This window comes from Streptomyces sp. DH10, from assembly GCF_029813805.1.
GTDB lineage: Bacteria > Actinomycetota > Actinomycetes > Streptomycetales > Streptomycetaceae > Streptomyces > Streptomyces coeruleofuscus.
On sequence record NZ_JARVKU010000030.1, the window covers coordinates 1 to 90,774 of the forward strand.

Annotated in this window: 80 protein-coding genes, 5 tRNA genes, 4 pseudogenes and 1 riboswitch; of the genes and pseudogenes, 68 read left to right on the forward strand and 21 right to left on the reverse strand. The window is 70.8% G+C overall.

Going from position 1 to position 90,774, the window contains the following annotated elements; translation table 11 throughout:
* The first annotated feature begins 131 nt into the window (after positions 1–131).
* The 7 genes from QC385_RS38955 (at position 132) to QC385_RS38985 (ending at position 3,690) form a co-directional block, all read left to right on the forward strand.
* Positions 132–2,348, forward strand: a complete 2,217-nt coding sequence (locus tag QC385_RS38955; RefSeq protein WP_279546154.1) for a hypothetical protein — start codon at positions 132–134, stop codon at positions 2,346–2,348.
* 29 nt (positions 2,349–2,377) lie between these two features.
* Positions 2,378–3,109, forward strand: a complete 732-nt coding sequence (locus QC385_RS38960; RefSeq protein WP_279546155.1) for an HAD family hydrolase — start codon at positions 2,378–2,380, stop codon at positions 3,107–3,109.
* 91 nt (positions 3,110–3,200) lie between these two features.
* A tRNA-Gln gene (locus QC385_RS38965) sits at positions 3,201–3,272 on the forward strand.
* Between the two features lie 40 nt (positions 3,273–3,312).
* Positions 3,313–3,385 (forward strand) — tRNA-Glu (locus QC385_RS38970).
* 39 nt (positions 3,386–3,424) lie between these two features.
* Positions 3,425–3,497 (forward strand) — tRNA-Glu (locus QC385_RS38975).
* 20 nt (positions 3,498–3,517) lie between these two features.
* Positions 3,518–3,589: transfer RNA gene (locus QC385_RS38980), tRNA-Gln, on the forward strand.
* A 28-nt stretch (positions 3,590–3,617) separates the two neighbouring features.
* Positions 3,618–3,690 (forward strand) — tRNA-Glu (locus QC385_RS38985).
* Positions 3,691–3,822: 132 nt separating this feature from the next.
* Here the strand turns inward: QC385_RS38985 and ndgR are convergent.
* Complete coding sequence (gene ndgR / locus QC385_RS38990; protein ID WP_184988622.1) at positions 3,823–4,539, reverse strand: IclR family transcriptional regulator NdgR; 717 nt, start codon at positions 4,537–4,539, stop codon at positions 3,823–3,825.
* Positions 4,540–4,736: 197 nt separating this feature from the next.
* Between ndgR and leuC the strand changes: the two genes are divergently transcribed.
* The 4 genes from leuC (at position 4,737) to QC385_RS39010 (ending at position 8,045) form a co-directional block, all read left to right on the forward strand.
* A complete protein-coding gene (leuC, locus tag QC385_RS38995) occupies positions 4,737–6,167 on the forward strand; it encodes a 3-isopropylmalate dehydratase large subunit (protein ID WP_279546157.1) in 1,431 nt (476 codons plus the stop codon).
* A 5-nt stretch (positions 6,168–6,172) separates the two neighbouring features.
* Positions 6,173–6,766, forward strand: coding sequence for a 3-isopropylmalate dehydratase small subunit (leuD, locus tag QC385_RS39000; RefSeq protein ID WP_279546158.1), 594 nt, complete (start codon positions 6,173–6,175; stop codon positions 6,764–6,766).
* Between the two features lie 276 nt (positions 6,767–7,042).
* Positions 7,043–7,273 carry a hypothetical protein gene (locus QC385_RS39005; protein ID WP_279546160.1) on the forward strand — a complete coding sequence of 77 codons (231 nt, stop codon included), beginning with the start codon at positions 7,043–7,045 and terminating at the stop codon, positions 7,271–7,273.
* Positions 7,274–7,409: 136 nt separating this feature from the next.
* The gene (locus QC385_RS39010; RefSeq protein ID WP_150483229.1) at positions 7,410–8,045 is read left to right on the forward strand and encodes an HU family DNA-binding protein; all 636 of its coding nucleotides are present in this window, start codon (positions 7,410–7,412) and stop codon (positions 8,043–8,045) included.
* Between the two features lie 71 nt (positions 8,046–8,116).
* On the opposite strand, the gene QC385_RS39015 is transcribed toward QC385_RS39010, so the two are convergent.
* Together QC385_RS39015 and cofC are read right to left on the reverse strand one after the other, a co-directional pair.
* Positions 8,117–8,320, reverse strand: coding sequence for a hypothetical protein (locus tag QC385_RS39015; RefSeq protein WP_010044574.1), 204 nt, complete (start codon positions 8,318–8,320; stop codon positions 8,117–8,119).
* Between the two features lie 9 nt (positions 8,321–8,329).
* Positions 8,330–8,968, reverse strand: a complete 639-nt coding sequence (gene cofC, locus QC385_RS39020; RefSeq protein WP_279546163.1) for a 2-phospho-L-lactate guanylyltransferase — start codon at positions 8,966–8,968, stop codon at positions 8,330–8,332.
* A 158-nt stretch (positions 8,969–9,126) separates the two neighbouring features.
* Here cofC and QC385_RS39025 point away from each other — a divergent pair, with 158 nt between their 5' ends.
* The 3 genes from QC385_RS39025 to QC385_RS39035 are packed head-to-tail and all read left to right on the forward strand — an operon-like array spanning position 9,127 to position 12,172.
* A complete protein-coding gene (locus QC385_RS39025; protein ID WP_279546164.1) occupies positions 9,127–9,948 on the forward strand; it encodes a lysophospholipid acyltransferase family protein in 822 nt (273 codons plus the stop codon).
* Positions 9,945–10,955, forward strand: a complete 1,011-nt coding sequence (locus QC385_RS39030; RefSeq protein WP_279546165.1) for an NAD(P)H-dependent glycerol-3-phosphate dehydrogenase — start codon at positions 9,945–9,947, stop codon at positions 10,953–10,955. Before QC385_RS39025 ends, QC385_RS39030 begins: the two co-directional genes overlap by 4 nt.
* Positions 10,956–11,014: 59 nt before the next feature.
* Entirely contained in the window at positions 11,015–12,172 is a 1,158-nt protein-coding gene (locus QC385_RS39035) for a D-alanine--D-alanine ligase family protein (protein WP_279546167.1), read from the forward strand.
* 62 nt (positions 12,173–12,234) lie between these two features.
* Here QC385_RS39035 and QC385_RS39040 read toward each other — a convergent pair whose 3' ends face one another.
* Positions 12,235–12,756 carry a DUF3515 domain-containing protein gene (locus tag QC385_RS39040; protein ID WP_279546169.1) on the reverse strand — a complete coding sequence of 174 codons (522 nt, stop codon included), beginning with the start codon at positions 12,754–12,756 and terminating at the stop codon, positions 12,235–12,237.
* 20 nt (positions 12,757–12,776) lie between these two features.
* Complete coding sequence (locus tag QC385_RS39045) at positions 12,777–13,010, reverse strand: Lrp/AsnC family transcriptional regulator (protein ID WP_003997603.1); 234 nt, start codon at positions 13,008–13,010, stop codon at positions 12,777–12,779.
* 206 nt (positions 13,011–13,216) lie between these two features.
* Here QC385_RS39045 and QC385_RS39050 point away from each other — a divergent pair, with 206 nt between their 5' ends.
* Entirely contained in the window at positions 13,217–14,182 is a 966-nt protein-coding gene (locus QC385_RS39050) for a thiamine-phosphate kinase (RefSeq protein ID WP_020270061.1), read from the forward strand.
* Positions 14,179–14,970, forward strand: a complete 792-nt coding sequence (gene thiD, locus QC385_RS39055) for a bifunctional hydroxymethylpyrimidine kinase/phosphomethylpyrimidine kinase (protein ID WP_279546170.1) — start codon at positions 14,179–14,181, stop codon at positions 14,968–14,970. The genes QC385_RS39050 and thiD overlap by 4 nt, the downstream gene beginning before the upstream one ends.
* A 116-nt stretch (positions 14,971–15,086) precedes the next feature.
* Here thiD and rpmB read toward each other — a convergent pair whose 3' ends face one another.
* Entirely contained in the window at positions 15,087–15,272 is a 186-nt protein-coding gene (gene rpmB / locus QC385_RS39060) for a 50S ribosomal protein L28 (protein ID WP_004924906.1), read from the reverse strand.
* A gap of 248 nt (positions 15,273–15,520) precedes the next feature.
* On the opposite strand from rpmB, the gene QC385_RS39065 reads away from it, so the two are divergent.
* Positions 15,521–17,458, forward strand: a complete 1,938-nt coding sequence (locus QC385_RS39065) for a DAK2 domain-containing protein (RefSeq protein WP_279546171.1) — start codon at positions 15,521–15,523, stop codon at positions 17,456–17,458.
* A 36-nt stretch (positions 17,459–17,494) separates the two neighbouring features.
* On the opposite strand, the gene QC385_RS39070 is transcribed toward QC385_RS39065, so the two are convergent.
* Both QC385_RS39070 and QC385_RS39075 read right to left on the reverse strand, forming a co-directional pair.
* Positions 17,495–20,458, reverse strand: coding sequence for a tetratricopeptide repeat protein (locus tag QC385_RS39070; RefSeq protein WP_279546172.1), 2,964 nt, complete (start codon positions 20,456–20,458; stop codon positions 17,495–17,497).
* Positions 20,455–22,293, reverse strand: a complete 1,839-nt coding sequence (locus QC385_RS39075) for an HSP90 family protein (protein ID WP_279546173.1) — start codon at positions 22,291–22,293, stop codon at positions 20,455–20,457. The genes QC385_RS39070 and QC385_RS39075 overlap by 4 nt, the downstream gene beginning before the upstream one ends.
* A 188-nt stretch (positions 22,294–22,481) precedes the next feature.
* Here QC385_RS39075 and QC385_RS39080 point away from each other — a divergent pair, with 188 nt between their 5' ends.
* The 10 genes from QC385_RS39080 to mutM all read left to right on the forward strand — a co-directional run bounded on the left by QC385_RS39080 (position 22,482) and on the right by mutM (position 33,911).
* Positions 22,482–25,733, forward strand: coding sequence for a helicase-related protein (locus QC385_RS39080; RefSeq protein WP_279546174.1), 3,252 nt, complete (start codon positions 22,482–22,484; stop codon positions 25,731–25,733).
* A gap of 105 nt (positions 25,734–25,838) precedes the next feature.
* Entirely contained in the window at positions 25,839–26,426 is a 588-nt protein-coding gene (rsmD, locus tag QC385_RS39085; RefSeq protein ID WP_279546175.1) for a 16S rRNA (guanine(966)-N(2))-methyltransferase RsmD, read from the forward strand.
* A gap of 26 nt (positions 26,427–26,452) precedes the next feature.
* Positions 26,453–26,932: a pantetheine-phosphate adenylyltransferase gene (gene coaD / locus QC385_RS39090; protein WP_279546176.1), complete on the forward strand. Its 480-nt coding sequence runs from the start codon at positions 26,453–26,455 to the stop codon at positions 26,930–26,932.
* A 121-nt stretch (positions 26,933–27,053) separates the two neighbouring features.
* A complete protein-coding gene (locus QC385_RS39095; RefSeq protein ID WP_279546177.1) occupies positions 27,054–28,127 on the forward strand; it encodes an ATP synthase F0 subunit B in 1,074 nt (357 codons plus the stop codon).
* A gap of 129 nt (positions 28,128–28,256) precedes the next feature.
* Positions 28,257–28,901 carry a YceD family protein gene (locus QC385_RS39100; protein WP_279546178.1) on the forward strand — a complete coding sequence of 215 codons (645 nt, stop codon included), beginning with the start codon at positions 28,257–28,259 and terminating at the stop codon, positions 28,899–28,901.
* Positions 28,902–28,903: 2 nt separating this feature from the next.
* Positions 28,904–29,077 (forward strand): 50S ribosomal protein L32, encoded by a 174-nt coding sequence (gene rpmF, locus QC385_RS39105; RefSeq protein ID WP_003951102.1) that lies wholly within the window; start codon positions 28,904–28,906, stop codon positions 29,075–29,077.
* A gap of 19 nt (positions 29,078–29,096) precedes the next feature.
* Positions 29,097–29,933, forward strand: a complete 837-nt coding sequence (gene rnc / locus QC385_RS39110) for a ribonuclease III (RefSeq protein ID WP_373304907.1) — start codon at positions 29,097–29,099, stop codon at positions 29,931–29,933.
* Positions 29,934–30,043: 110 nt separating this feature from the next.
* A complete protein-coding gene (locus QC385_RS39115; protein ID WP_279546179.1) occupies positions 30,044–30,481 on the forward strand; it encodes a hypothetical protein in 438 nt (145 codons plus the stop codon).
* A 322-nt stretch (positions 30,482–30,803) separates the two neighbouring features.
* Positions 30,804–32,984: a tetratricopeptide repeat protein gene (locus QC385_RS39120; protein WP_279546180.1), complete on the forward strand. Its 2,181-nt coding sequence runs from the start codon at positions 30,804–30,806 to the stop codon at positions 32,982–32,984.
* A 66-nt stretch (positions 32,985–33,050) separates the two neighbouring features.
* Entirely contained in the window at positions 33,051–33,911 is an 861-nt protein-coding gene (gene mutM / locus QC385_RS39125) for a bifunctional DNA-formamidopyrimidine glycosylase/DNA-(apurinic or apyrimidinic site) lyase (RefSeq protein ID WP_279546181.1), read from the forward strand.
* Here mutM and QC385_RS39130 read toward each other — a convergent pair.
* Complete coding sequence (locus QC385_RS39130) at positions 33,901–34,299, reverse strand: winged helix-turn-helix transcriptional regulator (RefSeq protein WP_279546182.1); 399 nt, start codon at positions 34,297–34,299, stop codon at positions 33,901–33,903. The two genes, mutM and QC385_RS39130, sit on opposite strands and share 11 nt — an antisense overlap.
* Before the next feature lie 70 nt (positions 34,300–34,369).
* Positions 34,370–35,521 (reverse strand): CAP domain-containing protein, encoded by a 1,152-nt coding sequence (locus tag QC385_RS39135; RefSeq protein ID WP_279546183.1) that lies wholly within the window; start codon positions 35,519–35,521, stop codon positions 34,370–34,372.
* Positions 35,522–35,683: 162 nt separating this feature from the next.
* On the opposite strand from QC385_RS39135, the gene QC385_RS39140 reads away from it, so the two are divergent.
* The 4 genes from QC385_RS39140 to QC385_RS39155 all read left to right on the forward strand — a co-directional run bounded on the left by QC385_RS39140 (position 35,684) and on the right by QC385_RS39155 (position 41,979).
* Entirely contained in the window at positions 35,684–35,965 is a 282-nt protein-coding gene (locus tag QC385_RS39140; protein WP_059421923.1) for an acylphosphatase, read from the forward strand.
* Between the two features lie 380 nt (positions 35,966–36,345).
* Positions 36,346–36,549, forward strand: coding sequence for a hypothetical protein (locus tag QC385_RS39145; protein ID WP_003993245.1), 204 nt, complete (start codon positions 36,346–36,348; stop codon positions 36,547–36,549).
* Between the two features lie 210 nt (positions 36,550–36,759).
* Positions 36,760–40,338 carry a chromosome segregation protein SMC gene (smc, locus tag QC385_RS39150; protein ID WP_279546184.1) on the forward strand — a complete coding sequence of 1,193 codons (3,579 nt, stop codon included), beginning with the start codon at positions 36,760–36,762 and terminating at the stop codon, positions 40,336–40,338.
* 222 nt (positions 40,339–40,560) lie between these two features.
* Complete coding sequence (locus QC385_RS39155) at positions 40,561–41,979, forward strand: sugar porter family MFS transporter (RefSeq protein WP_279546185.1); 1,419 nt, start codon at positions 40,561–40,563, stop codon at positions 41,977–41,979.
* Between the two features lie 149 nt (positions 41,980–42,128).
* Here the strand turns inward: QC385_RS39155 and QC385_RS39160 are convergent.
* Positions 42,129–43,091: pseudogene (locus tag QC385_RS39160) on the reverse strand (LLM class flavin-dependent oxidoreductase); the annotation flags it as partial.
* A gap of 150 nt (positions 43,092–43,241) precedes the next feature.
* Here QC385_RS39160 and ftsY point away from each other — a divergent pair.
* The gene (gene ftsY, locus QC385_RS39165; protein WP_279546186.1) at positions 43,242–44,441 is read left to right on the forward strand and encodes a signal recognition particle-docking protein FtsY; all 1,200 of its coding nucleotides are present in this window, start codon (positions 43,242–43,244) and stop codon (positions 44,439–44,441) included.
* A gap of 138 nt (positions 44,442–44,579) precedes the next feature.
* Here the strand turns inward: ftsY and QC385_RS39170 are convergent, their stop codons facing one another.
* Entirely contained in the window at positions 44,580–45,245 is a 666-nt protein-coding gene (locus QC385_RS39170) for a bifunctional DNA primase/polymerase (protein ID WP_279546187.1), read from the reverse strand.
* A gap of 445 nt (positions 45,246–45,690) precedes the next feature.
* On the opposite strand from QC385_RS39170, the gene nsdA reads away from it, so the two are divergent.
* The 5 genes from nsdA (at position 45,691) to ffh (ending at position 53,318) form a co-directional block, all read left to right on the forward strand.
* Positions 45,691–47,190, forward strand: a complete 1,500-nt coding sequence (gene nsdA, locus QC385_RS39175; RefSeq protein ID WP_279546188.1) for a transcriptional repressor NsdA — start codon at positions 45,691–45,693, stop codon at positions 47,188–47,190.
* A gap of 339 nt (positions 47,191–47,529) precedes the next feature.
* Positions 47,530–48,873 (forward strand): ammonium transporter, encoded by a 1,344-nt coding sequence (locus QC385_RS39180; RefSeq protein WP_279546189.1) that lies wholly within the window; start codon positions 47,530–47,532, stop codon positions 48,871–48,873.
* The gene (locus QC385_RS39185; RefSeq protein WP_003993253.1) at positions 48,870–49,208 is read left to right on the forward strand and encodes a P-II family nitrogen regulator; all 339 of its coding nucleotides are present in this window, start codon (positions 48,870–48,872) and stop codon (positions 49,206–49,208) included. Before QC385_RS39180 ends, QC385_RS39185 begins: the two co-directional genes overlap by 4 nt.
* A 28-nt stretch (positions 49,209–49,236) precedes the next feature.
* The gene (locus tag QC385_RS39190) at positions 49,237–51,684 is read left to right on the forward strand and encodes a [protein-PII] uridylyltransferase (RefSeq protein WP_279546191.1); all 2,448 of its coding nucleotides are present in this window, start codon (positions 49,237–49,239) and stop codon (positions 51,682–51,684) included.
* Between the two features lie 83 nt (positions 51,685–51,767).
* On the forward strand, positions 51,768–53,318 hold the full coding sequence (gene ffh / locus QC385_RS39195; protein WP_279546192.1) for a signal recognition particle protein: 1,551 nt from the start codon (positions 51,768–51,770) through the stop codon (positions 53,316–53,318).
* A 120-nt stretch (positions 53,319–53,438) separates the two neighbouring features.
* On the opposite strand, the gene QC385_RS39200 is transcribed toward ffh, so the two are convergent.
* Together QC385_RS39200 and QC385_RS39205 are read right to left on the reverse strand one after the other, a co-directional pair.
* The gene (locus QC385_RS39200) at positions 53,439–54,041 is read right to left on the reverse strand and encodes a hypothetical protein (RefSeq protein ID WP_279546193.1); all 603 of its coding nucleotides are present in this window, start codon (positions 54,039–54,041) and stop codon (positions 53,439–53,441) included.
* A 136-nt stretch (positions 54,042–54,177) separates the two neighbouring features.
* Positions 54,178–55,032, reverse strand: a complete 855-nt coding sequence (locus tag QC385_RS39205; RefSeq protein WP_279546194.1) for a methyltransferase domain-containing protein — start codon at positions 55,030–55,032, stop codon at positions 54,178–54,180.
* Between the two features lie 199 nt (positions 55,033–55,231).
* Between QC385_RS39205 and proS the strand changes: the two genes are divergently transcribed.
* The 16 genes and pseudogenes from proS to QC385_RS39285 form a co-directional block, all read left to right on the forward strand.
* Positions 55,232–56,647, forward strand: coding sequence for a proline--tRNA ligase (gene proS / locus QC385_RS39210; RefSeq protein ID WP_279546195.1), 1,416 nt, complete (start codon positions 55,232–55,234; stop codon positions 56,645–56,647).
* Positions 56,648–56,887: 240 nt separating this feature from the next.
* Entirely contained in the window at positions 56,888–57,496 is a 609-nt protein-coding gene (locus QC385_RS39215; protein WP_279546196.1) for a hypothetical protein, read from the forward strand.
* Between the two features lie 295 nt (positions 57,497–57,791).
* Complete coding sequence (gene rpsP, locus QC385_RS39220; RefSeq protein WP_010044494.1) at positions 57,792–58,211, forward strand: 30S ribosomal protein S16; 420 nt, start codon at positions 57,792–57,794, stop codon at positions 58,209–58,211.
* A 2-nt stretch (positions 58,212–58,213) separates the two neighbouring features.
* Positions 58,214–58,453 carry an RNA-binding protein gene (locus tag QC385_RS39225; protein WP_005479813.1) on the forward strand — a complete coding sequence of 80 codons (240 nt, stop codon included), beginning with the start codon at positions 58,214–58,216 and terminating at the stop codon, positions 58,451–58,453.
* Between the two features lie 80 nt (positions 58,454–58,533).
* Positions 58,534–59,112 carry a ribosome maturation factor RimM gene (rimM, locus tag QC385_RS39230; protein WP_279546197.1) on the forward strand — a complete coding sequence of 193 codons (579 nt, stop codon included), beginning with the start codon at positions 58,534–58,536 and terminating at the stop codon, positions 59,110–59,112.
* Entirely contained in the window at positions 59,113–59,946 is an 834-nt protein-coding gene (trmD, locus tag QC385_RS39235) for a tRNA (guanosine(37)-N1)-methyltransferase TrmD (protein ID WP_279546198.1), read from the forward strand.
* Between the two features lie 136 nt (positions 59,947–60,082).
* Positions 60,083–60,433 (forward strand): 50S ribosomal protein L19, encoded by a 351-nt coding sequence (gene rplS, locus QC385_RS39240; protein WP_030852073.1) that lies wholly within the window; start codon positions 60,083–60,085, stop codon positions 60,431–60,433.
* 45 nt (positions 60,434–60,478) lie between these two features.
* Positions 60,479–61,204, forward strand: coding sequence for a signal peptidase I (lepB, locus tag QC385_RS39245; protein ID WP_279546199.1), 726 nt, complete (start codon positions 60,479–60,481; stop codon positions 61,202–61,204).
* Positions 61,197–62,288 (forward strand): signal peptidase I, encoded by a 1,092-nt coding sequence (lepB, locus tag QC385_RS39250; RefSeq protein WP_279546200.1) that lies wholly within the window; start codon positions 61,197–61,199, stop codon positions 62,286–62,288. Before lepB (QC385_RS39245) ends, lepB (QC385_RS39250) begins: the two co-directional genes overlap by 8 nt.
* Positions 62,176–63,138: a signal peptidase I gene (gene lepB / locus QC385_RS39255; RefSeq protein WP_279546201.1), complete on the forward strand. Its 963-nt coding sequence runs from the start codon at positions 62,176–62,178 to the stop codon at positions 63,136–63,138. Before lepB (QC385_RS39250) ends, lepB (QC385_RS39255) begins: the two co-directional genes overlap by 113 nt.
* Before the next feature lie 51 nt (positions 63,139–63,189).
* Complete coding sequence (lepB, locus tag QC385_RS39260) at positions 63,190–63,969, forward strand: signal peptidase I (protein ID WP_279546202.1); 780 nt, start codon at positions 63,190–63,192, stop codon at positions 63,967–63,969.
* Positions 63,959–64,482, forward strand: a pseudogene (locus QC385_RS39265) (NUDIX hydrolase). Before lepB (QC385_RS39260) ends, QC385_RS39265 begins: the two are co-directional and overlap by 11 nt.
* Before the next feature lie 56 nt (positions 64,483–64,538).
* Entirely contained in the window at positions 64,539–64,847 is a 309-nt protein-coding gene (locus tag QC385_RS39270; RefSeq protein ID WP_003993268.1) for a DUF2469 domain-containing protein, read from the forward strand.
* Positions 64,848–64,954: 107 nt separating this feature from the next.
* Positions 64,955–65,317 carry a YraN family protein gene (locus tag QC385_RS39275; RefSeq protein ID WP_167537454.1) on the forward strand — a complete coding sequence of 121 codons (363 nt, stop codon included), beginning with the start codon at positions 64,955–64,957 and terminating at the stop codon, positions 65,315–65,317.
* Complete coding sequence (locus tag QC385_RS39280; protein WP_279546204.1) at positions 65,317–66,942, forward strand: YifB family Mg chelatase-like AAA ATPase; 1,626 nt, start codon at positions 65,317–65,319, stop codon at positions 66,940–66,942. Before QC385_RS39275 ends, QC385_RS39280 begins: the two co-directional genes overlap by 1 nt.
* Positions 66,939–67,626, forward strand: a pseudogene (locus tag QC385_RS39285) (DNA-processing protein DprA); the annotation flags it as partial. The gene QC385_RS39280 and the pseudogene QC385_RS39285, both read left to right, overlap by 4 nt.
* 486 nt (positions 67,627–68,112) lie before the next feature.
* On the opposite strand, the gene QC385_RS39290 reads toward QC385_RS39285, so the two are convergent.
* Positions 68,113–69,117: an NADP-dependent oxidoreductase gene (locus QC385_RS39290; RefSeq protein WP_279546205.1), complete on the reverse strand. Its 1,005-nt coding sequence runs from the start codon at positions 69,115–69,117 to the stop codon at positions 68,113–68,115.
* Between the two features lie 139 nt (positions 69,118–69,256).
* The gene (locus tag QC385_RS39295) at positions 69,257–69,949 is read right to left on the reverse strand and encodes an SDR family oxidoreductase (RefSeq protein ID WP_279546206.1); all 693 of its coding nucleotides are present in this window, start codon (positions 69,947–69,949) and stop codon (positions 69,257–69,259) included.
* Positions 69,950–70,063: 114 nt separating this feature from the next.
* Between QC385_RS39295 and QC385_RS39300 the strand changes: the two genes are divergently transcribed.
* Complete coding sequence (locus QC385_RS39300) at positions 70,064–70,645, forward strand: TetR/AcrR family transcriptional regulator (RefSeq protein WP_279546207.1); 582 nt, start codon at positions 70,064–70,066, stop codon at positions 70,643–70,645.
* Between the two features lie 178 nt (positions 70,646–70,823).
* Here QC385_RS39300 and QC385_RS39305 read toward each other — a convergent pair whose 3' ends face one another.
* From QC385_RS39305 to QC385_RS39315, 3 genes are read right to left on the reverse strand one after another with little or no spacing between them, the layout of a single operon-like run.
* Complete coding sequence (locus QC385_RS39305; RefSeq protein ID WP_279546208.1) at positions 70,824–71,348, reverse strand: DUF6262 family protein; 525 nt, start codon at positions 71,346–71,348, stop codon at positions 70,824–70,826.
* A 2-nt stretch (positions 71,349–71,350) separates the two neighbouring features.
* Complete coding sequence (locus QC385_RS39310) at positions 71,351–73,819, reverse strand: tyrosine-type recombinase/integrase (RefSeq protein WP_279546209.1); 2,469 nt, start codon at positions 73,817–73,819, stop codon at positions 71,351–71,353.
* Complete coding sequence (locus QC385_RS39315) at positions 73,816–74,973, reverse strand: tyrosine-type recombinase/integrase (RefSeq protein WP_279546210.1); 1,158 nt, start codon at positions 74,971–74,973, stop codon at positions 73,816–73,818. The genes QC385_RS39310 and QC385_RS39315 overlap by 4 nt, the downstream gene beginning before the upstream one ends.
* Before the next feature lie 105 nt (positions 74,974–75,078).
* On the opposite strand from QC385_RS39315, the pseudogene QC385_RS39320 reads away from it, so the two are divergent.
* From QC385_RS39320 to QC385_RS39330, 3 genes and pseudogenes are all read left to right on the forward strand, one after another.
* A pseudogene (locus QC385_RS39320) lies at positions 75,079–75,579 on the forward strand (DNA-processing protein DprA); the annotation flags it as partial.
* A 272-nt stretch (positions 75,580–75,851) separates the two neighbouring features.
* Positions 75,852–76,694, forward strand: a complete 843-nt coding sequence (gene whiG / locus QC385_RS39325; protein ID WP_086843182.1) for an RNA polymerase sigma factor WhiG — start codon at positions 75,852–75,854, stop codon at positions 76,692–76,694.
* 112 nt (positions 76,695–76,806) lie between these two features.
* Entirely contained in the window at positions 76,807–77,346 is a 540-nt protein-coding gene (locus QC385_RS39330; RefSeq protein ID WP_279546221.1) for a TetR/AcrR family transcriptional regulator, read from the forward strand.
* Positions 77,347–77,473: 127 nt separating this feature from the next.
* Here QC385_RS39330 and QC385_RS39335 read toward each other — a convergent pair whose 3' ends face one another.
* The gene (locus QC385_RS39335) at positions 77,474–78,052 is read right to left on the reverse strand and encodes a M23 family metallopeptidase (RefSeq protein ID WP_279546211.1); all 579 of its coding nucleotides are present in this window, start codon (positions 78,050–78,052) and stop codon (positions 77,474–77,476) included.
* A gap of 273 nt (positions 78,053–78,325) precedes the next feature.
* On the opposite strand from QC385_RS39335, the gene rpsB reads away from it, so the two are divergent.
* The 6 genes from rpsB to QC385_RS39365 all read left to right on the forward strand — a co-directional run bounded on the left by rpsB (position 78,326) and on the right by QC385_RS39365 (position 83,702).
* Positions 78,326–79,255 (forward strand): 30S ribosomal protein S2, encoded by a 930-nt coding sequence (gene rpsB / locus QC385_RS39340; protein ID WP_279546212.1) that lies wholly within the window; start codon positions 78,326–78,328, stop codon positions 79,253–79,255.
* Between the two features lie 175 nt (positions 79,256–79,430).
* A complete protein-coding gene (gene tsf / locus QC385_RS39345) occupies positions 79,431–80,267 on the forward strand; it encodes a translation elongation factor Ts (RefSeq protein WP_184988768.1) in 837 nt (278 codons plus the stop codon).
* Between the two features lie 184 nt (positions 80,268–80,451).
* Positions 80,452–81,210 (forward strand): UMP kinase, encoded by a 759-nt coding sequence (gene pyrH / locus QC385_RS39350; RefSeq protein ID WP_030852122.1) that lies wholly within the window; start codon positions 80,452–80,454, stop codon positions 81,208–81,210.
* A 167-nt stretch (positions 81,211–81,377) separates the two neighbouring features.
* Entirely contained in the window at positions 81,378–81,935 is a 558-nt protein-coding gene (gene frr / locus QC385_RS39355) for a ribosome recycling factor (RefSeq protein WP_059422066.1), read from the forward strand.
* Positions 81,935–83,110 carry a phosphatidate cytidylyltransferase gene (locus QC385_RS39360; protein ID WP_279546214.1) on the forward strand — a complete coding sequence of 392 codons (1,176 nt, stop codon included), beginning with the start codon at positions 81,935–81,937 and terminating at the stop codon, positions 83,108–83,110. The genes frr and QC385_RS39360 overlap by 1 nt, the downstream gene beginning before the upstream one ends.
* 133 nt (positions 83,111–83,243) lie before the next feature.
* The gene (locus tag QC385_RS39365; RefSeq protein ID WP_279546215.1) at positions 83,244–83,702 is read left to right on the forward strand and encodes an SRPBCC family protein; all 459 of its coding nucleotides are present in this window, start codon (positions 83,244–83,246) and stop codon (positions 83,700–83,702) included.
* A 34-nt stretch (positions 83,703–83,736) separates the two neighbouring features.
* Here the strand turns inward: QC385_RS39365 and QC385_RS39370 are convergent, their stop codons facing one another.
* A complete protein-coding gene (locus QC385_RS39370; protein ID WP_279546216.1) occupies positions 83,737–84,513 on the reverse strand; it encodes a class I SAM-dependent methyltransferase in 777 nt (258 codons plus the stop codon).
* Between the two features lie 167 nt (positions 84,514–84,680).
* Between QC385_RS39370 and rlmN the strand changes: the two genes are divergently transcribed.
* The 5 genes from rlmN (at position 84,681) to QC385_RS39395 (ending at position 90,602) form a co-directional block, all read left to right on the forward strand.
* Positions 84,681–85,787, forward strand: a complete 1,107-nt coding sequence (rlmN, locus tag QC385_RS39375) for a 23S rRNA (adenine(2503)-C(2))-methyltransferase RlmN (protein ID WP_279546217.1) — start codon at positions 84,681–84,683, stop codon at positions 85,785–85,787.
* A 40-nt stretch (positions 85,788–85,827) separates the two neighbouring features.
* Positions 85,828–85,934: riboswitch (TPP riboswitch) on the forward strand.
* 124 nt (positions 85,935–86,058) lie between these two features.
* Positions 86,059–87,096, forward strand: a complete 1,038-nt coding sequence (locus tag QC385_RS39380) for a thiamine ABC transporter substrate-binding protein (RefSeq protein ID WP_279546222.1) — start codon at positions 86,059–86,061, stop codon at positions 87,094–87,096.
* Complete coding sequence (locus tag QC385_RS39385) at positions 87,072–88,760, forward strand: ABC transporter permease (RefSeq protein ID WP_279546218.1); 1,689 nt, start codon at positions 87,072–87,074, stop codon at positions 88,758–88,760. Before QC385_RS39380 ends, QC385_RS39385 begins: the two co-directional genes overlap by 25 nt.
* Positions 88,760–89,779: an ABC transporter ATP-binding protein gene (locus tag QC385_RS39390; RefSeq protein WP_279546219.1), complete on the forward strand. Its 1,020-nt coding sequence runs from the start codon at positions 88,760–88,762 to the stop codon at positions 89,777–89,779. The genes QC385_RS39385 and QC385_RS39390 overlap by 1 nt, the downstream gene beginning before the upstream one ends.
* A 25-nt stretch (positions 89,780–89,804) precedes the next feature.
* Positions 89,805–90,602: a maleylpyruvate isomerase family mycothiol-dependent enzyme gene (locus tag QC385_RS39395; RefSeq protein WP_279546220.1), complete on the forward strand. Its 798-nt coding sequence runs from the start codon at positions 89,805–89,807 to the stop codon at positions 90,600–90,602.
* Positions 90,603–90,774: the final 172 nt, after the last annotated feature.

Sequence of the window (90,774 nt, forward strand, 5' to 3'; positions counted from 1 at the left end):
GGCGCCGCCCTCGCCGTGTCCGCCCAGCCGTCACCCGGAGTTCATCCTTCCGGCCGGCTCCTGTCCCCGGGAGAGACGTTGGATGCCCCCTGTGCACGGTGTCCGTGTGCGCCCAGGAACCGGGGGGATACATGAGCCGTTCACGAAGACTCGTCCAGGCGGCCGTCGGCGGGGTGGTGGCCCTGTCCTGCACCGTACCGACCGCACCCGCGCAGGCGGCACCCCAGGCCGACGAGCCGGTCGGCACGGTGCGGCTCGTCACCGAGAAGCGCGTGACCGTCGACTACCCGTGGGCCGGCGCGTCCGGCTTCCAGTACCGGCCGGGGACCACCTCGGTCACCACGGTGGACTACCCCGACGCGGTCCCGCCCGCCCACGCCGGCCCGGACGACCTGGCCAGCGGCACCGACGTCGTGAACACCCGCGACGGCCAGACCGTCACCCAGCGGCACCGCTCCACGGGCGTCACCGCCACCGTCACGATCCCCTCCGGGCACGCCTACCGGGCCGCCGCGGGCTGGAGCGTGCTGACCATGGACGGCACCGGCGCCCTGCACGTGCTGCGCACCGCCGAGGAAACCCTCACCGTGGACACCCCGGTCACCGGCTTCCCCGCGGGAGCCCGGCCCGTCCTGTACCGCACCGGCGGCTCGGTCGGCCGTCTCGCGGTCGTCTACGTGCTGGACGGCAAGACGTCGGTGGGTCTGGTCGACCTCGCCGACGGCGCCTTCCGCACGTACGTCACCAGCGACGAGGCGACCCCGCAGCTCGCCTTCAACGACCGCTGGCTCGTCGCCGACTGGAAGGCGATCCGGGTGGACGCCGGACCCGGCACCGAGCCCACCGCCCTCACCAGGACCGACGCCCAGCCCGAAGCAGTCGTGGGCGACCAGCTCCTGCTCGGCAACCCGGCCTTCGTCCAGGGCGGCACCGAGGCCGCGCTCACCGCCCGCTCCCTGGTCACCGGGGCTTCGAGCACCGTGCTCACCTCGTCGTTCGGCGGCATCGACCCGACCCTGGACGGCGGAGCGCTGGCCACCGCGGGCCGCTCCAGCCTCGACTGGAACATCCACCGGATCACCCTCACCGGCAGCGGCGGACTCACCACCACCAAGGTGGCCCGGGTCCCCGCTGCCGCGACCGGAGTGCAGGGACTGGCCGTCGCCGGCGGCGAGTTGTTCCTCCAGGGCGCGACGCCGGGCGCCTCGCTCCGTTACAGCGGCTTCCAGTTGGACGCCGACGGTCGGCCCACCGGTGCGCAGACTCCTCGCAGCCCGGCGCTGAGCGGGACCACCTGCCTCCCCGGCGACGCCGCCTGCCCCCAGCTGGAGGCCCTCGGAGACGGCCGGGTCGGCTATCTGTGGACCAACTCGGCGGGCCAGGAGTCCGTCCTCAACGTCGGCCTCGACACCAGCACCATCCTCAGCGAGCGCACGGACGGCGACTCCGGTGGCCGCCTCGCCGGCGGCACCGGCCGCTACGTGCTCTACAACGGCTCCTCGGGCAAGCAGCGGCTCGTGGACTTCCCGCGCGCCGCGACCGGCGGCGAGACCATCCTCACCCGCGACCGCACCGCGGCCGCCGTCTGGGGCCAGACCCTGTGGACGCCGGGCAGCACCCAGGGCTCGGTCTCCGGCCGCAACCTCAAGACCGGGACGACCACCACCCTCGCCACCGGCGCCTCGTGCACCCCCACCGACATCCAGGCCGTCAACACCTGGCTGTACTGGACCTGCGGCGGCACCGCGGGCGTCTACGACCGCGCCACCGACCGGAAGATCACGGTCCCGGCCGACCACGGCCCGGCCCGCCTCGCCGACGGCTTCCTGCTCCGTGAGAACCGCACCACCCACGAACTGCTGCTCACCGACTTCCACACCGGCACGGCGACCACCCGCACCCTGGTGAAACTGCCGGCCGCGGACCAGAACACCGGCGGCAGCAACGGCCGCTGGGCCGTCGACCGCTTCGGCGGCCACATCGCCTACCTCAACGGCACGTACGGAGAGGTCTCGATCGTCGCCGCCGGCGTCCCCACCTCACCGCTCGCGCAGATGGAGGCCCAGGTCTACTCGCCGTCCGTGATCGGCAGGTCGATGCCCTGGTCACCGGTGTGGCAGCTGAACAAGCCGTCCACCTGGACCCTGACCCTGACCAAGGCCTCGGGCACGGTCGTCAGCACCCTGACCGGCGCCTCCACCGGAGCCGCCGTACGCCCCGCCTGGGACGGCACCACCGACACCGGCGCCGGAGCCGGGTCCGGCCCCTTCACCTGGCGGCTCACCGCCCACCCCCGCGACGGCCGGGGCCCGGACCTCACGCTCTCCGGCACGATGACCCTGGGCTGAGAGCGCCCGGCGGTGGGTACGGTCCGACCATGAGGATCCACGCCGTGGTCTGGGACGTCGACGACACCCTCTTCGACTACACCACCGCCGACCGCCTCGGCATGCGCGCCCACCTGACGGCCGAGGGCCTGCTCGACGGCTACGGCACCGTCGAGCAGGCCCTCACCCGCTGGCGGGAGATCACCGACGCGCAATGGGCGCGCTTCGCGGCCGGTGAGGCCACCTTCGAGGACCAGCGGCGCGACCGCGTGCGGGTGTTCGTCGGCCAGGACCTCTCCGACGCCGAGGCCGACGGGTGGTTCCACCGGTACCGCGCCCACTACGAGGCGGTCTGGGCCCTCTTCCCGGACGTCCTGCCCGTCCTCGACGCGCTCGCCGCCAGCCACCGGCACGCCGTGCTGTCCAACTCCAGCCTCCACGTACAGGACCGCAAACTGCGCGTCCTCGGTGTCCACGACCGCTTCGAGAGCATCCTGTGCGCGGCCGAGCTCGGCGTCTCGAAACCCGAGGCCGGGGCGTTCCTGGCGGCCTGCGACGCCCTCGACCTGCCGCCGCACCAGGTCGCCTACGTCGGCGACCACCCGGAGATCGACGGACGGGGTGCCGCCGACGCCGGGCTGCTGTCGGTGTGGATCGACCGCGGGGGTGCGTACGCCACGATCGACCCGCCCGTCGGGCCGCACCGCATCGCCTCCCTCGCCGAACTGCCGTCGCTGCTCGGCGCGGATACTCGTTTTGGAGCCCCGTCCACCTTCGGGTAATGTTCTTCCTGCGCCGCGGGGAGCGGGCCGGAAGGCAGGAGCCCCAGGCGCACTACTTGAACAAGATCCCCCTCCGGGGCTTGCGTTCCAGTGGCCTATGGTGTAATTGGCAGCACGACTGATTCTGGTTCAGTTAGTCTTGGTTCGAGTCCAGGTAGGCCAGCTCGCAGAGCTCATCTGCACCAGCGGATTCCGATCCGCAAGCCCCCGTTGTGTAGCGGCCTAGCACGCTGCCCTCTCAAGGCAGTAGCGCCGGTTCGAATCCGGTCGGGGGTACTGGTTCCGAAGATCGACGATCATCTCGGGACTGCTAGGGCCCCCGTTGTGTAGCGGCCTAGCACGCCGCCCTCTCAAGGCGGTAGCGCCGGTTCGAATCCGGTCGGGGGTACTGACTGGTCTAAACCACATTGGTCTATGGTGTAATTGGCAGCACGACTGATTCTGGTTCAGTTAGTCTTGGTTCGAGTCCAGGTAGACCAGCTCGGGCCTGCGGAAACGCAGAGTCCAGGCCCCCGTTGTGTAGCGGCCTAGCACGCCGCCCTCTCAAGGCGGTAGCGCCGGTTCGAATCCGGTCGGGGGTACGTACGAGAAGGCCCTCCACTTCGGTGGAGGGCCTTCTTGGCTTTCAGGGGCGCGGGGAACTCTGTCAGGGCGCCTGGTCGGGGAAAGCCTGCCGCGGCGTTGAGGCCGACCCTCCCCGAATGCCCTGTCGATCAGCCGGTGCGCCGCAACGCTTCGGAGAGACGCCCCGCCGCATCGATCACAGCCTGCGCATGCATCCGGCCCGGGTGCCGAGTCAACCGCTCGATCGGCCCGGACACCGACACGGCGGCCACCACACGGTTGGAAGGCCCCCGCACCGGCGCGGAGACCGACGCGACTCCCGGCTCGCGCTCGCCGATCGACTGGGCCCAGCCCCGGCGCCGTACGCCCGACAGGGCCGTCGCCGTGAAGCGCGCGCCCTGGAGGCCGCGGTGCAGCCGCTCCGGCTCCTCCCAGGCCAGAAGGATCTGCGCCGAGGAGCCGGCCTTCATCGTGAGCGTCGAGCCGACCGGGACGGTGTCCCGCAGTCCGGACAGACGCTCCGCCGCGGCGACGCAGATGCGCATGTCGCCCTGGCGACGGTAGAGCTGCGCGCTCTCGCCCGTGATGTCACGGAGGTGGGTGAGCACCGGACCCGCGGTGGCGAGGAGACGGTCCTCACCCGCGGCCGCGGCCAGTTCTGCCAGGCGAGGGCCGAGAATGAAACGGCCCTGCATGTCGCGCGCCACCATGCGGTGGTGTTCCAGCGCCACGGCCAGGCGGTGGGCCGTGGGTCGTGCCAGTCCGGTGGCGCCGACCAGACCCGCGAGGGTGGCCGGCCCGGACTCCAGAGCGCTCAGGACGAGGGCCGCCTTGTCCAGAACGCCGACGCCGCTACTGTTGTCCATGAAACGATACTCGCGTCTCACTCTGTGAAACGCAAGTTCAAATTCTCGTGGAACCCGCCACTCTGGAAGACACGAAGTCACAGCGGCCCGTGACGTACGGGCCTGGCGGCGGTTGCCCGGAAACGCAGGGGCGCGGGCCCGCCTCTTCAAGATCTCTAGTTGGGTCGGCGGACCGTCGTCGACCGGAGGGAACAGCGATGGGTAGGACACTCGCGGAGAAAGTCTGGGACGACCATGTCGTCCGGCGCGCGGAGGGCGAGCCCGACCTTCTCTTCATCGATCTGCACCTGCTGCACGAGGTGACCAGCCCGCAGGCCTTCGACGGCCTCCGCAAGAGCGGCCGCCAGGTGCGGCGCCTCGACCTCACCATCGCGACCGAGGACCACAACACCCCCACCCTCGACATCGACAAGCCGATCGCGGACCCGGTCTCCCGGATCCAGCTGGAGACGCTGCGCAAGAACGCCGCCGACTTCGGCGTGCGGCTGCACCCGCTGGGCGACGTCGAGCAGGGCGTCGTCCACGTCGTCGGCCCGCAGCTGGGCCTGACCCAGCCCGGCATGACCGTGGTCTGCGGTGACTCCCACACCTCCACGCACGGTGCCTTCGGCGCGCTGGCGTTCGGCATCGGCACCTCCCAGGTGGAGCACGTGCTGGCCACCCAGACGCTGCCGATGTCCCGCCCGAAGACCATGGCGATCACCGTCGACGGCGAACTGCCCGAGGGTGTCACGGCCAAGGACCTGATCCTGGCGATCATCGCCCGGATCGGCACCGGTGGCGGCCAGGGTTACGTCCTGGAGTACCGCGGCGAGGCCATCGAGAAGCTGTCGATGGAAGCGCGCATGACCATCTGCAACATGTCGATCGAGGCCGGCGCCCGCGCGGGCATGATCGCCCCGGACGAGACCACCTTCGCGTACCTCAAGGGCCGCCCGCACGCCCCCGAGGGTGCGGACTGGGACGCCGCCGTCGAGTACTGGAAGACGCTCAGGACCGACGAGGACGCCGAGTTCGACGCCGAGGTCGTCATCGACGCCGCCGAACTGTCGCCGTTCGTCACCTGGGGCACCAACCCAGGCCAGGGCGCGCCGCTTTCGGCGTCCGTCCCCGACCCTGCTTCGTACGAAGACGCATCGGAGCGCTACGCCGCCGAAAAGGCCCTGGAATACATGGGGTTGGAGGCCGGGCAGCCGCTGCGCTCCATCAAGGTGGACACCGTCTTCGTAGGCTCCTGCACCAACGGCCGCATCGAGGACCTGCGCGCCGCCGCCGAGTTGATCAAGGGCCGCAAAGTCGCCGACGGCGTACGGATGCTGGTCGTGCCGGGCTCCGCGCGGGTGGGTCTCCAGGCCGTCTCCGAGGGGCTGGACGTCGTCTTCAAGGACGCCGGCGCCGAGTGGCGGCACGCGGGCTGCTCGATGTGTCTGGGCATGAACCCCGACCAGCTGGCCCCGGGTGAGCGTTCCGCGTCCACCTCCAACCGCAACTTCGAGGGCCGACAGGGCAAGGGCGGTCGTACGCACCTGGTGTCGCCGCAGGTCGCGGCCGCCACCGCCGTCCTTGGCCACCTGGCCTCCCCGGCCGACCTGGCCGACGCCGACACCCGTACGCCCGCTGGAGTCTGAGAATCATGGAAGCCTTCACCACCCACACCGGCCGGGCCGTCCCGCTGCGCCGCAGCAACGTCGACACCGACCAGATCATCCCCGCCCACTGGCTCAAGAAGGTCACGCGGGACGGGTTCGAGGACGGGCTGTTCGAGGCCTGGCGCAAGGACGCGTCGTTCGTGCTCAACCAGCCGGAGCGGCAGGGCGCGACCGTCCTGGTCGCCGGCCCCGACTTCGGCACCGGCTCCTCCCGCGAGCACGCCGTCTGGGCGCTTCAGAACTTCGGCTTCAAGGCCGTGATCTCCTCCCGCTTCGCCGACATCTTCCGCGGCAACTCGCTCAAGAACGGCCTGCTCACGGTCGTTCTGGAGCAGAAGATCGTGGACGCGCTGTGGGAGCTCACCGAGAAGGACCCGCAGGCCGAGATCACCGTCGACCTGGTCGCCCGCGAGGTCCGCGCCGAGGGCATCACCGCCTCCTTCGAGCTGGACGAGAACGCCCGCTGGCGGCTGCTGAACGGCCTCGACGACATCTCGATCACCCTCCAGAACGAGGAGGACATCGCCGCGTACGAGGCGAAGCGCCCGTCGTTCAAGCCGCGGACGCTGCCGGTCTGATCCGGCGCACGATCCGCCGCCCCTGAACAAGGCGACTTTCGGCCACCGCAACACCCCTCTGTACCCCCGATCAGCCCGATCGGGGGTACAGCCTTTTCTGCACCCGAACGGCCCTGCCCGCCTTGAGCCTGGCAGCCAACTTCCCACGTTAAGCCGGTGGTTGTTGGGGTACGCGAGATGTACAGCCGTGACTTCCGTGTGCGCCCGGAAGACCGTTTGAGGCGGCAGTTGTCCCCTGCGCAGGCGACAACTCGCCCCAGATGGCACAATCTGTGCATGGAACACGACGGCCAACTCGAGCTCTATACGGCAGTCGCGGGCCAACTCAAGGAAGCGCACGCAAGGGTGCGCGCACTGCAAGTCCCGGAGGGCGTACGGATGGCGCTGACCCGGAAGCTGCTGGTCATTACGGCCGCGGCCAAGCACGATCTCGCCGACGCGGCAAGGCGGCTGGATCGGTTCACCGCGGACCTCGAAGAGGGACGTCTCCCCGACGAGGAACGCTGACCCGGACGGCACCGCCGAGTTCGTTGCGGCACAAGGGTGATAAGCCCGTTTCGTGTTTGATTTGCGGTATATATCTGCCTAACGTGCGAAAAAGCTTGAACACTTTCGTTCTGGCGATGTCTCCGAAGGGGAAGACGTGAACAAGGCGCAGCTCGTAGAAGCGATTGCCGACAAGATGGGCGGCCGACAGCAGGCCGCCGATGCTGTCGACCATGTACTGGACGCCATCGTCCGCGCGGTCGTCGCTGGTGAGAGGGTCTCCGTCACCGGCTTCGGTTCCTTCGAGAAGGTCGACCGTCCGGCCCGCTACGCCCGTAACCCCCAGACGGGCGAGCGGGTTCGGGTCAAGAAGACCTCCGTTCCGCGCTTCCGCGCGGGCCAGGGCTTCAAGGACCTGGTCAGCGGCTCGAAGAAGCTGCCGCGGGGCGGCGAGGTCTCCGTCAAGAAGGCTCCGAAGGGCAGCCTGACCGGCGGCGCCGGCGCGACGGTCAAGAAGGCGGCGGCGAAGAAGGCGACCGCCAAGACGGCCGCCGCGAAGAAGACCACCGCGAAGAAGGCTCCGGCGAAGAAGGCCACCACCAAGACGGCGGCCGCGAAGAAGACCACGGCCAAGAAGGCCCCGGCCAAGACCACGACGGCCAAGACCACCGCCGCGAAGAAGACCACCGCCAAGAAGGCACCGGCGAAGAAGGCGACCGCCAAGAAGGCGCCCGCCAAGAAGTCGACGGCGCGCAAGACCACCGCGAAGAAGACCACCGCCCGCAAGAAGTAGGGGCGCTGGGGCACTCACGCGCCGGGCCGGACTCCGTACGGAGTCCGGCCCGCGGTGTGTTCAGTCAGTGGTCAGAGGGTCTGGAGGGTCACCAGAGTGATCCGGAGGTCCTCCTTCGCGCCCTCCACCTCGATCCGCACCCGCTGTCCCGGGCGCAGCAGCCTCAAGCCGCCCGCGTCGAAGGCCGCCGCGTCGAAGGGCACCGGGGTGCCGTCGTCCAGGAGCACCTGCCCGCTGCGGCTTTCGGGGTCGTACGTGTACGCGGTCGCCTGCATGGCCGCAGCCTACTGCCCGGGTATCAGCAACCGCGCGGCGGCCGCGGCCGTATGAGGGCCGACCCCCAGGGCCAGCGCGGTGCGCAGGTCGTCGCCGGTGTCCACGTCCTGGCGTACGGAATCCACGGCGGCGAGCGACAGTTCCACGGCCCCGGACGCGCGGTGCCGGGCCCGGGAATCGATACCGAAAGCCGGGGACAATTGCCGGCCCGGGGCGGCGGCCAGCAGAGTCGTGCCGATTGCGGCCGCGTCCGGGAGAAATGCGCGCGGGAATTCAGCGGCGGCGTCGAGCACCCGGGCCAATTCCGGCGGGCGCAGCGCCGGCAGGTCGGCGTTGAGCGCGGCCACCGGGCTTTCGGGACGTGCGGCCCGTACGGCCCCCGCCGCATGTGCGAGGGCGGCGTTGAGGCCGCTTCCCGGCTCGTCGGGGATGATCGCGGCGCCCAGCGCGGCCAGCTCGCGGCCGGCCCGGGCGTCGTCCGTGACGACTGCCACATCCCGTACCGCCGGGCACGCCAGCGCTGCCGCCACCGTGTCCTGGGCGAAGGCGAGCGCCAGGTCCGGCCGCAGCCCGTCGTCCGCGGTGTCCGCAAGCCTGCTCTTGGCCTGGGCCAGGGGCTTCAGGGGTACGACCAAGGTCCACTGCACAGATGTTCCGTCCCTCTCTTGTCGCGGTCATTGTCACCCGGGGCCGACGGCGCCCCGCGTGTCGGGGCGTACGGTGTTCTCGACAGACCGGCGGCCTGGGGCGACACTTGTGCGGCCCCCCGTGGCCCCCGCATCAGGCCCAAGAGGAAGGTGTCCGCGTGCCCCGCCGCAGAATCGGCTTCTGGTACCGCTTCGCCGCGGTGATCTGCAAACCGCCGCTGGTGGTTCTGCTCAGGCGGGACTGGCGAGGAATGGAGCACATTCCGGCCGAGGGCGGATTTATCACCGCGGTGAACCACAATTCGCACATCGACCCCTTCGCTTACGCGCACTTTCAGTACAACACCGGGCGCGTCCCGCGATTCCTCGCGAAGAGCGGGCTTTTCAAGAAGGGATTCGTCGGCGCCGCGATGCGCGGCACCGGGCAGATTCCCGTCTACCGGGAGAGCACGGACGCGCTGAGCGCCTTCCGTGCCGCGATCGACGCCGTGGACCGCGGGGAATGCGTCGCCTTCTATCCCGAGGGCACCCTCACCCGCGACCCGGCGGGCTGGCCCATGACCGGCAAGACCGGGGCCGCCCGCGTCGCCCTCCAGACCAAGTGCCCGGTGATCCCCGTCGCCCAGTGGGGCTGCAACGAACTGCTGCCGCCGTACGCGAGGAAGCCGCACCTTCTGCCGCGCAAGACGCACCGCGTGCTCGCCGGACCGCCGGTGGACCTCACGCGGTTCTACGACCGGGAGATGACCACGGAGCTCCTGAAGGAGGCCACCGAGGTCATCATGGCCGCCATCACCCGCCAGCTGGAGGAGATCCGCGGCGAAAAGGCGCCCGAGACGCCCTACGACCCGCGCCGGGAGCGGAGCGAACAGCGGCGCCGCACAAAGGCGCAGACGCAGCGGGGCGCGCGGCAGGCGGCATCGCAGGTGCAGTCGGCACAGCCGGCGCAGTCGGCACAGGAAGAGGGGCTGGGCAAGTGAGCAAGCCGGTCAAGGCGGCGGTCCTGAGCGCCGGTTCGTGGGGCACGGCCTTCGGCATGGTGCTCGCCGACGCCGGGTGCGAGGTCACCCTGTGGGGGCGCCGCCCGGAGGTCGTGGAGGCGATCAACTCCACCCGCGCCAATCCCGACTACTTCCCGGGCGTCGAACTCCCGGAGAACGTGCGGGCCACCACGGATCCCGCGGAAGCGGCCGCGGACGCCGACTTCACGGTCCTCTCGGTCCCCTCGCAGACCCTGCGCGGCAACCTCGCCGACTGGGCCCCGCTGCTAGCCCCCGGCACGGTCCTCGTGTCGCTGATGAAGGGCGTCGAACTCGGCTCCGCGATGCGCATGAGCGAGGTCATCGACGACGTCGCCAAGGTCGGCCCGGACCGCATCGCCGTGGTCACCGGACCCAACCTGGCCCGCGAGATCGCCGCGCGGATGCCGGCCGCCGCCGTGGTCGCCTGCACCGACGAGGCCGTCGCCCAGCGGCTCCAGGCCGCCTGCCACACGCCGTACTTCCGCCCGTACACCAACACCGACGTCGTCGGCTGTGAACTCGGCGGCGCCGTCAAGAACGTCATCGGCCTGGCCGTCGGCATCGCGGACGGCATGGGCCTCGGCGACAACGCCAAGGGCTCGCTCATCACCCGCGGGCTCGCCGAGACCACCCGGCTCGGCATGGCGCTCGGCGCGGACCCGCTGACCTTCTCCGGACTCGCGGGCCTGGGCGACCTGGTGGCCACCTGTTCCTCGCCGCTGTCCCGCAACCACACCTTCGGCACCAACCTCGGCAAGGGCATGACGCTCCAGGAGACCATCGCGGTCACCAAGCAGACCGCCGAGGGCGTCAAGTCCTGCGAGTCGGTACTGGATCTGGCCCGCCGGCACGGCGTCGACATGCCCATCACGGAGACGGTCGTCGGTATCGTGCACGAGGGCAAGCCTCCGGTGGTGGCTCTCAAGGAGCTGATGTCGCGCAGCGCGAAGCCGGAACGACGCTGAGCGACGCGGGTCCGGGGGCGCTGTATCCCGGCCTTACCAACGGGTACTCTCAACGCGATATGAGCACCGAGAACCTCCCCCAGAGCCCCGAGCAGCCGCCTCGTAAGCCGCGTGTGGCCGTCGTGTTCGGCGGGCGCAGCTCCGAACACGGGATCTCCGTGGTCACCGCCGGCGCCGTCCTCAAGGCCATCGACCGGACGAAGTACGACGTCCTTCCGATCGGCATCACCCAGGACGGCCGCTGGGCGCTCACGGCGGACGAACCGGAGCGGATGGCGATCATCGACCGGCGCCAGCCGAGCGTCGACCTGCTCGCCGAGTCCGCCGAGGGTGGAGTGATCCTCCCGGTCGACCCCGCCAACCGCGAAGTCGTCTACAGCGAGCCGGGATCGGTCCCCAAGGCGCTCGGCGAGGTCGACGTGGTCTTCCCGGTGCTGCACGGCCCCTACGGCGAGGACGGCACCCTCCAGGGCCTCCTGGAGCTCTCCGGCGTCCCGTACGTGGGCTCCGGTGTGCTCGCCTCGGCCGTGGGCCAGGACAAGGAGTACATGAAGCGGGTGTTCACCTCGTTCGGGCTGAAGGTGGGCCCGTACCTGGTGATCCGGCCCCGTGAGTGGCAGCAGGACGAGCCGGCCGCCCGCAAGAAGATCGTCGACTTCGCCGGGGAGCACGGCTGGCCGCTGTTCGTGAAGCCCGCGCGCGCCGGTTCCTCGATCGGCATCACCAAGGTCGACGACCTCTCCGGCCTCGACGAGGCGATCGCCGAGGCCCAGCGGCACGACCCGAAGATCCTCGTGGAGGCGGCGCTGCGCGGCCGCGAGATCGAGTGCGGTGTCCTGGAGTTCGAGGACGGCCCCCGGGCCTCCGCGCCCGCCGAGATCCCCTCGCCCGAGGCGCACGCGTACTACGACTTCGAGGCCAAGTACATCGACTCGACGCCGGGGATCGTGCCGGCGCCGCTGACTCCGGAGGAGACGGCGGAGGTCCAGCGCCTGGCGGTCGACGCGTTCGATGCGGCGTCCTGCGAGGGCCTGGTCCGCGCGGACTTCTTCCTCACCGAGGACGGCGAGTTCGTGATCAACGAGATCAACACGATGCCCGGCTTCACGCCCATCTCGATGTATCCGCAGATGTGGCAGGCGAGCGGGGTGAGCTACCCGGAGCTGGTGGACCGGCTGGTGCAGGCGGCGCTTCGCCGTTCAACGGGCCTTCGCTAGGAACAATCCCGGGACGGCGTTCACAGCACGGCGTTCACAGCACGGCGTTCACGGCACGGCGCTCAGGAGGCGATCCCCTCGGGGATCGCCTTCTTCACGGCCGAGGCCAGATCGATCAGGACACCGGAGCTGTCCACCCCTTCCGGCACTCCGACCTCGACATACGCCTCCCGGTTGGCGGTGGTGAACCGGTACGCCCCGTCGTCCTGCTTCTCCATCAGCCAGTCGACCCCGTTCACACCCCCGGCGACCGCATCCGGATCGTGCCCGTCGGCCACCTTCGGATCGACCATCTTCGGCGGCTGGGGCACACCGCAGCGAAGTATGATCGCCGGGCTGCCCCAGCCCGCCGTCAGCGCCGACGCGGGCTCGGGATCCTCGCGACGCTCTCCGTCCACCTTCGCGGGCAGTACCTTGTCCAGGTTCCGGCACAGTTCCGTGACCTTCGCGTCCGGACTGGGAACCGCCGCCGGTCCGCTGTCGTCTGCTGAGGAGCAGCCCGCGGCAGTGATCAACAGCGCGAGAGCGGGCAGGCGGAGGAAAACGCGGAACACAGAGCGGTGCCGGTGACGGAAAGAGTTCACCGGCACAGGGTAGACGGGGGCTACAGATGGACGACCGGGCAGGTCAGGGTGCGGGTGATGCCGTCCACTTGCTGGACTTTGGCGACCACCATGCGTCCGAGGTCGTCGACGGTGTCGGCCTGGGCCCGCACGATCACGTCGTAGGGTCCTGTGACGTCCTCGGCCTGGATGACTCCAGGGATCTTGCTGATCGTCTCGGCGACGGTCGACGCCTTGCCGACCTCCGTCTGGATCAGGATGTACGCCTGTACCACGGAACCTCCAGGGCGGCCACGAGGATCATGTGGGGAAAAGGAACGCCACGGTATCGCGTCGCCGCTCGCCGCGGGGAGACCTGCGGGGACCGGGTCTTGCGCGCCGGGGTGCAGGTCCGGCAGAACTTGACGGTCACTTCGACCGTAGCGAGGACCGAGAGGCCTCGCGACCGGGCACGTACAGGTACAGAAGGGGAGAAAGGGCAATGAAGGGCACTGTTGGTGAGCTCGGTGAGTTCGGGCTCATCAGGGAGCTCACCTCCCGTCTGACCACCACCCCGGCGGTCCGGGTCGGCCCCGGCGACGACGCCGCCGTGGTGGCCGCGCCCGACCGCAGGGTGGTGGCGAGCACGGACATCCTCGTGGAGGGCCGGCACTTCCGCCGGGACTGGTCGACGGCCTACGACGTGGGCCGCAAGGCGGCGGCGCAGAACCTCGCCGACATCGCCGCCATGGGTGCCGTACCGACCGCGCTGCTGCTCGGTCTGGTCGTCCCGGCCGAGCTGCCGGTGACGTGGGCGAGCGAGCTGATGGACGGCCTGCGCGACGAATGCCAGGTGGCCGGTGCCGCCGTGGTCGGCGGTGACGTCGTACGCGGCGACTCGATCATGGTGTCGATCACCGCGCTCGGCGATCTGCGCAACCAGGAGCCGGTGACGCGGGCGGGCGCGCAGCCCGGCGACCTCGTCGCGGTGACCGGCTGGCTGGGCTGGTCGGCGGCCGGGTACGCGGTGCTGTCGCGCGGGTTCCGTTCGCCGCGCGCCTTCGTGGAGGCCCACCGGCGGCCCGAGCCGCCGTACCACGCGGGTCCGGCCGCCGCGGGGCTCGGGGCGACCGCCATGTGCGACGTGAGCGACGGGCTGATCGCCGACCTCGGGCACATCGCCGAGGCAAGCAAGGTCCGTATCGACATCCGCTCCGGGGCGATCGACATCCCCTCCCAGATGAACGACATCGGGCAGGCCGTCGGCGTCGACCCCATGCAGTGGGTGCTGACCGGCGGAGAGGACCACGCGATCGTGGCGACCTTCCCGCCGGACGTGAAGCTGCCCGCCCGCTGGAAGGTCATCGGCGAGGTCCTCAACCCGTCGGCGCTGCCCCAGGTGACGGTCGACGGGGCGCCGTGGACCAGTAAGGGCGGCTGGGACCACTTCGGGGACATGGACTCATGATTCCCAACGTCCTCACGGTGGCGGGCTCCGACTCGGGCGGCGGCGCCGGCATCCAGGCCGACCTGAAGACGATGCTCGCGCTCGGCGTGCACGGCATGAGCGTCCTCACGGCGGTGACCGCACAGAACTCACTCGGTGTGCAGGGCGCTTGGGAGCTGCCCGTGGAGGCGGTGCGGGCCCAGTACCGCAGTGTCGTCGACGACATCGGCGTCCAGGCGGTCAAGACCGGGATGCTGGCCTCCGCCGAACTCGTGGAGGCGGTGGCCGGGTTGATCGCGGGCACGGACGCCCCGGCGGTCGTCGACCCGGTGGGCGTCTCCAAGCACGGCGACTCCCTGCTCGCTGCCTCGGCCCTGGACTCCGTCCGTACGAAGCTGCTGCCGGTGGCGACGGTCGCCACCCCGAACCTCGACGAGGTGGCCCAGCTGACGGGCGTGCGCGTCGAGTCGGAGGAGCAACTGCGGCGGGCGGCGGCGGCCGTGCTGGAGTACGGGCCGCGGTGGGTGCTGATCAAGGGCGGTCACCTGTCCGGGGACGCCGTGGACCTGCTCACCGACGGCTCCGAGGAGCACTGGCTGCGGGCGCCTCGCCACGACAACCGGCACACCCACGGCACGGGCTGCACCCTCGCCTCCGCGATCGCGTCACAGCTCGCCAAGGGGCACTCGGTGCCCGAGGCGGTGACGGCGGCCAAGGAGTACGTCACCGGGGCGATCGCGGCCGGGTTCGCGCTCGGCGGGGGAATCGGGCCGGTGGATCATGGCTGGCGGTTCCGGGACGGTTCCTGAGCACCGGGGCCGGTTCATGAGCATCATGACGGCGGCAAGACATGGCAAAGAGCCGGTCCACCTGAGGTGGACCGGCTCTCTGAGCGAACCAGCAGTGGCCGCGCGCTAGCTGAGCGTCAGCGCGAGACCTTGCCGGCCTTGATGCACGAGGTGCAAGCGTTCACGCGCTTCGGCGTCCCGCCCACCACGGTACGCACACGCTGGATGTTCGGGTTCCAGCGACGGGGCGTACGGCGGTGCGAGTGCGAGATGTTGTTGCCGAAGCCCGGCCCCTTGCCGCAGACGTCGCAGTTGGCAGCCACGGGTCACTCCAAAGACTTCAGATGCACTTACGGTTGATCCCGGCATGCCGGGATCCGGATCGGAGGATCGGAGTGGCGCTGCCAGGGGAATGGCCCGATTCGGATCGGGCAACCGGAGCAGCATACAACGACTGCGCCCGTGCAATGAAACTACCATGGTCGGCCCGGGTCCTCTCCCGGCCCACTTCCGGTGGACACCGCCCCGCGGTCTACGCTGCGTGCCACGTCCAGCAGCTCAGGGAGGCGCAGTGGCGCAGGTGCCGCAGCCATTCTTCGATGCTCTCGCGGTGCGCACCTGGTGCGGTCTCGCACTCGAGACGCTGGGGCGGGCGCGTGAGGAGATTGACGCGATCAACGTCTATCCCGTCGCGGACGGGGACACCGGCACGAATCTGTATCTGACCGTGGAGTCCGCCGTCGCGGCGGTCGAGGCCGTGTTCGCGGGGCATGCGGCGGGGTCGGGTCCCGAGGGGCCGACGCTGGCCGACGCCACCCGGGCGATGGCGCACGGGGCGCTCATCGGGGCACGTGGGAACTCCGGGACGATCCTCGCCCAGCTGCTGCGCGGCATGTCCCAGGTCCTGGCCGGGGGCGGGACCCCACAGGCCGTCGGCGAGAGCGCGCACGCCGACGGCCGGGGCCTGCGGCTGGCCCTGCGGCACGCGGCCGACTCCGCCAGGCGGGCCGTGGCCCACCCCGTCGAGGGCACGGTCCTCACGGTCGCCTCGGCCGCTGCCGACGCCGCCGACGCGGCCTGTGGTGCCGAGGGTGACTGCGGGACGGTGGCCCGGGCGGCCTATGAGGGAGCGCGCGCGGCGCTGGCCGCGACGCCGGGCCAGCTGCCCGTTCTGGAGCGCGCCGGGGTGGTCGACGCCGGTGGACGGGGACTGGTGGCGGTGCTCGGGGCGCTGGTGGAGACGTTCACGGGGGAGCGGCCGCGGGAGTCGGCCGCGACGGTGACGGCGGGTGCGCTGCGGGTCGGCGCGGGGCCGGCCGGCGCGGTGGTGCCCGAGGCCGGGGTGCCCGGAGCCCTGGTGGCTGGGGACCCTGGGGGCCCTGGGGTGCCGCACGCGCGCGTGGTGCCCGGTCAAGCTGACGGTTCGGCATCGGGTGGGCTCGCGGGGCCGGCCGAGGACTCGCAGGGCTTGTACGTGGACCCGCGGGGCCCGCACGCGCGCGTGGAAGCCGCCGAAGGGCCCGCCCCGGCCGTCGGCGCCCCGAGCGGGGAGTGTGCCGACGGTGCCGCCGCGGCCGACGTGGACGGCCCCGCCTTCGAGGTGATCTACCTGCTGGAGGCCGAGGACACGGCCGTGGAGCGGTTGCGGGAGCGGCTCGACGGGCTCGGGGACTCGCTCGTCGTGGTCGGCGGCGACGGGCTGTGGAACGTCCATGTCCATGTCGACGACGCGGGTGCCGCCGTCGAGGCCGGTATCGAGGCCGGGCGGCCCTACCGGATCCGGATCACGCACTTCGGCGCCGGGGACGTGCACACCACCGGCGCCGAGCGGCCTCCCCGCGAGCGCGCCCAGCGTGCCGTCGTGGCCGTGGTGCCCGGCGAGGGCCTGGCCGGGCTGTACACGGAGGCCGGCGCGACCACCGTGCTCGCACGCCCCGGGGAGCCGCCGGCGAGCGGTGAACTCGTGCAGGCCGTGCGGCGGGCCCACGCGCGCGAGGTCGTGCTGCTGCCCAACGACGGCGAGCTGCGCCACACCGCCGCCGCGGCGGCCGAGCAGGCCCGTACCGAGGGCATCCGCGTGGCCCTCATCCCGACCCGCTCGGCGGTCCAGGGCATCGCGGCGCTGGCCGTGCACGAGCCGGAGCGCCGCTTCGACGAGGACGTGGTGTCGATGACCTCGGCGGCCGGTGCGACCCGCTACGCCGAGGTCACCGTCGCCGAACGGCAGGCCTGGACGATGGCCGGCATCTGCCAGGCCGGCGACGTACTCGGGCTGATCGACGGCGACGTGGCCGTGATCGGCTCGGACGTCACGGCCACCGCCGAGACCGTCCTGGACCGCATGCTCGCGGCCGGGGGCGAGATGGTCACCCTGGTGCTAGGCGACGAGGCTCCCGGCACCATCGCCGAGCGCCTGGAGGGCCGGGTCCGCGAGGGGTACCTCGCCGTCGACACGGTCGTGTACCGGGGCGGGCGGCAGGGGGCCGTGCTGCTCATCGGCGTGGAGTAAGCGGAGGCACTCCTACTCGTACTCCTACGCGTACGCCTACTCGACGAGCCGGAGCAGCTGCTCCGCCTCCGCCCGCCGAGCCCGCACCGCTTCGCCGTCGCCGTCGCCGTCCCCGTCGCTGGTCTCCGACGTGTCGCGTCCGCCGTACGCCGCCAGCACCGCACGCGCGCGTGCCGCCGCGTCGTCCGGGCGGCCCAGTTCGGCCTCGAGCCGGCCCGCGGCGAGCTCGGCGCCGGTGCGGCTGTGCAGGGCGGCGTCCCCGAGGGTGGCGAACACCTCGGCCGACCGCAGCACTTGGGACAGGGCATCCTCGAACCCGGCCCGGGCCGAGGCGTCGTCGGCGTCCTCCGAGACGGAACGGGCCAGCAGGTCACCGAACTGCCTGTGCGTATGGCCGAGTTCGGCGACGAGCTGCTGCCGGGAATCGGCGTCGGACGCCATGTCCCGTGCCGCCTCGCCCTCCCGGACCGCCTCCGCCATCAGGGCGCGTGCCTCCTCAAGGCCGTCCCGCGCGCGCAACGCCAGCCAGGCGCGGGCGCGCAGGGAGCGGACCAGCCCGTGGACGTTGCCGAGTTGGCGCCACAGGTCGCCCGCGCGCGCGTAGGCCCCGTCCGCCTCCTCGGCCAGCCCGGCCTGCCCCAGGGACTCCCCGGCCAGGTGGGCCAGGGTCGCGTGGTCGTGCTGTTCGGGCCAGTGCCGGGCGATCTCGGCGGCCTGGAGACGCCGTTCGGCGGCGGCACGGTGCTCGCCGAGTTCGCTCAGGCAGTCGCCGAGCCACCACTGCGTCTGCACGATCGCCCCGTCGCCGTGCGTCTGGGCCGTCAGGTCGGGCAGCGCCGACTCCAGCACCTCCGCGGCCTCGGCCCACCGCCCCTGCCGCAGCAGGAATCCGCCGAGCTGCTGCCGGGCCCAGGCGCCCAGGGTCGCGCTCTCGCCCGCCTCGTCGGCCCAGTGCGCGGCCTCCAGGGCGTGCTGGGCGGCCTCCACGGCATCGCCCCGGCCGCCGGTCAACTCGGCGAGCTGGAGGTGCAGCTGAGCCCTTCCGGGCGCCTCCAGCTGGGCCCCGCCGTGCTCCAGGGCCGCCCGCAGCGCCCGTTCCGCACCGGCCATGTCGCCGAGGTGGTGGGCCAGGGAGGCCAGCCGGGCCTCGTACTCCACCGCGAACCACGGCAGCCCCGCCGCGACGAACGCCGCCGCGCCCCGCGCGAACAATCCCGCGGCCGCCTTCAGATCCCCGCGCAGTCCGGCCAGCTCGGCGAGCATCGCCTGGGCCTCGGCGGCCCGCGCGGCCAGCCGCACGTCCTCCCCGGTCCGCCCGTCGACGAGAGCCAGGACCTCCCGGACAGCGGCTTCGGCCTCGCCGAGCACCGCCTCCGGGCCGTCGCCCTCGGCGTCCTGCGCGAGACCTTCCCCGGCCTCGTGCGCCCGGCGCATCAGGATCCGGGCCCGGCCCATCAGGACGGAGGCAGTCTGGCGCATCCCGGTGTCACCGGCGGCGTACAGCGCGAGGACCTCGTCGCAGGGGCCGGACACCGCCGCGAGTGCCGCGTCCACGTCACCCCCGAGAGCACGCACGTACGCCGCACGCGCGTGTGCCGCCAGGGCCTCACCGGGGTCACCCGCGGCCGCGTACAGCTCCGCGGCCCGTTCGAAGAGGGCGGCGCCCTCCGGACCGAGACCCATCGCCTCGTGGTCGGCCAGCTCGGCCCGGTCGCGCGGGTCCAGCTCCACACCCTCCGCGGCTTCGGCGACCGCCGCCCACGCCTCCACGGCGTTCGGCCGCAGGTTGTCCGACAGCCGCCGTGCCTCGGCCAGCAGGGCGGGCAGATCCGGCTCCCCGGTGGCCGCGGCCGGGACCACCGGGGGAGCGGGCGGCGGTACCGGCCGTACGGACCGCACCCCCAGCGGCAGCCGGTCCGCCGACGGGCACTGCTCCATACGCGTGCGTGCCCGCTCGCTGACGTGCGTCGTGCCGTTGCGCTCGTCGAAGCGGGCCGCCAGGGCGAGGGCCTCCGCACGCGCGTGCGTGGCCAGCTCACGGGCGGTCCACTCGCGGCCGGCCGGACCGGGAACCTGCCGGTCGCCCAGACCCAGCCCGGTCAGGCGGTCCATGAGCAGGGCCACCACGCTCATGAAGTCCAGCCTGCTCTGCGGCTGCCCGTCGTCGGTGAAGTACGCCGGCCGCTCCGCGAGCAGTTCGAGACCGCGCGCCTCGTTGCCGGTCAGCGCGCAGAACTCCACGTGCTCCGCGTAGGCGCCGCGCATGCTCTCCATGGCCCGCACGAGCCGCAAGCCCCGCAGATGGTTCCCACGGGCCTCGTCCAGCCGGCCCAGCCGCAGCAGCGGCACCAGGGAGGAGGCCAGGGCCGCGTGCGGTTCATGGGCGCAGGCGTACTCGCCCTCCAGCACCGGCCGCCACAGCTCCAGCGCCTGCGCGTCCCGGCCCCGCTGCGCATGCCACCAGCCCTGCGCGTGCAGTTCGCAGGCGTGGCAGTCGGACATGCGGTCCCGGTCGGCGTCCAGCCACGCGGTGTACGCCCGCTCGGCCCGCGCCAGGTCCCCCACATGCGCGGCCACGCTGTGCTCGGCGCTGCGCACGGCCCGCTCGGAGTACCCGGCGAGCCGGTAGCGGTGCTCCATCTCGCCGAGCCACTTCTCGATCGACGCGAGCGGGATGTGCGGCTGGTCGAGCATGCCGGACGACACCCACTTGAAGACCCAGTGCAGCGTGTGGGTCTCGTACTCGTCGAAGTCCTCGGGGTGTTCGTCCCACATGCGCAGCAGGCGCGCGAAGGGGACGAACATCTTTCCTTTCTCGGAGCTGTAGTTGTAGACCTTCAACTGGTGTCCGAGCGCCTCGATCACGGCGAGCGGGACGTTCAGCTTCTCGGCGGCGGCCAGCAGTTCCTCGGCACGCGCGTTGCGGGCCGGGCCCTCCGGCTGCCCGGAGTTCTCCGCCATCGCCCGGCGCAGCGCGTCGAAGTCGGTGATCTCGCTCACGCCTGACCGTCCTCGCTGTGCGTGGCCCACTCCAGGAGGCCGATGAACGCGCGGTTGAGCAGCGCCGAGTCGGCGGGCCTGAGCGGCCGCTGCGCCATCAGCAGCGCCTGCCCGTACAGCGACTCCGTGGCCGTGCCGATCAGCTCCGGGTCGTGCAGCGAGCTGATCCGCCTGACGAGCGGGTTGAGGTGGTTGAGCACCAGACGCGCGCGCGGGGCGCTGCCGCGCAGGGAGCCGAGGATTCCCGCCCACAGGTCGTCGGCCTGTGCCTCGGCGTCCGCCCGGGCCTGTTCGTGCCGGGCGTCCCGGTCGTCGAGGTGCAGCGCGGGCACGGAGAGCGGGTGGAAGGCCCGCAGCACGACGTCACAGCCCAGCGGGTCGAGCCGGGCCCGCGCCGCCGCCAGGAAGCCGGACAGGGCCAGCTCCTCGGCCGGATCGACCGCGTCCAGATGCGCGGTCACCGTCTCGGCGTCCAGCTCGGCGACCACGGTCCCCGGCCGCACCGAGGGCAGCGCCTCCACCAGCTCGCTGTCGTACGTGTAGCCGCCGTTGATCACGCCGATGCCCTGCGCGGACGCGATCGGCGCGACCTGCCGGTACTCCTCGACGGTCCGCGTGAAGTGCACCACCGGGTGCCGCTGCGCGAACTCCTCCAGGGACAGCCGTCCGTCGGTCGTCTCGAACGGCAGCCACGGCAGCATCGTGCGCAGCATCTCCCGGTCGTGCCGGGCCAGGGACTTCACGCCCAGGTGGTGCACCGCGAGGAACGCGGCCAGCCGCTCCGGATCACCGGCGGCCAGACCGGTCAGCCAGGCCCGGATCCGCTCGCCCAGCGTCTCCCGTACGGCGGCCAGGGTCTCGTCCTCGTACAGCGCCTCGCGCGAGGCCGTCGGCCGCAGGCTGTCCGTGTCCAGGACACAGCGCACGAAGAACGCCCAGTCGGGCAGCAGCTGTTCGGCCCGCTCGGTCAGCAGCATGCCCTTGAGATGCACGCGGTGCCCTGCGCGCTGGGCCGGGCTGACGGCCGACGGCAGCACGTAGGCCACTCCGCGGACGCCGGCCAGCGGCACGGACAGGTCGATCGCGTCGAGCGGGGTGAAGCCGAACAGCTCGTGGCAGTGCCGGGCGAGGGCGACACGGCGGGCGGCCGGGCTCTGGTACGACCGGTCCCAGGGCGCCGGCAGGTCGGTGACCGGCTCGTCGCCCACCCGGACGTCGTACGGCAGCAGCGACCCGAAGTCCCGGGCCAGCGCCTCGACCCGCTCGGGCGTGAGCCACTCCGCGGCTCCGGCCCGCGCCACCAGATGCACGGTGGTGCCCGGTTCGGGACGCTCGGCGTCCGGCAGCGTCCGCACGATGTACGAGCCGTCGTCGGACGCCGTCCACTCCACCGGCGGCGCCCCGGGCGTACGGGCGCTCCGGCTGACCACCCGGATCCGCTCGGCGACGACGAAGCAGGCCAGCAGGCCGATGCCGAACTGCCCGAGAAACTCGGAACGCGCCTCCTGGAGGCCCTCGGCACGCTTGGAACTGCGCCCGATCGTGGCGAGCAGGTCGTGCACGTCCGCCTCGGTGAGGCCGACACCGGTGTCCTCGACGCACAGGGCGCCGCCCTCCGCGGTCAGCCGCACCCGGGCCGGAGCCTCCGGTTCCGTCGTGCGTCTGGCGGTGATGGCGTCCACGGCGTTCTGCAGCAGCTCCCGCAGGTACACCTTGGGGCTGGAGTAGAGGTGGTGGGAGAGCAGGTCCACCAGACCACGCAGGTCGACCTGGAACGTATGAGGTGACTGGGGCGAATGGGGTGCCTGGGATGCCTGTGAGGTCTGGGAGTCCATCTTCACGGCGCCGGTGGGGGACTCGCGACGGCGCGGGGTCGGGCGGTCCCGGTGGGGCGGTGACCGCGAAAGGGGGCCGGGAGCGCGTCATCCTAAGGCCCGAACCAGCCGTCTGACCAGGGATTTCCGCGACGTATACGGCGACCTGCGCCACGGCCTCTACGGCATTGTCAGTGGGGTGGTGTGCAATGGATCTCGTGCCCGCACTTCACGAACCGCTGCGACAACCACTGAAGTCGGTGCTCGGCCCCGCCACCGCGAAGGTGATGGCCGAGCACCTCGGCCTGCTCACCGTCGGTGACCTCCTCCACCACTACCCGCGCAGATACGAGGAGCGCGGCCAGCTCACGCACCTCGCCGACCTCCCCATGGACGAGCACGTCACGGTGGTCGCCCAGGTCGCCGACGCCCGTCTGCACACCTTCGCCTCCGCCAGGGCCCCGCGCGGCAAGGGCCAGCGCCTGGAGGTCACGATCACGGACGGCAGCGGCCGCCTCCAACTGGTCTTCTTCGGCAACGGCGTTCACAAGCCCCACAAGGAGCTCCTGCCGGGCACCCGCGCGATGTTCGCGGGCAAGGTCTCCGTCTTCAACCGCCGCCTCCAACTTGCCCACCCGGCCTACGAGTTGCTGCGAGGCGACCCGGAGGAGTCCGTCGAGACATGGGCCGGCGCCCTGATCCCGATCTACCCGGCCACCGCCAAGCTGGAGTCCTGGAAGATCGGCAAGGCGCTCCAGACGGTCCTGCCCACCGCCCAGGAGGCCGTCGACCCGCTGCCGGAATCCCTGCGCCGGGGCCGCGGCCTGGTCCCCCTCCCCGAGGCTCTCCTGAAGATCCACCGCCCGCACACCAAGGCGGACATCGAGGACGCCCGCGCCCGCCTCAAATGGGACGAGGCCTTCGTCCTCCAGGTCGCCCTGGCCCGCCGCCGTCACGCGGACGCCCAGCTTCCGGCGGTCCCCCGCAAACCCAGCCCCGACGGCCTCCTCACGGCCTTCGACGCCCGCCTCCCGTTCACCCTCACCGAGGGCCAGCAGCGGGTCTCCCGGGAGATCTTCGAGGACCTGGCGACGGAGCACCCGATGCACCGGCTGTTGCAGGGGGAGGTCGGATCGGGCAAGGCCCAGCCCCTCGACTCACTGGTGCTCACACCCACGGGCTTCCGCCCCATGGGGGATCTGCGGGTGGGCGACGAGGTGGTGGTGCCGGACGGGGACATCGCGCTGGTCGACGGTGTCTTTCCTCAGGGAGAGCGCGATGTGTGGCGCTTGGTCCTGTCCGACGGGAGTTCCGTCGAGTGCGACGACGAGCATCTCTGGATCGTCGGCACGAGCCGCGGTTGGCACCGTGGCCAGGCTCCCAAGGTCATGACGACCCGGGAGATCCGTCTCGACACGTTCAAGGCCAACGGGTCGTCGAAGTGGTACATCCCGCCGGCGAAGCCGGTCGATCTCGGCGGCGACGCCGGGCTGCCCCTCGACCCGTACCTGATCGGACTGCTGCTGGGGGACGGTTCGTTCCGGCACAATCTCCGCCTTTCCACCATCGACGACGAGATCCGTGACGCGGTAGCGGCGGCGGTAGCGCCCGAATGCCGGCTGGTACCGGTGAAGGGATCGCACTGTGACTACACGATCCAGCTCAAGCAGCGTGCCGGAGAAGTGCGCAACCCAGTGATCCAGGTCCTGCGCGAGTTGGGCCTCTGGGGAACGACGTCCCACGACAAGTTCGTCCCCCAGGATTTCAAGAACGCTCCGATCAAGGACCGTCTCGCCGTGTTGCAGGGACTTCTGGACACGGACGGCACTGTCCAAGCCGACGGCGTGAACATCTCCCTCTGCTCGGCTTCGCGCCGACTCGCGGAGGACGTCGCATGGCTCGTACGTTCTCTGGGCGGCCGGGCGCGAGTGCTGCCGAAGAAGGCCGCGTACAACGTGCAGGTGTCCCTGCCGGACGCTTACGCCCCGTTCCGGCTCACCCGCAAAGCAGAACGCGTGCGTCCGAGGCCGGAATGCAACACGTTCCGACGCGGCATCCGGGCGGTCGAGTACGTCGGTCGGAAGCCCGTCCAGTGCATCAGCGTCGCCCACCCGAGCCATGCGTACGTCACCGACAACTTCACCGTCACCCACAACACCATGGTCGCCCTGCGCGCCATGCTCGCCGTGGTCGACGCCGGCGGCCAGGCCGCCATGCTCGCGCCCACCGAAGTGCTCGCCCAGCAGCACCACCGGTCGATCGTCGAGATGATGGGCGAGCTGGCCGAGGGCGGCATGCTGGGCGGGTCCGAGCAGGGCACCAAGGTGGTGGTGCTCACCGGATCCATGGGCGCGGCCGCCCGCCGCCGGGCCCTGCTCGACCTCACCACCGGCGAGGCCGGCATCGTCATCGGCACGCACGCGCTGATCGAGGACAAGGTGCAGTTCCACGACCTGGGCCTGGTCGTGGTCGACGAACAGCACCGCTTCGGCGTCGAGCAGCGCGACGCCCTGCGCGGCAAGGGCAAACAGCCCCCGCACCTCCTGGTCATGACGGCCACGCCGATTCCGCGCACGGTCGCCATGACGGTCTTCGGCGACCTGGAGACCTCCGTCCTCGACCAGCTCCCGGCCGGCCGCTCGCCGATCGCCAGCCATGTCGTCCCGGCCGCCGACAAGCCCCACTTCCTGTCCCGCGCCTGGGAGCGGGTCCGCGAGGAAGTGGGCAACGGCCATCAGGCGTACGTGGTCTGCCCCCGCATCGGCGACGAGGAGGACGACCCGAAGAAGACCGGCAAGAAGAAGTCCCCGGACGCCGGTGCATCCCCCGAGGACGCCGCCGACAAGCGCCCGCCCCTCGCCGTCCTCGACGTCGCCGAACAGCTCTCCAAGGGCCCTCTGAAGGGCCTCCGCGTCGAGGTGCTGCACGGCCGCATGCACCCCGACGACAAGGACGCGGTCATGCGCCGCTTCGCCGCCGGCGACGCCGACGTCCTGGTCGCCACGACGGTCATCGAGGTCGGCGTCAACGTCCCCAACGCCACGGTGATGGTGATCATGGACGCCGACCGCTTCGGCGTCTCGCAACTCCACCAGCTGCGCGGCCGCGTCGGCCGTGGCTCGGCCCCCGGCCTGTGCCTCCTGGTCAGCGAGATGCCCGAGGCGAGCCCCGCCCGCCAGCGCCTGAACGCGGTCGCCTCGACCCTCGACGGCTTCGAACTCTCCCGCATCGACCTGGAACAACGCCGGGAGGGCGACGTCCTCGGGCAAGCCCAGTCGGGCGCCCGCACCAGCCTGCGGATGCTCGCGGTCATCGAGGACGAGGAGATCATCGCCGAGGCCCGCGAGGAGGCGGCGGCTGTCGTGGCGAAGGACCCGGAGCTGACCGACCTCCCGGCCCTGCGGACAGCACTGGACGCCCTCCTGGACGAGGAGAGGGAGCAGTACTTGGAAAAGGGTTGAGTGATGCCACCAAGGGGCGCGAGGCTGTAGTCCATATGCGGCTACCGCCGCGCGGGCGCGACCAGCCACAATGAACCCGAAGCCGCCCACACCCAAGGACCACAGATGACCCGCGTGATCGCCGGCACGGCCGGCGGACGCCGCCTGGCCGTCCCGCCAGGTACAGGAACCCGCCCCACGTCGGACCGCGCCCGAGAGGGCCTCTTCTCCACCTGGCAGTCCCTCCTCGGCGGACCCCTGGAAGGCGAACGCGTCCTCGACCTCTACGCGGGATCAGGAGCCGTGGGCCTGGAGGCCCTCTCCCGAGGCGCGGGCCACGCCCTCCTCGTCGAGGCCGACGCGCGAGCGGCCCGCACGGTCCGCGACAACGTGAAGTCCCTCGGACTCCCCGGCGCCGAGGTCAGATCAGGCAAAGCGGAACAGATCATCCGCACGACACCCCCCGGCGACCCGTACGACCTCGTCTTCCTCGACCCGCCGTACGCCGTCACGGACGACGATCTTCGCGAGATCCTGCTCACACTCCGCTCGGAAGGCTGGCTCGGCGAAGAAGCCCTCGTCACCGTGGAGCGCAGCACCAGAGGCGGTGAATTCCGGTGGCCCGAGGGTTTCGAAGCCCTCCGGGCCCGTCGGTACGGCGAGGGAACGTTTTGGTACGGTCGCGCCGCCTCTACGTGCGAAGACGCACGATGACCGGACCGGAGAGCGAGGGATCACAAGTGCGCCGCGCCGTATGTCCCGGGTCGTTCGACCCGATCACCAACGGACACCTCGACATCATCTCCCGCGCCTCCAGGCTGTACGACGAGGTCTACGTCGCGGTGATGATCAACCAGTCGAAGAAGGGCCTGTTCGAGATCGATGAACGGATCGACCTGATCCGCCGGGTGACCGCCGAGTACGGCAACGTCCGCGTCGAGGCCTTCCACGGCCTGCTCGTCGACTTCTGCAAGCAGCGCGAGATCCCCGCCATCGTCAAGGGCCTGCGCGCGGTCAGCGACTTCGACTACGAGCTTCAGATGGCCCAGATGAACAACGGCCTCTCGGGCGTGGAGACCCTCTTCATCCCCACCAACCCCACCTACAGCTTCCTGTCGTCCTCCCTGGTCAAGGAGGTCGCGGCCTGGGGCGGCGACGTCTCCCACCTGGTCCCCGCGGAGGTCCTCCAGGTCCTCGGCGAGCGCCTGCGGAAGGCCTGAACGCGCCCCGGGCGCCCCACGGGAGCCTGACAGCCCGTCACCCGGTGTCCCCCAGGGATCCCGTGGCCGTACAGTCGTCCCGTCCGTCTCCAACGCATCTGTAGAGAGTGGCGAGCACACGGTGGACGTGCAGAAGAAGCTCGACGAGATCGTCGCCGCGGTCTCCGGCGCCCGGTCCATGCCCATGTCGGCCTCGTGCGTGGTCAACCGCGCCGAACTGCTCTCCATGCTGGAAGAGGTGCGCGCGGCGCTGCCCGGCTCCCTGGCCCAGGCGCAGGAGCTGATCGGCGACCGCGAGCAGATGGTCGAACAGGCCCGCCAGGAGGCCGAGCGGATCATCCAGAGCGCGCACGCCGAGCGCGGCTCCCTGATCTCCGACACCGAGATCGCCCGCCGCTCCCAGGCCGAGGCCGACCGGATCCTCGCCGAGGCCCGCCGGGAGGCCGAGGAGATCCGCGCCGAGGCCGACGATTACGTCGACTCCAAGCTCGCCAACTTCGAGGTCGTGCTCACCAAGACCCTGGGCTCGGTCGGCCGCGGCCGCGAGAAGCTCCTCGGGACCGGCCCCGGCACCGACGAGCAGGGCTACCAGGACGAGGACGCCCCCGAGCGCAGTCACGACCCGGAGACCCAGCGCCGCAGCGCCGACGAGTACGTCGACGTCAAGCTCGGCGCCTTCGAGGCGGTCCTCGCCAAGACCCTGGAGGCCGTCGGTCGCGGCCGGCAGAAGCTGCACGGCCGGATCGCCACCGATGACCTCGGCGCCCTCGCCGACGACACCGGCACCGTCCAGCACACCAGCGACGCCGACTACCTCGCCGGCCTGGCCGCCCTCCCGGAGGAGAAGCCCCCGGCCGAGCAGCAGGACTACGGCCAGCCGCAGCCTGCCTACGCCTATCAGCAGCAGCCCGACCCCTACGGCGGTTACCCGCAGCAGCAGCCGTACGCCGCCCAGCAGGACCAGTACGGCTACCAGGCCGATCCCTACGCCTACCAGGGCTACGACCCGCAGCAGGCCGCGTACGACCCGGCCCAGGCCCAGCAGCAGGGCCAACAGGAGCAGCAGCCGCAGCAGGGGCATCAGAGCTCCCAGAACAACCAGGGATACGCCCTGGACGAGACCAGCCTCTTCGACACCGGCATGATCAGCGCCGAGCAGCTCCGGGCCTATGAACAGGGCCGCGGCAACGGCTGAGCACCGGATTGGGCCGACAGGCAAAGGTCCAGTATCCTGGCTCTTCGGTCGCGCGTACGTCCGCGATCACCGCTGCCCGGGAACACCGAAGGGCGGCGTCCCCCTCAGCTCGGAAGACCGAAAGCAGGAATGGCCCTGAACGCCCGCCTCGACCACCGCAACCCCCTCGTGTTCGACACACACGAGCTGGGTCGGCGGCCCGGTGCGCTACAGCGCCTGACCCGCACGGTCGACGCTCCCAAGGACTTCGGCATCAAGGAAGTCGTCGGAGTGCCGGAAGGCGCCCCGGTGGAGCTCGAACTCCGTCTGGAGTCGGTCATGGAAGGGGTGCTCGTCACAGGCACCGCCCGTGCCGCCGCCGAGGGGGAGTGCGTAAGGTGTCTGGAGCCGCTTCAGCTCGACGTCGAAGCGGAGTTCCAGGAGATGTTCTCGTACCCTGACGCCGACGACCGGGGCCGCGTGATCGCGGAACCGGGCGACGACGCCGAGGACGACGAGGACAGGCTCTTCCTCGAGGACGGCCTGTTCGACCTCGAGCCCGTGCTGCGTGATGCGGTGGTGCTCGCACTGCCGATGCAGCCGGTGTGCCAGGAAGACTGCCCTGGTCTGTGTGCCGAGTGCGGCGCACGGCTGGCGGACGACCCGGACCACCACCATGACGCCGTCGACATCCGTTGGGCGGCATTGCAGGGACTCGCCGACACCATGTCGGACGGCGAGAAGGACGAGATGAGCGGCGCCGAACCGGGCGTCGACGAGAAGCAGGAGAAGTAGCCGTGGCTGTTCCGAAGCGGAAGATGTCGCGCAGCAACACGCGCCACCGCCGGTCGCAGTGGAAGGCTGCGGTCCCCACCCTGGTTGCGTGCGAGCGCTGCCACGAGCCCAAGCAGCAGCACATCGCGTGCCCCTCTTGCGGCACTTACAACAAGCGCCAGGTCCTCGAGGTCTGAGCGGCTGGTGAGAGGCACTGTGTCCACGCCTAAGAACAAGTCCTCCCGCGTGAGCGGGAGCGCAACGGCGGACAACCAGGCCTCGTCCCACACGCTTCTGGAAGGGCGGCTCGGCTACAAGGTCGAGTCCGCCCTTCTGGTGCGAGCACTGACCCACCGGTCGTACGCATACGAGAACGGCGGTCTGCCGACCAACGAGCGTTTGGAGTTCCTCGGGGACTCCGTGCTCGGCCTGGTCGTCACGGACACGCTGTACCGCACCCACCCCGACCTGCCTGAAGGCCAGCTGGCCAAGCTGCGGGCCGCGGTGGTGAACTCGCGTGCGCTTGCGGAGGTGGGGCGCGGGCTCGACCTGGGCTCCTTCATCCGGCTCGGCCGGGGTGAAGAGGGCACGGGTGGCCGGGACAAGGCGTCCATCCTCGCCGACACCCTCGAAGCGGTGATCGGCGCGGTCTACCTCGACCAGGGGCTGGACTCGGCGGCGGAGCTGGTGCACCGCCTGTTCGATCCCCTGATCGAGAAATCCTCCAACCTCGGAGCCGGCCTGGACTGGAAGACCAGTCTCCAGGAGCTCACCGCGACCGAAGGGCTCGGCGTGCCCGAGTACCTGGTCACGGAGACCGGCCCCGACCACGAGAAGACCTTCACTGCTGCCGCCCGCGTCGGAGGCGTCTCGTACGGCACCGGCACCGGCCGCAGCAAGAAGGAGGCGGAGCAGCAGGCCGCCGAGTCCGCGTGGCGGTCCATCCGGGCCGCGGCGGACGAGCGCGCCAAGGCGGCCAAGGCCGCAGAGGCGACGCAGACGGCGGCGGCTCAGGCCGCCCACACGGCCGTCGACGGCAGCGTCGACGGCTGACAGCCACCGCCCGGCGCCCCAGCCGGGCGGCCGGCACAGCCCAGCGCGTCCGAGCGCCCGCCCCTGCCGGGGCGGGCGCTCGGCCCATCCACCGGGTGCGAGGGGGAAGGATGTCGGGGGACGTCGTACAGGTGGTCGGGGAGATCACCCCCTACATCACAGCGGCGGCGGGCGCCTACGGCGTCGCCGTACTGGCCCGCACGCAGGACGAGGCCGCAAGCGCGACCGTCGCTCTGGGCCGACGGCTGGCGCAGCGGATCTTCGGCAGCCGCGCGGACGGCGAGGAACTGCCCGAAGCCCTCGCCGACGTGGTCGAGGAACCGGACGACCCGGATACCACCGCCGCGCTGCGCAAGGCCATCCGTAAGGCGCTCCTGGCCGACGAGGAACTGGCGGCCGACGTATGTGCGCTGCTGGGTCGAGCACCTGCCGCCACCCGTACCGGCGACGGCTCCCAGGTCGTCACCGGCAGTGTGATCGGCGGGGACAGCATCCAGATCGGCTCGGTCGGCGGCGACGTCCACTTCGGTCCCGCCGCCCGCGACTGACCTGGGAGAACGGATGGCGGCACGACCCGAGCGGAGCCGGGTGGAGCACTCGGCCGTCGGCAGGGACTTGTTCCAGTTAGGAGACGTCTCCGGTGACGTCACCCTGATCACCGGCCCCGAGGGAACCGTCCGCCTGCCTTCGGAGGAGCAGACCGGCACCGCTCCGCCTGCTCCGTCAGCCCTGGGGTGTGTCCGTGTCAGGGACGCCGACCCGATGAGGCTGGGGGTCCACCGCTCTATTCGCCTCACCGGCGCCGAGTCCACGGCATTACCCGCCTACGTACCCCGTGACCTGGACGATCGGGACGGTGGGGTGCGTCCGATGATCAGAGCGGCCGCACGGGACGGCGGATTCGTTCTCCTGGTGGGTGGCTCATCGGTCGGCAAGACCCGGTCGCTCCACGAGGCGATCCGCGCCCTGCTGCCCGACTGGTGGCTACTGCATCCTGCCGATGCCGGCAGGATCGCTCCCGTCGCGGACCAGTTGCCCGGCCGGCTGGTGATCTGGCTCGATGAACTACAGAATCACGTGTCCGGCACGCACCAGCTCACGGCGGCGACCGTCCGAGCCCTGCTGGCCCGGCCGGATCCCGTGGTGCTGGTGGGCACGCTCTGGCCGCACTACTACGACACCTGGACTGCGACACCCCTCTCCCCGACGGACGAGGACCGGCACCGCGCCGAGCGGGAACTGCTCAAGCTCGCGGAGACAGTGCACGTCAGCGCCGTTCTCAGCCCCGCCGAACGGGAACGCGCGGTCGCTCTCGCCGAGTCGGACGGCCGGCTGCGCGTGGCTCTGGAGTCCCAGGACTTCGGGTTGACCCAGGTCATCGCCGGGGCTCCGCAGCTCGTCCATCGGTGGGAGAACGCCGACCCATATGCCCGCGCCCTGATGACCGCGGCCGTGGACGCGACCCTCATGGGGGTCCAATCACCCATCCCGGAGGGCCTCCTGCGATCCGCCGCGCCGGGCTACTGCGGCCCCGCCCAACGGGCCGGCGCCCCGGACTGCTGGTTCGAGGAAGCGCTCGGCTACGCGACCGGACCGCTGCTGGGCGCCACCTCGGCTCTCGTCCCCGTCAGCCACGGCACAGCGATGGGGCGTCCCGACGGCTATCGGGTAGCCGACTACGTTCTGCACCACACCGGCCGGGCCCAACGTGCCGTACCCCCGCCGGAGACCTTCTGGCAGGCATGCGCCGAGCATCTCACCGACCGTGCGGATGTCGTCAGGACCGGAGCGGCCGCCGCCGCCCGGCAGCGCCTCGCTGCCGCCGTTCCCTTGTTGCGCAAGGCGGTCGAGGAGGGCTCCGTGTCCGCCATGTACGAGCTCGGTGAGGTGTACCACCGGTCGGGGGACGCGGCCGGTGCCCAGGAGATGGCCGACCGGCTGACGGCGTCCAGCGCCCCGGACGCCGCTCTGTACCGGACGATTCTGGCGGGCTGGGACTTCGAGGAACTGCTCGACCTGGCGGAGGCCGGCAACAAGTACGCGGTCGGCCATCTCATCGAGTACGGGGACCCCCAGCTGGCGATCGCACTGCTGCTGGACGATCTCGACCCGGACGACCTGTGGTCCTGGTACCGGCTGGCGCAGCTCTTCCATGACGAGGACGAGAACGAACGGGCCATCCCCATCCTGGAGATGCTCCACCGACGCGAGTACCCCGACGCCCTCCTGTTCCTCGCCGAGCTGCACAAGGAAGAGGGCAACGTCGAGCGGCTGTACGAGCTCGCGGAGGACGGTTACTACGACGCGGCCTGCTGTCTCGCCGACCTCCTCCACGAGAAGGGCCGAACGGACGAGGGCATCGAGATGCTCTGGGACTTCGTGGATCAGGGCAACGGCGAGGTCGACTTCATGCTGGCCCATCTGCTGGCGCAGAGCGGCGACGTCGGCACGTTGCTGGAGCGGGCGGCGGACGGGCATGCCGATGCGGCGCGGGAGGCGGCTCGGCTCCTGCGGGAGCGAGGTGACGTCGAGCAGGCGGTGGCGGTACTCACCCCGCACGCCGAGGAGGGTTCTTACGTGGGCGGGGACCTGGCCGAACTGCTGCGCGTCACCGGGCGGGTGGAGGACCTGCGGGCGCGCGCGGCGTCCGGTGACACCTACGCGGTGGGCGAGCTGACCAGACTGGCCATCGAGGAAGACGACCTCGACGAGGCCGTCTGGCTGCATGCCCTCGGAGGCCGCACAGCAGGCTTGTTCGACACCACGCGTGAGCTCGTGAACGCCCTCGTGGCGCGCGGCTTGACGGACAGGGCCGTCGCCCTCCTCTCCGGACCCGGCGGGGACACACCGGCCTACCAGCGACGCGACCTGCTCAAGAAACTCGGCCGGACCGAGGAGCTGCGCACGCTCATCGACCAGGGTGATCACCATGCCGTGTGGGATCTCGCCGAGGTGCTCCGGGCCCAGGGCCGAGCGGACGAGGCCGATGCCCTGCTGACCCGGGGTCTCACCGCCGACGGCCGGGTACTGCCGACCGGCCCGCCGGGCTGACGGTATGACCGCGCTACGCTGCGGACGCATGTCCGCGCGTTCAGGGATCGGAGCAGAAGGAGAGCCGTGCCCGAGTTGCCCGAGGTCGAGGTCGTACGGCGCGGTCTGGAACGGTGGGTCGCCCACCGGACCGTCGCCGAGGCCGAGGTGCTGCACCCGCGCGCCGTGCGCCGCCATGTCGAGGGCGCCGACGACTTCGCGCACCGTCTGAAGGGCCACCGCATCGGCGTCCCGAGCCGTCGCGGCAAGTACCTGTGGCTGCCGCTGGAGGACACGGACCAGTCGATCCTGGCCCACCTCGGCATGAGTGGCCAGCTGCTGGTCCAGCCGCAGACGGCCCCGGACGAGAAGCACCTGCGCATCCGCGTCCGCTTCACCGACGCCCTGGACACCGAGCTCCGCTTCGTCGACCAGCGCACCTTCGGCGGCCTGTCCCTGCACGACAACACCCCCGACGGCCTGCCCGACGTCATCGCCCACATCGCCCGCGACCCGCTCGACCCGCTCTTCGACGACGAGGCCTTCCACCGGGCGCTGCGCCGCAAGCGGTCCACGATCAAGCGGGCCCTGCTCGACCAATCGCTGATCAGCGGCGTCGGCAACATCTACGCGGACGAGGCCCTGTGGCGCGCCCGCATCCACTACGAACGCCCGACCGCGACCTTCACGCGCCCGCGCAGCCTGCTGCTCCTGGGTCATGTGCGGGACGTCATGAACGCGGCCCTGGCGGTGGGCGGCACCAGCTTCGACAGCCTGTACGTCAACGTCAACGGCGAGTCGGGGTACTTCGACCGGTCCCTCGACGCGTACGGCCGCGAGGGCCTGCCCTGCCGGCGCTGCGGCACCCCGATGCGCCGACGGCCCTGGATGAACCGGTCGAGCTACTACTGCCCGAAGTGCCAGCGGCCTCCGCGGATCACGCCCTAGCGGAGTCGTACCGCTCCCGCGCGGCCAGTACGTCGTCCATGCTGCCCTCCACGAAGTGGATCAGGGCGAGCAGCCGCTCGGCCACGCCGTGTCCCAGCGGCGTCAGTTCGTAGTCCACGCGGGGCGGGTTGGTCGGCTGCGCCTCGCGGTGCACCAGGCCGTCGCGCTCCAGCGCGTGCAGCGTCTGGGACAGCATCTTCTCGCTGACGCCGTCGACGCGGCGACGCAGCTCGTTGAAGCGGAGCGAGCCCTCGTACAGGGCGCCCAGCGTCAGCGCGCCCCAGCGGCCCGTGACGTGCTCCAGCGTGCCGCGCGAGGGGCAGACTCTGGCGAACACGTTGTACGGGAGGTCGTCCAGCCCCGCCGTGAGCTCCTGGGTGGTGGTCATATGCCCCAGCCTACGCCAGCGCAGCGCTGACCGACAGGTTGCGCTAACTTTTGGTTAGCGCTGACAGGGTCTAGTAGCCGAAGTTCTGGGTCCACCACGGGCCGCCCGACCCGAGCTCGACACCGACGCCCAGCGTCTTGAAGTCGCAGTTCAGGATGTTGGCGCGGTGGCCGGGGCTGTTCATCCAGGCGTCCATCACGGCCGCGGCGTCGGCCTGGCCGCGGGCTATGTTCTCCCCGCCGAGGTTGGATATCCCGGCCTTCTCGGCCCGGTCCCACGGCGTCCTGCCGTCCGGGTCGGTGTGGTCGAAGAAGCCCCTCGCGGCCATGTCCTCGCTGTAGTTCTGCGCCAGCTCGGTCAGCGCGCTGTTCGCGGCGACCGGGCTGCACCCCACCTGCGCCCGCTCCTCGTTCACGAGCTTGAGCACCTGGGCCGCGGCGGCGGACTCGCCGGAGAGGGCGGCGGACGCGCTGGGCTTCTGCGGCGCCTTCGTGGCCGTACGGGAGGGGGTGTTGTCCGGCTTCTCGCGGGGGGTGACCGCCGGCTTCTTCTTCTCCGGGGTCTTGTCCTGCGTTTCCTGCGTCTTCTCCGGCTTCTCGGGCGTCTTCGTCGGCGCGGCCGACGACTTCGAGGCGGACGGCGACGGCGAGAGGGAGCGCTCGGCGTCCCGGCTCGTGGGCGCGCCGTCCCGGCCGTCGGCGCTGCCGGTGGTGCCGCCCTGCTCGATCGGGCTGTTCGTCGGCGTGTCCCCGGCCTGCACCTTGTCGGCGCCGCCGTTGCCACCGCCGAGCTTGTAGTTCTCGAGGCCGGGCACCGCGCCCGTGGCGACCGCGACCGTGCCGAGGGCGACCGCCGCGGAGACGCCGAGCAGCCCGGTGCGCATCGGCCGCGCGGCCTTCTTCCGGCGGCGGTGCGAGCCCGAGCGCCGGGCGCCGCCGTCGGGCGTGAAGCCGTCGTCGGCGAAGACGGCCGTCTCGGCGGTCCGGGCGTCATGGCCGCCACCCGGCTCGGAGGCGCCCGTGGCGAACAGGTAGGCCTCGCTCTTCGCGTAGGTGCCGGCGTACGCCTCGGGGTTCAGGTAGGGCGCGATGCCCATCGTCGGGCCGTCACCCGCGGTGGAGTGCAGCGGGTCCTGGCCTGCCACGGAGCCGTCGGCGTGCGTGATTCCCGTGGCGCGGCCCGTGGCGGCGCGGCCGGCGGCGGAGCGTCGGTGGCGTCCCATGTCCTGGCCTTCCTCGTCCTGGCGGTCGACTCGTCCTCGAGATCAACACCAAACTCACGCGATCGTGTGAGTTTCATATGAGATTCGTTGGGTGGGGACGGTACCGCATGGCGCAAGTGGAGGAAGTGTCCGGAGGGAAGATCGGGCGGTTAGGTTGCCGTCATGAGCGAGGATGTGCGACTGGTCGCCTGGGTGCGTGGACGCGTCCAAGGTGTGGGTTTCCGCTGGTTCACACGGGCCAAGGCCCTGGAGATCGGCGGCCTGAGTGGTTTTGCTCTCAATTTGGGCGACGGACGCGTCCAAGTGGTCGCGGAGGGCGCGCGAGAGGGCTGTGAAGGCTTGCTGGAGTGGCTCCGGAGTGACGACACGCCCGGCCGCGTGGACGGCGTCACCGAGATCTGGGACACACCGCGTGGCGGCTACGAGGGCTTCGCCATCCGCTGATGCCAGACCGCCGGGCGGCCCCGGGGCCGCCCGCGGACCGGTCGCCGAAGGCCGTCCAGGACGGAAACTTGCTGGTGATTGCAAGAATCACTTGCCTTGGCAGGCCGCACACGCAAGGATGATCGTCACGCCCCGAGGGCCCCGCAGAAGCCGCAGCACCGCCGTTTCAGGCCGTGCGCGCCCGGGTCGTCCGCCAATACGGGGCGTGATCGTGTTGACCGTCAAACTTTTTGGTGAGACGCTGAAAGCACCCCGCGCACCTAGCTGTTTGGCATGGCTGAACGGCAGCACAACTCCAGGCCCTGCCAAGACTGCGGGTGCGGAATCCCTCACGACCCACACCGCATCGGTCGGTCACTCATTGTGGAGGACCATCCATCATGGCAAAGGCGCTTCTCGGTTACGTCGGCGGCTCCGACCCTCGACTCCTCGCCGAGATGCGACGGCTCCAGCAGCGCGTCCAGGACCTGGAATCCGAACTCGTACGGATCCAGGCCGAGAACGAGGCGCTGACGGCTGCCGCTTCTCACGACAGGATCATGGAGAGCGTTGACGCACACCAGGCGGAGCCTGCGCTCACCTGATCACTGCACCGCTCCACAACAGCACGGCAGTGGTCGGGCCGCCCGTCATAACCGCTGAGTTGTCAGAAGTGCAAGGGACGCCGTAGGCGTCCCTTCTTTCTTGCCCCCGCATCCTTTCACCGTCTTTAACGTCTGGTCTGCCCTGTGCGTTCAGTGGCGAAACCGTGGGTTCATGGAGTGAGATGAACCCGAGCGGTAGAGTCCGGCGGCGTGCACCTCAAGGCCCTGACCCTCCGCGGGTTCAAGTCGTTCGCCTCGGCGACCACACTCCGGTTCGAGCCGGGGATCACGTGCGTCGTCGGACCGAACGGCTCGGGCAAGTCCAACGTCGTCGACGCGCTCAGCTGGGTCATGGGCGAGCAGGGCGCCAAGTCGCTGCGCGGCGGCAAGATGGAGGACGTCATCTTCGCCGGCACCACCGGCCGCCCTCCGCTGGGCCGCGCCGAGGTGTCCCTGACCATCGACAACTCCGACGGGGCCCTGCCCATCGAGTACGCCGAGGTCACCATCACGCGGATCATGTTCCGCAACGGCGGCAGCGAGTACCAGATCAACGGCGACACCTGCCGCCTCCTCGACATCCAGGAACTGCTCTCCGACTCCGGCATCGGCCGCGAGATGCACGTCATCGTCGGACAGGGCCAGCTCGACTCCGTGCTGCACGCCGACCCCATGGGCCGCCGTGCCTTCATCGAGGAGGCCGCCGGCGTCCTCAAGCACCGCAAGCGCAAAGAAAAGGCGCTGCGCAAGCTGGACGCGATGCAGGCCAACCTCGCGCGCGTGCAGGACCTCACCGATGAACTCAGACGCCAGCTCAAGCCCCTCGGCCGCCAGGCCGCCGTCGCGCGCCGGGCCGCCGTCATCCAGGCCGACCTGCGCGACGCCCGGCTGCGCCTGCTGGCCGACGACCTCGTCCGGCTCCGGGAAGCCCTGAAGGCGGAGGTCGCCGACGAGGCCGCACTGAAGGAACGCAAGGAGGCCGCCGAGCAGGAGCTGCGCAAGGCTCTCCAGCGGGAAGCGCTCCTGGAGGACGAGGTACGGCAGCTCACGCCGCGCCTCCAGCGCGCCCAGCAGACCTGGTACGAGCTCTCGCAGCTCGCCGAACGGGTGCGCGGCACGATCTCGCTGGCCGACGCCCGCGTGAAGAGCGCCACCTCCGCGCCCCCCGAGGAACGGCGCGGCCGCGACCCGGAGGACATGGAGCGCGAGGCCGCCCGCATCCGCGAGCAGGAGGCCGAGCTGGAAGCGGCCCTGGAGGCGGCCGAACGCGCCCTGGAGGACACGGTCGCCCACCGCGCCGAGCTGGAACGCGCCCTGACCCAGGAGGAACGGCGCCTCAGGGACGCCGCCCGCGCCATCGCCGACCGGCGCGAGGGACTGGCCCGGCTCAGCGGCCAGGTCAACGCGGCCCGCTCCCGCGCCGCCTCCGCCCAGGCCGAGATCGAACGCCTGGCCGCCGCCCGCGACGAGGCGCGGGAACGTGCCGTCGCCGCGCAGGAGGAGTACGAGGCACTCAAGGCCGAGGTCGACGGCCTCGACGCCTCGGACGCCGAACTCGCCGAGCAGCACGAGGCCGCGAAGCAGCAGCTCGCCGAGGCCGAGGCCGCCCTCACGGCAGCCCGCGAGGCGACCACGGCGGCGGAACGCAGTCGCGCCGCGACCCAGGCCCGCCACGAGGCCCTGGCGCTCGGCCTGCGCCGCAAGGACGGCACCGGAATACTGCTCGCGGCGAAGGACCGTCTCTCCGGCATCCTCGGCCCGGCGGCGGAACTCCTGACGGTGACCCCGGGCTATGAAGTCGCCCTCGCGGCTGCCTTCGGAGCCGCGGCGGACGCGATCGCGGTGACGAGCCCGTCTTCGGCAGCGGACGCGATCAGACTCCTGCGCAAACAGGACGGAGGCCGGGCGACTCTGCTCCTGGCCGGAGACGCTCACCCCAGGGGCGCGGGGAACGGCGCGAGCGGCCACAACGGTCCCGCAGACGCACGACACCCCTTCGCCGCCGACCTGGTCCGCGGCCCCGCCGACCTCATGCCCGCCGTCCGACGGCTGCTCCACGGCATCGTCGTCGTCAGCACCCTCGAAGACGCCGAAGACCTCGTCTACGCCCACCCCGACCTCACCGCTGTGACGGCCGAGGGCGACCTCCTCGGCGCCCACTTCGCCCACGGCGGCTCCGCCGGTGCCCCCAGCCTCCTCGAAGTACAGGCGTCCGTCGACGAGGCCGCCGCCGAGCTGGAAGAGCTGGCCGTGCGCTGCGAGGAGCTGGCCGAGGTCCAGCAGGAGGCCGTCGAGCGGCGCAAGGAGTGCGCCGCGCTGGCCGAGGAACTGGGGGAGCGGCGCCGGGCCGCCGACCGGGAGAAGTCCGCCGTCGCCCAGCAGCTCGGCCGGCTCGCCGGGCAGGCGCGGGGCGCGGCGGGGGAGGCCGAGCGGTCCACCGCCGCCGCGGCCCGGGCACAGGAGGCCCTCGACCGGGCACTCGCGGAGGTCGAGGAACTCGCCGAGCGGCTCGCCGTCGCCGAGGAGATGCCGATCGAGGAGGAGCCCGACACCTCCGTACGGGACCGGCTCGCCGCCGACGGGGCCAACGCCCGCCAGACGGAGATGGAGGCCCGCCTCCAGGTCCGTACGCACGAGGAACGGGTGAAAGGGCTGGCCGGACGGGCCGACTCCCTGGACCGGGCCGCCCGCGCGGAGCGCGAGGCACGCGCGCGTGCCGAGCAGCGGCGGGCCCGGCTGCGGCACGAGGCGGCCGTCGCCGAGGCCGTCGGCTCGGGTGCCCGGCAGCTGCTCGCGCACGTCGAGGTCTCCCTCGCCCGCGCCGATGAGGAACGCACCGCCGCCGAGGCCGCCAAGGCCCGCCGCGAACAGGAGCTCGCCCGCGCCCGCACCGAGGGGCGCGATCTCAAGTCCGAACTCGACAAGTTGACGGATTCGGTCCACCGCGGCGAGGTACTCGGCGCCGAGAAGCGGCTGCGGATCGAGCAGCTGGAGACCAAGGCGCTGGAGGAGCTGGGTGTCGAACCGGCGGGGCTGGTGGCGGAGTACGGACCGCAGCAGCTCGTGCCGCCCTCGCCCCCCGCCGAGGGCGAGGAGCTGCCGGAGGACCCGGAGCACCCGCGCAACCGGCCCAGGCCGTTCGTCCGGGCCGAGCAGGAGAAGCGCCTGAAGGCCGCCGAACGCGCCTACCAGCAGCTCGGCAAGGTGAACCCGCTCGCCCTGGAGGAGTTCGCGGCGCTGGAGGAACGTCACCAGTTCCTCAGCGAGCAGCTGGAGGACCTCAAGAAGACGCGGGCGGATCTCCTCCAGGTGGTGAAGGAGGTCGACGAGCGCGTCGAGCAGGTCTTCACCGAGGCCTACCGGGACACGGCCCGGGAGTTCGAGGGCGTCTTCAGCCGGCTGTTCCCGGGTGGTGAGGGGCGGCTGATCCTGACCGACCCCGACAACATGCTCACCACGGGCGTGGACGTCGAGGCCCGGCCGCCGGGCAAGAAGGTCAAGCGGCTGTCGCTGCTCTCCGGCGGGGAGCGGTCGCTGACCGCCGTGGCGCTGCTGGTGTCGATCTTCAAGGCCCGGCCCAGCCCGTTCTACGTCATGGACGAGGTCGAGGCCGCACTGGACGACACCAACCTCCAGCGGCTCATCCGGATCATGCAGGAGCTCCAGGAAGCCTCCCAGCTGATCGTGATCACCCACCAGAAGCGCACGATGGAGGTCGCCGACGCGCTCTACGGCGTCTCCATGCAGGGCGACGGTGTGTCGAAGGTCATCAGCCAGCGCCTCCGCTAGATGAGTGTGCTCTACACCTGCCTCACCTGCGACTCTCCATGACTTCAACACTTGAACACATCACTGACACATTCCCGCCTCAGATTCACAGCTACTGATCTATTGACTTCGAAACTTGAAGGCATAGTCTCGGCAACGTTCCTTTTACCTTCAGGTACCTTCAGGTGGCACCTCGAAGGCTGATTCGCTCCGGCAGCGTTGCCGGTGGCCCGAGGAGTACACGTGACCAGCACAGCGCAGGCATCCAGGTCAGGAGCCAGGACGGCTCATCCCGATCATCTCGGGCACGTCATCTTCATCGCGGCGGCGGCCGCGATGGGCGGTTTCCTCTTCGGCTACGACAGTTCCGTGATCAACGGCGCCGTCGAGGCCATCCGCGACCGCTACGACGTCGGCTCCGCAGCCCTGGCCCAGGTCATCGCCATCGCCCTCATCGGCTGCGCCGTCGGCGCCGCGACCGCCGGCCGTATCGCCGACCGCATCGGCCGCATCCGGTGCATGCAGATCGCCGCCGTCCTCTTCACCGTCAGCGCCGTCGGCTCCGCGCTGCCCTTCGCGCTGTGGGACCTCGCCTTCTGGCGCGTCGTCGGCGGCTTCGCCATCGGCATGGCCTCCGTGATCGGCCCGGCCTACATCGCCGAGGTCGCCCCGCCCGCCTACCGCGGCCGGCTCGGCTCCTTCCAGCAGGCCGCGATCGTCATCGGCATCGCCGTGTCGCAGCTGGTCAACTGGGGTGTGCTGAACGCCGCCGACGGCGACCAGCGCGGCAAGCTGATGGGCCTGGAGGCCTGGCAGGTCATGCTCGGCGTCATGGTCGTCCCGGCGGTCCTCTACGGGCTGCTCTCCTTCGTCATCCCGGAGTCCCCGCGCTTCCTCATCTCCGTCGGCAAGCATGAGCGCGCCCGGGAGATCCTCACCGAGGTCGAGGGCAAGGACGTCGACCTGGACGCCCGTGTCACCGAGATAGAGCACGCCATGAAGAGCGAGCACAAGTCCAGCTTCAAGGACCTGCTCGGCGGCAGCTTCTTCTTCAAGCCGATCGTCTGGATCGGCATCGGCCTGTCGGTCTTCCAGCAGTTCGTCGGCATCAACGTCGCGTTCTACTACTCCTCGACGCTGTGGCAGTCGGTCGGCGTCGACCCGACGGACTCGTTCTTCTACTCGTTCACCACGTCGATCATCAACATCGTCGGCACCGTGATCGCGATGATCTTCGTCGACCGCGTCGGCCGCAAGCCGCTGGCCCTCATCGGCTCGGTCGGCATGGTGATCGGTCTAGCGCTGGAGGCCTGGGCGTTCTCCTACGACCTGGTCGACGGCCAGCTGCCCGCCACCCAGGGCTGGGTCGCCCTGATCGCCGCGCACATGTTCGTGCTCTTCTTCGCCCTGAGCTGGGGTGTGGTCGTCTGGGTCTTCCTCGGCGAGATGTTCCCGAACCGGCTCCGCGCCGCCGCCCTGGGCGTGGCCGCCGCCGCGCAGTGGATCGCCAACTGGGCCATCACCGCGAGCTTCCCGTCGCTGGCCGACTGGAACCTGTCCGCGACCTACGTGATCTACACCGCGTTCGCCGCGCTCTCCATCCCGTTCGTCCTGAAGTTCGTCAAGGAGACGAAGGGCAAGGCGCTGGAGGAGATGGGCTGAGCCCGTCCCGCACACTCGGGGAGAAGGGCCAAAGTCCCCGCTGCCCCTCTCCCCGTAACCCGCCGTCGCCCCGGTTCGGCCACTGCCCGAGCCGGGGCGGCGGTCTCTTGTGTCACCGGCGCCGCCCCGATCACCGGGGCCGCTCTCCCCAGGCCCGGCAGCACCTGCTCGCAGAACAGGTGCAGGCTCCGCCACCCCTCCTCCACCGGCATGCCGCCCGCCAGCGGATGCAGGACGAAGGAGTCCAGCCCCAGCCCCGCACACTGCTCCGGCGTGAGGATCCGGTACACGCCCTCCGCACGCAGGTCCTCGACCGTCGTCGCCGCCGACTTCACCGCCGAGCGCACGCCGCCCGACTGCCAGGAGGCGTACGTCCGCGCCTCGTGCAGGAAGTGCTCCCCGTGCTCCGCCCAGGCCCGGTCCGGATCCTCGGCCACATGCAGCAGCGGTGTCTCGGCGGCGGGCATCATCACCCAGCCCTCGGTGCCGTACTCGACGAGCCGTTCCTTGTAGTACGCCTCCAGCTCCGGCAGGTGCGCGCTGGGGAAGAAGGGCAGGCCGAGCCGTGCGGCCCGGCGGGCGGCGGCCTTGGAGGAGCCGCCGACCAGGAGCAGCGGGTGAGGCTCGGTGTACGGGCGCGGAGTGATGCGGACCGTGCGGCCACGGTAGGAGAAGGGCTCGCCCGTCCAGGCCTTCAGCAGCGTCTCCAGCAGCTCGTCCTGGAGCCGCCCGCGCCGGGCGAAGTCCACGCCGAACAGGTCGTACTCCTCGGGCCGGTACCCGATCCCGGCGACCGTCACCAGCCGGCCGCCGCTCAGCAGGTCCAGCACGGCGATCTCCTCGGCGAGCCGCAGCGGGTCGTGCAGCGGGCCGATGACCGCCGAGACGGTGACCGCGACACGCCGGGTCGCGCCGAAGACCGCCCCCGCGAAGGCGAACGGCGACGGCAGCCAGTTGTTGTCGGCCCCGTGGTGCTCCTCCGTCTGCACGGTGGTCACGCCCCGGTCGTCGGCGTACGAGGCCATCTCCAGGGCCGCCCGGTACCGGGCGGCGAGCTCGGCGGGGGTGGCCCCGGGAGCGACGAGGTTGAAGCGTACGACCGAGACGGGCATGGGACGTCTCCCTTCACCGGGCGGGTGTCCGGAGGACGTTAGCTGACGGGGCGTCAGACATCCAGGGGTGTGGAGATCCGGCGGCCCTTGTCCCGGGAGGGCGGTGCGAGCAGCGTGCCCCGGGGCCCCATGACTGATACTGGACGCGTTATGGACATCGTCATCCTTGCTGTAGTCATCGCCGTGGTCGTGCTCGGCGCGCTCGGCGGGCTCATCGTCGGCAGCCGGCGCAAGAAGCAGCTGCCCCCGCCCCCGCCCGCAGCGCCCGACATCACCGCCCCACCGGCCGAGCCGCACGTCGGCGACGAGGCCGAGACGCCGCGGGAGGAACCGCGGCGCACGATAGAGGAGGTGGATCTCCCGGACGGCTCGGCTCCGGTCGTCGTCGAGGAGCCGCCCACCGAGGCCCCCGAGATCGAGGTCCCGGAGCCCACGGCCGGCCGCCTGGTCCGGCTGCGGGCCCGGCTCTCCCGCTCGCAGAACGCTCTCGGCCAGGGCCTGCTGACCCTGCTGTCGCGCGAGCACCTCGACGACGACACCTGGGAGGAGATCGAGGACACCCTGCTCACCGCCGATGTCGGCGTGCAGCCCACCCAGGAACTCGTCGAGCGTCTGCGCGAGCGGGTGAGGGTCCTCGGCACCCGCACCCCCGAGGAACTGCGCACCCTGCTGCGTGAGGAACTGATCACGCTGGTCGGCCGGGACATGGACCGCACGGTCAAGACCGAGCCGGAGGACCGCAAGCCGGGCATCGTCCTGGTCGTCGGCGTGAACGGCACCGGCAAGACCACCACCACCGGCAAGCTCGCCCGTGTCCTGGTGGCCGACGGTCAGAGCGTCGTCCTCGGCGCCGCCGACACCTTCCGGGCCGCCGCCGCCGACCAGCTCCAGACCTGGGGCGAGCGCGTCGGGGCCTACACCGTGCGCGGACCGGAGGGCGGCGACCCGGCCTCCGTCGCCTTCGACGCGGTCAAGGAGGGCAAGGAGATGGGCGCGAACGTCGTGCTCATCGACACCGCCGGCCGCCTGCACACCAAGACCGGCCTGATGGACGAGCTCGGCAAGGTCAAGCGGGTCGTGGAGAAGCAGGCCCCGGTGGACGAGGTGCTGCTCGTGCTCGACGCCACCACCGGCCAGAACGGCCTGGTCCAGGCCCGGGTCTTCGCCGAGGTCGTCGACATCACCGGCATCGTCCTCACCAAGCTGGACGGCACGGCCAAGGGCGGCATCGTGGTCGCGGTCCAGCGCGAGCTGGGCGTCCCGGTCAAGCTGGTCGGGCTGGGCGAGGGTGCGGACGACCTGGCGCCGTTCGAGCCGGAGGCGTTCGTTGACGCCCTTATCGGAGAGTGAGCTGCGGACAACATCGGAGCGTGGGCTCCTGACGTCCGTATACAGCAGGGAAGCGCCCGCCCCCGAGGTGCAGTCGGGGTCGGGCGCTTCGCTGTGCGGGGCGCTGTCCCAGGGCTCTTATGCCCGTGACCCAGTGCCCTAGGCCCGTGACCGGTGCGCTACATACGCCAGCGTGCCCAGGACCAGGCGGGCCTCCGGTGGCCTGGATGCCGAGTCCAGGGCGGGGGAGCGCAGCCAGCACACCGGGCCGAGACCGGCGTGGTCCGAGGGCGGTGCCGTGATGTGCGCGCCGGGGCCGAAGCCGCGCAGGTCGAGGGCGGCCGGGTCGTCCCAGCCCATGCGGTAGAGGAGGCCGGGCAGGTCGGCGGCGGCGCCGGGGGCCACGAAGAAGTGGGCGCGGCCGTCCGGGGTGACCGCGACGGGCCCGACGGGCAGGCCCATGCGCTCCAGCCGGGCCAGCGCGCGGCAGCCGGCGGGTTCCGCCACCTCGATGACGTCGAACGCCCGGCCGACCGGCAGCATCACCGAGGCGCCGGGGAACTCGCCCCAGGTCTCGGTCACCTCGTCCAGCGTCGCCCCGGCGGGGATCACAGGAGCGAAGTCCAGCGGATGCGCGCCCGGCGCCGGGCAGTCACGGCGGCCGCAGGAGCAGGCGCCCGCCGCGGCCCGGGCGCCCGGCACCACGTCCCAGCCCCACAGACCGGTGTACTCGGCCACGGCGGTGCCGTCCGACGTGCGGCCGCGGCGGCGTGAGCCGGTCCGGATGTCGCGCATGCCCCGGCTGATGCCGATCGTGAAGCCCATGCCCCCTCCAACGGGTCCGGCCCACCGCTGGTTACGCAGCGGACGCGAGACGTGACTCTCTGTTCCCGCCTTCCCGACGGCGAACGGTTCACTCGGCGCCCTGAAGTGCCCACGGTGGTGTGTCTGGCGACACGCGCCCCCGAGTGCATCGCTGCACCCGCTCCCGGGCGGCCTGTGTCAAGTGAATCGCGGTGACGCGCGGGTGGGTTCATTCGTTGGGGTGGCGAATGGTGGCGTTTCCGTGTGAGCCGTGGCTGGACGGGTGATCGTAGGATTACTTTGTGTGCACGAGTCCTGGGGGCACATGCGCTCGTGGGTATGCCGGAGGCAAGTCGGTATTCCGTTCGAAGGGTGACAAGGGCCGGACGGACGGCCGTACGAACCGGCATGCTGATAGGCCTTGGCGCACTCGGCGACAAGTGGTCTCAGGGATGGGGGCGTTCCAGTGAGCGGCAACGGCGGAAGCGGGACGAACGCTGCGAACGCGACGCACACTGACAAGCGCCCGAACGAGCTGCTCACCTCCTGGTTCGTGCGCAGCGGCTGGTCCAAGGGCGAGCTGGCCCGCCAGGTCAACCGCAGGGCACGCCAGCTGGGCGCCAACCACATCTCCACGGACACCTCGCGCGTGCGCCGCTGGCTCGACGGCGAGAACCCCCGCGAGCCGATCCCCAGGATCCTGTCCGAGCTGTTCTCGGAGCGCTTCGGCGTCGTCGTCTCCGTCGAGGACCTGGGGCTGCGCACCGCGCGCCAGTCCCCCTCCGCGACCGGCGTCGACCTGCCCTGGACGGGCCCGCAGACCGTGGCCCTGCTCAGCGAGTTCTCGCGCAGCGACCTGATGCTGGCGCGGCGCGGCTTCCTCGGGAGCTCGCTGGTCCTGTCTGCGGGCCCGGCCCTCATCGAGCCCATGCAGCGCTGGCTCGTCCCCTCGCCCCCGGCCCCGCGGTCGGAGCCCGACCTCGCGGCCGGCCCCTCCGGGCGGGCCCGCGGCCGGCTCTCCAAGCCGGAGCTGGACCTGCTGGAGTCCACGGCCGTGATGTTCCGGCAGTGGGACGCCCAGTGCGGCGGCGGCCTGCGCCGCAAGGCGGTCGTCGGCCAGCTGCACGAGGTGACGGACCTGCTCCAGGAGCCCCAGCCCGAGGCCACCACCCGGCGCCTGTTCAAGGTCGCCGCCGAACTCGCCGAGCTGGCCGGCTGGATGTCGTACGACATCGGGCTCCAGCCGACCGCGCAGAAGTACTTCGTCCTCGCGCTGCACGCCGCGAAGGAGGCCGGTGACCGGCCCCTCGGTTCGTACGTGCTGTCCAGCATGAGCCGGCAGATGATCCACCTCGGCCGGCCCGACGACGCGCTGGAGCTGATCCACCTCGCGCAGTACGGCAGCCGGGACTGCGCGAGCCCGCGCACCCAGTCGATGCTGTATGCGATGGAGGCCCGCGCCTACGCCAACATGGGCCAGCCCGGCAAGTGCAAGCGGGCGGTCCGGATGGCCGAGGACACCTTCGCCGAGGCCGACGAGTGGGACGAGCCCGACCCCGACTGGATCCGCTTCTTCTCCGAGGCCGAGCTGTACGGGGAGAACTCGCACTCGTACCGCGACCTTGCCTATGTCGCCGGCCGCAGCCCGACGTACGCCTCGCTGGCCGAGCCCCTGATGAAGCGGGCCGTGGAGCTCTTCGCCGAGGACGGCGAGCACCAGCGGTCGTACGCGCTGAACCTGATCGGCATGGCCACGGTGAACCTCCTCCAGCGCGAGCCCGAGCAGTGCACGGTCTTCGCCTCCCAGGCCATGCAGGTCGCCAAGAAGGTCCGCTCCGAGCGGGTCAACACTCGTATCCGAAAGACGGTCGACTCGGCCGCGCGCGACTTCGGTGACCTCGGTGAGGTCGTCGACCTCACCGAGCGGCTGGCCGCAGAGCTGCCCGAGACGGCCGAGGCGGTCTGAGCCCGGCTCTCCGGGCATCTGCCCGCCCCCTGAACCCCGGCCGCGGCCGGCCCTCCCGAACTGCCCGACTCGGCTCCCCCCGTGCCAGGTCATCGGAGGGCCGACCGCGGCCGGACCCGCTTCCGCGCGGAAGATTGCGTCACGATAACGATCGACGCGCCCACTATCCGGCAGTTCATCGAGGCGTAACACAGAGAGCGCCTTCGTCACGGCGGCGAAACAACGAGGGGCTTCCACCGAAACCGCGCTGCGCCAATCTCGTGGCGCATAACCGGCCCACCCCTCATTCCGCTCAAGGCTTCGCCCGCACGGGGCCGTACCAACGACGAGGAGACGCCGATGGCACCAGCCATCACCCTTGCCGCAGAAGCACCCAAGCTGTCTGCCGCCAACACAGGGTTCATGCTCATCTGTTCCGCCCTGGTGATGCTCATGACCCCGGGCCTGGCCTTCTTCTACGGAGGCATGGTCCGCGTCAAGAGCACCCTGAACATGCTGATGATGAGCTTCATCAGCCTTGGGATCGTCACCATCCTGTGGGTGCTGTACGGCTTCTCCATGGCGTTCGGCACCGACTCCGGCAGCCTCATCGGCTGGAACTCCGACTGGGTCGGCCTCGGCAACATCGGCCTGACCGAGCTGTGGCCCGGCTACACCATTCCGGTGTTCGTGTTCCTGGTCTTCCAGCTGATGTTCGCGATCATCACACCCGCCCTGATCAGTGGTGCCCTCGCCGACCGCGTGAAGTTCAGCGCCTGGGCGCTGTTCATCACCCTGTGGGCCACGGTCGTCTACTTCCCGGTCGCGCACTGGGTCTGGGGCGCCGGCGGCTGGGCCTTCGAGCTGGGTGTGATCGACTTCGCCGGTGGTACGGCGGTCCACATCAACGCCGGTGCCGCCGCGCTCGGCGTGATCCTGGTCATCGGCAAGCGCGTCGGCTTCAAGAGGGACCCGATGCGCCCGCACAGCCTGCCGCTGGTCATGCTCGGCGCCGGTCTGCTGTGGTTCGGCTGGTTCGGCTTCAACGCCGGCTCGTGGCTCGGCAACGACGACGGTGTCGGCGCGCTGATGTTCGTCAACACGCAGGTCGCCACCGCCGCCGCCATGCTGGCCTGGCTCGCCTACGAGAAGATCCGCCACGGCGCGTTCACCACGCTGGGCGCCGCCTCCGGCGCGGTCGCCGGTCTGGTCGCCATCACCCCGGCCGGCGGCGCGGTCACCCCGCTCGGCGCGATCGCCGTCGGCGTCATCGCCGGTGTGCTGTGCGCCATGGCCGTCGGCCTGAAGTACAAGTTCGGCTACGACGACTCTCTCGACGTCGTCGGTGTCCACCTGGTCGGCGGTGTCGTCGGCTCGCTGCTGATCGGCTTCTTCGCCAGCGGCAAGGGCCAGTCCGAGGTCGAGGGCCTCTTCTACGGCGGCGGCCTGACCCAGTTCTGGAAGCAGTGCGCCGGTGTCTTCGCGGTGCTCGCCTACTCGCTGATCGTCTCCGCGCTCCTCGCCTTCATCCTCGACAAGACCATGGGTATGCGGGTCACCGAGGACGATGAGGTCGCCGGCATCGACCAGGCCGAGCACGCCGAGACCGCATACGACTTCAGCGGCGCCGGTGGCGGTGCCGCCAAGACCGCCGCCGTCGCGGCCGCCGTGGCCGGAGCCGAGAGCAAGAAGGTGGACGCATGAAGCTCATCACCGCCGTCGTGAAGCCGCACCGGCTCGACGAGATCAAGGAGGCCCTCCAGGCCTTCGGCGTGCACGGCCTGACGGTCACCGAGGCCAGCGGCTACGGTCGGCAGCGGGGCCACACCGAGGTCTACCGCGGTGCCGAGTACACCGTCGACCTGGTCCCGAAGATCCGCATCGAGGTCCTGGTCGAGGACGACGACGCCGAGCAGCTGATCGACGTCGTGGTCAAGGCGGCCCGCACCGGCAAGATCGGTGACGGCAAGGTCTGGTCCATCCCGGTCGACACGGCCGTACGGGTCCGGACCGGCGAGCGCGGCCCCGACGCGCTCTGAGGCAGGCAAACAGAACAGGAGTCGCTGGGTGACGGGTACGGACGTGCAGAAGGAAGCAGAGGACTCGGGACCCAGCGGCTACGCGGCGGCCCGGCTGCGCCTCCTCAACGAGGAGGCGCGGTCCGGGCCGCCGCGCCGTGCGGCCCTGGCCGAACTCACCGACGACTGGCTCACCGGCCTGTTCACCGCGGGCTCGGAGGGGCTGCGCGGGGTCTCCCTGGTCGCCGTAGGCGGTTACGGACGCGGAGAACTCTCCCCGCGCAGCGACCTCGACCTGCTCCTGCTGCACGACGGCAGCGACCCCAAGGCGGTCGCCGCCCTCGCCGACCGGCTCTGGTACCCCGTGTGGGACCTGGGCCTGGCCCTCGACCACTCCGTCCGCACGCCCGCCGAGGCCCGCAAGACCTCCGGCGAGGACCTCAAGGTGCAGCTCGGCCTGCTGGACGCCCGGCACCTCGCCGGTGACCTCGGCCTCACGGCCGGGCTGCGTACGGCCGTGCTGGCCGACTGGCGCAACCAGGCGCCCAAACGCCTCCCCGAACTCCAGGAGCTGTGCGCGGAACGCGCCGAGCGCCAGGGCGAGTTGCAGTACCTCCTGGAACCCGACCTGAAGGAGGCCCGCGGCGGGCTGCGCGATGCCACCGCCCTGCGCGCCGTCGCCGCCTCCTGGCTCGCCGACGCCCCGCGCGAGGGCCTCGCCGACGCCCGGCGCCGGCTCCTCGACGTCCGGGACGCACTGCACCTGGCCACCGGGAGGGCGACCGACCGGCTCGCGCTCCAGGAGCAGGACCAGGTGGCCGCCGAGCTCGGCCTGCTCGACGCGGACACGCTGCTGCGGCAGGTCTACGAAGCGGCGCGGCTCATCTCGTACGCCAGTGACGTCACCTGGCGTGAGGTGGGGCGCGTGCTGCGATCGCGCGCCGTGCGGCCCAGGCTGCGCGCCATGCTGGGCGGCGGGAAACCGACCGCCGAGCGTTCTCCGCTGGCCGAAGGCGTCGTGGAGCAGGACGGCGAGGTGGTGCTCGCCCGTGCCGCACGCCCCGAGCGCGACCCCGTACTGCCGCTGCGCGCCGCGGCCGCCGCCGCACAGGCCGGACTCCCGCTCTCCCTGCACGCCGTACGGCGCATGGCGGCCACCGTGCGCCCGCTGCCCACACCCTGGCCCGCCGAGGCACGCGAACAGCTCGTCACCCTGCTCGGCTCCGGCCGCCCGACCATCGAGGTCTGGGAGGCGCTGGAGGCCGAGGGGCTGATCACGCGGCTGCTGCCGGACTGGGAGCGGGTGCGCTGCCGCCCGCAGCGCAACGCCGTGCACATCTGGACCGTGGACCGGCATCTCATCGAGACCGCCGTGCGCGCCTCCGAGTTCACCCGCCGCGTCAGCCGCCCCGACCTGCTGCTGGTCGCCGCGCTGCTGCACGACATCGGCAAGGGCTGGCCCGGCGACCACTCGGTGGCCGGCGAGATCATCGCCAAGGACGTGGCCGCCCGCGTCGGCTTCGACCGCCACGACGTGACGGTCGTCGCCACCCTCGTCCGGCACCACCTGCTGCTCGTCGAGACCGCCACCCGGCGTGACCTGGAGGACCCGGCCACCGTGCGCTCGGTCGCCGAGGCCGTCGGCTCCCAGGGCACCCTGGAACTGCTGCACGCGCTCACCGAGGCCGACGCCCTGGCCACCGGCCCGGCCGCCTGGTCGTCCTGGCGCGGTTCGCTCGTCGCCGACCTGGTCGAGCGGGTCTCGGCGGTGCTCGCCGGGGACGTCCCGGCCGACCCCGAGGACGCGGCGCCGACCGCCGAGCAGGAGCGGCTCGCCATCGAGGCGGTCGCGACGGGCAGCCCGGTCCTCTCCCTGCGGGCGCAGACCGAGCCGCCCGCCGGGCAGGAGCCCTCCGGCGACCCCGAGCCGCTCGGCGTGGAACTGCTCATCGCCGTGCCCGATCAGCCGGGTGTGCTGCCCGCGGTGGCCGGTGTCCTCGCCATGCACCGGCTGACCGTGCGAACGGCGGAGCTGCGGTCCCTGACCCTCCCGGACGGTGTCGACGGCACCGTCCTGCTGCTGGACTGGCGGGTCGCCGCCGAGTACGGCTCCCTGCCGCAGGCCGCCCGCCTCCGCGCCGACCTCGTGCGGGCGCTGGACGGCTCCCTGGACATCGCCGGCCGCCTCGCCGAACGGGACGCGGCCTATCCGCGCCGCCGGGGCGTGGTGGCCCCGCCGCCCCGGGTGTCGGTCCACCCGGCCGCCTCCCGGCTGGCCACCGTCATCGAGGTCCGCTCCCAGGACGCCCCGGGCCTGCTGTTCCGCATTGGCCGCGCCCTGGAGGACGCGAGCGTGCAGATGCGCAGCGCGCACGTCTCGACGCTCGGCGCGAACGCCGTGGACGCCTTCTACGTCACCGGTCCCGAGGGCGCGCCGCTGCCCGGCGACGAGGCCGAGTCGGTGGCGCGGAAGCTGGAGGAGACCCTGCGTGGGTGAGGGCGACCCGGCGACTTGTCACGCCGGGATACCCTGGAGGGCGATTCCCCAGTCTGTCTCCGACCCCGAGGACCGCGAGCGCCGTGTTCGATACTCTTTCCGATCGCCTCTCAGCGACCTTCAAGAACCTGCGCGGCAAGGGACGGCTCTCCGAGGCGGACATCGACGCCACGGCGCGCGAGATCCGGATCGCGCTCCTCGAGGCGGACGTGGCGCTGCCGGTCGTCCGTACGTTCATCAAGAACGTCAAGGAGCGCGCGCTCGGCGCCGAGGTCAGCAGGGCGCTGAACCCCGCCCAGCAGGTCCTCAAGATCGTCAACGACGAACTGGTCACCATCCTCGGCGGCGAGACCAGGCGCCTGCGCTTCGCCAAGCAGCCGCCCACGGTGATCATGCTGGCCGGTCTGCAGGGTGCCGGTAAGACCACCCTCGCGGGCAAGCTCGGCCACTGGCTGAAGGAGCAGGGCCACTCGCCGCTGCTCGTCGCCTGTGACCTCCAGCGCCCGAACGCCGTGAACCAGCTCAGCGTCGTCGCCGAGCGCGCCGGTGTCGCCGTCTACGCGCCCGAGCCGGGCAACGGCGTCGGCGACCCGGTCAAGGTCGCCAAGGACTCCATCGAGCACGCCAAGTCCAAGGTCCACGACATCGTCATCGTGGACACCGCCGGCCGCCTGGGCATCGACCAGGAGATGATGCAGCAGGCCGCGGACATCCGGGACGCGGTCAGCCCCGACGAGATCCTGTTCGTCGTCGACGCGATGATCGGTCAGGACGCCGTCAACACCGCCGAGGCCTTCCGCGACGGCGTCGGCTTCGACGGCGTGGTGCTCTCCAAGCTCGACGGTGACGCCCGCGGTGGTGCGGCCCTGTCGATCCGGCAGATCACCGGCAAGCCGATCATGTTCGCGTCGAACGGCGAGAAGCTCGACGACTTCGACGCCTTCCACCCGGACCGGATGGCCTCCCGCATCCTCGACATGGGTGACCTGCTCACCCTGATCGAGCAGGCGGAGAAGACCTTCGACCAGGCCGAAGCCCAGAAGATGGCCGAGAAGCTGGCCTCCAAGAAGGGCCAGGACTTCACCCTCGACGACTTCCTGGCCCAGATGGAGCAGGTCAGGAAGATGGGCTCCATCTCCAAGCTGCTCGGCATGCTCCCGGGCATGGGCCAGATGAAGGACCAGATCAACAACCTCGACGAGCGGGACGTCGACCGCACGGCCGCGATCATCAAGTCGATGACCCCGGCCGAGCGCCAGGAGCCGACGATCATCAACGGCTCGCGCCGCGCCCGTATCGCCAAGGGCTCCGGCGTCGAGGTCAGCGCGGTGAAGAACCTGGTCGAGCGGTTCTTCGAGGCCCGCAAGATGATGTCCCGCATGGCCCAGGGCGGCGGCATGCCCGGGATGCCCGGCATGCCGGGCATGGGCGGCGGCCCCGGCAGGGCGAAGAAGAAGCAGAAGCAGGCCAAGGGCAAGCAGCGCTCCGGCAACCCGATGAAGCGCAAGCAGCAGGAGCAGGAGGAGGCCGCCCGCCGCGCGGCCGCCGCAGAGGGCGGCAACGCCTTCGGGCTGCCGCAGCAGGGCGGCAAGGACTTCGAACTCCCCGACGAGTTCAAGAAGTTCATGGGCTGATCCGAGAAGCCCATCGGCTGACCGCCCGTTCCCGGACGACACGGACTGCTGAACGGCACTGAGGGCGCCCCCCTTCGAAGGAAGGGGGGCGCCCTCAGTGGTTCGTCGACGGCGCGCCGGTCAGGCGTTCGGGAACTTCCAGATGTAGGGCTCGCCGTCCTCCTCGGACCAGTGGACCTCGACGCTCTTGGCGTTCGCCGGGATCACGTACGTCTCGCAGAAGACGTGGCTCTCGCCCTGCTTCCAGCTCTCGACGTCGTACGGGTCCTCGCAGCCCGCCGTGTCCTCGGACGCGCCGATGAGGACACTGCCGCGCCGCCCGTCGGCGAAGACCGTGGTGCCGTCGTGCACGTCCGAGCCCTCGGTGAGGGCGGGCCCGCTCTTGTGCGTGTACTTCACGTGGGCGACGGCAAGCACCATGCCCTTGACCTTGCCCGGCTCCGACACGGCCTTGGCGGCCTCCGCCTCGGTGCCCACGTCGACCTTCTGCGCCACGACGTCGTAGGTGACCTCGCCCGGGTCCTCCGCGACCTTGCCCGTGGCGCTCTCGCCGGTTCCCAGCTCGCCACCGGAAGCCGGCTCCGGCGACGGGAAGACCTTGGCCTTCTCGGTGTCCGGGCTCTTCGCGTCGGCCTTGTCACCGCCGCCACCGCAGGCGGTGAGGGCCAGAGCGAGAACGGCGACGGGCGCGACGAGACGCAGCGCGGTCTTGTGGTGCGGCAAAACAGCTCCTGTATGCAGATGTGTAGGTCCCCCGAGCGGTGGATCACATTAAGCGTTCATGATCCACCTGGTGAAACCCGAAGGACCCCATGGTGCTTTCTTCACACCATTCACACCTGCACTGAAGACTTGTTCGTCACCGCGTCCGGGCGATCAGATACCGGAAAACGTTCGGCATCCACACCGTCCCGTCCTGCCGCTGGTGCGGATGCAGAGCCTCGGTCAGCTCCTTGTCCACCTGCACCTGGTCCGTCGCCGTGATCGCCGCGTCGAACAACCCCGTCGACTTGAGCCCGCGCACCGCGCTGTCCACATCGGCGTACCCGAAGGGGCACGCCACCCGCCCGGACCCGTCCGGCTTGAGACCGGCCCGCTGGGCGACGTCCTCCAGGTCGTCGCGGAGGGCGGGACGCCAGCTGCCCGTGCTGCGCAGTGGCTCCGCCAGCTTGGTGGCGACCCGCAGCACGGACGTCGTGGCGCACCGCTCCGGCGGGCCCCAGCCGGCCAGCACCACGGCCGCTCCGCGCCCCGCCAGCGGCGTCGCCTCCGCGAGCAGTCCGCCCAGCCCCTCCGAGTCGCCCGCGAGGCACCCGATCGGCTCGAAGGCGGTCACCAGGGTGTACGCGGGAGCGCCCGGCTCCTTGGTGTCCCGGGGCGAACCGTCGACCAGCCGGGCGCCCGCATGCGGGCGCGTGGCCCCCGCCTCGGGCAGCAACCGCTGCCGTGCGAGGGCCATTCTTTCGGGGGAAGCGTCGACACCGGTGACCGCCGCTCCCCGGGCGGCGGCCATCAGCAGGGCGAGTCCGGAACCGCAGCCGAGGCCGAGCAGCCGCGTCGTGGGACCCACGTCCAGTCGCTCATAGACGGCCTCATAGAGCGGTACGAGCATCCGCTCCTGGATCTCGGACCAGTCACGCGCGCGTGCACGCAGGTCCACGCGGGGTGCGGCCCCCGCGTGAGGCAGGTGCTGCCGCACGAGCGTAGGTGTCATAAGTAAGCGCCCCAATCCGCCGAGAGTTGCCTCTTGCCCGATTCCATGGCCCCCGTGACAGTGCGCTCGCACTACCCCCGTATGCCAGGAAACTCCCCCCTCGACCTGTCGTCCAGTGGAATGCGGCCCGGTATATGAGTTGTCATGTGCCTATGGCGAGATTTCACATTCCGGCAACGTGGGCCCGTACCATCTCGCCATGGCCAAGGCACCCGTACTCACCCCCCAGGCGGACGATTTCCCGCGCTGGTACCAGGACTTGATCACCAAGGCGGAGCTCGCCGACAACGGACCGGTGCGCGGCACCATGGTCATCCGACCGTACGGGTACGGGTTGTGGGAGCGGATGCAGGCCGAGATGGACGCCCGCATCAAGGAGACCGGCACCCAGAACGCGTACTTCCCGCTCCTGATCCCGCAGTCGTACCTCACCCGCGAGGCGGACCACGTCGAGGGCTTCGCGCCGGAGCTCGCGGTCGTCACGCACGGCGGCGGCAAGGAGCTGGAGGAGCCGGCGGTCGTGCGCCCCACCTCCGAGATGATCATCAACGACTACTTCTCGAAGTGGGTGCAGAGCTACCGCGACCTGCCGCTGCTCATCAACCAGTGGGCGAACGTCGTGCGCTGGGAGCTGCGGCCCCGCCTCTTCCTGCGGACCACCGAGTTTCTCTGGCAGGAGGGCCACACCGCGCACGCCACGTACGAGGAGGCGCGCGATTTCGCCGCGCACATCCACCGGCAGGTCTACGAGGACTTCATGGTGAACGTCCTGGCGATGGACGTCGTCCCCGGCCGCAAGACCGTCAAGGAGCGGTTCGCCGGCGCGATCAACACCCTCACGCTCGAAGGCATGATGGGTGACGGCAAGGCCCTCCAGATGGCCACCAGCCACGAGCTCGGCCAGAACTTCGCCAAGGCCTTCAACACCCAGTACCTGTCGAAGGACGGCCGGCAGGAGCTGGTCTGGCAGACCTCCTGGGGTTCCACCACCCGCATGATCGGCGCCCTGGTGATGATGCACGGTGACGACAACGGCCTGCGCGTCCCGCCGAGGCTGGCTCAGACCCAGGCCGTGGTGCTCGCGATCAAGGGCGACGAGGCGGTTCTGGCCAAGGTCCGCGAGCTCGGCGACCGGCTGAAGGCGGCCGGCATCCGTGTCCAGGTCGACGACCGCACCGACACCCCGTTCGGCCGCCGTGCCGTCGACTGGGAGCTCAAGGGTGTGCCGGTCCGCATCGAGATCGGCCCGCGCGACCTGGAGAACGGCACCGCGATGCTGGCCCGCCGCATTCCGGGCGGCAAGGAGCCGGTCTCCCTGGACGCCCTGGTGTCGCTGCTGCCGAAGGTCCTCGAAGAAGACCAGGCGCTGCTGCTGAAGCAGTCCCGGGAGCGCCGCGAGTCCCGTACCACCGAGGTCGCGACGATCGACGAGGCCGTCGAGGTGGCCGCCGCGGGCGGCTGGGCGCGTATCCCGTGGGCGGTGCTCGGCGAGGAGGGCGAGGCCAAGCTGGCCGACCACGCGGTGACCGTACGGTGTCTGGTCGCCGAGGACGGGTCGGTGCCGGACGCCGACGACGCACCCGGTAACGTCGCGGTCGTCGCACGCGCTTACTGAGTGGGGCGCAAGGCGACCGAAATGCCTCTTGCGTAACCGCGCACCCCGGCGCGCGCACATGCTCTACGCGCCGGGGCGTACGCGGACTACGCACCACCTTGTGGTGAGCTGTGAGGCTTCTCCACAGATCAGCGCACCCGCCCTCCTCGGGACGCATCAGAGGCAACTGACGGGTACGTGCAAATTATTTGGGATGCCCCGGAATCGGAACACTGGGGCACCCCGACTCGTTGTCATTACGTGAGCACGACACAGACACCACCTGTTCTCGCCGCAGAGCTGGCACAGGCGTGGGCCGATATTCAGCGGTACCACCCCGAGCTGCCCGACCTTGCCGCGCCAGAGTCCCTGATCGGGGAGTCGTCGTCCGCGTGCGGTCACGAGCTCTCCTTCGAGCGACTGCTCCATGAGGCAGTCCATGGCATCGCCGCCGCCCGCGGCGTCCGCGACACCTCCCGTGCCGGCCGCTACCACAACCGCAGATTCCTCGCGATCGCCGAGGAGCTGGGCCTGGACCACCCCGAGGAACCGCACCCCAGCAGCGGTTTCTCCCTGGTCACGCTCACCCCCGAGGCGAAGCGCCGCTACCGCCCGACGATGGAGCGCCTCCAGCGCGCCCTGAAGGCCCACACGGCCGCGACCACGTCCGACACCTCCCGCACCTTCCGGGGCCCGGCCGCCCGGCACGGCTCCTCCGGCGGCGGCGTCCGCGTCAAGGCGGTCTGCGACTGCGGCCGCAACGTACGCGTCGTCCCTTCGGTCCTCGCCCAGGCGCCGATCGTCTGCGGCGGCTGCGGCAAGCCGTTCCGGATCCCGGACGTCGTGGGAGCGGGGGCGGCGGCCGGCTGACGTCCACAACCGGCATCTCGTGGCTGCCGGTCGGGACAGCACCCGCCACTGCCGGGCAGGGCACCCGACGTACCTCACCTCCACGCCGGGTGCCCCTTCAGCGTGCCCGCACGGCAGTGAACCCCTCGGTCAAGGCCGCCCGGCAGGGTATGGCACAATGGCTAGCTGTACTCGACAGCCGCACAGGAACCCTCTCGCCTCCGGCTGACGCGTCCATCGGGCACTCGGGTACCGCAACCCCACGCGGCTTTTCTCGCCGTGCCCAACCACGTCAAAACCAGGAGAACCCACTCCCGTGGCAGTCAAGATCAAGCTGAAGCGTCTGGGCAAGATCCGTTCGCCTCACTACCGCATCGTCGTCGCCGACTCCCGTACCCGTCGTGACGGTCGTGCGATCGAGGAGATCGGCAAGTACCACCCGACGTACAACCCGTCGGTGATCGAGGTCGACGCCGAGCGTGTGGCGTACTGGCTCGGTGTCGGCGCGCAGCCGACCGAGCCCGTGATGGCCATCCTCAAGAAGACCGGCGACTGGCAGAAGTTCAAGGGCGAGCCCGCCCCGGCTCCGCTGCTGACGCAGCCCGAGAAGGCCGCGCGCCCGTCGTTCGAGGCCATCGGCGGCGACGACGAGGGCAAGGGTGAGGCGATCACCCAGAAGAAGAAGGCTGAGAAGAAGGACGAGGCCGCCGCTGAGTCCGCTTCGACCGAGGCCTGAGCATGCTCGAGGAGGCTCTCGAGCACCTCGTGAAGGGCATCGTCGACAACCCTGACGATGTGCAGGTCGCCTCGCGCGACCTGCGCCGCGGGCGAGTGCTCGAGGTCCGGGTCCACCCGGACGACCTCGGCAAGGTGATCGGCCGCAACGGCCGCACCGCACGCGCCCTGCGTACCGTCGTGGGCGCCATCGGCGGTCGCGGTGTCCGCGTCGACCTCGTCGACGTGGACCACGTCCGCTGACGCTTATCGCAACCGGCTCGGGCCGGGGAAGGCCTGAGGGCCGTCCCCGGCCCGCAGTCGTATGACAGGAGACTGGACACGTGCAGCTGGTAGTCGCACGGATCGGCCGTGCCCATGGCATCAAGGGCGAGGTCACCGTCGAGGTACGGACCGACGAGCCGGAACTGAGGCTCGCCCCCGGCGCCGTACTCACCACCGATCCCGCTTCCACGGGACCGCTCACCATCGAGACGGGCCGCGTCCACAGCGGCCGTCTCCTGCTGCGCTTCGAGGGCGTCAGCGACCGCACCGGCGCCGAGGCCCTGCGCAACACCCTCCTGATCGCCGACGTCGACCCGGAGGAACTGCCCGAGGGCGAGGACGAGTACTACGACCACCAGCTCATCGACCTCGACGTGGTCACCGCGGAGGGCACGGAGGTCGGCCGGATCACGGAGATCTCGCACCTGCCCACCCAGGACCTGTTCATCGTGGAACGTCCGGACGGCAGCGAGGTGATGATCCCCTTCGTCGAGGAGATCGTCGCCGAGATCGACCTCGAGGAGCAGAAGGCCGTCATCACCCCGCCGCCGGGCCTGATCGACGACCGCGCCGAGATCGCCTCCAGCCGGGAAGATGCCTCCGGCCGGGAAGACGTCTCCAGCCGGGAAGAGTCGTAAATGCGCCTCGACGTCGTCACGATCTTCCCCGAGTACCTGGAACCGCTGAACGTCTCGCTCGTGGGCAAGGCACGCGCGCGTGGACAGCTGAACGTACACGTCCACGACCTGCGTTCCTGGACCTACGACCGCCACAACACCGTCGACGACACGCCCTACGGCGGCGGCCCCGGCATGGTCATGAAGACCGAGCCCTGGGGAGAGGCGCTGGACTCCGTCCTGGCCGACGGCTACGAGACCGGCTCCCACGCGCCGGCCCTCATCGTGCCCACGCCCAGCGGCCGCCCCTTCACCCAGGAGCTCGCCGTCCACCTCTCCGAGCGTCCCTGGCTGATCTTCACGCCGGCCCGCTACGAGGGCATCGACCGCCGGGTCGTCGACGAGTACGCGACGCGGATGCCGGTGTACGAGGTGTCCATCGGCGACTACGTCCTGGCCGGCGGCGAGGCGGCCGTCCTCGTCGTCACGGAGGCCGTGGCGCGGCTGCTGCCCGGCGTCCTGGGCAACGCCGAGTCCCACCGGGACGACTCCTTCGCGCCCGGTGCCATGGAGAGCCTGCTGGAGGGTCCCGTCTACACCAAGCCGCCCGAGTGGCGCGGCCGGGACATCCCCGACGTGCTACTCAGCGGCCACCACGGGAAGATCGCCCGCTGGCGGCGGGACGAGGCACTGAAGCGCACCACGGCCCACCGGCCCGACCTCATCGAGCGGTGCGATCCCAAGGCCTTCGACAAGAAGGACCGCGAGATGCTGTCCATCCTGGGCTGGGCACCGGACCCGGCGGGGGAGCCGTACGGCCGATTTTGGCGCAGGACCGACGGCGTGGAAGAATAGCCAGCTGTTGTGCGTCCGTCCGGCGCGCGCCCCTGCCACAGGGGGAGACGACGCCCGCTCCGACCCGCACGGCCCTGAATCCGAAACACCTAGTTTCCGTTGATGACCTGTGGCATCAGCGAGGAAAGCAGACGAAATGTCTCACCTGCTCGACACCGTCGACTCCGCGTCGCTGCGCAGCGACGTCCCCGCCTTCCGCCCGGGCGACACGGTCAACGTGCACGTCCGCGTCATCGAGGGCAACCGCTCCCGTGTGCAGCAGTTCAAGGGCGTCGTGATCCGCCGCCAGGGCTCCGGCGTCCGCGAGACCTTCACGGTCCGCAAGGTCTCCTTCTCCGTCGGCGTCGAGCGCACCTTCCCGGTGCACACCCCGATCGTGGAGAAGATCGAGCTCGTCACCAAGGGTGACGTCCGCCGCGCCAAGCTGTACTACCTGCGCGAGCTGCGCGGCAAGGCCGCGAAGATCAAGGAGAAGCGCGAGAACTGAGCGCTCTCCGGGGTTCGCGCCGGGGCCGGATAGCATCTGGCTCCGATGGACACCGAAGCTCAGCCGACGGAGCGCGACCGCTCCTCCCGCCCTTCCGACTCCGAGGACACCTCGGATCCCGGAGGGCTGGAGGAACGGTCGCGTTTCGCGTTGTCGCGTGCCACCGAGTGGGTCCCGGGCGGCCGGATCACCCTGACGCTGCTGGCCTGCCTGCTCTTCCTGCTGCTGCTCAGCACGTTCGTGCTGCGGCCGTTCCAGATCCCCAGCGGATCCATGGAACAGGGATTGAGGATCGGGGACCGGGTTCTCGTAAATAAGTTGGCGTACCGTTTCGGTGCCGAGCCGCGGCGGGGAGACATCGTCGTGTTCGACGGGACCGGGTACTTCGGGCACGCGGACTACATCAAACGCGTTGTCGGCGTGGGGGGAGACCACGTCGTCTGCTGCGACAAGGAGGGGAGGATCCAGGTGAACGGCCGGCCGGTCGACGAGTCGGGCTTCCTTTATCCCGGCGACAGCCCCTCCACGGTGCCTTTCGACGTCGCCGTCCCCGCCGGCACGCTGTTCGTTCTCGGTGACCACCGGGGCGACTCCAGCGACTCCCGGGACCACCTCGGCTCACCGGGCGGCGGCATGGTCCCGGTCGACGAAGTGATCGGCCGCGCCGACTGGATCGTCTGGCCCTTCGGCCACGCCACCCGGCTGGACCGCCCCGACGCCTACGCGCGCGTGCCCGCTGCCGCCGCCGGAAGGGCGGGCGCCCATGGGTAACCGCGGAAAACCGCGCGGCGTCCCCGCCGGCCCCGCCGAGAACCTGCTGCCCACCGGCGCCCGTCGCGCCGCCGGTCCATCCAGCGGCCGTACGCGCGCCGAGCGGCGCAAGCTCCAGAAGAAGGTCAAGCGGCGCCGCAGGCGCGGTGCCGTCAAGGAGATACCGCTCCTCGTGGGCGTCGCCGTCCTGATAGCGCTCGTACTGAAGACGTTCCTCGTCCAGGCCTTCGTCATCCCGTCCGGCTCCATGGAGCAGACGATCCAGATCGGCGACCGCGTCCTGGTCGACAAGCTCACCCCGTGGTTCGGCTCCAAGCCGCAGCGCGGGGACGTCGTCGTGTTCAAGGATCCCGGCGGCTGGCTCCAGGACGAGCAGACCACCCTTCCGAAGGACGACCCCATCGTCATCAAGCAGGTCAAGGAAGGGCTCACCTTCATCGGCCTGCTGCCGTCCGACGACGAGAAGGACCTCATCAAGCGGGTCGTCGGCGTCGGCGGAGACCGCGTCAAGTGCTGCGACGCGCAAGGACGCGTGACCGTCAACGGCATCCCGCTGGTCGAGGACTACCTGTACCCCGGCAACGCCCCGTCCGACACGCCGTTCGACATCACCGTCCCCCCGGGACGGCTGTGGGTGATGGGCGACCACCGGAACAACTCCGCGGACTCCCGCGCCCACCAGGACACCGACTACGGCGGCACGGTCTCCGAGGAAGAGGTCGTCGGCCGTGCCATGGTCATCGCCTGGCCCTTCGGGCACTGGAGCACCCTGGAGGAACCGAACACGTACGCCTCCGTGTCCGACTCGGCCACCGGGTCGACCGCCGCTGCCGAACTGTCGCATAGGGTTGCCTCCGACGATTCGAATGGAACGATCCAGCTCCCGACCCCTGCGGAACTCCCGCTCGTTATGGGAGTGGTGGGCCTGCGTCGTGTGTGGGGCAGGCGGCGGCACAGAGTGAGGAGTTGGCGTGGGGGATGTGGCGGTTGGCGCACGGTCCGGACACGACGGCGAGGAGCACCGCGGACGCCCCGCGGAATCCGCCGTCCCGGCCGCGGACAGCGCTGTGACCTCCGGGAATGACTCCGGGGCAGCCGAGGGCGACAGGGTGACAGACGAGTACGGCACAGCCGAGGGCGAAGGGCCGGGAGGCACGGCCAGGACACCGAAGAAGCAGCGCTCCTTCTGGAAGGAGCTGCCCATCCTGATCGGCATCGCGCTGGTGCTCGCGCTGCTGATCAAGACCTTCCTGGTGCAGGCGTTCTCCATCCCCTCCGACTCGATGCAGAACACCCTCCAGCAGGGCGACCGCGTCCTGGTCGACAAGCTCACCCCGTGGTTCGGCTCCGAGCCCGAGCGTGGCGAGGTCGTCGTCTTCCACGACCCCGACAACTGGCTGGCGGGCGAGCCGGTGGCGGATCCGAACGCCTTCCAGACGTTCCTCAGCTGGATCGGCCTCATGCCGTCCGCGGAGGAGAAGGACCTCATCAAGCGGGTCGTCGGCGTCGGCGGCGACACGGTCGAGTGCAAGAACACGGGCCCGCTGACCGTCAACGGCAAGGCGCTGGACGAGCGGTCGTACGTCTACGCCGGCAACACGCCGTGCAGCGTCGACGACCAGGGCGGTCAGTTCAAGGTGAAGGTCCCCGAGGGCTACATCTGGGTCATGGGCGACCACCGGCAGAACTCCCGGGACTCCCGCTACAACCAGGCGGACAAGCACAACGGCATGGTCCCGGTGAAGGACGTCGTGGGCCGGGCCATCGTCATCGCCTGGCCGGTCAACCGCTGGGACAACCTGCCGGTGCCGGACACCTTCGACCAGGCCGGTCTCAATGCCCAGCCGGCCGCGGCCGGTCTGACGGCGGCGCCGCAGGGGCTGGCGCTGCTGGGGGTGGTGCCGGTGGTGCTGTGGCGCCGCCGGAAGCAGTGATCGCGACGGTGGGCTGACCCCGGTCGGTACCCCCGGGTAGGGTGCGGACCCATGGGTGGCGAGAGCATGACGCACACGGCCCCGCGCAGCGGTGGCACAGGCTCGGGCCCGGTGGGCAGCCGGACCGGACAGCGGTTGTCCGGGCTGGCCGTCGCACTGGGCCTTGTGCTGTTCCTGGGGGGTTTCGCCTGGGGAGCGGTGGTCTACCTGCCGTACACCGTGCCCACCGCCTCGATGACGCCGACGATCGACGCCGGCGACCGGGTGCTGGCGCAGCGCGTCGGCGGCGCTGATGTGCGCCGCGGTGACGTCGTCGTGTTCAAGGACGCCACCTGGGGCGACGTGCCGATGGTCAAGCGCGTGGTGGCCGTCGGCGGCGACACGGTCTCCTGCTGCCAGGACGGCAAGCTGAAGGTCAACGGCAAGGAGATCGACGAGCCGTACCTGGCCGACGGCACACCGGCGGAGATCACCGGCTTCCCGACCGTGAAGGTCCCCAAGGGGCGCCTGTTCCTGCTCGGTGACGAGCGCGGCAGCTCCATGGACTCCACCGCCCACCTGACCGACGCCGCCAGCGGCACGGTGGCGCGCGGCGCCGTGGACGCGCGCGTGGACGCCGTCGTCTGGCCCATGAACGGCATGCTGGCGCGCCCCACCGGCTTCGAGGCCCTCGGCGCCCTGTCCTCGCCCGGGCCGCTGCGCACGATCACCGCCCTGGTGATCGCCGGCGCCGTGCTCGTCCTGGGCGGGGGTGCCTACGGCCCCGTCGCCAAGCGCGCGGGCGCGGCCCGGGCCCGGCGGGCGAGCGCGGAGCCCGCGGGTGTCCGCTGAGGCCGTGGGGGCGGGCCAGGACAGCTACGAGGGCGGACTGCGCAAGGTTGCCCGGGTCGTGCTGCTCGACCCGCAGGACCGCATCCTGCTGCTGCACGGGCACGAGCGGACGATCCGGCCGACGACTGGTGGTTCACCCCCGGCGGCGGTGTGGAGGGCGACGAGACCCGTGAAGAGGCCGCCTTGCGGGAACTCGCGGAGGAGACGGGCATCACCGAGGTCGAGCTCGGCCCGGTGCTGTGGCGGCGGATGTGCTCCTTCCCGTTCGCGGGCCGCCGCTGGGACCAGGATGAGTGGTACTTCCTGGCTCGTACGGACCGTACGGTGGTCGAGGCCGCCGGGCTGACCGAGCTGGAGCGGCGCAGCGTCGCCGGAGCGCGCTGGTGGACGTGTCCGGAACTTTGCCGGGCACATGAGACGGTGTATCCGACGAGACTCGCCGGGCTGCTGCGCACGCTGCTCGACGAAGGTCCCCCGGCCAGGCCCGTGATCCTTGACCAGGAAATCGTCTAGGGGCGCACGGGACTGGCGCACAATGGTGGGATCGCACGGCTGAAGGGGAACATGCCATGAGCGCCGAGGACCTCGAGAAGTACGAGACCGAGATGGAGCTGAAGCTCTACCGGGAGTACCGCGATGTCGTCGGTCTGTTCAAATACGTGATCGAGACCGAGCGGCGCTTCTACCTGACCAACGACTACGAGATGCAGGTGCACTCGGTCCAGGGTGAGGTGTTCTTCGAGGTGTCCATGGCGGATGCCTGGGTGTGGGACATGTACCGGCCGGCGCGGTTCGTGAAGCAGGTCCGGGTCCTCACGTTCAAGGACGTGAACATCGAGGAGCTGAACAAGAGCGATCTCGAGCTGCCGAGCGGGTGACGTTCACCCGGGAGGGTGACGGGGTTTTCCACAGCCGCTGAGCTGTCCACCAAGATCCACTTGGTGGGGGCGGCTGCGTGATCGTTGGCGCCGGAGGTGGTGCCGACATGAACGCACGCAGTGCGATGGGCAGGTACGGAGAGACCCTGGCGGCCCGGCGGCTGACGGAGACCGGACTGACGGTCCTGGAGCGCAACTGGCGCTCCGGCCGGACCGGTGAGATCGACATCGTGGCCAGGGACGGGGACGTCCTGGTCGTCTGCGAGGTGAAGACCCGCAGGGAAGGCCCCTTCGAGCATCCGATGGCCGCCGTGACCCCGCAGAAGGCGGAGCGGCTGCGGGACCTCGCCGAGCGGTGGATCCAGACGCACGGGGGCGCACCGCCCGGCGGGGTCCGCATCGACGTGGTGGGGGTACTGCTGCCGGCCCGCGGCGCGGCCGTGGTCGAGCACGTGCGGGGGGTGGCCTGATGGCATTCGCCCGTACGTGTTCGGTGGCGCTGGTCGGCGTCGAGGGCGTGGTCGTCGAGGTCCAGGCCGACCTGGAGCCGGGTGTCGCGGCGTTCACGCTGGTGGGACTGCCCGACAAGAGCCTGACGGAGAGCCGGGACCGGGTGCGCGCCGCGGTCGTCAACTCGGGCGCGGCCTGGCCCCAGAAGAAGCTCACGGTCGGCCTGAGCCCGGCCTCCGTCCCCAAGAGCGGCAGCGGCTTCGACCTGGCCGTCGCCGCGGCGGTCCTCGGCGCCTCGGAGCGCATCGACCCCCGGGTCCTCGCCGACATCGTGATGATCGGGGAACTGGGGCTGGACGGGCGGGTGCGGCCGGTAAGAGGAGTGTTGCCGGCGGTGCTGGCGGCGGCGGATGCCGGGTACGAGCAGGTGGTGGTGCCGGAGTGTGCCGCCGCCGAGGCGTCCCTGGTGCCCGGGGTCTCCGTACTGGGCGTCCGGAGCCTGCGCCAGCTGATCGCCGTCCTGGCCGACGAACCCGTGCCCGAGGAGGATCCGGACGAGCAGGGCCGCCCGGACCCGCTCCTCGCCGGCCTGCGCATGCCCGGCACGGGCGCCGCCACGGGCATGCACAGCGTCGGCGCGGCCCAGCACGAGCCCGGCCACGACCTGGCGGACGTCGTCGGGCAGATCTCGGCGCGCACGGCGGTGGAGGTGGCCGCGGCGGGCGGGCACCACCTCTTCCTGGAAGGGCCTCCCGGCGCCGGCAAGACGATGCTCGCGGAGCGGCTGCCCGCCATCCTGCCCCCGCTCGGCCGGCAGGAGTCGCTGGAGGTCACCGCGGTCCACTCGGTGGCGGGCCTGCTGCCCCCGGGCAAGCCCCTGATCGACGTCGCCCCCTACTGCGCCCTGCACCACTCGGCCACCATGCAGGCACTCGTCGGCGGAGGCCCGGGCATCGCGCGGCCCGGAGCGGTGTCGCTGTCCCACCGGGGAGTCCTCTTTTTGGACGAGACGCCCGAGTTCAGCAGCCATGCCCTGGACGCCCTGCGCCAGCCGCTGGAGGCGGGGCATGTCGTCATCGCGCGCAGTGCGGGAGTGGTGCGCTTCCCCGCGAAGTTCCTGATGGTGCTCGCGGCCAACCCGTGCCCCTGCGGCCGGTTCTCGCAGCGTGACGACCTGTGCGAGTGCCCGCCCTCGGCGATCCGCCGCTACCAGGCCAGACTCTCCGGCCCGCTGCTCGACCGCGTCGACCTGCGCGTCGAGGTGGACCGCGTCACCCGCACCGAGCTGACCGCCTCCGGCGCGCGGGGCGAGTCCACCGCGACGGTCGCCCAGCGGGTACGGGCGGCCCGGGAGCGGGCCACGGAGCGCCTCACCGGCACTCCGTGGCGCACGAACAGCGAGGTACCGGGTCGTGAGCTGCGCAGCCGCTGGTACGCCGCGCCCGGGGCGATGGACGAGGCCGAGCGGAACCTGGAGCGGGGCGTCCTGACCGCCCGCGGCCTCGATCGCGTCCTGCGCGTGGCCTGGACCGTCGCCGATCTCGTCGGCCACGACCGGCCCGACGCGACGGACGTCGCCCTGGCGCTCCAGTTGCGCACCGGTGTCCCCAGGGGTGTCCCCATGGCCCTCGGAGCGCTGACATGAGCGTCGCCGGCGAGCCGGACGAGGAGCTGCTCGCCCGGGTCCTTCTCGCCCGGGTCATCGAGCCCGGTGACGAGGTCGGTGGCCGGTGGGTGCGGGAGCTCGGGGTGCGGGGCCTGGCCCGGCGGCTGGCGGAGGGCGGGCGGCCCCTGGCCGGGATGAGCGGAAAGCGGTGGGAGGGCCTGCTGGCCAGGGCCGAGACGGCTCGGCCGCGTAAGGACCTCGCCGTCGCCCGGGACGCCGGGGTGCGGTTCGTCGGCCCGGGGGACTCGGAGTGGCCGGGGCAGCTCGACGACCTCGGGGATGCCCGGCCGCTGGGGTTGTGGGTGCGCGGGCGCGCCAGTCTGCGGATGTGGGCGCTGAAATCGGTGGCCGTAGTCGGCGCCCGCGCCTGCACCGAGTACGGGGCGCACATGGCGGGCATCCTCGCCGCCGGCCTGGCCGAGCAGGGCTGGGTCGTGGTGTCGGGCGGCGCCTACGGAGTCGACGGCGCCGCCCACCGCGGGGCCCTCGGCGCGGGCGGCGCCACCGTCGCCGTCCTCGCCTGCGGCGTCGACCGCCCCTACCCGCGCGGGCACACCCGGCTGATCGGCAGAATCGCAGAACAGGGACTGGTGATCGGTGAGTTGCCGCCCGGTGATCACCCGACACCGAGCCGGTTCATTCTGCGGAACCGGGTGATCCTCAGTTCTGTCGGGGTAACGGCCGCCGCGAGGCATCCGTCTCAGCGTTTGTGCAGCTCAGCGTCGGCGAGTCCGATGCTATTCAGTGCAACAGGTGTTGCGCCATCACCGGTGAGGGTGAAGCGGCCACGAGCCGGTGGTTGGGCTCGTGAGACTGAGCACGATAGGTGTCGTCATCCTTCCGTCCCGACCTGCCCTTTCGTGAAGCTCTGAGCGCGACATCTGTCGCCGAATTCGCATCGTTCCTGACGTGATCCGCACTCTTCGCAGGCTAGTTGTCGTCCGGACCGTGCTGCCGGTAGGCGACGCCCACGCCGTGCACGGACACGGCGCGGGTCGGCGCGTTCTTGTACGACGACGGGGTGGGCGTGGGGGAGCTGGACGGTGCGTTCGTGATCAGGTCCTGGTGTGGGAGAAAGGAGCGTGGGGCGGGATCTTCTCGTTGTGGCGGGCGGCGTTCTCGGCGTCCGGCAGGGCCGTTGCCCTGGGTTCACGTCATGGAGATGACGACCTTGCCGGCCTTCGCGCGGCCCTTCTCGACGTACTCCATGGCCTGGAGGGTCTCGTCGAAGGGGAAGACCCGGTCGACGACGGGGCGGATCTTCCCGGCGTCGACGAGGCGGGTGAGTTCGCGCAGCTGGTCGCCGCTGGCCCTCATGAACAGGAAGGAGTAGGTGACGCCGAGGCGCTTGGCCTGGCGTCGGACCTTCGCGCTGAGGACGGCGACGCCCAGGCGCATGACCGCGTTCGCGCCGAGTTCGACGCCGGTGGCCGGGTCGGGCGGGCCCGCGACGGAGATGGCCACGCCGCCGGGCTTGAGGACGCGCAGGGACTTGGTGAGATTCTCGCCGCCGAGGGAGTCCAGGACGACGTCGTAACCGTGGAGGACCTCGGAGAAGTCCTGGGTGCGGTAGTCGATGACTTCGTCCGCGCCGAGGTCCTTGACGAGGTCGATCTTGGCGGTGCTCGCGGTGGTGGCCACGTACGCGCCCAGTGCCTTGGCCAGTTGTATGGTGATGGATCCCAGGCCGCCGGCGCCCGCGTGGATGAGGACCTTCTGGCCCGGCTGGACGTTCGCCCGCTCGACCAGGGCCTGCCAGGCGGTCAGCGCGACCAGGGGGAGGGAGGCGGCCTCGGTCATGGTGAGCGTGGCGGGCTTGAGGGCCAGGTCGTTCTGGTGGATGGCGATGCGTTCGGCGAAGGTGCCGATGCGGTCCTTGTCGGGCCGCGCGTAGACCTCGTCGCCCACCGAGAAGCGGGTGACGGACGATCCGACGCGGACGACGGTCCCGGCGAAGTCGTTGCCCAGGACGAGCGGGAGACGGTAGGGCACGATCGCCTTCAGTTCACCCTTGCGGATCTTGTAGTCCAGCGGGTTCACGCTCGCCGCGTCGATCCTGACCAGGACGTCCTCGGCACCCATCTGGGGGTCGGGTGCATCCCCGGCGCGCACCGTGGTCGGGTCGCCGTACTTCTCGACCATGAAGGCCTTCATTGTTGTCTCCGTTCGTTCGGTCTCCCGCGCGAGCGGGGACGGGGGTGTGTCCGTTACGGGCTTCTGCCGGTAAGGGGGAGGTCTGTGGCGTCGTACGTGCCGGAGTATTCCGCGCCGGCACGGAAGGGCGGGGCGGGCGTCAGGCCGCGGCCGGCCCGGGGGTGCCGGCCAGGCCCTGCTTGACCTGCCGGGTGACCTCGTCGGCGAGGATCTCGGGCAGGCCCGCCTCGATGCCGAGCAGTGCCTGCGCCGCCACGTCGGCGGGGGAGACCTTCTGGTCGGCGGGGACGCCGGCGGCCATGTCGGTGTCCATGTAGGCGACGTGCAGCGCCGAGACGGTGATGCCGCGGGGTGCCAGCTCCTCGCGGGTCGCGTCGCTCATCGCCCACGCGGCGGCCTTGGACGCGGCGTAGGAGCCGGCGCCGGCCGGGTGGTACCAGGACAGGGCGGACAGGACGTTGAGCACGGCGCCGCCGCCGTTGCCCTCGATGACCGGGGCGAAGGCCCGGGTCGCGATGAGCGGGCCGACGTAGTTGGTCATTATCTCGCGGTGCACGTCGTCCAGGTCGCCGCCGATGAGCGTCGCGCCGGTGGCGAGGCCCGCGTTGTTGATCAGCAGCGTCGCATCCGACGCGATGCGGGCGGCCTCGTGGATCGACTCCGGGTCCGTCACGTCGAGGCGCAGCGGGGTGACGCCCGGCAGGTCGACCGTCTCGGGACGCCGGGCCGCCGCGTAGACCTTCGCGCCATGCTCGACGAGCTGGGCGGCCAGGTGCCGCCCGAGGCCCCGGTTGGCGCCGGTGACGACCGCGACCGCGTTCTTGAGTTCCATGCTCGCTCCTGTCCTTCGCAGGCGCCGTCGGAGCACCCGCGTCAATTAGATTGCAAGCACAATCTAAACACAGGGCTAAGATAGATGCCAATCGACATCCAACGGGAGGTGGCCATGGGCCGCGTATCGCAGGCGCAGGCGCAGGAGAACCGCAGGCGGGTGGTGGACACCGCATCGCGGCTGTTCCGGGAGCAGGGCACCCACGTCAGCGTCGCCGATCTCATGAAGGCGGCCGGCCTCACCCACGGCGCCTTCTACAAGCAGTTCGCCTCCAAGGAAGCGCTCGTCGACGAGGTCACCGCCCACGCCATCGATGAATGGGTCCGGTGCCATGCGGCCCCCTTCGAGCAGTACGGAGGGCGCCGGGACGCCGCTCAGCGGGACCTGATCGACACCTACCTCTCCTCGGAACACCGCGACAACGCGGCGGACGGCTGCCCGGTCGCGGCACTTGCCGCCGATGTCGCGCGTGAACCCGAAGGCGGCGAGGCCCGCCGCACCTACGCGCGGGGCGTGGCCGACCTCGCCGCGTACCTCGCCCCCACCGATGCGCCCGGCGGCGAGGGCGGCGAGGAGGGCCTCGTCCGGCTGTGCACCTTGGTCGGTGCGCTGCTCCTCTCCCGGGCCACCCAGGGCTCCCCGCTCTCCGAGGAGATCCTCGCCGCCGCGCACGCGGCCCTGACGGAAGCCGGCTGACCGGGGGCCCGGCATCGGGCGCCGCGCGGCGTGTGTGCACCGGCCGCACCCGCGAGGTGACGCGGGGTCCGAGGCTTCCGTGCTCGCGGCTGATCGGTCTGGCGTAGTTCCGTGCTCCCTACGGCAGTTGTCGTGCAAATGCGACACCTATCGTGCTCAGGCTCAGCTCGCGATGCCATCAAGAGCGCGCTTGGTTCAGAGCCCGGGTGAGTTCGCGGTTCGCGCCGCGGGCGGCATCGAGCTCGGCCTGGCGTTCTTCGAGCTGTCCGGTGAGTTCCACGTTCGTCTGCTCCAGCTGGACGATCTGGCGCTGGAGTTCTTCGATGTCCGCCGTCGCGCCGAGCCCGGATTCTTTCCAGGCTTGGTCACCGAGGAGTTCGGAGAGCCGGTCCTCGAGTTGTCGGACCCGGGCGGTGAGCCGGACGTTGCGCTCCTGCGCGTTGGCCAGGTCGGCCTGCAAGGACGCCCGCGTCACCTGGGCACCGCTCTCCAGCCCGACCGCGGGTGCGGCTTCGGCGGCGTGGATCTGGGCCAGCAAGTCGCGGTGCCGATAGAAGAACGTGCGGTCGACACCGGCCCGCCGTGCGATTGCTGAGACGCTGAGCGAGTCGCCTTGCTTGATCGCTTCGTTGAGGGCCTTGAGGACCCGTTCCCGGCGGCGGGCGGAGTCGGCCCGCCGTCCTTCGATCATCGGGGAGCTCATGATCATGCACCTCGTAGTTCTTCGGGGGGCAGGCCGATGCGGGGCATGCCCAGCATCACGGAGCGGCTGGAGCGGACGACCTGGACAGCCTGCTTGATCTGGGCTTGTTCGTCCGGGGTCAGGTCGTCGAGTTCTTCCTTGACCCGAGCGATGAGGCGCCGGACGCGGCGGATCTCCTCGTCCGAGGGCATGGCCTCCGAGCGTGCCCACTCGTCGGCTTCGAAGGTGCTGATGAGCCGTTCGCGACTTCGCAGCAGGTCGGAGAGGTAGTTCTCCAGGTCGGGGAGGTAGGAGACGTCCGTGCGGAAGTGGCCGCAGCCCACGCAGCGAAAGCGCAAGGGGCAGGCGTGTCCGCCTGCGGCCACGTTGCTCGGCTCCGTGCAGACTCCAAATGGCACGCTGATCTCGCCGATGGACCGGCGGTCGCGCTCGGAGTCGAGAAGCGAGTGGACGTCCCGCCAGATCCGGTTGCCGTGTCGGTCGAACTGCATCGCGGTGACCCGGTCGACGGCCTCGCGGCGTCGTTCGTCCCGAACGCGGTAATAGCGTTGAGTCGTGGTGAGTTGCCGGTGATCCATAAGCCGTTGCAGCACGTCAGGGTGGATGCCGGCGTCCGCGTGTCGCTGGGCGTATGAGTGCCGGTAGGCATAGGGGAAGATCTTGGCCTTGTCGAACGGCAGCAGCTTCACGACCGGCTGACCGTCGACTTCCACCATGGTGGGGATGACGAACTCTGGCAGTTCCTCGACCCAGGCCCGATGGGCGCCGGAGACGGTGTTGGGGTTGAGGGGCTTGGTCCCGTCGGGGTTGGCGACCTGAGCGGGAAAGAGTGCCAGCTCGGCGATCGGCGTGCTCGGGAAGCGGCTGCGGACCCGTTCCTGCTGGTTGATGATGAGCTCGGCGGTGGGCTGCCCGATCGGAAGACGTCGTCCCAGCCGTTGTGCCTTGTGGTTGTCGTAAATCAGGACCCATGAACCGTCGGGGTCCCGCTCAAGGCAGTCGTAGGGGAGCTTGGAAGCCTCGGCCGGCCGCCGCCCGGTGTCGATGACGACCTCGACGGCGATGCGGACCTCGCGTGAGCTGCCCTGTTCCAGCAGGTCAAGCTGATCGCAGAGCTGCCGCATCACCTCGATGGGCAAGTCCTTGCCGGCCTCGCTGTCCTCGGGGTCGTCGGGCATGTCCTCCGCGTTCAGCGCGAAGTCCGGAGGCAGGCCCTCAAGGATCTCCCCGGCCCTGGTCAGGCCGAGCGTGCGCCAGCGGTTGAGGACTCGCCGGACGATGCGGGCGTCGCCGCACTGCTTGTGACGGCTGATCTTCCCGGCCTCGACCAGGAATCCGAGCCGGTTCAGGTAGCTGACGATGTCCTGGCGCCCCAGCGCGGCGACGACTTCGCCGCCGTCCTCACGCTGAAGTCGAAGGCTCTTGGAGAGCCGGGCAACCGCGTTGATCTCGTTCTGACTAGTGCCGCGGACGCCCTGCCCACGCCGGTTCGGGAAGGTGTTGTAGCACCAGACCTTCGTGGCCTCGCGCAGGGACCGCTGGCTGATCTTCCTGAAGTCGAGCGTGCCGGTCCCGCCGAAGGCAGTCAGGTCCCAGACGTCCTTCAGCCGCTCACTCTCCGGCGTGAGGCCGAGACGCTGTACGGACGTCTGGAACATCCTCAGCACCTGGAGCGCGGTCTTCCCCGGCCCGGAGTGGGCCAGCTCCAGCAGCGAGCCGACCTCCTCGGCGCGGGCCAAGTCGGCCACCGGCCTGACGTTGTAGGGCCCGGTCCTGGCGCCCTTGGCCGTGCGGCATTGCAGGCCGTAGAGGATCTCGGTCACCACGAGGGCCGGCAGGCCCCGAAGGCTGACCTCGCCTCCGACCGCCACCGCCGAGACCGTGCGGCGCCAGCGTTCCTCGTCGACCGGGCCCTGGCGCTGGAGAACCCGCAGGCGGTTGCCGTGGGACTGGCAGTAGAGCGTCCGCGGCCCGATCCGGTCCCGGTAGCACGAGGTCGCCAGACACGGGCCGAAGCTCGGCAGGGGCCCGACCTCCGGGTGCTGGAGGAACTCCTCCAGCGGCAGCTTGAAGATCTCCTTCCGACGGTGCTCGTGGGTGGCGCAGAGCGTGCTCGTGCGGTCCTGCCAGGGACGCGGACGGCCTGCGACGGCGCAGTCACCGATGCCGATGCCTCGATGATTCTGGTGCGGCTGCTGAACGAAGCCGTCCAGCGCGGGCTGGCCGTCGTGCTTCCAGCGGTAGTAGCAGCCGTTGCAGAGCCGAATGCCCCGGCGGGCGGCCCTGTGATCACAGCCGACGACCTCGCAGAGCGGCGCCACCAGCACGGAGTGGTCGGTGGGGAAGATGACGACGCGGTGGCCCCAGTCCCAGCTCACGAGCTTGAGGAACGACTGCTCCAGTGCGTCGACCAGCTGAGCTTCCCGCGGGTCCGCCGGAAGCTCAGGAGTAAGGAGGGGAGACTGGATCACTGGTCGCCGCCTCGGTGGACGAGAGACCGCGGCGACGGCACCCGCCTGACCGCTTCCCGCAGCCGATCGTGGGAGGGGTGGCGATAGGGACGCTGCGAGCTCGGGTGCTTGTGGCCCAGCAGGGCCTGGAGCTCGTCCTCAGTAGCGCCGGCGTCAGCCGCGTTGCCCGCCATAGCGTGCCGCAGCATATGGGGAGCGACCGGCCTGTCCAGGTCGGCCCTGCGTCCGAGTTCCTCCAGGAGCTCGTTGATCGCGCCGGGCGGCATCGGTGCCCCGAGAGGCTCCCGGAACTCGTTCACGAGCAGAAGGTCGCTGCCGCCCGTGCCGAGCCGTTCGTGACGCTCGTCGATGTACTGGTCGTAAGCCTGAACCACGAGGAAGTCGACCGGCTGGACCCACGACTTCCGCGACTTCGACCATGCCTGGTTGGGGTTCCGTCGGCGGACGACGTGGATGTGGGGGCCGGGGACGTCGCAACCGAGTGCCCGTGCGTCCGCCAGCAGATGACAGTCGCAGCGGTGCAGGCCAGCGGCCTGGCCCCGGCGGAGCCCGACGCGGGCCAGCAGCAGCACGATGAGCCGGTCGCGGGCGTTTCGGCATGCCTTGAACAGTGCGACGACCTCGGCGTCGGTGGCCCTGTCGACCTCCGTCTCGGGTTCCTGCAACCGGTGTTGAACCCCGATGCGCATCGCGAGACCGTTCTCGCCCTGTAGTTCCTCGGGGAGATCCCGCCCGTCCGCGATCTCGTAGATCTGCCCGAGCACGGTCGACGGTGCTTCACCGACCGACACGGCGAAGGTCAGTAGGCCCCGCACCGCCGACAGGACCTTGTTGATCCGCCGGTCTCCTCGGGCCGGCTTGGCTCCCGGCCCCAGCAGGAGCGTGTCGCCGTCTGTCGACTTCGTGTGCCTCAACCACACCACGAACAGGCCGAGATCCCGGGCCGCCACCCTCCAGTCCCGGCCGGTCTTGAGGCACCACCGAAGGTAGAGGGCGGCGGAGATCGCGTACGCGTACGTCGTCAACTCGGCCCGGGATCTACCGAACAGAAGGTGCCGGAGCCAGCGGTCCACGATCGGAACTACGTGGAAGTCGTCGTCGACTACCGTCCAGTAGCAAACACCGGACGGCATCTTCACGGGGAAGGCCCGCATGTGTACCCCTTGCGCTGAAGCGAATGCAACGATCCGCCACAGAGCCACACCCCCACAGATCGAAGCCGCGAGGTTCAACGAGGGGAGTCAGAGCAACGTCACACCACGGTGGCCGTTCCCCGAAAGAACGCGGCACTCACCCGGGGCACCGTGGTCGTCGAAGCCGCCCACCGCAGCGGCTCCCTGGTCACGGCACGGGCGGCACAGCGCCTCGGCCGGCACACCATGGGCGTACCGGGCCCGGCCACCAGCGCTCTGTCCGCCGGGGTGCACGAGTTGCTGCGCGGGGAGGCGGCCCTGGTCACCGACGCCGCGGACGTCGTCGAACTGGTCGGCGACATCGGACAGCTGGCCCCCGAGCGGCGCGGCCCGGTCCTGCCCCGGGACCTGCTGGAGCCGGCCAGCCGGCAGGTGCTCGCCGCGCTGCCGGGCGGCGGGGCGGCCGGGCCGGACGAGATCGCGCGCCGCGCACAGACGACACAGGACGACGCCATCGCCCGACTGTACGAACTCCGGGCACTCGGTTACGTCGAACGACACGGCGACGGCTGGAAGTTGACACGCCAGGCGGTGATGTCGGTCCGCGGTGGTCCCCGGCCATGCTGACCACGCCCGTTCGGCCGTCCGGGGGAACCCCGACATCCCTTGGAAATTCGCCCAGTTGGGGTTCTCAGGTGATCACACGGAGCGAGCTCGCCGACCCGGCGGGACGCCGTTCGGAACGTATCTGCGTCCGCCTTGACCTCCGTCCTTCGCGCACCGCGACACCGCAGTCACGCTACGCTCACGAGGATCCCGACACGGACAGGCAACTCGACATCAGACAGACAGCCCACCCCAGCAGCACCACTCCGCAGCAGAACGGCACAAGGCGACGAATGCCCCAGCACACCTCCGGGTCCGACCGGGCGGCGATCCCCCCAGCCGCCCGTGACGGTGGCAGCGTGCGGCCGCCCGCTCCCTCGACACTCGACGAGCTGTGGCGGTCGTACAAGGCGACGGGTGACGAGCGGCTGCGGGAGCAGCTGATCCTCCACTACTCGCCGCTCGTGAAGTACGTCGCCGGCCGGGTCAGCGTGGGCCTGCCGTCCAACGTCGAGCAGGCGGACTTCGTCTCGTCCGGGGTGTTCGGACTGATCGACGCGATCGAGAAGTTCGACATCGACCGCGAGATCAAGTTCGAGACGTACGCGATCACCCGGATCCGGGGCGCGATGATCGACGAGCTGCGGGCCCTGGACTGGATCCCCCGGTCGGTCCGGCAGAAGGCGCGCAACGTGGAGCGCGCCTACGCCACGCTGGAGGCGCGGCTGCGGCGGACGCCGACGGAGGGCGAGGTGGCCGGCGAAATGGGCATCGCGGTGGAGGAACTCCACGCGGTGTTCAGCCAGTTGTCGCTGGCCAACGTGGTGGCCCTGGAGGAGCTGCTGCACGGCGGAGGCGAGGGCGGCGACGGGCTGAGCGTCATGGACACGCTGGAGGACACCGCCGCCGACAACCCCGTGGAGGTCGCCGAGGACCGGGAGCTCCGCAGGTTCCTCGCGCGGGCGATCAACACGCTGCCCGAGCGGGAGAAGACCGTCGTCACGCTGTACTACTACGAGGGGCTCACGCTGGCCGAGATCGGGAACGTGCTGGGCGTGACCGAGAGCCGGGTCAGCCAGATCCACACCAAGTCGGTACTCCAGCTGAGAGCCAAACTGGCGAGCTTCGGCCGCTGACCTGGCCGGAAGGCGACGGCCTGACGGGAGCCTCTCCCGCCGGGCCTGGCGCGTCCGTAGAGTGGTTGACGTGCCAAGGATTCGAGCGGCCTCCGTGGCCGAGCACCGGTCGATGCAGCGAGCCGCCCTGCTGGACGCGGCTCGTTCCTTGTTGTCCGAGGGCGGTACGGAGGCGCTGACCTTCCCCGCCCTCGCCGAGCGGACGGGGCTCGCGCGCTCGTCCGTCTACGAGTACTTCCGGTCACGGGCGGCCGTGGTCGAGGAGCTGTGCGAGGTCGACTTTCCCGTCTGGGCGGCGGACGTGTCGGCGGCGATGGAGCGGGCGGACACGGCCGAGGCCAAGGTCGAGGCGTATGTGCGGCAGCAGCTGGAGCTGGTGGGGGACCGGCGGCACCGGGCCGTGGTGGCGATCTCGGCGAGTGAGCTGGACGCCGGGGCCCGGGAGAAGATCCGGGCGGCCCATGGCGGGCTGGTCGCGATGATCGTCGAGGCGCTGGGTGAGCTGGGGCACGAACAGCCACGGCTGGCGGCGATGTTGTTGCAGGGGGTCGTGGACGCGGCCGTGCGGCGGATCGAGCTGGGGGCCGCGGAAGATCCAGGGGCGATTGCCGATGCCGCGGTCTCGATGGTCCTGCGGGGTGTGCGGGGCTGAGCGGCGTTGATGCCGGGGGCGGGTGGGTGCGCGGCCCGGCGGAGCGGGGCGCCGCTGCACCCACCCTTGCCGCCCTGGGGGTACCTCCCAGGCCCTTAAGGCACTGGGGGAGGCACGGTGGCCGCAGCTAGGTAGTGCCGTAGACCGGCAGAAGTCTCGACGGTCCCCTGTGCAGGAGCCACGATGGCAGGAGCGACAGCGGGTTCGAGTAGGTGTCGCCTCTGCGCAGGCCCCAGTGCACGCAGGTGACCGCGCAGTGTGAGCCCGTGGCGTCCACCGTGCCGATCACCTCGCCCGGTTCCACCTCCTCGCCCTCCTCCACCGCCGCCGCCACCGGTTCGTAGGTCGTGCGCAGAGGTGGTTGCCCCGTCCCTGTCAGCTCCACCGAGACGACCCCCTTGCCCGCCACCCGGCCCGCGAACGACACCCGGCCCGCAGCCACCGCCCGTACCGGCGTCCCCGGGGCTGCGGCCAGGTCCACGCCTCGGTGGCCCGGGCCGTAGGGCGTCGCCGGGGGCTCCCAGCCGCGGAGGACCCGGGGCCGTGAGCCGACGGGCCAGCTGCGGCCGACCGCCGGCACGGTGACGTCCGCCGGGGGCGCGTCCGCCGCGAACAGGGGCGGCGGAGGGGCCAGCAGGACGGCCACCGCCATGGCCAGCACCAGGACCAGGCGCGTACAAACAGGCACACATCGCTTCGCTCGCATGCCGAAAGCGTCCCGGACCGCCGCCCCTCACCGGCCGTGGCTGTGGACCGCCGTCCGGTTGTGGACAACGGCGTCACCCGGTGCCCCGCGGGTCCCGTACACTTCTGGTGGCGATCCGGGTCACCGGGTCGACTTCGCACGCCCCGATACGCACCCCGGCAACGGGCCGTATCAGCGCCCCTCGGTCCCTCGTGGCACGGCGCGCAGCGGGCGTCAGGCGCGGAAGCCGTCCGGCATCCGCGGCACAACCGAGAAGCACAAGGAGATACGGCCATGGCCGTCGTCACGATGCGGGAGCTGCTGGAGAGCGGCGTCCACTTCGGTCACCAGACCCGTCGTTGGAACCCGAAGATGAAGCGCTTCATCTTCACGGAGCGCAACGGCATCTACATCATCGACCTGCTCCAGTCGCTGTCGTACATCGACCGCGCCTACGAGTTCGTCAAGGAGACCGTCGCCCACGGTGGCACGGTCATGTTCGTCGGCACGAAGAAGCAGGCGCAGGAGGCCATCGCCGAGCAGGCCACCCGCGTCGGCATGCCCTACGTCAACCAGCGCTGGCTGGGCGGCATGCTCACCAACTTCTCGACCGTCTACAAGCGTCTGCAGCGCCTCAAGGAGCTCGAGCAGATCGACTTCGAGGACGTCGCCGCGTCCGGTCTGACCAAGAAGGAGCTTCTCGTGCTCTCGCGCGAGAAGGCCAAGCTGGAGAAGACCCTCGGTGGTATCCGCGAGATGCAGAAGGTGCCCAGCGCCGTCTGGATCGTGGACACCAAGAAGGAGCACATCGCCGTTGGTGAGGCCCGGAAGCTGAACATTCCGGTCGTCGCGATCCTCGACACCAACTGCGACCCCGACGAGGTCGACTACAAGATCCCGGGCAACGACGACGCGATCCGCTCCGTCACCCTGCTCACCCGCGTCATCGCGGACGCCGTCGCCGAGGGCCTCATCGCCCGCAGCGGTGTCGCCACCGAGGGCAAGGGCGAGAAGGCCGCGGGCGAGCCGCTCGCCGAGTGGGAGCGCGACCTGCTCGAGGGCGAGAAGAAGGCCGACGAGGCTGCCCCCGCCGCCGAGGCCGCCCCGGCTGCTGAGGCCGCTCCGGCCGACGAGGCTGCTCCGGCCGCCGAGGCCGTCCCCGCCGAGGCCGAGGCCGAGAAGCCGGCCGAGGGCGAGAAGGCCGCCGAGGCCGAGCAGGCCTGACCCGTCAGTCCGAGTTGACGGCGGGAGCGGTACTGAAGCCGATAGCGCCTCCGGCGCGGTGAAGTCCGCTCCCGCCGTTCACCCGTAGGTCAGCGGAAGGACAGCGCGCTCCGGCTCCATGGGGCACATCCGCAGATCTTCGATCTTCCAGACTTCGAGAGAGATTCACAGACTCATGGCGAACTACACCGCCGCCGACGTCAAGAAGCTCCGTGAGCTCACGGGCGCCGGCATGATGGACTGCAAGAAGGCGCTGGACGAGGCCGAGGGCAACGTCGAGAAGGCCGTCGAGGCGCTCCGCATCAAGGGCCAGAAGGGCGTCGCCAAGCGCGAGGGCCGTTCCGCCGAGAACGGTGCCGTCGTCTCGATCATCGCCGACGACAACTCCTCCGGTGTCCTCGTCGAGCTGAAGTGCGAGACGGACTTCGTCGCCAAGGGCGAGAAGTTCCAGGCCGCGGCCACCGCCATCGCCGAGCACGTCGCCAAGACCTCGCCGGCCGACCTCGAGGCCCTGCTCGCCTCCGAGATCGAGGCCGGCAAGACCGTCCAGGCGTTCGTGGACGAGGCCAACGCCAACCTGGGCGAGAAGATCGTCCTGGACCGCTTCGCGCAGTTCGCCGACGGCTACGTGACGGCGTACATGCACCGCACGATGCCCGACCTGCCCCCGCAGATCGGTGTCCTCGTCGAGCTGGACAAGCCGAACGCGGAGATCGCCAAGGGCGTCGCCCAGCACATCGCCGCCTTCGCGCCGAAGTACCTCTCCAAGGAGGACGTCCCGGCTGAGGTCGTCGAGTCCGAGCGCCGCGTCGCCGAGGAGACCACCCGCGCCGAGGGCAAGCCCGAGGCCGCCCTGCCGAAGATCGTCGAGGGTCGCCTCAACGGCTTCTTCAAGGACGCCACGCTGCTCGGCCAGCCCTACGCGCTCGACAACAAGAAGTCCGTCCAGAAGGTCCTGGACGAGGCCGGTGTCACCCTGAAGCGCTTCACGCGCATCAAGGTCGGCATCTGAGTCCGTACCGCGCTCGACGCCCGACCCCGATAGGGTCGACAGCAGTCGTCCGCGTGCGCCGTCACACGAGTGGCGGGCGACAGCAGATCTGACGAGGAGGCCATTGCCGTATGGGATGCGAAACACGCCCCACCGGCAATGGCCTTCTTGGTATGTGCAACACGTGAAAGAGGCGGGATCCCCCATGACCACCAAGGCCCAGAAGAGCGACGACGGCAAAGTACGCGGCCGGTTTCTGCTGAAGCTGTCCGGAGAGGCCTTCTCCGGTGGCGGGGGCCTCGGCGTCGACCCCGACGTGGTGCACAAGATCGCCCGCGAGATCGCGGCCGTCGTACGCGACGGCGCGGAGATCGCGATCGTCATCGGCGGCGGCAACTTCTTCCGCGGTGCCGAGCTCCAGCAGCGCGGCATGGACCGGGCCCGCTCCGACTACATGGGCATGCTCGGCACCGTCATGAACTGCCTGGCCCTCCAGGACTTCCTGGAGAAGGTGGGAGTGGACTGCCGGGTGCAGACCGCCATCACCATGGGCCAGGTCGCCGAGCCGTACATCCCGCTGCGCGCCGTACGGCACCTGGAGAAGGGCCGTGTGGTCATCTTCGGTGCCGGTATGGGCATGCCGTACTTCTCCACCGACACCACCGCCGCCCAGCGCGCCCTGGAGATCGACGCCGAGGCGCTGCTGATGGGCAAGAACGGCGTGGACGGGGTCTACGACTCCGACCCGAAGACCAACCCGGACGCCGTGAAGTTCGACCACCTCGGCTACGGCGAGGTCATCACCCGTGACCTGAAGGTCGCCGACGCCACGGCCGTGACGCTGTGCCGCGACAACAAGCTGCCGATCGTGGTCTTCGAGCTGCTGGCCGAGGGCAACATCGGACGCGCCGTCAAGGGTGAGAAGATCGGCACGCTGGTGGGGGACCCCGGCAGCCGGGACTGAGGTCCCCGAGAACAACCCCGTCCGGGGGACGGACGGGACGGAGCCGGGCCGGGGGATGGACAATGTCCTGCCGGTCGGGAACCGTGCAGGAAGAAGACGCGACGCAGCCGGCCGCCGCCCCACATGGAACCGCAGCCGGGCCTACTCAAGACACGCAGGAGCAAGTGGTGATCGAAGAGACCCTCCTCGAGGCCGAGGAGAAGATGGAGAAGGCCGTCGTGGTCGCCAAGGAGGACTTCGCCGCGATCCGCACCGGCCGTGCGCACCCGGCGATGTTCAACAAGATCGTGGCCGACTACTACGGCGCGCCGACCCCGATCAACCAGCTGGCCTCGTTCTCGGTGCCCGAGCCGCGCATGGCCGTGGTGACCCCGTTCGACAAGAGCGCGCTGCGCAACATCGAGCAGGCGATCCGCGACTCCGACCTCGGCGTCAACCCGAGCAACGACGGCAACATCATCCGGGTGGTGTTCCCCGAGCTGACCGAGGAGCGCCGCCGCGAGTACATCAAGGTCGCCAAGAGCAAGGGTGAGGACGCCAAGGTCTCCATCCGCTCCGTGCGCCGCAAGGCCAAGGACGCCATCGACAAGCTGATCAAGGACGGCGAGATCGGCGAGGACGAGGGCCGCCGTGCGGAGAAGGAGCTCGACGACACCACCCACAAGTACGTGGCACAGGTGGACGAGCTCCTGAAGCACAAGGAAGCGGAGCTGCTCGAGGTCTGATGAACGACTCTTCCTGGGGGGCGCCGCCGCAGGCCGGGTACTGGGGGCCCACCGACCAAGGGCATGGCCATGGGCACGCCCAGAGCCCTGGCCCTGGGCACGCCCAAGGCCCTGGCCGTGGGCGCGTCCACAGCCCTGGCCATGGGCACGCCCAGGGGGCCGCTCCGGCGGGTCCCGCATACGATGCGCATGAAGCGCCTCAGACTCGCCCCATGCCCATCGTGCCCGACGTAGCCGCGTACGGCGGAGACCAGGATGACGACCGGGGGACTGCTCGGCTGAGCGGCTCCCCGGTCCGGAACGAGACGAATCCGGAGCCCATGCCCGACGCCGCAGAGCCGGCACCCAAGCCGCAGAAGAAGAGCGCGGGTCGCGACCTGAGTGCCGCGATAGGGGTCGGGGTCGGGCTGGGCGCGGTGATCGTCGCGTCGCTGTTCGTCGTCAAGGCCGTGTTCGTCGGCGTGATCGCGGTCGCCGTCGTGGTGGGCCTCTGGGAGCTGACCAAGCGGCTGGACGAACGCAAGGGCATCCGGGCGCCCCTCGTTCCGCTCGCGCTCGGCGGTGCCGCGATGGTCGTCGCCGGGTACGTCCGGGGCGCCGAGGGCGCCTGGGTCGCCATGGCGCTCACGGCACTGGCCGTACTGGTGTGGCGCATGACGGAGCCGCCCGAGAACTACCTCAGGGACGTCACGGCGGGCGTCTTCGCCGTGTTCTACGTGCCGTTCCTGGCGACCTTCGTCGCGATGATGCTGACGGCGGACGACGGGCCGCAGCGGGTGCTCACGTTCCTGCTGCTCACGGTCGTCAGCGACACCGGTGCCTACGCGGTCGGCTGGCGCTTCGGCCGCCACAAGCTCGCCCCGCGCATCAGTCCTGGCAAGACCCGCGAGGGGCTGCTCGGCGCGATCGCCTTCGCCATGGTGGCGGGGGCGCTGTGCCTGGAGTTCCTCATCGACGGCGGTGCCTGGTGGCAGGGGCTGCTGCTCGGCCTCGCGGTCGCGGTCAGCGCCACGCTCGGCGACCTCGGCGAGTCCATGATCAAGCGGGACCTCGGCATCAAGGACATGGGCACGCTGCTGCCGGGGCACGGCGGCATCATGGACCGGCTGGACTCGCTGTTGCCCACGGCTCCGGTGGTGTGGCTGCTGTTCGTGCTCTTCGTCGGGTCCGGCTGAGGCGACACGGCTCTTACAGTTCGTATGGCGAGCTCCCGTCCGATGACCGGCGGGGGCTCGCTGTCGTTGTGCGGAGGTGCCTGCGACGTCACCAAGTGGGACGATTCAGGTGTACGCCGCAAAGGGGGACATGATGTCCAGCATTCGACAGACCATTGATGTCGACCGGCGTCCCGAGGACGTCTACGACTACCTCACGGACACCCAGCGGCTGCCGGAGTGGCAGCTGAGCGCCGTGTCCGCGGAACGCCTCGACGAAGGACCCGTCGGCGTCGGTTCCCGGATGCGGGTCACCCGGCACATCGGCCGCCGGGTCATGCCGATGACCATGGAGGTCACGGAATACGACCCGCCGCACAGCTGGGGCATGCGGGGTGTCGACGGACCCGTCCGGGCACGGGTGCACGGCGAGGTCGAGCCGTTCGACGAGGGGCGGCGCTCCCACGTGACGATCGAGGTCGACTTCGAGGGCCACGGCGTCGGCAAGGTCCTCGTCCCGCTCGTCGTACGCCCCCAGGTCCGCAAGGAACTGCCGCGCAACGAGCAGATCCTCAAGGATCGGCTGGAGCACACGGGAGAGCAGGGCCTCTGAAGGGGGCCGGCCGCGAAGCCGGCCGAGGAGTCACCTACTCACCGGCGCGGGCCACGAGCAGCGGCTGGAAAAAGCCTGTCTCCTGCGGCATCCGCCACTCGAGGTCGACGAACCCGGCCTCGGCTGCGAGGCCGGCCAGCCGGTCCCGGCCGAGTGCCCAGTAAGTAGTACGGCGGACCCGGACGCGCCATTCGCCGCCTGCCGGAAGAAGTTGGAAGTGCTCCAGGTCGTAGTGCTCGCCGTCGTCGTGCCAGTGCCAGAGCTGGAAGGTGACGGTCCGTTCTTCGCCCTCGGCGCGGTCGCCGTTCCTGTGGACTTGAGGAGGCGTCGAAGCCGGGCGTTCGCGCAGCAGGTCGTCGTAGGGGCGTGTGCTGACCAGCAGCAGGCCCTCGGGACGCAGCACGCGGCGCATCTCTGCCAGGGCGGCGTACACATCCTGCTCGGTCAGCAGGTGAGGCAGCGAGTTGTCGGCGCAGACGACCGTGTCGAACCGGCCATCAGGAAACGGGAGGCGTCGCATGTCGGCAGCGGCCGTGCGCAGGCTCAGGGCTCGGCGGGCGCCCTCACGGGCAGCGCGGGCGGCGGCGCGGGGGCTGAGGTCGGTTCCGGTGACCCGGTGCCCGCGCAGCGCCAGACCGATGGCCTGCGTGCCGATGCCGCAGGAACAGTCGAGGACCGCCGCGCGATCTTGACCGATCAGGGCGTCCAGGGCGTCCCCCTGCCGACGGATGCTCGCGTCCCAGTCCGCATAGATCAGGTGGTAGTCGTCAGCCAGCTCGTCGTAGAAGCGCGCCACCGATGTCTCGGACATGGCCCGAGATTACTGCGCCTGCTTTCCCGGAGGTGCCGGTAGTCCGTGGTGGGCGCGGGGGTCCTCACTGACGGCAGCACGATCGTTTCCTGCGAACATCTGCGAGAGCGACGCTGCGAAATGACGGTCGCAGGTCACATGAATCGATCTGCGACACTGGTACAGCCATGCCTAAGCCCGGAGAACTCACTTTCGTCGCCCCCCGCGGAGCCAAGAAGCCGCCGCGGCATCTCGCCGACCTCACTCCTGCCGAGCGCAAGGAGGCCGTAGCCGCTGTCGGGGAGAAGCCGTTTCGTGCCAAGCAGCTCTCGCAGCACTACTTCGCGCGGTACGCGCACGATCCGGAGCAGTGGACCGACATCCCGGCCGGCTCGCGCGGCCGGCTCCAGGAGGCGCTGCTCCCCGAGCTGATGACCGTCGTGCGGCATCTGTCGACCGACCAGGGCACCACGCGCAAGACGCTGTGGCGGCTGTTCGACGGGACGCTCGTCGAGTCCGTGCTGATGCGCTACCCGGACCGGGTGACCATGTGCATCAGCTCGCAGGCCGGGTGCGGGATGAACTGCCCGTTCTGCGCGACCGGGCAGGCGGGGCTCGACCGGAATCTGTCCACCGCCGAGATCGTGCACCAGATCGTGGACGGTATGCGGGCGCTCAGGGACGGTGATGTGCCCGGCGGGCCGGCGCGGCTCAGCAACATCGTGTTCATGGGCATGGGCGAGCCCCTCGCCAACTACAACCGGGTCCTCGGCTCCATCCGGCGGCTCACCGACCCCGAGCCCGACGGGCTGGGGCTGTCGCAGCGCGGGATCACCGTCTCGACGGTCGGTCTCGTCCCGGCCATCCACCGGTTCGCCGACGAGGGCCTCAAGTGCCGCCTCGCGATCTCGCTGCACGCCCCCGACGACGAGCTGCGCGACACCCTCGTGCCCGTGAACACGCGGTGGCAGGTCCGGGAGGTGCTGGACGCCGGCTTCGAGTACAGCGCCAAGTCCGGGCGCCGGCTGTCCATCGAGTACGCGCTGATCCGGGACATCAACGATCAGGCCTGGCGCGGTGACCGGCTCGGGCGGATGCTCAAGGGCAGGCCCGTGCACGTGAACCTGATCCCGCTCAACCCGACGCCCGGGTCGAAGTGGACGGCTTCCCGGCCGGAGGACGAGAAGGCCTTCGTGGAGGCGATCGCGGCCCATGGTGTGCCGGTGACGATCCGGGACACCCGTGGTCAGGAGATCGACGGGGCGTGTGGTCAGCTCGCGGCGACCGAACGGTAGTCTGACCGGCGTAAGCACAACCGTATTTTCCGACACCTTCATATTCCGACAGGGGAGCGCCACAGCGCTGAGAGTGCGGCACACGGCCGCAGACCCTCCGAACCTGGCCCAGGTCATTCTGGGTAGGGAGATCGGTCATCACTCGAGCTGTTGCGCCCTGCCCGGGAATCCCAGGGATCCCGGGCAGGGCCGCGTCTTCTCCTGGTCCTCCAGGAGGAATCCAGTGAGCAACAACATCAAGAGGCTGACGGCGGTGGCCGTCGGGCTCGGCATGGCCGGCACGCTCGCCGCCTGCGGGTCGTCCGACGGCGGCCAGGGGTCCGGCGACTCCAAGACCGTGACGCTCGTCAGCCACAACTCGTGGGCCGCCTCGAAGGGCGTCATCGCGGCCTTCGAGAAGCAGTCCGGCTACAAGGTGAACGTCCTCGAGGACGGCGACGCCGGGCAGGCCGTGAACAAGGCCATCCTGACCAAGGACAACCCGCAGGGCGACGTCTTCTTCGGGGTCGACAACACGCTGCTGTCCCGCGCCCTCGACAACGGCCTGTTCCAGCCGTACGAGGCGAAGGGCTCGGACCGGATCGCGCCGGAGTACCGGGCCGACCAGGACAAGCACCGGGTCACGCCCGTCGACACCGGCGACATCTGCGTCAACTACGACAAGAAGTACTTCGCCGACCACAAGCTCGACCCGCCGCGCAGCTTCGACGACCTGGTCAAGCCCCAGTACAAGAACCTCCTCGTCACCGAGAACGCCTCCACCTCCTCGCCCGGCCTCGGCTTCCTGCTGGGCACCGCCGCGAAGTACGGCGACGGGGGCTGGGAGGGGTACTGGAAGAAGCTCAAGGCCAACGGCGTAAAGGTCGTCGACGGCTGGGAGCAGGCCTACAACGAGGAGTTCTCCGGCTCGGCCAGCGGCAAGAAGGCCAAGGGGGACCGGCCGCTCGTCGTGTCGTACGCCTCCTCGCCGCCCGTCGAGGTCGTCTACACCGACCCGAAGCCCACCACGGCACCGACCGGGGTCGCGCAGGGCACCTGCTTCCGGCAGGTCGAGTACGCCGGGCTGCTGAGCAACGCCAAGAACACCAAGGGTGGCAAGGCGTTCCTCGACTTCTTGATCAGCGAGCGGTTCCAGGAGGACATGCCGCTCAACATGTACGTGTACCCGGTGCGCGAGGGCGCCCAGGTGCCGCCGGAGTTCGTGAAGTACGGGCCGCAGGTGAAGGACCCGGAGACCATGGACCCGGCGAAGATCGCCGACCGCCGTGACCAGTGGGTCAAGTCGTGGACTTCGCTCGTACTGAAGTAACGGGGCCGACCGGAGCAGCCGTCCGCAGGGACCGGCGCGGGAGCGCGGCGCGGCTCGGGCTCATCGCCGTGCCCGTCGCGTTCTTCGCGGTCTTCTTCGCCTACCCCGTCGCCGCGATCGTCGCGCGCGGTCTGGAGGTCGACGGGGTCTGGCAGTTCGGGCGGATCGGGGAGGTGCTGGCGCAGTCCGACGTCCGGCACGTCCTGTGGTTCACCACCTGGCAGGCGATCGTCTCGACGGTACTCACCCTGCTGATCGCGCTGCCCGGCGCGTACGTCTTCGCGCGCTTCGACTTCCCGGGCAAGCAGGTCCTGCGGGCCGCCGTGACCGTGCCGTTCGTGCTGCCGACGGTCGTCGTCGGAACGGCCTTCCTGGCGCTGGTCGGGCGGGGCGGGCTGTTGGACGAGCTGTGGGGCGTGCGGCTGGACACCACCGTGTGGGCGATCCTGCTCGCACACGTCTTCTTCAACTACGCGGTCGTCGTGCGGACCGTCGGCGGGCTCTGGGCGCAGCTCGACCCGCGGCAGGAGGAGGCCGCGCGGATGCTCGGGGCGTCGCCGCTGAGGGCCTGGCGGCAGGTCACGCTGCCGGCGCTCGCGCCCGCCGTGGCCGCCGCCGCGCTCATGGTCTTCCTGTTCACCTTCACCTCCTTCGGTGTCGTCCAGATCCTCGGCGGGCCCACCTTCTCGACCCTGGAGGTGGAGATCTACCGGCAGACGTCGGAGATCTTCGACCTGTCCACGGCGGCCGTGCTGACGCTGATCCAGTTCGTCGCGGTGGGCGCGATCCTCGCCCTGCACGCCTGGACCGTACGGCGGCGGGAGACCGCTCTGCGTCTGGTGGACCCGTCCGTGACCGCGCGCCGGCCGCGCGGCACCGGGCAGTGGGCGCTGCTGGGCGGGGTGCTCGTCACCGTCGTCGTGCTGCTCCTGCTGCCGCTCGCGGTGCTCGTGGAGCGGTCCCTGGACCCGCCCGGCTTCGGCTACTACCGGGCCCTGACCAGGGACGACGGCGGGGTGTTCCTGGTGGCGCCGATCGAGGCGATCGGCAATTCCCTGTCGTACGCCGTCGCCGCCACGCTCATCGCCGTGCTGATCGGGGGGCTCGCCTCCGTCGCGCTCACCCGCCGGGACGCCGGGCGGTTCGTGCGGGGCTTCGACGCGCTGCTGATGCTGCCGCTCGGGGTGTCGGCGGTGACCGTGGGCTTCGGGTTCCTGATCGCCCTGGACGAGCCGCCGCTGGATCTGAGGTCGTCGTGGATCCTGGTGCCGCTCGCGCAGGCGCTGGTCGGTGTGCCATTCGTCGTGCGGACGATGCTGCCCGTGCTGCGGGCGGTGGACGTGCGGCTGCGGGAGGCGGCCTCGGTGCTGGGGGCCTCACCCTGGCGGGTGTGGCGTGAGGTGGATCTGCCGATGGTGCGCCGGGCGCTGCTGATCGCGGCGGGGTTCGCCTTCGCGGTGTCGCTCGGAGAGTTCGGGGCGACGGTGTTCATCGCGCGTCCCGACAACCCGACGCTCCCGGTGGCCGTGGCGCGGCTGCTGGGGCGGCCGGGGGAGCTCAACTACGGCCAGGCGATGGCCCTTTCGACGATTCTGATGGTGGTGTGTGCCGTGGCCCTGCTGGTACTGGAGAGGCTTCGCACCGACCGGAGCGGGGAGTTCTGATGCTGCTGGCCCTGGAGGGTGCGACGGTCCGCTTCGGCGGGCGTGCCGTGCTGGACGCCGTCGATCTGGAGGTCGCCGAGCACGAGGTCGTGTGTGTGCTCGGGCCCAGCGGCAGCGGCAAGTCGACGCTGCTGCGGGTCGTGGCGGGGCTTCAGCCGCTCGATTCCGGGCGGGTCGTGCTCGACGGGCGCGACCAGGCCGGCGTGCCCGCGCACCGGCGCGGAGTCGGGCTGATGTTCCAGGACCACCAGCTGTTCCCGCAGCGGGACGTGGGCGGCAACGTCGCCTTCGGGCTGCGTATGCACGGGGCGTCGAAGCGGCAACAGGCCGATCGTGTACAGGAGTTGCTGGATCTGGTCGGCCTGCCGGGCGCATCCCGCCGGGCCGTCGCGGCGCTGTCCGGCGGGGAGCAGCAGCGGGTGGCGCTGGCCCGGGCCCTGGCGCCGAGCCCCCGGTTGCTGATGCTGGACGAGCCGCTGGGGCAGCTCGACCGGTCGCTCAGGGAGCGGCTGGTCGTCGAACTGAAGGAGCTGTTCGGCCTGTTGGGCACGACCGTGCTCGCCGTGACGCACGACCAGGGGGAGGCCTTCGCGCTGGCCGACCGGGTCGTGGTGATGCGGGACGGGCGGATCGCCCAGTCCGGTACGCCTCTTGAGGTGTGGCAGCGGCCGGCCGACGCGTTCGTGGCCCGCTTCCTCGGCTTCGAGAACGTCGTCGAGGCGACGGTCGGGGCGGAGGCCGCGGACACGCCGTGGGGCAAGGTGCCGGTGCCGGAGGATGCCCCGCAGGGCACGCGGACCCTGCTCGTGCGGCCCGCCGGTGTGCGGCTGGTGCCCGCCGGCACGGGCCTGCGCTGCACGGTGACCGCGCGCACCTTCAAGGGCACCCATGTCGCCGTCCACCTCCAGCCGGAGGACGCCCCGCGACTGGAGGCGGCGTGCGCGCTGCGGGCGGCGCCGGAGACCGGGGACGAGGTCGGGGTGGAGTTCGACGCGGGAGAAATCGTGGTGCTCGACTGATCGGCTGCCGCCTAAGGTGCGGGGCATGACGCTACTCGCACACGACCGCTACTGCGACGAAATCGCCCACCAGGTGGCTCTGTTGAGGTCCGTGGTCACGTCCGGCGCGGATCTGTCCGGCACCGTGCCGACCTGCCCGGACTGGTCGCTGGAGGACCTGGTCCGGCATATGGGCGGGGCTCTGCGCTGGGTGGAGTTCATCGTGCGGACCCGGGCCCAGGAGGAGGTGCCCGAGGAGCGGGTGCCGGGCCTCGCCGGACCCGGGATACGGGGTGACGCCGCCGTCCTGGACGCATGGCTGGCGGAGGGCGGCGAGCAGGTCGTCGCGGCGTTGCGGGAGGCCGGGCCGGACACGAAGGTGTGGAGCTGGGCGGGGATCCTCAACTCCGGGTTCTGGGCCCGCCGGATGACGCACGAGATCACCGTGCACCGCGCGGACGCCACGCTCGCCGCCGGACTGCCCTACGAGGTCGCGCCCGACGTGGCCGCCGACGCGATCGACGAGTGGCTCCAGATCGTCGAGTTCATTCAGCGGACGGCACCGCACGGCGCGGCGCGGGAACTGCGCGGCCCGGGCCGCAGCATCCACCTGCACGCCACCGGCACCGGGCCGAACCTGAACGCCGAGTGGCTCATCGAGCTCACCGAGGACGGTGTCGCCTGGCGCCGCGGCCACAAGAAGGCCACCGTCGCCCTGCGCGGTCCGCTCACCTCCGTCCTGCTCGCGTTCTACAGCCGGCTGCCGCTGGACGCCCCGGAGTTGGAGGTACTGGGGGAGCGGGAACTGCTGGAGTTCTGGCTGGAGCGGGCAACGTTCGGCTAGGGCGTGTCCGCAAAGTCCCGCCTGCCCCGCGACGCCCGGCACGCCCTCGCCGCACCGGGCGAACACCCACGTACAACCAGTACGCGGGTGTCCGCCCGGCACTCCCCCAGCCTTCGGCCGGGGGGACCCCCAGAGCACGCACCGGACGCCGCGAGGCCCGCCCTCCGGGCGG

Coding starts and splice junctions, on each gene's coding strand:
- QC385_RS39050 (WP_020270061.1), top strand. CDS start 13,217: ATGAAGGGCACTGTTGGTGAGCTCGGTGAGTTCGGGCTCATCAGGGAG.
- QC385_RS39360 (WP_279546214.1), top strand. CDS start 81,935: ATGAACGACTCTTCCTGGGGGGCGCCGCCGCAGGCCGGGTACTGGGGG.
- lepB (WP_279546200.1), top strand. CDS start 61,197: ATGGGTAACCGCGGAAAACCGCGCGGCGTCCCCGCCGGCCCCGCCGAG.
- QC385_RS39300 (WP_279546207.1), top strand. CDS start 70,064: ATGGGCCGCGTATCGCAGGCGCAGGCGCAGGAGAACCGCAGGCGGGTG.
- QC385_RS39075 (WP_279546173.1), bottom strand. CDS start 22,293: ATGGACTCCCAGACCTCACAGGCATCCCAGGCACCCCATTCGCCCCAG.
- thiD (WP_279546170.1), top strand. CDS start 14,179: ATGATTCCCAACGTCCTCACGGTGGCGGGCTCCGACTCGGGCGGCGGC.
- QC385_RS39145 (WP_003993245.1), top strand. CDS start 36,346: ATGGCAAAGGCGCTTCTCGGTTACGTCGGCGGCTCCGACCCTCGACTC.
- QC385_RS39305 (WP_279546208.1), bottom strand. CDS start 71,348: ATGAGCTCCCCGATGATCGAAGGACGGCGGGCCGACTCCGCCCGCCGC.
- trmD (WP_279546198.1), top strand. CDS start 59,113: ATGCGCCTCGACGTCGTCACGATCTTCCCCGAGTACCTGGAACCGCTG.
- ftsY (WP_279546186.1), top strand. CDS start 43,242: ATGGACATCGTCATCCTTGCTGTAGTCATCGCCGTGGTCGTGCTCGGC.
- QC385_RS39120 (WP_279546180.1), top strand. CDS start 30,804: ATGATCAGAGCGGCCGCACGGGACGGCGGATTCGTTCTCCTGGTGGGT.
- leuD (WP_279546158.1), top strand. CDS start 6,173: ATGGAAGCCTTCACCACCCACACCGGCCGGGCCGTCCCGCTGCGCCGC.
- rsmD (WP_279546175.1), top strand. CDS start 25,839: ATGACCCGCGTGATCGCCGGCACGGCCGGCGGACGCCGCCTGGCCGTC.
- QC385_RS39330 (WP_279546221.1), top strand. CDS start 76,807: ATGCAGCGAGCCGCCCTGCTGGACGCGGCTCGTTCCTTGTTGTCCGAG.
- QC385_RS39100 (WP_279546178.1), top strand. CDS start 28,257: ATGGCCCTGAACGCCCGCCTCGACCACCGCAACCCCCTCGTGTTCGAC.
- pyrH (WP_030852122.1), top strand. CDS start 80,452: ATGACCACCAAGGCCCAGAAGAGCGACGACGGCAAAGTACGCGGCCGG.
- ndgR (WP_184988622.1), bottom strand. CDS start 4,539: ATGGACAACAGTAGCGGCGTCGGCGTTCTGGACAAGGCGGCCCTCGTC.
- QC385_RS39380 (WP_279546222.1), top strand. CDS start 86,059: ATGGCCGGCACGCTCGCCGCCTGCGGGTCGTCCGACGGCGGCCAGGGG.
- QC385_RS39140 (WP_059421923.1), top strand. CDS start 35,684: ATGAGCGAGGATGTGCGACTGGTCGCCTGGGTGCGTGGACGCGTCCAA.
- QC385_RS38960 (WP_279546155.1), top strand. CDS start 2,378: ATGAGGATCCACGCCGTGGTCTGGGACGTCGACGACACCCTCTTCGAC.
- lepB (WP_279546199.1), top strand. CDS start 60,479: ATGGACACCGAAGCTCAGCCGACGGAGCGCGACCGCTCCTCCCGCCCT.
- QC385_RS39390 (WP_279546219.1), top strand. CDS start 88,760: ATGCTGCTGGCCCTGGAGGGTGCGACGGTCCGCTTCGGCGGGCGTGCC.
- QC385_RS39115 (WP_279546179.1), top strand. CDS start 30,044: ATGTCGGGGGACGTCGTACAGGTGGTCGGGGAGATCACCCCCTACATC.
- QC385_RS39005 (WP_279546160.1), top strand. CDS start 7,043: ATGGAACACGACGGCCAACTCGAGCTCTATACGGCAGTCGCGGGCCAA.
- QC385_RS39015 (WP_010044574.1), bottom strand. CDS start 8,320: ATGCAGGCGACCGCGTACACGTACGACCCCGAAAGCCGCAGCGGGCAG.
- lepB (WP_279546202.1), top strand. CDS start 63,190: ATGGGTGGCGAGAGCATGACGCACACGGCCCCGCGCAGCGGTGGCACA.
- QC385_RS39205 (WP_279546194.1), bottom strand. CDS start 55,032: ATGACACCTACGCTCGTGCGGCAGCACCTGCCTCACGCGGGGGCCGCA.
- QC385_RS39170 (WP_279546187.1), bottom strand. CDS start 45,245: ATGGGCTTCACGATCGGCATCAGCCGGGGCATGCGCGACATCCGGACC.
- QC385_RS39135 (WP_279546183.1), bottom strand. CDS start 35,521: ATGGGACGCCACCGACGCTCCGCCGCCGGCCGCGCCGCCACGGGCCGC.
- leuC (WP_279546157.1), top strand. CDS start 4,737: ATGGGTAGGACACTCGCGGAGAAAGTCTGGGACGACCATGTCGTCCGG.
- QC385_RS39370 (WP_279546216.1), bottom strand. CDS start 84,513: ATGTCCGAGACATCGGTGGCGCGCTTCTACGACGAGCTGGCTGACGAC.
- QC385_RS39280 (WP_279546204.1), top strand. CDS start 65,317: ATGGCATTCGCCCGTACGTGTTCGGTGGCGCTGGTCGGCGTCGAGGGC.
- rlmN (WP_279546217.1), top strand. CDS start 84,681: ATGCCTAAGCCCGGAGAACTCACTTTCGTCGCCCCCCGCGGAGCCAAG.
- QC385_RS39395 (WP_279546220.1), top strand. CDS start 89,805: ATGACGCTACTCGCACACGACCGCTACTGCGACGAAATCGCCCACCAG.
- QC385_RS39130 (WP_279546182.1), bottom strand. CDS start 34,299: ATGACCACCACCCAGGAGCTCACGGCGGGGCTGGACGACCTCCCGTAC.
- QC385_RS39290 (WP_279546205.1), bottom strand. CDS start 69,117: ATGAAGGCCTTCATGGTCGAGAAGTACGGCGACCCGACCACGGTGCGC.
- QC385_RS39335 (WP_279546211.1), bottom strand. CDS start 78,052: ATGCGAGCGAAGCGATGTGTGCCTGTTTGTACGCGCCTGGTCCTGGTG.
- rpsB (WP_279546212.1), top strand. CDS start 78,326: ATGGCCGTCGTCACGATGCGGGAGCTGCTGGAGAGCGGCGTCCACTTC.
- QC385_RS39295 (WP_279546206.1), bottom strand. CDS start 69,949: ATGGAACTCAAGAACGCGGTCGCGGTCGTCACCGGCGCCAACCGGGGC.
- QC385_RS39270 (WP_003993268.1), top strand. CDS start 64,539: ATGAGCGCCGAGGACCTCGAGAAGTACGAGACCGAGATGGAGCTGAAG.
- QC385_RS39225 (WP_005479813.1), top strand. CDS start 58,214: ATGCTCGAGGAGGCTCTCGAGCACCTCGTGAAGGGCATCGTCGACAAC.
- QC385_RS39035 (WP_279546167.1), top strand. CDS start 11,015: ATGAGCACCGAGAACCTCCCCCAGAGCCCCGAGCAGCCGCCTCGTAAG.
- proS (WP_279546195.1), top strand. CDS start 55,232: ATGGCCAAGGCACCCGTACTCACCCCCCAGGCGGACGATTTCCCGCGC.
- whiG (WP_086843182.1), top strand. CDS start 75,852: ATGCCCCAGCACACCTCCGGGTCCGACCGGGCGGCGATCCCCCCAGCC.
- QC385_RS39365 (WP_279546215.1), top strand. CDS start 83,244: ATGTCCAGCATTCGACAGACCATTGATGTCGACCGGCGTCCCGAGGAC.
- QC385_RS38955 (WP_279546154.1), top strand. CDS start 132: ATGAGCCGTTCACGAAGACTCGTCCAGGCGGCCGTCGGCGGGGTGGTG.
- QC385_RS39080 (WP_279546174.1), top strand. CDS start 22,482: ATGGATCTCGTGCCCGCACTTCACGAACCGCTGCGACAACCACTGAAG.
- QC385_RS39185 (WP_003993253.1), top strand. CDS start 48,870: ATGAAGCTCATCACCGCCGTCGTGAAGCCGCACCGGCTCGACGAGATC.
- QC385_RS39180 (WP_279546189.1), top strand. CDS start 47,530: ATGGCACCAGCCATCACCCTTGCCGCAGAAGCACCCAAGCTGTCTGCC.
- rplS (WP_030852073.1), top strand. CDS start 60,083: ATGTCTCACCTGCTCGACACCGTCGACTCCGCGTCGCTGCGCAGCGAC.
- QC385_RS39275 (WP_167537454.1), top strand. CDS start 64,955: ATGAACGCACGCAGTGCGATGGGCAGGTACGGAGAGACCCTGGCGGCC.
- QC385_RS39315 (WP_279546210.1), bottom strand. CDS start 74,973: ATGCGGGCCTTCCCCGTGAAGATGCCGTCCGGTGTTTGCTACTGGACG.
- tsf (WP_184988768.1), top strand. CDS start 79,431: ATGGCGAACTACACCGCCGCCGACGTCAAGAAGCTCCGTGAGCTCACG.